Source organism: Hydrogenophaga sp. H7 (assembly GCF_002025745.1).
GTDB classification, from domain to species: domain Bacteria; phylum Pseudomonadota; class Gammaproteobacteria; order Burkholderiales; family Burkholderiaceae_C; genus Hydrogenophaga; species Hydrogenophaga pseudoflava.
Genome location: NZ_MCIC01000012.1, coordinates 165,099 through 275,690, shown reverse-complemented (window position 1 = coordinate 275,690; position 110,592 = coordinate 165,099). Strand labels below are relative to the sequence as shown.

Annotated in this window: 111 protein-coding genes and 1 riboswitch (2 of these 112 running past the window's edge); of the genes, 47 read left to right on the top strand and 64 right to left on the bottom strand. The window is 65.6% G+C overall.

From position 1 onward, the window contains the following. Positions 1-2,235: the 5' portion of an alpha-ketoglutarate dehydrogenase gene (gene mdeB / locus BC358_RS07825; RefSeq protein ID WP_373270135.1), read on the bottom strand. The gene continues 339 nt to the left of window position 1, outside the view; only the first 2,235 of its 2,574 coding nucleotides appear in the window; it begins with the start codon at positions 2,233-2,235; its stop codon lies off the left edge, out of view. Between the two features lie 101 nt (positions 2,236-2,336). On the opposite strand from mdeB, the gene BC358_RS07820 reads away from it, so the two are divergent. After that, a complete protein-coding gene (locus tag BC358_RS07820) occupies positions 2,337-2,819 on the top strand; it encodes an Lrp/AsnC family transcriptional regulator (RefSeq protein WP_066158062.1) in 483 nt (160 codons plus the stop codon). Positions 2,820-2,838: 19 nt separating this feature from the next. On the opposite strand, the gene BC358_RS07815 is transcribed toward BC358_RS07820, so the two are convergent. Then, positions 2,839-4,320, bottom strand: coding sequence for a potassium/proton antiporter (locus BC358_RS07815; RefSeq protein WP_079365379.1), 1,482 nt, complete (start codon positions 4,318-4,320; stop codon positions 2,839-2,841). A 112-nt stretch (positions 4,321-4,432) separates the two neighbouring features. Between BC358_RS07815 and BC358_RS07810 the strand changes: the two genes are divergently transcribed. Continuing rightward, entirely contained in the window at positions 4,433-4,840 is a 408-nt protein-coding gene (locus BC358_RS07810; protein WP_079365378.1) for an MAPEG family protein, read from the top strand. A gap of 44 nt (positions 4,841-4,884) precedes the next feature. Here BC358_RS07810 and BC358_RS07805 read toward each other — a convergent pair whose 3' ends face one another. After that, positions 4,885-5,268, bottom strand: a complete 384-nt coding sequence (locus BC358_RS07805; protein ID WP_079365377.1) for a VOC family protein — start codon at positions 5,266-5,268, stop codon at positions 4,885-4,887. Positions 5,269-5,420: 152 nt separating this feature from the next. Here BC358_RS07805 and BC358_RS07800 point away from each other — a divergent pair, with 152 nt between their 5' ends. The 4 genes from BC358_RS07800 to BC358_RS07785 are packed head-to-tail and all read left to right on the top strand — an operon-like array spanning position 5,421 to position 7,657. Then, positions 5,421-6,209 carry a class I SAM-dependent methyltransferase gene (locus BC358_RS07800; protein ID WP_079365376.1) on the top strand — a complete coding sequence of 263 codons (789 nt, stop codon included), beginning with the start codon at positions 5,421-5,423 and terminating at the stop codon, positions 6,207-6,209. Continuing rightward, entirely contained in the window at positions 6,206-6,637 is a 432-nt protein-coding gene (locus BC358_RS07795) for a DUF2267 domain-containing protein (protein WP_079365375.1), read from the top strand. The genes BC358_RS07800 and BC358_RS07795 overlap by 4 nt, the downstream gene beginning before the upstream one ends. Further along, positions 6,634-7,203 (top strand): GNAT family N-acetyltransferase, encoded by a 570-nt coding sequence (locus BC358_RS07790; protein ID WP_066158078.1) that lies wholly within the window; start codon positions 6,634-6,636, stop codon positions 7,201-7,203. The genes BC358_RS07795 and BC358_RS07790 overlap by 4 nt, the downstream gene beginning before the upstream one ends. Positions 7,204-7,213: 10 nt before the next feature. Further along, positions 7,214-7,657 (top strand): hypothetical protein, encoded by a 444-nt coding sequence (locus tag BC358_RS07785; protein WP_079365374.1) that lies wholly within the window; start codon positions 7,214-7,216, stop codon positions 7,655-7,657. Positions 7,658-7,707: 50 nt separating this feature from the next. Here the strand turns inward: BC358_RS07785 and BC358_RS07780 are convergent, their stop codons facing one another. Next, positions 7,708-8,895, bottom strand: coding sequence for an acyl-CoA dehydrogenase (locus BC358_RS07780; protein ID WP_079365373.1), 1,188 nt, complete (start codon positions 8,893-8,895; stop codon positions 7,708-7,710). A 113-nt stretch (positions 8,896-9,008) separates the two neighbouring features. On the opposite strand from BC358_RS07780, the gene BC358_RS07775 reads away from it, so the two are divergent. Both BC358_RS07775 and msrA read left to right on the top strand, forming a co-directional pair. Further along, positions 9,009-9,896, top strand: coding sequence for a LysR family transcriptional regulator (locus BC358_RS07775; RefSeq protein WP_079365372.1), 888 nt, complete (start codon positions 9,009-9,011; stop codon positions 9,894-9,896). 85 nt (positions 9,897-9,981) lie between these two features. Next, positions 9,982-10,509 carry a peptide-methionine (S)-S-oxide reductase MsrA gene (gene msrA, locus BC358_RS07770; protein WP_079365371.1) on the top strand — a complete coding sequence of 176 codons (528 nt, stop codon included), beginning with the start codon at positions 9,982-9,984 and terminating at the stop codon, positions 10,507-10,509. A 3-nt stretch (positions 10,510-10,512) separates the two neighbouring features. Here msrA and BC358_RS07765 read toward each other — a convergent pair whose 3' ends face one another. The 4 genes from BC358_RS07765 to aztA form a co-directional block, all read right to left on the bottom strand. After that, entirely contained in the window at positions 10,513-11,391 is an 879-nt protein-coding gene (locus tag BC358_RS07765; protein ID WP_218669476.1) for an EamA family transporter, read from the bottom strand. Between the two features lie 99 nt (positions 11,392-11,490). Continuing rightward, entirely contained in the window at positions 11,491-12,441 is a 951-nt protein-coding gene (locus BC358_RS07760) for a metal ABC transporter substrate-binding protein (RefSeq protein WP_079365369.1), read from the bottom strand. Positions 12,442-12,478: 37 nt separating this feature from the next. Then, a complete protein-coding gene (locus BC358_RS07755) occupies positions 12,479-13,351 on the bottom strand; it encodes a metal ABC transporter permease (RefSeq protein ID WP_079365368.1) in 873 nt (290 codons plus the stop codon). Continuing rightward, positions 13,348-14,157 (bottom strand): zinc ABC transporter ATP-binding protein AztA, encoded by an 810-nt coding sequence (aztA, locus tag BC358_RS07750; protein WP_079365367.1) that lies wholly within the window; start codon positions 14,155-14,157, stop codon positions 13,348-13,350. Before aztA ends, BC358_RS07755 begins: the two co-directional genes overlap by 4 nt. An 86-nt stretch (positions 14,158-14,243) precedes the next feature. Between aztA and BC358_RS07745 the strand changes: the two genes are divergently transcribed. The 6 genes from BC358_RS07745 (at position 14,244) to BC358_RS07720 (ending at position 18,510) form a co-directional block, all read left to right on the top strand. Further along, positions 14,244-14,759: a Fur family transcriptional regulator gene (locus BC358_RS07745; RefSeq protein ID WP_079365366.1), complete on the top strand. Its 516-nt coding sequence runs from the start codon at positions 14,244-14,246 to the stop codon at positions 14,757-14,759. Continuing rightward, on the top strand, positions 14,756-15,406 hold the full coding sequence (locus BC358_RS07740; protein WP_079365365.1) for an ABC transporter ATP-binding protein: 651 nt from the start codon (positions 14,756-14,758) through the stop codon (positions 15,404-15,406). The genes BC358_RS07745 and BC358_RS07740 overlap by 4 nt, the downstream gene beginning before the upstream one ends. Then, entirely contained in the window at positions 15,403-16,614 is a 1,212-nt protein-coding gene (locus tag BC358_RS07735; RefSeq protein WP_143434221.1) for an ABC transporter permease, read from the top strand. The genes BC358_RS07740 and BC358_RS07735 overlap by 4 nt, the downstream gene beginning before the upstream one ends. Positions 16,615-16,622: 8 nt before the next feature. Then, complete coding sequence (locus tag BC358_RS07730) at positions 16,623-16,865, top strand: hypothetical protein (protein WP_079365564.1); 243 nt, start codon at positions 16,623-16,625, stop codon at positions 16,863-16,865. A 267-nt stretch (positions 16,866-17,132) separates the two neighbouring features. After that, on the top strand, positions 17,133-17,531 hold the full coding sequence (locus BC358_RS07725; RefSeq protein ID WP_245644721.1) for a DUF3299 domain-containing protein: 399 nt from the start codon (positions 17,133-17,135) through the stop codon (positions 17,529-17,531). 22 nt (positions 17,532-17,553) lie between these two features. Further along, positions 17,554-18,510: an AEC family transporter gene (locus BC358_RS07720; protein WP_079365363.1), complete on the top strand. Its 957-nt coding sequence runs from the start codon at positions 17,554-17,556 to the stop codon at positions 18,508-18,510. A gap of 111 nt (positions 18,511-18,621) precedes the next feature. On the opposite strand, the gene BC358_RS07715 is transcribed toward BC358_RS07720, so the two are convergent. After that, complete coding sequence (locus tag BC358_RS07715; protein ID WP_079365362.1) at positions 18,622-19,077, bottom strand: TM2 domain-containing protein; 456 nt, start codon at positions 19,075-19,077, stop codon at positions 18,622-18,624. Beyond that, positions 19,074-19,604, bottom strand: coding sequence for a GNAT family N-acetyltransferase (locus BC358_RS07710; RefSeq protein ID WP_079365361.1), 531 nt, complete (start codon positions 19,602-19,604; stop codon positions 19,074-19,076). Before BC358_RS07710 ends, BC358_RS07715 begins: the two co-directional genes overlap by 4 nt. A 162-nt stretch (positions 19,605-19,766) precedes the next feature. On the opposite strand from BC358_RS07710, the gene rpsP reads away from it, so the two are divergent. From rpsP to BC358_RS07680, 6 genes are all read left to right on the top strand, one after another. Beyond that, complete coding sequence (gene rpsP / locus BC358_RS07705; protein ID WP_066158114.1) at positions 19,767-20,021, top strand: 30S ribosomal protein S16; 255 nt, start codon at positions 19,767-19,769, stop codon at positions 20,019-20,021. A gap of 16 nt (positions 20,022-20,037) precedes the next feature. Further along, complete coding sequence (rimM, locus tag BC358_RS07700; protein ID WP_079365360.1) at positions 20,038-20,634, top strand: ribosome maturation factor RimM; 597 nt, start codon at positions 20,038-20,040, stop codon at positions 20,632-20,634. Between the two features lie 12 nt (positions 20,635-20,646). Then, positions 20,647-21,423 carry a tRNA (guanosine(37)-N1)-methyltransferase TrmD gene (gene trmD, locus BC358_RS07695; RefSeq protein WP_079365359.1) on the top strand — a complete coding sequence of 259 codons (777 nt, stop codon included), beginning with the start codon at positions 20,647-20,649 and terminating at the stop codon, positions 21,421-21,423. 112 nt (positions 21,424-21,535) lie between these two features. Then, positions 21,536-21,892: a 50S ribosomal protein L19 gene (gene rplS / locus BC358_RS07690; protein ID WP_066158120.1), complete on the top strand. Its 357-nt coding sequence runs from the start codon at positions 21,536-21,538 to the stop codon at positions 21,890-21,892. A 98-nt stretch (positions 21,893-21,990) separates the two neighbouring features. Continuing rightward, positions 21,991-22,683: a CoA pyrophosphatase gene (locus BC358_RS07685; protein ID WP_066158122.1), complete on the top strand. Its 693-nt coding sequence runs from the start codon at positions 21,991-21,993 to the stop codon at positions 22,681-22,683. Between the two features lie 38 nt (positions 22,684-22,721). After that, entirely contained in the window at positions 22,722-23,651 is a 930-nt protein-coding gene (locus BC358_RS07680; protein ID WP_079365358.1) for a CobD/CbiB family protein, read from the top strand. Between the two features lie 2 nt (positions 23,652-23,653). On the opposite strand, the gene rsgA is transcribed toward BC358_RS07680, so the two are convergent. Continuing rightward, a complete protein-coding gene (gene rsgA, locus BC358_RS07675) occupies positions 23,654-24,637 on the bottom strand; it encodes a ribosome small subunit-dependent GTPase A (RefSeq protein WP_079365357.1) in 984 nt (327 codons plus the stop codon). Then, positions 24,634-25,902 (bottom strand): M48 family metallopeptidase, encoded by a 1,269-nt coding sequence (locus BC358_RS07670; protein ID WP_079365356.1) that lies wholly within the window; start codon positions 25,900-25,902, stop codon positions 24,634-24,636. The genes rsgA and BC358_RS07670 overlap by 4 nt, the downstream gene beginning before the upstream one ends. Positions 25,903-25,973: 71 nt before the next feature. Between BC358_RS07670 and orn the strand changes: the two genes are divergently transcribed. Next, positions 25,974-26,579 (top strand): oligoribonuclease, encoded by a 606-nt coding sequence (orn, locus tag BC358_RS07665; protein ID WP_079365355.1) that lies wholly within the window; start codon positions 25,974-25,976, stop codon positions 26,577-26,579. 68 nt (positions 26,580-26,647) lie between these two features. Here orn and BC358_RS07660 read toward each other — a convergent pair whose 3' ends face one another. Further along, positions 26,648-27,658: an inorganic phosphate transporter gene (locus BC358_RS07660; protein ID WP_066158128.1), complete on the bottom strand. Its 1,011-nt coding sequence runs from the start codon at positions 27,656-27,658 to the stop codon at positions 26,648-26,650. Between the two features lie 16 nt (positions 27,659-27,674). After that, a complete protein-coding gene (locus tag BC358_RS07655; RefSeq protein ID WP_066158130.1) occupies positions 27,675-28,322 on the bottom strand; it encodes a DUF47 domain-containing protein in 648 nt (215 codons plus the stop codon). 436 nt (positions 28,323-28,758) lie between these two features. Between BC358_RS07655 and BC358_RS07650 the strand changes: the two genes are divergently transcribed. Beyond that, the gene (locus BC358_RS07650) at positions 28,759-30,483 is read left to right on the top strand and encodes a DEAD/DEAH box helicase (protein ID WP_079365354.1); all 1,725 of its coding nucleotides are present in this window, start codon (positions 28,759-28,761) and stop codon (positions 30,481-30,483) included. 6 nt (positions 30,484-30,489) lie between these two features. On the opposite strand, the gene BC358_RS07645 is transcribed toward BC358_RS07650, so the two are convergent. The 32 genes from BC358_RS07645 to BC358_RS07485 all read right to left on the bottom strand — a co-directional run bounded on the left by BC358_RS07645 (position 30,490) and on the right by BC358_RS07485 (position 71,034). Continuing rightward, positions 30,490-32,388 (bottom strand): acyltransferase family protein, encoded by a 1,899-nt coding sequence (locus BC358_RS07645; protein WP_179130031.1) that lies wholly within the window; start codon positions 32,386-32,388, stop codon positions 30,490-30,492. Positions 32,389-32,476: 88 nt separating this feature from the next. Next, a complete protein-coding gene (locus tag BC358_RS07640) occupies positions 32,477-33,616 on the bottom strand; it encodes an NAD(P)-dependent oxidoreductase (RefSeq protein WP_079365352.1) in 1,140 nt (379 codons plus the stop codon). A 31-nt stretch (positions 33,617-33,647) separates the two neighbouring features. Next, entirely contained in the window at positions 33,648-35,573 is a 1,926-nt protein-coding gene (locus BC358_RS07635) for a nucleoside-diphosphate sugar epimerase/dehydratase (RefSeq protein WP_079365351.1), read from the bottom strand. Positions 35,574-35,595: 22 nt separating this feature from the next. Continuing rightward, on the bottom strand, positions 35,596-36,156 hold the full coding sequence (locus tag BC358_RS07630; protein WP_079365350.1) for a sugar transferase: 561 nt from the start codon (positions 36,154-36,156) through the stop codon (positions 35,596-35,598). Beyond that, positions 36,153-37,094: an SDR family oxidoreductase gene (locus tag BC358_RS07625; RefSeq protein WP_079365349.1), complete on the bottom strand. Its 942-nt coding sequence runs from the start codon at positions 37,092-37,094 to the stop codon at positions 36,153-36,155. The genes BC358_RS07630 and BC358_RS07625 overlap by 4 nt, the downstream gene beginning before the upstream one ends. Then, the gene (locus tag BC358_RS07620) at positions 37,091-38,038 is read right to left on the bottom strand and encodes a glycosyltransferase family 2 protein (RefSeq protein WP_079365348.1); all 948 of its coding nucleotides are present in this window, start codon (positions 38,036-38,038) and stop codon (positions 37,091-37,093) included. Before BC358_RS07620 ends, BC358_RS07625 begins: the two co-directional genes overlap by 4 nt. 49 nt (positions 38,039-38,087) lie before the next feature. Further along, complete coding sequence (locus tag BC358_RS07615) at positions 38,088-39,788, bottom strand: DUF2142 domain-containing protein (protein WP_079365347.1); 1,701 nt, start codon at positions 39,786-39,788, stop codon at positions 38,088-38,090. Between the two features lie 17 nt (positions 39,789-39,805). After that, positions 39,806-41,983 (bottom strand): glycosyltransferase family 2 protein, encoded by a 2,178-nt coding sequence (locus BC358_RS07610; RefSeq protein ID WP_256861444.1) that lies wholly within the window; start codon positions 41,981-41,983, stop codon positions 39,806-39,808. A gap of 9 nt (positions 41,984-41,992) precedes the next feature. After that, positions 41,993-44,026, bottom strand: coding sequence for a glycosyltransferase family 4 protein (locus BC358_RS07605; RefSeq protein ID WP_079365346.1), 2,034 nt, complete (start codon positions 44,024-44,026; stop codon positions 41,993-41,995). A 321-nt stretch (positions 44,027-44,347) separates the two neighbouring features. Next, a complete protein-coding gene (locus tag BC358_RS07600; protein ID WP_179130030.1) occupies positions 44,348-44,851 on the bottom strand; it encodes a bifunctional 2-polyprenyl-6-hydroxyphenol methylase/3-demethylubiquinol 3-O-methyltransferase UbiG in 504 nt (167 codons plus the stop codon). 77 nt (positions 44,852-44,928) lie between these two features. Continuing rightward, positions 44,929-45,810 (bottom strand): hypothetical protein, encoded by an 882-nt coding sequence (locus BC358_RS07595; RefSeq protein ID WP_143434220.1) that lies wholly within the window; start codon positions 45,808-45,810, stop codon positions 44,929-44,931. 52 nt (positions 45,811-45,862) lie between these two features. Continuing rightward, on the bottom strand, positions 45,863-46,606 hold the full coding sequence (locus BC358_RS07590; RefSeq protein WP_079365343.1) for a bifunctional 2-polyprenyl-6-hydroxyphenol methylase/3-demethylubiquinol 3-O-methyltransferase UbiG: 744 nt from the start codon (positions 46,604-46,606) through the stop codon (positions 45,863-45,865). A gap of 46 nt (positions 46,607-46,652) precedes the next feature. Then, positions 46,653-47,636 (bottom strand): glycosyltransferase family 2 protein, encoded by a 984-nt coding sequence (locus BC358_RS07585; RefSeq protein WP_079365342.1) that lies wholly within the window; start codon positions 47,634-47,636, stop codon positions 46,653-46,655. After that, positions 47,633-49,864, bottom strand: a complete 2,232-nt coding sequence (locus BC358_RS07580) for a glycosyltransferase family 39 protein (RefSeq protein WP_143434219.1) — start codon at positions 49,862-49,864, stop codon at positions 47,633-47,635. Before BC358_RS07580 ends, BC358_RS07585 begins: the two co-directional genes overlap by 4 nt. Then, positions 49,842-50,720 (bottom strand): GDP-mannose 4,6-dehydratase, encoded by an 879-nt coding sequence (locus BC358_RS07575; RefSeq protein ID WP_079365340.1) that lies wholly within the window; start codon positions 50,718-50,720, stop codon positions 49,842-49,844. Before BC358_RS07575 ends, BC358_RS07580 begins: the two co-directional genes overlap by 23 nt. Beyond that, entirely contained in the window at positions 50,720-51,754 is a 1,035-nt protein-coding gene (gene gmd, locus BC358_RS07570; protein WP_079365339.1) for a GDP-mannose 4,6-dehydratase, read from the bottom strand. The genes BC358_RS07575 and gmd overlap by 1 nt, the downstream gene beginning before the upstream one ends. Positions 51,755-51,787: 33 nt before the next feature. Continuing rightward, on the bottom strand, positions 51,788-54,889 hold the full coding sequence (locus tag BC358_RS21785; protein WP_143434218.1) for a glycosyltransferase: 3,102 nt from the start codon (positions 54,887-54,889) through the stop codon (positions 51,788-51,790). After that, complete coding sequence (locus BC358_RS07555) at positions 54,886-56,283, bottom strand: bifunctional 2-polyprenyl-6-hydroxyphenol methylase/3-demethylubiquinol 3-O-methyltransferase UbiG (RefSeq protein ID WP_079365338.1); 1,398 nt, start codon at positions 56,281-56,283, stop codon at positions 54,886-54,888. Before BC358_RS07555 ends, BC358_RS21785 begins: the two co-directional genes overlap by 4 nt. Then, positions 56,280-57,500: an ABC transporter ATP-binding protein gene (locus tag BC358_RS07550; protein ID WP_079365337.1), complete on the bottom strand. Its 1,221-nt coding sequence runs from the start codon at positions 57,498-57,500 to the stop codon at positions 56,280-56,282. Before BC358_RS07550 ends, BC358_RS07555 begins: the two co-directional genes overlap by 4 nt. Positions 57,501-57,522: 22 nt before the next feature. Further along, positions 57,523-58,314, bottom strand: coding sequence for an ABC transporter permease (locus tag BC358_RS07545; RefSeq protein WP_143434217.1), 792 nt, complete (start codon positions 58,312-58,314; stop codon positions 57,523-57,525). Further along, on the bottom strand, positions 58,314-59,789 hold the full coding sequence (locus tag BC358_RS07540; protein ID WP_079365335.1) for a mannose-1-phosphate guanylyltransferase/mannose-6-phosphate isomerase: 1,476 nt from the start codon (positions 59,787-59,789) through the stop codon (positions 58,314-58,316). Before BC358_RS07540 ends, BC358_RS07545 begins: the two co-directional genes overlap by 1 nt. A 25-nt stretch (positions 59,790-59,814) precedes the next feature. Beyond that, positions 59,815-60,360 (bottom strand): dTDP-4-dehydrorhamnose 3,5-epimerase, encoded by a 546-nt coding sequence (rfbC, locus tag BC358_RS07535; RefSeq protein ID WP_079365334.1) that lies wholly within the window; start codon positions 60,358-60,360, stop codon positions 59,815-59,817. A 4-nt stretch (positions 60,361-60,364) separates the two neighbouring features. After that, positions 60,365-61,246 carry a glucose-1-phosphate thymidylyltransferase RfbA gene (gene rfbA / locus BC358_RS07530; protein WP_079365333.1) on the bottom strand — a complete coding sequence of 294 codons (882 nt, stop codon included), beginning with the start codon at positions 61,244-61,246 and terminating at the stop codon, positions 60,365-60,367. Continuing rightward, positions 61,243-62,145: a dTDP-4-dehydrorhamnose reductase gene (rfbD, locus tag BC358_RS07525; protein ID WP_079365332.1), complete on the bottom strand. Its 903-nt coding sequence runs from the start codon at positions 62,143-62,145 to the stop codon at positions 61,243-61,245. The genes rfbA and rfbD overlap by 4 nt, the downstream gene beginning before the upstream one ends. Next, positions 62,142-63,206 carry a dTDP-glucose 4,6-dehydratase gene (rfbB, locus tag BC358_RS07520; protein ID WP_079365331.1) on the bottom strand — a complete coding sequence of 355 codons (1,065 nt, stop codon included), beginning with the start codon at positions 63,204-63,206 and terminating at the stop codon, positions 62,142-62,144. Before rfbB ends, rfbD begins: the two co-directional genes overlap by 4 nt. A 98-nt stretch (positions 63,207-63,304) precedes the next feature. Continuing rightward, positions 63,305-64,036, bottom strand: coding sequence for a glycosyltransferase (locus BC358_RS07515; RefSeq protein ID WP_218669475.1), 732 nt, complete (start codon positions 64,034-64,036; stop codon positions 63,305-63,307). Beyond that, positions 64,033-64,992 (bottom strand): glycosyltransferase family 2 protein, encoded by a 960-nt coding sequence (locus BC358_RS07510; protein WP_079365330.1) that lies wholly within the window; start codon positions 64,990-64,992, stop codon positions 64,033-64,035. The genes BC358_RS07515 and BC358_RS07510 overlap by 4 nt, the downstream gene beginning before the upstream one ends. 31 nt (positions 64,993-65,023) lie before the next feature. Beyond that, positions 65,024-65,977 (bottom strand): glycosyltransferase family 2 protein, encoded by a 954-nt coding sequence (locus tag BC358_RS07505; protein WP_079365329.1) that lies wholly within the window; start codon positions 65,975-65,977, stop codon positions 65,024-65,026. Then, the gene (locus tag BC358_RS07500; RefSeq protein WP_079365328.1) at positions 65,974-67,044 is read right to left on the bottom strand and encodes a glycosyltransferase; all 1,071 of its coding nucleotides are present in this window, start codon (positions 67,042-67,044) and stop codon (positions 65,974-65,976) included. The genes BC358_RS07505 and BC358_RS07500 overlap by 4 nt, the downstream gene beginning before the upstream one ends. Positions 67,045-67,054: 10 nt before the next feature. After that, positions 67,055-68,851 carry an SGNH/GDSL hydrolase family protein gene (locus BC358_RS07495; RefSeq protein WP_079365327.1) on the bottom strand — a complete coding sequence of 599 codons (1,797 nt, stop codon included), beginning with the start codon at positions 68,849-68,851 and terminating at the stop codon, positions 67,055-67,057. Positions 68,852-68,881: 30 nt separating this feature from the next. Further along, on the bottom strand, positions 68,882-70,048 hold the full coding sequence (locus BC358_RS07490) for a nucleotide sugar dehydrogenase (protein ID WP_079365326.1): 1,167 nt from the start codon (positions 70,046-70,048) through the stop codon (positions 68,882-68,884). An 80-nt stretch (positions 70,049-70,128) separates the two neighbouring features. Further along, positions 70,129-71,034, bottom strand: a complete 906-nt coding sequence (locus BC358_RS07485) for an AEC family transporter (RefSeq protein WP_079365325.1) — start codon at positions 71,032-71,034, stop codon at positions 70,129-70,131. 157 nt (positions 71,035-71,191) lie between these two features. Between BC358_RS07485 and BC358_RS07480 the strand changes: the two genes are divergently transcribed. From BC358_RS07480 to BC358_RS07470, 3 genes are read left to right on the top strand one after another with little or no spacing between them, the layout of a single operon-like run. Beyond that, on the top strand, positions 71,192-72,169 hold the full coding sequence (locus BC358_RS07480) for a tripartite tricarboxylate transporter substrate binding protein BugE (protein ID WP_079365324.1): 978 nt from the start codon (positions 71,192-71,194) through the stop codon (positions 72,167-72,169). Further along, a complete protein-coding gene (xerD, locus tag BC358_RS07475) occupies positions 72,169-73,089 on the top strand; it encodes a site-specific tyrosine recombinase XerD (protein WP_066155489.1) in 921 nt (306 codons plus the stop codon). The genes BC358_RS07480 and xerD overlap by 1 nt, the downstream gene beginning before the upstream one ends. Positions 73,090-73,130: 41 nt before the next feature. Continuing rightward, positions 73,131-74,363 carry an AAA family ATPase gene (locus tag BC358_RS07470; RefSeq protein WP_179130028.1) on the top strand — a complete coding sequence of 411 codons (1,233 nt, stop codon included), beginning with the start codon at positions 73,131-73,133 and terminating at the stop codon, positions 74,361-74,363. 39 nt (positions 74,364-74,402) lie between these two features. On the opposite strand, the gene BC358_RS07465 is transcribed toward BC358_RS07470, so the two are convergent. From BC358_RS07465 to BC358_RS07440, 6 genes are all read right to left on the bottom strand, one after another. Continuing rightward, positions 74,403-74,987, bottom strand: a complete 585-nt coding sequence (locus BC358_RS07465) for a DUF1439 domain-containing protein (protein ID WP_143434216.1) — start codon at positions 74,985-74,987, stop codon at positions 74,403-74,405. An 11-nt stretch (positions 74,988-74,998) separates the two neighbouring features. Continuing rightward, entirely contained in the window at positions 74,999-75,244 is a 246-nt protein-coding gene (locus BC358_RS07460) for a DUF3297 family protein (protein WP_066155501.1), read from the bottom strand. A gap of 55 nt (positions 75,245-75,299) precedes the next feature. Further along, positions 75,300-76,709, bottom strand: coding sequence for an ATP-dependent RNA helicase DbpA (dbpA, locus tag BC358_RS07455; protein ID WP_066155503.1), 1,410 nt, complete (start codon positions 76,707-76,709; stop codon positions 75,300-75,302). A 34-nt stretch (positions 76,710-76,743) separates the two neighbouring features. Continuing rightward, positions 76,744-78,231 carry a response regulator gene (locus BC358_RS07450; RefSeq protein ID WP_079365322.1) on the bottom strand — a complete coding sequence of 496 codons (1,488 nt, stop codon included), beginning with the start codon at positions 78,229-78,231 and terminating at the stop codon, positions 76,744-76,746. Then, positions 78,228-79,256, bottom strand: a complete 1,029-nt coding sequence (locus BC358_RS07445; protein WP_079365321.1) for a sensor histidine kinase — start codon at positions 79,254-79,256, stop codon at positions 78,228-78,230. Before BC358_RS07445 ends, BC358_RS07450 begins: the two co-directional genes overlap by 4 nt. 127 nt (positions 79,257-79,383) lie before the next feature. Next, the gene (locus BC358_RS07440) at positions 79,384-80,235 is read right to left on the bottom strand and encodes a ferritin-like domain-containing protein (RefSeq protein ID WP_079365320.1); all 852 of its coding nucleotides are present in this window, start codon (positions 80,233-80,235) and stop codon (positions 79,384-79,386) included. Between the two features lie 45 nt (positions 80,236-80,280). Between BC358_RS07440 and BC358_RS07435 the strand changes: the two genes are divergently transcribed. Both BC358_RS07435 and BC358_RS07430 read left to right on the top strand, forming a co-directional pair. Next, complete coding sequence (locus BC358_RS07435) at positions 80,281-80,805, top strand: gamma carbonic anhydrase family protein (protein WP_079365319.1); 525 nt, start codon at positions 80,281-80,283, stop codon at positions 80,803-80,805. A 37-nt stretch (positions 80,806-80,842) separates the two neighbouring features. Continuing rightward, entirely contained in the window at positions 80,843-81,823 is a 981-nt protein-coding gene (locus tag BC358_RS07430) for an Hsp33 family molecular chaperone HslO (protein ID WP_079365318.1), read from the top strand. A gap of 4 nt (positions 81,824-81,827) precedes the next feature. On the opposite strand, the gene BC358_RS07425 is transcribed toward BC358_RS07430, so the two are convergent. From BC358_RS07425 to BC358_RS07390, 8 genes are all read right to left on the bottom strand, one after another. Continuing rightward, on the bottom strand, positions 81,828-83,030 hold the full coding sequence (locus BC358_RS07425) for an AGE family epimerase/isomerase (RefSeq protein ID WP_079365317.1): 1,203 nt from the start codon (positions 83,028-83,030) through the stop codon (positions 81,828-81,830). Then, positions 83,027-83,701 (bottom strand): AAA family ATPase, encoded by a 675-nt coding sequence (locus tag BC358_RS07420; RefSeq protein WP_079365316.1) that lies wholly within the window; start codon positions 83,699-83,701, stop codon positions 83,027-83,029. The genes BC358_RS07425 and BC358_RS07420 overlap by 4 nt, the downstream gene beginning before the upstream one ends. 8 nt (positions 83,702-83,709) lie before the next feature. Further along, positions 83,710-83,994, bottom strand: coding sequence for a septum formation initiator family protein (locus BC358_RS07415; RefSeq protein WP_079365315.1), 285 nt, complete (start codon positions 83,992-83,994; stop codon positions 83,710-83,712). A 46-nt stretch (positions 83,995-84,040) separates the two neighbouring features. Further along, positions 84,041-85,327 carry a phosphopyruvate hydratase gene (eno, locus tag BC358_RS07410; protein WP_079365314.1) on the bottom strand — a complete coding sequence of 429 codons (1,287 nt, stop codon included), beginning with the start codon at positions 85,325-85,327 and terminating at the stop codon, positions 84,041-84,043. Positions 85,328-85,374: 47 nt separating this feature from the next. Then, positions 85,375-85,662 (bottom strand): DUF1330 domain-containing protein, encoded by a 288-nt coding sequence (locus BC358_RS07405; RefSeq protein ID WP_079365313.1) that lies wholly within the window; start codon positions 85,660-85,662, stop codon positions 85,375-85,377. Then, positions 85,659-86,513, bottom strand: coding sequence for a 3-deoxy-8-phosphooctulonate synthase (gene kdsA / locus BC358_RS07400; protein WP_066155541.1), 855 nt, complete (start codon positions 86,511-86,513; stop codon positions 85,659-85,661). Before kdsA ends, BC358_RS07405 begins: the two co-directional genes overlap by 4 nt. A 13-nt stretch (positions 86,514-86,526) precedes the next feature. Then, positions 86,527-88,182, bottom strand: a complete 1,656-nt coding sequence (locus BC358_RS07395) for a CTP synthase (protein ID WP_066155547.1) — start codon at positions 88,180-88,182, stop codon at positions 86,527-86,529. A 116-nt stretch (positions 88,183-88,298) separates the two neighbouring features. Then, entirely contained in the window at positions 88,299-88,841 is a 543-nt protein-coding gene (locus tag BC358_RS07390; RefSeq protein ID WP_127806337.1) for a hypothetical protein, read from the bottom strand. 101 nt (positions 88,842-88,942) lie between these two features. On the opposite strand from BC358_RS07390, the gene coaBC reads away from it, so the two are divergent. Next, positions 88,943-90,193: a bifunctional phosphopantothenoylcysteine decarboxylase/phosphopantothenate--cysteine ligase CoaBC gene (gene coaBC / locus BC358_RS07385; protein ID WP_079365559.1), complete on the top strand. Its 1,251-nt coding sequence runs from the start codon at positions 88,943-88,945 to the stop codon at positions 90,191-90,193. 85 nt (positions 90,194-90,278) lie between these two features. Continuing rightward, positions 90,279-91,352 carry an MBL fold metallo-hydrolase gene (locus BC358_RS07380; RefSeq protein ID WP_079365312.1) on the top strand — a complete coding sequence of 358 codons (1,074 nt, stop codon included), beginning with the start codon at positions 90,279-90,281 and terminating at the stop codon, positions 91,350-91,352. 4 nt (positions 91,353-91,356) lie between these two features. Here BC358_RS07380 and BC358_RS07375 read toward each other — a convergent pair whose 3' ends face one another. After that, entirely contained in the window at positions 91,357-92,472 is a 1,116-nt protein-coding gene (locus BC358_RS07375; protein ID WP_079365311.1) for a substrate-binding domain-containing protein, read from the bottom strand. A 118-nt stretch (positions 92,473-92,590) separates the two neighbouring features. Here BC358_RS07375 and BC358_RS07370 point away from each other — a divergent pair, with 118 nt between their 5' ends. The 3 genes from BC358_RS07370 to BC358_RS07360 are packed head-to-tail and all read left to right on the top strand — an operon-like array spanning position 92,591 to position 94,934. Next, the gene (locus BC358_RS07370) at positions 92,591-93,319 is read left to right on the top strand and encodes an ABC transporter permease (RefSeq protein ID WP_066155557.1); all 729 of its coding nucleotides are present in this window, start codon (positions 92,591-92,593) and stop codon (positions 93,317-93,319) included. After that, positions 93,316-94,098, top strand: coding sequence for a phosphate ABC transporter ATP-binding protein (locus BC358_RS07365; protein WP_079365310.1), 783 nt, complete (start codon positions 93,316-93,318; stop codon positions 94,096-94,098). The genes BC358_RS07370 and BC358_RS07365 overlap by 4 nt, the downstream gene beginning before the upstream one ends. Then, positions 94,095-94,934, top strand: a complete 840-nt coding sequence (locus BC358_RS07360; protein ID WP_079365309.1) for an extracellular solute-binding protein — start codon at positions 94,095-94,097, stop codon at positions 94,932-94,934. The genes BC358_RS07365 and BC358_RS07360 overlap by 4 nt, the downstream gene beginning before the upstream one ends. A gap of 9 nt (positions 94,935-94,943) precedes the next feature. Here BC358_RS07360 and modC read toward each other — a convergent pair whose 3' ends face one another. From modC to modA, 3 genes are read right to left on the bottom strand one after another with little or no spacing between them, the layout of a single operon-like run. Continuing rightward, positions 94,944-96,047, bottom strand: coding sequence for a molybdenum ABC transporter ATP-binding protein (modC, locus tag BC358_RS07355; RefSeq protein WP_079365308.1), 1,104 nt, complete (start codon positions 96,045-96,047; stop codon positions 94,944-94,946). Continuing rightward, positions 96,044-96,733 (bottom strand): molybdate ABC transporter permease subunit, encoded by a 690-nt coding sequence (modB, locus tag BC358_RS07350; RefSeq protein ID WP_079365307.1) that lies wholly within the window; start codon positions 96,731-96,733, stop codon positions 96,044-96,046. The genes modC and modB overlap by 4 nt, the downstream gene beginning before the upstream one ends. 1 nt (position 96,734) lies before the next feature. Further along, entirely contained in the window at positions 96,735-97,490 is a 756-nt protein-coding gene (gene modA / locus BC358_RS07345) for a molybdate ABC transporter substrate-binding protein (RefSeq protein ID WP_079365306.1), read from the bottom strand. A 94-nt stretch (positions 97,491-97,584) separates the two neighbouring features. Here modA and BC358_RS07340 point away from each other — a divergent pair, with 94 nt between their 5' ends. The 15 genes from BC358_RS07340 to BC358_RS07270 all read left to right on the top strand — a co-directional run. Beyond that, on the top strand, positions 97,585-97,869 hold the full coding sequence (locus BC358_RS07340) for a VF530 family DNA-binding protein (protein ID WP_079365305.1): 285 nt from the start codon (positions 97,585-97,587) through the stop codon (positions 97,867-97,869). Positions 97,870-98,241: 372 nt separating this feature from the next. Beyond that, positions 98,242-98,483: riboswitch (cobalamin riboswitch) on the top strand. A 236-nt stretch (positions 98,484-98,719) separates the two neighbouring features. Further along, positions 98,720-99,397: an energy-coupling factor ABC transporter permease gene (locus BC358_RS07335; RefSeq protein WP_079365304.1), complete on the top strand. Its 678-nt coding sequence runs from the start codon at positions 98,720-98,722 to the stop codon at positions 99,395-99,397. Between the two features lie 13 nt (positions 99,398-99,410). Then, positions 99,411-100,193 carry a precorrin-4 C(11)-methyltransferase gene (gene cobM / locus BC358_RS07330; protein WP_079365303.1) on the top strand — a complete coding sequence of 261 codons (783 nt, stop codon included), beginning with the start codon at positions 99,411-99,413 and terminating at the stop codon, positions 100,191-100,193. Next, a complete protein-coding gene (locus tag BC358_RS07325) occupies positions 100,190-101,080 on the top strand; it encodes a sirohydrochlorin chelatase (RefSeq protein WP_079365302.1) in 891 nt (296 codons plus the stop codon). Before cobM ends, BC358_RS07325 begins: the two co-directional genes overlap by 4 nt. Next, positions 101,077-101,757, top strand: coding sequence for a precorrin-8X methylmutase (locus tag BC358_RS07320; RefSeq protein ID WP_079365301.1), 681 nt, complete (start codon positions 101,077-101,079; stop codon positions 101,755-101,757). Before BC358_RS07325 ends, BC358_RS07320 begins: the two co-directional genes overlap by 4 nt. After that, positions 101,758-102,957 (top strand): cobalt-precorrin-5B (C(1))-methyltransferase, encoded by a 1,200-nt coding sequence (locus BC358_RS07315; RefSeq protein WP_079365300.1) that lies wholly within the window; start codon positions 101,758-101,760, stop codon positions 102,955-102,957. Next, on the top strand, positions 102,954-104,309 hold the full coding sequence (gene cbiE, locus BC358_RS07310; protein WP_079365299.1) for a precorrin-6y C5,15-methyltransferase (decarboxylating) subunit CbiE: 1,356 nt from the start codon (positions 102,954-102,956) through the stop codon (positions 104,307-104,309). Before BC358_RS07315 ends, cbiE begins: the two co-directional genes overlap by 4 nt. After that, the gene (gene cobI / locus BC358_RS07305; protein WP_079365298.1) at positions 104,302-105,120 is read left to right on the top strand and encodes a precorrin-2 C(20)-methyltransferase; all 819 of its coding nucleotides are present in this window, start codon (positions 104,302-104,304) and stop codon (positions 105,118-105,120) included. Before cbiE ends, cobI begins: the two co-directional genes overlap by 8 nt. Then, complete coding sequence (locus BC358_RS07300) at positions 105,117-105,899, top strand: cobalamin biosynthesis central domain-containing protein (RefSeq protein ID WP_179130027.1); 783 nt, start codon at positions 105,117-105,119, stop codon at positions 105,897-105,899. Before cobI ends, BC358_RS07300 begins: the two co-directional genes overlap by 4 nt. After that, positions 105,896-107,020, top strand: a complete 1,125-nt coding sequence (gene bluB / locus BC358_RS22480) for a 5,6-dimethylbenzimidazole synthase (protein WP_079365297.1) — start codon at positions 105,896-105,898, stop codon at positions 107,018-107,020. The genes BC358_RS07300 and bluB overlap by 4 nt, the downstream gene beginning before the upstream one ends. A gap of 40 nt (positions 107,021-107,060) precedes the next feature. Then, on the top strand, positions 107,061-108,089 hold the full coding sequence (gene cobJ / locus BC358_RS07290; protein WP_079365296.1) for a precorrin-3B C(17)-methyltransferase: 1,029 nt from the start codon (positions 107,061-107,063) through the stop codon (positions 108,087-108,089). Then, positions 108,086-108,436: a ferredoxin gene (locus BC358_RS07285; RefSeq protein WP_079365295.1), complete on the top strand. Its 351-nt coding sequence runs from the start codon at positions 108,086-108,088 to the stop codon at positions 108,434-108,436. The genes cobJ and BC358_RS07285 overlap by 4 nt, the downstream gene beginning before the upstream one ends. Continuing rightward, on the top strand, positions 108,426-109,184 hold the full coding sequence (gene cobA, locus BC358_RS07280) for a uroporphyrinogen-III C-methyltransferase (protein WP_066155599.1): 759 nt from the start codon (positions 108,426-108,428) through the stop codon (positions 109,182-109,184). Before BC358_RS07285 ends, cobA begins: the two co-directional genes overlap by 11 nt. Before the next feature lie 217 nt (positions 109,185-109,401). Further along, positions 109,402-110,169, top strand: coding sequence for a TOBE domain-containing protein (locus BC358_RS07275; protein WP_079365294.1), 768 nt, complete (start codon positions 109,402-109,404; stop codon positions 110,167-110,169). Positions 110,170-110,398: 229 nt separating this feature from the next. Beyond that, positions 110,399-110,592, top strand: partial view of an aldehyde dehydrogenase family protein gene (locus BC358_RS07270; protein ID WP_079365293.1) — the start only. 1,327 nt of this gene lie beyond the right edge of the window; 194 of the gene's 1,521 nt are visible here — the first part of the coding sequence; it begins with the start codon at positions 110,399-110,401; its stop codon lies beyond the right edge, outside the window.

Sequence of the window (110,592 nt, the reverse complement as noted above, 5' to 3'; positions counted from 1 at the left end):
TTGCCGCACCTCGCCCAGGATGGCGCCCGAGCCCATCAGCGTGACGCCGGGGCCGCTGGCCGGGCCCAGGCGCTCGAACAGGTAGGCCCCGGCGATCACGCCGGCCGCCGCGCCCTCGGGCAGGTCGGGCTGGGCGTAGTTCTCGTTCATCAGCGTGACGTAATAGAAGACGTCCTGCTGCCGCTCCAGCATCTCGCGCATGCCGTGGTCGAGGATGACCGCCAGTTCGCCCGCGTAGGCCGGGTCGTAGGCCCTGCAGTTGGGGATGGTGGCGGCCACCAGGTGGCTGCTGCCGTCCTGGTGCTGCAGGCCTTCGCCGCCCAGCGTGGTGCGGCCCGAGGTCGCGCCCAGCAGGAAGCCGCGGGCGCGCTGGTCGGCGGCGGCCCAGATGGCGTCGCCGACGCGCTGGAAGCCGAACATCGAGTAGTAGATATAGAAGGGCAGCATGGCCAGGCCGTGCACGCTGTAGCTGGTGGCCGCCGCCGTCCAGCTGGCGATGGCGCCGGCCTCGCTGATGCCTTCTTCCAGGATCTGCCCGTCCTTGGCCTCGCGGTAGCTCAGCACCGAGCCGATGTCTTCCGGCGCGTAGCGCTGGCCCACGCTGCTGTAAATGCCGACTTGCTTGAACAGGTTGGCCATGCCGAAGGTGCGCGCCTCATCGGCCACGATGGGCACGATGTGAGGTCCCAGTTGTCCGTCCTTGAGCAAATTGCCCAGCATGCGCACGAAGGCCATGGTGGTGCTCATCTCCTTGCCGCCGGCGGCGAGGGCGAACTGGCCGTAGCCCGCCAGCGATGGCACGGCCACCGGTTCGCAGCTGGTGTCGCGGCGCGGCAGGTGGCCGCCCAGCGCGGCGCGGCGCGCGTGCAGGTACTGCATCTCGGGGCTGTCGGCCGCGGGTTTGTAGAAGCTGAGGCTTGTGGCCTGCTCATCCGTCAGCGGCAGGTTGAAGCGGTTGCGGAACTCGATGAGGTCGGCGTCGTCCAGTTTTTTCTGGCTGTGCGTCGTCATCTTGCCCTGCCCCGCTTGTCCCATGCCATAGCCCTTTTTGGTGTGGGCCAGGATCACCGTCGGCTGCCCCTTGTGGGCGGCAGCGGCGGCGTAGGCGGCGTGAATCTTGACGAGATCGTGTCCGCCCCGTTTGAGGCGGTCGATCTGCTCGTCGGTCATGCCCTGGGCCAGGGCGGCCAGTTCGGGGTCCTGACCGAAGAAATGTTCGCGGTTGAAGCGGCCGTTCTTGGCCGCAAAGGTCTGCATCTGGCCGTCCACCGTGCCCTGGAGGGCGCGCAGCAGGGCGCCGCTGCGGTCGCGTGCGAACAGGCCATCCCAGTCGCTGCCCCAGACCAGCTTGATCACGTTCCAGCCGGCGCCGGCGAACAGGCGTTCGAGCTCGTCGATGATGCGACCGTTGCCGCGCACCGGGCCGTCCAGCCGCTGCAGGTTGCAGTTGACCACCCAGACCAGGTTGTCCAGCCGCTCGCGCGCGGCCAGGGTGAGCGCGCTCATGCTTTCGGGCTCGTCCATCTCGCCGTCGCCGAACACGCCCCAGACCTTGCGGCCGGCGCAGTCGAGCAGGTTCCGGTCGCTCAGGTAATGCATGAAGCGCGCGTGGTAGATCGAGCTGATCGGGCCCAGGCCCATGGAGCCGGTGGGGAACTGCCAGAAGTCCGGCATCAGCCAGGGGTGCGGGTAGCTGGAGAGGCCGCGCGCGCCGTGTTCGGGCGCCACGATTTCCTGCCGGTAGTGCGCCAGGTCGGCCTCGCTCAGGCGGCCTTCGAGGAACGCGCGGGCATAGACGCCGGGCGCGCTGTGGGGCTGGAAGAACACGAGATCGCCGCCATGGCCGTGGCTGCGCGCGTGGAAGAAGTGGTTGAAGCCGGCCTCGAACAGGTCGGCCGCGCTGGCGTAGCTGGCGATGTGGCCGCCCAGCTCGCCATAGGCCTTGTTGGCGCGCACCACCATGGCCAGTGCGTTCCAGCGCATCAGCGAGGCCAGCCGCTCCTCGATGGCCAGGTCGCCCGGGAACGGCGGCTGGTCGTCGACCGCGATGGTGTTCACGTACGGCGTGTTGCGCTCGGGCTGCCAGCCCACGTGGTGTTCGTGCGCCAGGCGGGCCAGCTCGTCCAGCACGGCGCGGGCGCGCGCCGGGCCCTGGGCTTCAATGAGCGAGCGCAGGGCGTCGCGCCATTCCTGTGTTTCGGCCGGGTCGAGGTCGGGGCTGCTGTTCAAGGGAATTTCTCCGGTTGAGCGCAGGACTGTAGGCAGAGAGCACGCGCATTTGTTGCCGGACTTGCTGAACAATGGGCGCCTTCACGGCACGATGCACCGCCAAACCAATGAAAAGCAGCACAAACCACCTCGACGCCACCGACCGCCGGATTCTGGAAGAGCTCCAGCGGGACGCCAGCCTGTCCAACGTCGAGCTCGCGCGCCGCGTGCACCTCTCGCCCTCGCCCTGCCTGGCGCGGGTGCGCGCCATGGAGGCCAGCGGGCTGATCCGGCAGTACGTGGCCCTGCTGGACGCCGGCCAGCTCGGGCTGCACCTGAACGTGTTCGTCTCCATCAGCCTCAAGCAGCAGAGCCGCAAGGCGCTGCAGGCCTTCGAGGAGCGCATCACGCTGCGCGAGGAGGTGATGGAGTGCTACCTGATGTCCGGCGACGCCGACTACCTGCTGCGCGTGGCCGTGCCGGACATGCCGGCGCTGGAGCGCTTCATCCTCGAACAGCTCTCGCCCATCGCCCAGGTCGAGAAGATCCGCTCGTCGTTCGCGCTCAAGCAGGTGCGCTACAAGACGGCGCTGCCGCTGGCGCCGACCTGATGCCTGTGGGGCGCCGCCCTCAGCCCAGCCGGATGCCCACGCGCGTGATGCGCCCGCCCTCCAGCGCGCGCACGCTCAGTTCCGCCGCGCCCAGCATGGCGCTGTCGCCTTCGACGGCCGGGCGCCGCAGTTCCTCACGCATCCAGGTGGCCACGTCGGTCGGCGCATCGGGCGGCACGGGCAGGCCATAGAAGGCGCACAGCGTGTCCATCGGCGTCGCGCCGTCGATCACGAAATCGCCGAACACGAGGCGGCTGGCCTGCAGGTCATTGGGCTCGGGCAGCGCCAGGCCCAGCCGCCGCGCGCTCCAGGCGATGGTCGAGCCCTGCAGCAGCAGCGAGGTGAGCACCACGACGAAGGCCACGTTGAAGAAGGTCTGCGCGCCGGGCACACCGGCCATCAGCGGGAACATGGCCAGCACGATGGGCACCGCGCCGCGCAGACCCACCCAGGAAATGAACGCGATCTCGCGCGGCGGAAAGCGCAGCGGCACCAGGCACAGCGCCACCGCCAGCGGCCGCGCCACCAGCATCAGCACCAGCGACACCCCCAGCCCGGGCAGCAGGGTGGGCAGCAGCTGCGACGGCGTCGCCAGCAGGCCCAGCAGCAGGAACATGCCCGCCTGCGACAGCCAGGCGTAGCCGTCCATGGCCGAGAGCGTGGACCGCACCTGCCGCCGCGCCCGGTTGCCCGCGATCACGCCCATGGCGTACACCGCCAGAAAGCCCGAGCCGCCCAGCCAAGTGGTGGCCGCGAACACCGTCAGCCCGCCCGAGACCAGCAGCAGCGCGCGGATGCCGCCGCCACCGTCCTCGCCGCGCCCCAGCCGCTTGAGCAGTTCGGCCATCGCGAAGCCGGCGCCCAGCCCCAGTGCCCCGCCCCAGCCGAACTGCAGGGCCAGCGAGCGCAGCACCTCCAGCGCCGACAGCCCGGCGCCAGACCCTGCGGTGGACGCCGCCAGCACCACGCCGATGAGCGCCAGCGTCAGGTACACCGCCATCGGGTCGTTCATGCCCGACTCGATCTCCAGCGTCGCAGCCACACGCTCGTTCAGCCGCACGCCCGAGGACTTGAGCAGCGCGAACACCGCGGCCGCGTCGGTCGAACCGACGATGGCGCCCACCAGCAGTGCCATCGGCCAGGACAGGTCCAGCAGCCAGCGCGCCGCCGCGCCGGTGATGCCCGCACTGAGCACCACGCCCAGCGTGGCCAGCAGCAGCGAGGGCTTCAGGCCGGTGCGGAAGGTGTCGAAGTCGGTGCGCAACCCGCCGTCGAGCAGGATCACCGCCAGCGCGATGTTGCCGACCCAGAAGCTCAGCCGGAAGTCGTTGAACACCAGCCCGCCGGGCCCGTCCTGGCCGGCCAGGATGCCCGCCAGCAAGAACACCAGCAGGAAGGAGAACCCCACCCGCGTCGAGACCACGCCCGCCAGCACGCTGACGAACACCAGCGCGGCGGCGACGAGCAGGGGCAGGGCGAGAAAGTCCAGCGACAGGGCCATGACCGCAAGCTAACAGAATGTGTGCCAGCGGTGGGGCTGAGGACTACATTACGTCTGGCTGCATGGTCAACCCGTGGCAGGTCGCCCACGCCTGCAGCCGGGAGTCCGCACCATGACCGCCACGCTGCAAGCGCTTCTCGGATTCATCGCCTGGACCCTGTGCCTGCTGGTCCTCATGGAGGCCATCCGGTCCTGGTTCGTCCTCTCGGGCGCCGTGCCCGCCAATGGCTTCACCCCCGACAACGCCAACCTCTCGCCCTTCATGCAGCGGCTGGCCCGGGCGCACGCGAACTGCCTGGAGGGGTTGCCCCTCTTTGGCGGGCTCATGCTGGTCGCCGTGGTGGCCGGGCGGGCGACCGTCACCGACCCGCTGGCCTGGGTGCTGCTCGGTGCGCGCATCGTGCAGTCTCTGATCCACCTGGTCTCGACTTCGCCCGCCGCCGTCACCGCGCGGTTCACCGCGTTCGCGGTGCAGGTGGCGATTGCGGTGTACTGGGTGTTCGGACTGTCTGCGGCCTGACGCCCTGGTTGTGGTGTCGCCCCGTGCAATGGAGACCCGGTGCACTACGCCGGCAGGTCCTCGTGCAGGCAGAGGCAGTTGCCCTCGGTGTCCTTGAACCAGGCGGCCTTTTCGGCGCCCAGCACGCAGACGTGGTTCACCGTTTTCAGACCGGGAAAGTCGTAGTCCTCGAACACCACGCCCGCGCGTTTCAACTGCGCGATGCTGGCGGCGATGTCGTTCACCTGGAAGCTGATGGCGGTGTGATCGGCCTTGGTGCCATCGGGTTTGGGGAACAGGGCCAGCGTGGTGCCACCGACCGAATAGACGAACTTGCCGTCGGGTTTGAACCCGCCCGGTGTCAGGCCGAGACAGCCTTCGTAGAACGCCCGCGCGCGGTCGATGTCTTTCACGGGCAGCATGGTGGTGACAGAAGCAGTGGACAACATACACAGTCCTTTCGCTCGAACCGGCCGCGACCAGCCGCCTGGCGCCCGCCAGGCCACACCGGGCCGGCGCAACAGCATAGGCCTGAGGCGACCCCGGCGCCAGTGGCCCCCACCGGGTGGTGTGGGCATGGCTGGAACTACCATGCTCATCCATGACCCAGGACAAGCTCGACCTCCTCATCGACCTGCACCAGCCCAACCCCCGCCAGGGGCCGGGCGGCGACGCACAGACCGAACTGGCGCTGCGCCTGACCGGGCTTGACCCGGCGGCGCTGCTGACTGTGGCCGACATCGGCTGCGGCACCGGTGCCGCCACGCTCGCGCTGGCCCGGCTGCTGCCGCAGGCGCAGATCACCGCGGTGGACTTTCTGCCACCGTTCCTGACGACGTTGCAGCAGCGCAGCAAAGCCGCCGGGGTGGCCGATCAAGTCACACCACTGGCGGCGTCCATGAGCGAACTGCCGTTTGCCGACGCGCAGTTCGACCTGCTCTGGTCCGAGGGCGCGATCTACAACATGGGCTTCGAGAACGGCGTGAAGAACTGGCGGCGCTTTCTCAAGCCCGGTGGTGTGCTCGTCGCCTCCGAACTCACCTGGACCACGAATACCCGCCCGGCCGAACTGCAGGCCTTCTGGGACGCCGCCTACTCCGAAGTCGCCACCGCCGCGGACAAGATCCGCGTGCTGGAGCGGCACGGCTATTCGCCACTGGGCTATTTCGTGCTGCCCGAGACCTGCTGGCGCGACGCCTACTACCGCCCGCTGCAGGCGGGCTTCAATGACTTCCTTTGCCGCCACGGAAACAGCGAGGCCGCACGGGCGGTGGTGGCGGAACACGAGCAGGAGATTGCGCTGTACGAAGCAAACTCGATGTACTTCGGCTATGGCGTGTACGTCGCCAGGCGGATCACATTTCCGCAGACATCCCACCTGTTCCCATGACGCTGCCCTTCGAATACCAGAACCCCACGCTCCAGTTCGAGCGCTTCATGGTCGACGCCCGCAACTGCGCCGGGCTGCCCACCACCAACATGGCCTGGAACATGGTGGTGGGTGTGCTGCACGCGTTCCGCCGGCGACTGACCGTGCCGCAGGCCCTCGCTTTTGCGGCCGTGCTGCCGCCTGTGATCCGGGCGATCTTCATCGAAGACTGGCCCTTTGACCAGGCGCCGGTGCCCTTTGGTGGGCCGGACGAGTGGCTGGCAGACGTGCGCGCCGTGCGCACGGAGCACAACTTCTCGCCCGCCGACTCGGTGGTGTCCGTGGCAACGGCATTGCGGCGGCATGTGGATGTGGTGGCATTTGAGAGGGTGCTGGCGCAGCTGCCACCTGAGGCTCGCCGGTACTGGCAGGCGAGACCTACCCCATGACACCCACCCGGCTTCAACTCCAGCGCTGGCAATCGCTCACCGGAGATCAGCGCGAGCGCGTGCTGGCCCTGCACATCTCGCCCGAGCAGATCGAGTTCGCCGGCACCACCGCGCAGGCCGTTTCGGTGTGCGAAGGCGCCTCGCCGGACGAGGTGGCCGGCCTGGCCATTCTGGAATCGGAAACGCCCATCGGCTTTGTGCTTCTCAGCCGGGGTGCCCGGTTGCCGGACTGGGCGCCCGCAGGGGCTGCCGCGCTCAGGGCCATGCGCATCGACAGCCGGGAACAGGGGAAAGGCCACGGACGCGCTTCGCTGGCACTGGTGGCTGCATGGGTGTCGGAACACTGGGTGTCCTGCAGCAAGCTCGCACTGTGCGTGGACGACCAGAACCTGGCAGCCCGGCGCGCCTACGACGTGGCGGGGTTCACCGAGTACGCGGAACCCAGGGCAGGGCGCATCGGGCTGGTGCGGTACTTGTTGAGGTCTTTGGTCGGGCAGCGGCTTACCGTGCACGATTCAGGCGGAATGGGCGCGACGGGCCGCACATCCCAGCGTTCTTCTTTGTAGTGGAGTCCTCATGACTGTCGACCTGAGAGTCTTTCAACGACTGCTTCCATTGCTGTTCGCAATGTGCGCGACCCATGCAGCATCGGCGTCTGAGAGTTTGCGCACCGATGGCATCTATCGCAGTGAAGTGCAAACCAATGCGGATGGTGTGGACTACATCAGCCTGTTGCGATTCGCCGCAGACGGGCGCGTGTTTCTATCGCACGTTTCAATGCCAGCCAGGCAGGAGCGTGTGTGTGAGTGGTTCAAGCCTGAACTGGAGGCACCTCACTGGTCCAAGGGCGCGAGCTATCGGCTGGAAGCCCAACGGCTTAGCTTCAGAACAGACTCTCCAAACGCCACAACCTTGTTCGACGGACTGGTGGACTCCGGCGTGCTGATGATGCAGTTGAGGGTGCCGACGAAGCTGGATCTGACCTATTCGTTGACATTCAGGTTCGCTCCCTGTCCGTGACAACAAGAAGGGCTGCCTCTGGCAGCCCTTTCTATTGAGCGACAACCCGGTCAGTTCGCAAACGCCGCAATACCGGTGATCGCACGGCCCAGGATCAGCGCATGCACATCGTGCGTGCCTTCGTAGGTGTTCACCACCTCCAGGTTCACCAGATGGCGCGCCACGCCGTATTCGTCGCTGATGCCGTTGCCGCCCATCATGTCGCGCGCCATGCGGGCAATGTCCAGCGCCTTGCCGCAGCTGTTGCGCTTGAGGATGCTGGTGATCTCCACCGCGGCGGTGCCTTCGTCCTTCATGCGGCCCAGGCGCAGGCAGCCCTGCAGGCCCAGGCTGATCTCGGTCAGCATGTCGGCCAGCTTCTTCTGGATCAGCTGGTTGGCGGCCAGCGGGCGGCCGAACTGCTGGCGGTCCAGCACGTACTGGCGGGCGCGGAAGTAGCAGTCTTCGGCGGCACCCAACGCCCCCCAGGCGATGCCGTAGCGGGCGCTGTTCAGGCAGGTGAACGGGCCCTTGAGGCCACGCACCTCGGGGAAGGCGTTTTCTTCCGGCACGAACACCTCGTCCATGACGATTTCACCGGTGATGGAAGCGCGCAGACCGACCTTGCCATGCACGGCCGGGGCGGACAGGCCCTTCCAGCCCTTTTCCAGAATGAAGCCGCGGATCTGGCCGCCATCGTCCTTGGCCCAGACCACGAACACGTCGGCGATCGGGCTGTTGGTGATCCACATCTTGGCGCCGGACAGGCTGTAGCCGCCGTCGACCTTGCGGGCGCGGGTGATCATGCTGCCGGGGTCGCTGCCATGGTTGGGTTCGGTCAGGCCGAAGCAGCCGATCCATTCACCGGTGGCCAGCTTGGGCAGGTACTTCTGCTTCTGTGCCTCGCTGCCGAATTCGTTGATCGGCACCATCACCAGCGAACTCTGCACGCTCATCATGGAGCGGTAGCCGGAGTCCACACGCTCCACTTCGCGCGCCACCAGGCCGTAGCAGACATAGTTCAGGCCGGCGCCGCCGTACTGCTCGGGGATCGTCGGGCCCAGCAGGCCCAGCTCGCCCATCTCGCGGAAGATGGACGCGTCGGTGGTCTCGTTGCGGAAGGCCAGCTGCACGCGCGGCAGCAGCTTTTCCTGGCAGTAGGCGCGGGCGGCGTCCTGCACCTGGCGCTCGTCGTCGGTGAGCTGGGCGCTGAGGTGGAAGGGGTCTTCCCATCTGAAGGTGTTCTTGCTCGTGGCCATGGTGCGGGTCTCCGGTGGAAAGGGTGGAAGGTCTTGGTTGGGCGAGATTGTCGGGCGACCATGAATAGCTGTCTAATATTGATTGCCGATTGATCAATACACAAAGCAGATTCATGGAATTCCGCCACCTGCGCTGTTTCACCGTGCTCGCCGAGGAGCTGCATTTCGGCCGCGCAGCCCAGCGGCTGGCCATGACGCAGCCGCCGCTGTCCATGACCATCCAGCAGCTCGAAGCCGACGTGGGCGCGCGCCTGTTCGAGCGCAACAGCCGCGGCGTGGCGCTCACCGCGGCCGGGCTGGCCTTTCTGCCGCGCGCGCAGGCGCTGCTGGAGCAGGCGGCGCTGGCCGCACGCGAGGCGCGCGACGTGGGGCAGGGGCTGGCGGGGCAACTGCAGATTGGCTTTGCCGGCACCGTGCTCTACCGCGGCCTGCCGCAGGTGCTGCGCGAGTTCGCCGCCGCGCACCCGAAGCTGCGCCTGGCGCTGCGCGAACTCAGCAGCAGCGAGCAGCTGGTGGAGCTGGTGCACGACCGGCTGGACCTGGGCTTCGTGCACACCACGCGGGTGCCCGCAGGCTTCTCGCAGATCCTGGTGTCCAGCCAGCCTTTCATGGCCTGCCTGCCGGCCGGTCACCCGATGGCGAAGAAGCGCAAGCTGCCCTTGCAGGCGCTGAAAGAGGAGTCCTTCGCCATCGTCATGCGCGCGGTCTCGCCCGACTACCACGACCGCATCCTCGCCGCCTGCGCCGACGCGGGGTTCGAGCCCGCGCTGGGCTTCGAGCTGCGGCACTGGCTGAGCGTGGTGTCGGTCATCGCGCAGGGTCTGGGCGTGGGGCTGGTGCCCGCGGCGCTGCAGCAGGCCGGGCTGCCGGGCGTGGTGTTCCTGCCGCTGGAGCAGCCGCTGGCGCCCTACGACACGCACTGCCTCTGGCGCACCGGGCGCGACCAGTCGGCGCTGGGCGCGTTCCTGGCGGCGGTCCAGCGCGCGGCCGCACCCGCGTGAGGGTGTAAGACCCGCCGCCAGCGCGCGACCAAGGCGGGTGCGACACTCGTCGTCGCTGCAACGAACCTACGGAAAGGACACATCGATGGAAACGCTGGTACTGGGCGGTGGCTGCTTCTGGTGCACCGAGAGCGTCTACAAGGAAGTGCGCGGCGTGACCGACGTCGAGTCGGGCTACAGCAACGGCCAGGCACCGCGGCCCAGCTACGAAGACGTGTGCACCGGCCTGACCGGCTGCAACGAGGTGGTCAGACTCGAATACGACCCCGAGCAGGTGAGCACGCGCGAGCTGCTGGAGATCTTCTTCGTGGTGCACGACCCGACCACCCTGAACCGCCAGGGCAACGACGTGGGCACGCAGTACCGCAGCGGCATCTACTTCACCACCGAGGAACAGCGCGCCACCGCGCAGGCGCTGATCGACGAGCTGAAGGCCGACAACGCCTTCGGCCGCCCCATCGTCACCGAGGTGCTGCCACTGGCGAACTACTGGCCCGCCGAGGACTATCACCAGGACTTCTTCGAGCGCAACCCGCACCAGGGTTACTGCATGGCGGTGGCGGCGCCCAAGGTGGCGAAGTTCCGCAAGACGTTTGCACGCCTTGCCCGTTGAGGCTCAGCCGCGGGCCAGCTTCGACTGCAATCTCGGCCAGAGCACGATCACGGCCAGTCCGCTGAGCACCAGGGCGCCCGCACCCAGCTTCCAGCCCGGCAGGGCCTCGCCCAGCGACAGCGCCGAGGCGCCCATGCCGAACACGGGCACCAGCAGGGCCAGGGGCGTGACAGTGGCGGCGGGGTGCCGGGCGAGCAGCCAGTTCCAGACGCCGTAGCCGAACAGGGTGTTGCCCAGCGCCTGCCACAGCACGCTGCCCCACACCACCGCGTCGGCGCCTTGCAGGGCCGCAGTGATGGCTGGCACCCCTTCGGTCAGCACGGAGATGACCAGCAGCGGCGGCACCGCGAACGCGCTGCTCCAGACCATGAAGTGCAGCATGTTGACCGGCCCGAGCGACTTCACGACCAGGTTGGCGCAGGCCCAGAAGAAGGCCGCACCGATCACCAGCATCAGACCCAACAGGGTGACGGTGGCGTCCAGATGCGCGGCGATGACAGCCAGCCCCGCCAGCGCCAGCAGCAGGCCCATGACCTGGAAACCGCGCACCCGCTCGCGCATCAGCACCAGGGACATCCCGATGGTGAAGAACACCTGGATCTGGACGACCAGCGAGGCCAGCCCGGGCGAGATGCGGCCCTGGATGGCGAGGAACAGCAGGCCGAACTGGCCCACGCCCAGCAGCACACCGAACGCGGCCAGCTTGCGCCACGGCGCGGTGGGGCGCGGAATGAACAGCAGCCAGGGCAGGGCCGACAAGGCAAAACGCAGCGTGGCGAACAGGAAGGGCGGCAGCCCGTCCAGTCCCCAGCGGATGACGACGAAATTCGTGCCCCATACAAAGACGACTGCGAGGGCGAGCAGAAGGTGGGAGGGGGGCAATCGGAGCTCCGCGGACGGTGGGGAGGGCAGTGTATCTGGCAGCTCCGGTGTCCCGAGTTCTGGAGCGCGTCGCCGTCCGCGCCTGAGGCGGGCTGGCGATCAGTGCCCGAGCACGGCCCGGGTCATGGTCTGTGTGTTCGCGCGCATCAGGGCCACATAGGTGCTGGCCGGGCCGCTGGCGTCCGACAGCGAGTCGGAGAACAGCGCGCCCGCCGGCTTCACGCCCGTCTCGCGGCCGATCTGCTCGATCAGGCGCGGGTCGGAAATGCTTTCGACGAACAGGGCCTTGATCTTTTCCTTCTTGATCTGGCGCACCAGCTGGGCCACACCTTTCGCGGACGCTTCGCTGTCGGTGTTCACACCCTGCGGTGCCAGGAAGGTCACGCCGTAGGCCTTGGCGTAGTAGCCGAAGGCGTCGTGCGAGGTGATGAGCTTGCGCTGCCCGGCCGGGATGGCGGCCCAGGCGGTCTTGATCTCGGCGTCCAGCGCCTTGAGCTGGCCGGTGTAGGCCTCGGCGTTCTTCCTGTAGCTGTCGCAGCCGGCGGTATCGGCGGCGCACAGGCCCTTGGCGATGTTGGCGACGTAGGTGATCACGTTGGGCACCGATTGCCAGGCGTGCGGGTCGGCCTCGCCGTGGTCGTGGTGACCGTGTTTTTCTGCCTTGTGGTCGTGCCCGTCCTCTTCGGCTTGTATGGGCTGGATGCCCTGGCTCACCACCACCGCCTGGCCCTTGTAGCCGGCGGTCTTCAGCAGACGCTGCATCCAGCCCTCGAAGCCCAGCCCGTTGGCGAACACCACCTGGGCCTGCGCCACCTGTTTCGCGTGCGAGGGCGAGGGCTGGAACACGTGGGCGTCGGCACCCGGGCCGACCAGCACGTCCACCTGCACGCGCTCGCCACCGACCTGGCGCACCAGGTCGCCCAGGATGCTGAAGCTGGCCACCGCCTTGACCGGTGTGGCTGTGGTCTGGGCGAGGCCCGGCAGGCCGAAGCTCAGGGCGCCGATGGCGGCGGCAGCAGCGAGGAGGTGGTGGCGACGGCGCAGGTTCATGGCGGTAGTCCTTGAATGGGTGAGACAGGGGAAGGGGTCAGGCGCGCAGGTGGCGCGGATGGGGACGGCGCTGGCGCAGCAGGCCGCGCGGCGCAAAGGCCATGGACAGCAGGTAGACCGCGCCCAGTCCGAGCACGATGACCGGGCTGGTGGGCCAGTCGGCGTGGTAGGACAGCAGCAGGCCGGCGACGGATGTGAACAGCGCGATGGCGGTGGCCACGGCCACCAGCGGGCCGACGCGCCGCACCCAGAAGCGCGCGCTGGCGGCCGGCAGCACCATGATGCCCACGGCCATCAGCGTGCCCAACGCATGGAAGCCGGCCACCAGGTTGATCACCAGCAGGGCCAGGAAGCCGACATGCGCGACGCTGCCCAGCCCGCTGACCTGGCGCAGAAAGCCCGGGTCCAGGCAGTCCAGGATCAGCGGCCGGCGGATCAGCAGCAGCGTTGCCAGCGTCACGCCGGTGATGGCCCACAGCAGCGCCAGCGCCGCGCCGTCCAGTGCCAGCACGCTGCCGAAGAGCACGTGCAGCAGGTCCACGTTGTTGCCGCGCACCGAGACGATGAGCACGCCCAGCGAAAGCGAGATCAGGTAGAAGGCGGCCAGGCTGGTGTCCTCGCGGATCAGCGTGTGGCGCGCCACCAGGCCGGAGCCGATGGCCACCGCCAGGCCGGCGACGATGCCGCCCACGGTCATGGCCGCCAGCGAGAGGCCGAACAGCAGGTAGCCGATGGCTGCGCCCGGCAGGATGGCGTGGGCCATGGCGTCGCCCGTCAGGCTCATGCGCCGCAGCATCAGGAACACGCCCACCGGCGCCGCCGACAGCGCCAGCGCGATGCAGCCCAGCAGGGCCTGGCGCATGAAGCCGAATTCGATGAAGGGGCCGACGATCAAGTTGCCTTCGTTCATGGTGTGGCCTCCAGCGCCGGCCTGTGGGCGTGGCGGTTGACTGCCTGTGAGTCGGCGTCGCGCGAGCCGGTCTCGCATTCATCGGCCCGATCGTCGAAGGGTTCGCGCAGCAACTGCGCACGCGCCCAGTTCGCGTCGGTCAGCACCTCGGCGGTGGCGCCCCAGGCCACCGGCTCGCGCGCCAGCAGCAGGGTCCGCGGAAAGTGTGCGCGCACCTGGGCGGTGTCGTGCAGCACGGCGATCACCGTGCGGCCCTGGCGCTGCCATTGGTGCAACAGGGCCAGCAGGTCGGCGGTGGTGCGCTGGTCCACCGCGGCAAAGGGCTCGTCCAGCAGCACCACTGGCGCGTCCTGCAGGATCAACCGCGCGAACCGCGCGCGCTGCAGCTGCCCGCCCGAGAGTGTGTCCAGCCCGCGCGATTCGAAGCCCGAGAGGCCGACCGCGGCCAGCGCCGCGTCGCACTGCCGCCGGTGTTCCGCGTTGAAGCGTCCGAGCGCGCCGACGCGGCGCCACAGGCCGCTGGCGACCATGCCGCGCACGTCGATGGGAAAGCTGGCGTCGAGCTCGCTGTGCTGCGGCAGCCACGCGATGTGCCCGCGCCGCAGGCCTTCGATGTGGCCCGACAGCGGCGCCAGCACGCCGGCCAGCGCCTTGACCAAGGTGCTTTTGCCGGCACCGTTGGGGCCGACCACGGCCACCAGCGCGCCGGGTGTGATCTGCAGGCTCAGGTGGTGCACGGCGGGGTGGCGCTCGTAGCCCAGCGTCAGGTCGCGAAAGGTGATGGTGGGGGCTTGGGGGCCGGGCATGGGGTGGGGTGCTGTGTACACTGTTGCAACTCAATTGCGATAGCGGAGATGTTAACGCAACATTGTTGCAATAATGGAGGCCTGCCATGGCGACCCGATCCAGCCCCAAAGAACCGGTGACCGTGCCGGCCGAGATCCAGACCCGTCTGGAAGCCGCCGGCCTGCGCCGCACCCTGGCCACGCGCGCGGTGCTGGGCCTGTTCCTGGCGAACCCGCAGGGCACGCTCAGCCACGCCCAGGCCCTGGCCTCGCTGCAGACGCGCGGGCTGGACATCAACCGCGTCACCCTCTACCGGCTGCTGGAACGCCTGGCCGCCTGCGGCGTGCTGCAGCGCCAGACCGACGACGACGCGCGCACCTGGCGCTTCCGCCTGGCCGACCTGGGCGACGATGGCGCGGCGCCGCGCTTCGAATGCGACGCCTGCCACCGCCAGTTCCGCCTGACCGGGGCGAGCGAGCCGGCGCGGGCGGTGGCCGACGAGCTCATGCGCACGCTGGCCGGTATGGGCCACCGCGGCCTGCGGCTGGACATGGCGGTGCACGGCACCTGCGCCGATTGCGCCGACCCCTCGGACGGCACGGCGATGGAGCCGTCACGGTGATCGAAACCCGCGAGCTCGCCTTTGCCTACCCGCAGGCGCCCGTCCTGCGGTTTCCCGATGTCGCGGTGCCCCAGGGCGGCACGCTGCTGCTGCGCGGACCCTCGGGCAGCGGCAAGTCGACCTGGCTGGCCCTGGTGGCCGGCCTGCTCACGCCATCGTCGGGCGAGGTCGTGGTGGCCGGGCAGGCGGTGCACGCGCTGGCGGGCGCGGCCCGCGACGGCTGGCGCGCGCGCTGCCTGGGCTTTCTGCCGCAGAAGCTGTTCCTCAGCGAGGCGCTGTCGGTGGCCGACAACCTGGGGCTGGTGTTCTTCGCTGCCGGACAACCGGTGGACCGAGGCGCCATTGGTCGTGCGCTGGCCGATCTGGACCTCACGGCGCTGGCCGGTCGCAAGCCTTCGCAGCTCTCGGGAGGCCAGGCGCAGCGGGTGGCGCTGGCGCGGGCGCTGCTGCTGCAGCCCCGGGTGCTGCTGGTCGACGAGCCCACCGCCAGCCTGGACGACGAGGCCTGCGGGGCCGCTCTGGACCTGCTGCAGCGCTGCGCCGCCGGGGCCGGGGCGACGCTGGTGATCTCGACCCACGACGCGCGCCTGATGCAGGCGCTGCCGGGCGCGCAGACGCTGCGGCTGGCGCGGGAGGGCACGGCGTGAACGTGTTGTCCCTGTCGTGGCGCTACCTCTGGTCTCGCCCTTTGTCCACGGCGCTCAACCTGCTGCTGCTCACACTGGGCCTGGCGTCGATGGCCTTCGTGCTGATCGCGCAGCACCAGGTGGACCATGCCTTCGAGCGCGACCTGCAGGGCATCGACGCGGTGGTCGGCGCCAAGGGCAGCCCGATGCAGCTGATCCTGGCGGGCGTGTTCCACATCGACGTGCCGCCCGGCAACATCCCGCTGGACGAGGTGAAGAAGCTGCAGGCACACCCGCAGGTGGCCCAGCTGATTCCGCTGAGCCTGGGCGACAACCTGCAGGGCTTTCGCATCGTCGGCACCACGCCGGACTACGCGGCGCACTACGGCGTTGCCCTCGCGCAGGGCGCGTTCTGGACCGCGCCGATGCAGGCGGTGCTGGGCACGCAGGTGGCGCGCGCCACCGGGCTGGCCCTGGGCCAGAGCTTCGTTGGCGCGCACGGCCTGGGCAGCGGCGGTGCCATGCACGGCGAGGCGCTGTACGCGGTGAGTGGTGTGCTCGCGCCCTGCGGCTGCGTGCTCGACCGCCTGGTGCTCACTGCCACTGAATCGGTGTGGCAGGTGCACGACGACATGCACGCCACCGACGACATGGACGAGGAAGACCGCGCGGCCATTGAGGCCGACCGCGAGGTGACGATGGCCCTGATCCGCTACCGCACGCCACTGGCGGCGGCCAGCTTCCCTCGCTTCATCAACGACAGCACGCCGATGCAGGCGGCCTCGCCAGCGGTGGAGATCACGCGGCTGCTGAGCATGGTCGGCGTCGGCACGCGCGTGCTGCAGGGGCTGGGCGCGGTGCTGCTGGCGGTGGCCGGGCTGTCGGTGTTCATCGCGCTGTGGGGCGCGGTGCGCGAGCGCCGGCACGACCTGGCGATGCTGCGCATGCTCGGTGCACCGCCGGCCCGTGTGGGCGCGCTGGTGCTGTGCGAGTCGCTGTGGCTGGCGCTGCTGGCCTGCGCGCTGGGCCTGCTGGCCGCGCACGGGCTGACCGCGCTGGCGGGACAGATGCTGATGGACCAGCAGTCGCTGGCCATCGCGGGCTGGCAGTGGGTGCCCGCCGAAGGCTGGGTGCCGCTGCTGGCACTGGGGGTGGCGGTGGTGGCGGCGCTGGTGCCCGCCATCAGCGCCTATCGGGTCGACGTGACCCCGTTGTTGAACACAAGGTGAAACCGATGATGAAGAAGACCGCACTCTGGCTGGCCCTGTCCGCCTGCATGTCCACCGCCGCGCTGGCGCAGCACTCCGACCAGGAGATGAAGGAAGACATCCAGCGCCACCGCGCCATGGCCGCTGCCCACGAAAGCGCGGCCAAGTGCCTGGAGACCAGGAAGGACGAGAAGGTCTGCATGGCGGAACTTCAGGCGGCGTGCAGGGGTCTGGCGATTGGCAAATACTGCGGGATGAAGCACGCGCATTGATGGCCCACCCCCGCGCCGCGCTTCGCGCGTCACCCCCTCAAGGGGGCAACGCGTGCGGCCCGGCGGAGCCGGTTCCGCCGCGTTCTGGAAGCAGTCACTTCTCTTGTCATGAATCTTCTTTTTCGTTGTCTCTTGTTGCCGCTCGTCTGTGGGTCTGGGCTGGCGTTTGCGCAGCTGACGTCGCCGATTGGCACGCCTGCGGCGCCGGCTGCCGGGGCTGCAGCCGATCCAGCTGTGCCGCCGCATGTGCAAGGGCAGGGGGCGGGTGTGCACAGCCCGCTGTCGCCTTTTGCGCCGCTCAAGCCGCGCGAGGACGTGGTGCCCTGGTCGTTGCTGACCGACATCAAGACCGAGGTGAAGAACAAGCGCATCACGCCGGTCTACACGCCGGGTGTGCAGGCGCTGAACCAGAAGACGCAGAAGGTGCAGGGCTTCATGCTGCCGCTGGGACCGGGCGAGCAGCAGCGCCACTTCCTGCTGGCCTCGGTGCCGCCGACCTGCTCGTTCTGCACGCCCGGCGGGCCGGAAAGCATGATCGAGGTCCGCACCAAGGCGCCGGTGAAATACAGCCTCAACGCGGTGGTGGTCGAGGGCACGTTCCACGTGTTGCAGAACGACCCCTACGGCCTGTACTACCGCATGACCGAGGCGGTCGGCGTGAAATGACGGGCGGGGTACGATCGCCCGGGTGAACCTCGCCAGCCACCCCGTCGTCGCCTCCCTCACCCCCGTCTTCCTGCTGATCGCCCTGGGCTACTTCGCCGGGCGGCGCGACTGGATCCGCGAGTCCGCGGTGAGGGACCTCTCCAACCTGGTCTTCCTGCTGCTGATTCCGGCGCTGCTGTTCCGCACCATGAGCGGCGTGCACGTGGAGACGCTGGACCTGCGGCCACTCGCCGCGTATTTCCCGGCCGCGCTGCTGCTGCTCATCGTGTCCATCGCCTGGCGGGGCTTCAACCGCTCCAGCGTCGTCATGGCCCTGGGTGGGGTGTTCTCCAACATGGTGATGATCGGCATCACCCTGGTCGAGCTGGCATATGGCAAGGCGGCGCTGGTGACGCTGCTGACCCTGGTGTCGGTGCATGCGCTGATCCTGCTCACCGTGGGTTCGGTGGTGCTGGAGCTGGTGGTCGCCCGCGAGGCGCGCGAAGGCGGCGAGCGCGCGCCGCATGTGCTGGAGACCGCCTGGTCGGCCTTCAAGGGGGCGCTGATCCACCCGATCCCGCTGCCCATCATCAGCGGCCTGCTGTTCGCCCAGACCGGCTGGAGCCTGCCGGCCGTGGTCGACAAGCCGCTGCAGCTGCTGGGCAGCGCCTTCGGTCCGCTGGCGCTGGTTCTGGTGGGCGTCACGCTGGCGCGCACCCCGCTGGGCGGACACCTTAAGCCCGCACTGTGGATCACGGCGTCCAAGAACCTGCTGCTGCCGCTGCTGGTCGGCGTGTCGGCCTGGGCCTGGGGCATCACTGGTCTGCCCCTGACGGTGATGGTGGTGGCCGCGGCGCTGCCGATGGGCGCCAACGTCTTCCTGTTCGCGCAGCGCTACGAGGTGGCCGAAGGCCTCACTACCGCTGCGATGGGCCTGTCGACCGTGCTCGCGCTGTTCACGCTCAGTGCCGTGATGCTCCTGATGACATACGTGAACTGATCCGGTCGGAGCGGGGGAATTGGCCAAGAACACCGCAGAACCGGCTTCGCCGGGCCGCAGGTGTTGCCCCTTGAGGGGTGACGCGCGCAGCGCGGCGCGGGGTGGGCCAGCCTACTGGCTGATCTTGCGGGCCTCTTCGACCTGGTACTCGAAGTAGCGCTGGATGCCGAAGGCCAGGCTGCCCATGAAGGCGATGGTGCCCACCAGCAGGCTCAGCACCAGCGCGCCGATGGTCAGCCAGTTCGTGGCACCCGCGCTGTCTTCGGGCTGTGCCTGCGGGTTGAACCAGCCGTTCCAGCGCGGCCGCTCGCTCAGCGCGTAGACGATGCCGGCCAGGCAGCTGATGGCGATGCTCATGCCCAGAAACGGGATCAGCAGCCACGACAGCACGTCGTCCTGCCCGAAGGCGCGCACCCGCTCGACGCCCCACCAGCCCAGCGCCGACGCGATGGGGTGCAGCCAGCCGATCCAGTCGCCCAGGCCGCGCAGGTAGAAGCGGTGCAGACCCAGGTGGCCGCCCAGCACGGCCAGCCAGACGGCAAGGGTTTTGCTCTTCTGACGGCTCATGCCTCGCCCTCGGGCGGTGTGCGGTCGCCTTCGCCGATGGCGCGCTGCATCATCACGATGTCCAGCCAGCGCCCGAACTTCCAGCCGCAGGCCTGGACCACGCCGACCTGCTCGAAGCCCAGGGCCTTGTGCACCCCGATGGAGCCTGCGTTGGCCGAGTCACCGATGACCGCCATCACCTTGCGGATGCCGCCGCGCTCGAGTGCGGCCAGCAGTTCGGCCAGCAGCGCGCGCCCCAGCCCCTTGCCGGCCGCTTCGGGTGCGAGGTAGATGGAGTCCTCCACCGAAAAGCGGTAGGCCGGCCGCGGTTTGAACCAGTTGCCGTAGGCATAGCCCAGCACCTCGCCAGCCTCTTCGGCCACCAGCCAGGGCAGTCCCTTGTTCAGCACGTCGGCCCGGCGGGCGGTCATCTCTTCCAGGGCGGGGGGCGTGGTCTCGAAAGTGCCCGTGCCGTGCAGCACGTGGTGGGCGTAGATGCGGGTGATGGCAGGCAGGTCGTGCTCGGTGCTGGGGCGGATCAGGGGCATGGACGGGACAGGAAATGAGGGCTTGGGTTCTTGAGCCGGCTGGTTATAATGGCAGGCTTTGCAGCGTTTCGCTGGCCGGGTGGTCAGTCGTGTGTCTCAAGCGCTGCGAGAAAACACTGTCACGCGTTGTGCCGGTGTTCACCACCACCCGAAGGATAAATCATGGTCGTCATTCGACTTTCCCGCGGCGGCTCCAAGGCCCGTCCGTTCTACAACATCGTGGTTGCCGACAAGCGCAACCGCCGCGACGGCCGCTTCATCGAGCGCATCGGCTTCTACAACCCCCTGGCCAGGGGTGGCGAAGAGCCCCTGCGCATCGCCCAGGACCGTCTGACCTACTGGACCGGCGTCGGCGCCGAGCCGTCGGACACCGTGGCCCGTCTGGTCAAGCAGGCCGCCGCCAAGGCCGCTGCCTGATCTCCCTGCGTTCGCAGTGATCCCCTCGAACGGCCCGTTCGAAGCATCGCCCCTGCCGGCGGATGCGGTCGAACTGGGCCGTTTTCTTGACGCCTGGGGCGTCAAGGGCTGGGTCCACATCCAGCCGCACAGCGCCGACACCCGTGCGCTGTTCGAATCACCCGACTGGTTCCTGCTGCCGCCCGAAGCTCGTTTCGCGCGCGGCTTTTCGGCGTTTCCGGGCCCGGTGCGTGTGCACGTGGCCGAAATCAAGGTGCATTCCGATGGCATCGTCGCCCGCCTGGAGGGTGTGGTGGATCGCAGTGGTGCCGAAGCGCTCAAGGGGGCGCGCATCCATGTGCCGCGCAGCGCCTTTCCCGCCGCCGCTGACGGTGAGTACTACTGGGTCGATCTGATCGGTCTTGACGTGGTCAACCGCGAGGGCGTGCACCTGGGTGTGGTGCGCGACCTCATACCCACCGGCCCGACCTCGGTGCTGGTGATGGAATACACCGAGACCGTGGACGGTGTCGAGAAGACGGCCGAGCGCATGGTGCCCTTTGTGGCGGCCTACATCGACGATGTGGACCTGAACGCCCGCCGCATCACCGCCGACTGGCAGACCGACTACTGACCGGAGCGCGCCATGCGCTTTGACGTCATCACGCTTTTCCCCGAACTCTTCGAGCCCTTCTTCCGCAGCGGCATCAACCGCCGGGCGTTTGAATCGAAGCAGGTCGACGTGCGCCTCTGGAACCCGCGTGACTTTGCAGAGGGCAACTACCGCCGTGTGGACGACCGGCCTTTCGGCGGCGGACCCGGCATGGTCATGATGGCCGAGCCCCTGTGGCGCTGCCTGCAGGCCATCCGCGCCGACCGCGCCGAACCAGAGGGCGCCCGTGCGCCGGTGGTGCTGTTCTCGCCCATCGGCCAGCGGCTGGATCACGCCTTGGCGGTCGACTATTCGCAAAGCGCGGGCGCGGTGCTGGTCTGCGGGCGCTACGAAGGCGTCGACCAGCGCTTCATCGACGCCTGCGTGGACCGACAGATCAGCCTGGGCGATTTCGTGCTTTCGGGCGGCGAGATCGCCGCCATGGCCTTGCTGGACTCGGTGGCGCGCCTGATGCCGGGCGTGCTGGGCGACGAGGGCAGCCACCAGCAGGACAGCTTCAATCCGGCGCTGGACGGCCTGCTGGACAGCCCGCACCACACGCGGCCCGAGGTGTGGGAAGGGCCACAAGGCCCCGCGGCGGCCCCTGAAGTGCTCATGGGCGGGCACCACGAGCGCATCGCGCGCTACCGCCGGGAGCAGAGTCTGGCGCTCACTGCACGCCAGCGGCCGGACCTGCTGGCGCAGGCGCGGGAGGCTGGGCGGCTCACGCCGGGCGACGAAGTTTTCCTGCGCTCCTTGAAAAAGCTATAATTCAAGGCTTTTCGATCCTCTGGCCGGCCGTTGTGACCGGTGACCACCACTGCGGAGGTCAGGGAATTGCAGCCTCTTGTGTAGCGCGGCCATGATCGGTAAACAGGAAACCATGAACCTCATCCAGACCCTTGAGCAGGAAGAAATTGCTCGCCTTGGCAAGACCATCCCCGCGTTTGCCCCTGGCGACACCGTGATCGTCAGCGTGAACGTGATCGAAGGTACCCGCAAGCGCGTGCAGGCCTACGAAGGCGTGGTGGTGGCCCGTCGCAACCGCGGTCTGAACTCCAGCTTCATCGTGCGCAAGATCTCCAACGGCGAAGGCGTCGAGCGCACTTTCCCTCTGTACAGCCCGCTGATCGCTTCGATCGAAGTCAAGCGCCGCGGTGACGTGCGCCGTGCCAAGCTGTACTACCTGCGCCAGCGCAGCGGCAAGTCGGCCCGCATCAAGGAAAAGCTGGGCGCGTAAAAGCGCACAGCTTCGGTCAGAAGCCGGGCTCCTGATGGCCCACCTCGAAAAGCCGCTCACCCGAGCGGCTTTTTTGTGCCTGTTCCATACTCGTCCCCATGTCTTCCTCTGCGCCAACGCGCTATCCACCCACCTTTGATCCACGCCAGGTGCCCGTGCTGCACGGTGCCGAGGGGCTGGCAGCAGCGCCGGCCGGACGCCTCACTCCAGAAGGGCTGCGGGAGCGTTTTGCGCGTCCCCCCGTCTGGACCCCGGAGCTGGTGCGCGAGCGCCGTTTCACCGACCGGGCACCAGCGCCGGCGGCCGTGCTGATCCCGCTGGTGGTGCGTGAGCGCTTGGGGCTGTTGCTGACGCAGCGCACGGCCCACCTGTCCACCCACTCGGGGCAGATCGCGTTTCCGGGGGGCAAGGTCGATGCCGAGGACCGGGATGCCACTGCAGCGGCGTTGCGAGAGGCCCAGGAGGAAATCGGTCTCGAACCGGCGCATGTGGAGGTGCTGGGCCGCCTGCCGGAATACGTGACGGGCACGCAGTTCCACATCACACCGGTGGTGGCGCTGGTGCAGCCCGGTTTCACGCTTCTGCCCAACCCCGGTGAGGTGGACGACGTGTTCGAGGTGCCGCTGGACTTTCTCATGGATCCGGTCAACCACCGCCGCCATGGTTTCGAGTGGAACGGCGAGATGCGGGAGTGGTACTCGATGCCGTACCAGGAGGGCGCGACAGAGCGCTTCATCTGGGGCGCCACCGCCGGCATGCTGCGCAACCTGTATCGTTTCCTCACCGCCTGAGGCGCCAGGTCCCGCAGGGCGCTCGCTATCATCGGGCCATGATCTTTTTTGCCATCCTGCTGGCTTTCCTGATCGAACAGGCGCGTCCTCTGTCGATCGACAACCCTGTGTTTGCTGGTCTGCGGAGCTGGGCCCGGCTGGTGCGCCGCAACCTGGACACCGGCCAGGCGGTGCACGGATGGCTGGCCTGGGGCCTGGCCACCATGGTGCCGGCCCTGCTGGCGACCCTGGTGTACTGGGGCCTTTGGCAGTTCAGCAACGTGCTGTCGTTCGTCTGGCTGGTGCTGGTGCTCTACGTGACGCTGGGCTTTCGTCAGTTCAGCCACCACTTCACCGACATCCGTCAGGCGCTGGAGGTGGGCGACGACCTGCTCGCCCGCGAGAAGCTGGCGCAGTGGCTGCATGTGGAAACCAGCAGCCTGCCCCGGGCCGAGGTGCTGCGGCAGGTGATCGAACAGTCGGTGCTGGCCGCGCACCGCCATGTCTTTGGTGTGCTGGCGGCGTTTGTCGTGTGCTGGCTGCTCGGACTGGGGCCAGCGGGGGCTGTGTTCTACCGGATGGCCGAGTACCTTTCGCGCAACTGGCGGGGGCGCCCCGATGGCACGCCCAGCCAGGTCACCCAGCAGGCGGCGGTCACCGGGTGGCAGTGGGTGGACCACCTGCCTGCCCGTGCGACGGCGCTGGGTTTCGCGGTGGTGGGCAACTTCGAGGAGGCTGTGGCGAGCTGGCGGGGTGAGGCCGAACAGTTCGGTCCGGGCACCGATGGCGTGGTCCTGGCCGCCACGTCCGGCGCGATCAACGTGCGTCTGAACGCCCGCGAAGGAAAACCGGAAGAGGCCGAAGGAGTCGCGACCCGGCCCGAACCCCAGCTCGCCCATCTGGCCAGCGCGGTGGGACTGGTGTGGCGCAGCGTGGTGCTCTGGATGCTCCTGCTGGCCCTGTTGACGCTGGCCCGTCTGCTCGGCTGAGCTCAGTAGATCCGTTTGGCGGAGAGTTCGGCGAACAGGTCCTCGTAGATGCGGTAGCGGTTGGGGGCGATGGTGTCGTCCCCGGAGGCCTCGCCCTGCACCTTGGCGCGCACGCCGCAGCCGGGTTCGTGCAGGTGGGTGCAGTTGTAGAACCTGCACTCGCCGAGCGCAGCGCGCAGATCGGGCATGAGGCTGGCCAACCGGGTCGCCTCGATGTGGTTCAGGCCGAATTCCTGGAAGCCGGGTGAATCGATCAGTGCGGTGGTGCGCGCCGTGTCGACCCAATACCAGGTGGTGCTGGTGGTCGTGTGTTTGCCCGAGTTCAGGGCGCGCGAGATCTCCCCCGTCTGTGCCTGGGCCTGGGGCACCAGGCGGTTGACGAGGGTGCTCTTGCCGACACCGGACGGACCGAGCACCAGGGTCGTCTTGCCCTCCAGCCGCTGCACGAGCGCGTCCAGGCCAGACGAGGCATCGTCTTCACCCTTGAGCCGCAGCGGCAGCACGGTCAGGCCCATGGCCCGGTACGGTGCCAGCCGGTCCCAGGCGCGCTCGAACAGGGTGCCGAGATCGGCCTTGTTGAGCACGATCAGAGGTGCGATGCCCTCGGCTTCGGCGGCGACCAGTGCGCGCGCCAGCTGATGTTCGGAGAACTCCGGCTCGGCCGCCAGCAGCACCAGCACCTGATCGAGGTTGGCGGCGAACGACTTGGTGCGCAGCTCGTCCTGGCGGTAGAAGAGGTTGATCCGTGGCTCGACCCGCTCGATGCTGCCTTCGTCCCCGGTGGGCATCCAGCGCACCCGGTCGCCCACCACGGCCTGGCTCTTTTTGCCTCGGGGATGGCAGATGCGGCGTTGCCCGTCCGGGCTCTCGACCAGGCAGTGCCGTCCGTGGGCGGCAACCACCAGTCCGATGTCGATGGAGCCCTCGGACTCCGGCGCCCGGCCCGCGGCATCCGCACGCGAGCGGGAGTGGGGCGAGTGGTTCATGCGGCCGCACCCTGCAGGCGCGCGATGCGTTCGCTGGCGGGCGGGTGCGAGTAATAGAAGCGGGCGAACACCGGGTCGGGGGTGAGGGTGCTGGCGTTGTCCTTGTAGAGCTTGAGCAGCGCGCTGGCCAGGTCGTGGCCGTCGGTATGGGCGCAGGCGTAGGCGTCGGCCTCGAATTCGTGGCGGCGCGAGAGCTGCGCCAGCAGCGGCGAGAGGAAGTAGGTGAACAGCGGCACCACCATCAGGAACAGCAGCAGCGCCAGCGCGTTGTTGGGGGCCTCCAGCGACGGCACCACGCCCAGGCCGGTGTAGAACCAGGCTTGGCGTGACACCCACCCCAGCACCGCAAAGCCCACCAGGCTGAGCGCGAACATCAGCACGGTGCGCTGGAGGATGTGGCGCCGCTTGTAATGGCCCAGCTCATGCGCCAGCACCGCGTCGATCTCCGGCGGCGCGAGTTGCTTGAGCAGGGTGTCGAAGAAGACCACGCGTTTCGCGGCGCCGAAACCGGTGAAGTAGGCGTTGGCGTGGGCGCTGCGCTTGCTGCCATCCATCACGAACAGGCCCTTGGCCGCGAAGCCGCAGCGCTTCATCAGGTCGTTCACGCGGGTCTTGAGCGTCTCGTCCTGCAGCGGTTCGAACTTGTTGAACAACGGCGCGATCAGCGTGGGGTAGAGCACGAGCAGCAGCAGGTTGAACACCATCCATGCCCCCCAGGCCCAGAGCCACCAGGAGGGGCCGGCGGCGCCCATGAGCCACAGCACCAGCGCCGCAATGGGCAGTCCGATCAGCCCGCCGACCACGGCACCCTTGAGCAGATCGCCGAGCCACAGACCCAGACTCATCTTGTTGAATCCGAAACGCTCTTCCAGCCGGAACGTGGACCACCAGCCAAGGGGCAGGGTCAGCACCGCGCCGATGAGCGTGAACGCGCCCAGCAAGGCGAGCTGCTGCCACATGCCGGGCGCCATCCACTGCAGCAGCAGCTGGTTGAGCGCATGCAGTCCACCCAGCAAGGTCCAGCCCAGCAGCAGGGCGGCTTCAACGGCTGATTCGAGGATGCCAAAGCGGGCCTTGGCGACGGTGTAGTCGGCGGCCTTGCGGTGGGCATCCAGCCCGATGGTGGCCGCGAACGGATCGGGGACCCGGTCGCGGTGGCGGACCACGTGGCGGATCTGCCGGCTGGCGAGCACCGTGCGGACGATCAGTCCGCCCACGAGCAAGGCACAGAAAAGGTAGGTGAAGGCGAGGGCGCTGCTGTCCATGGCGAGAGTCTATCGAAGCCGCGCCACCGCTGCCGCGCAGGGGCATGGCGGTCATGGGTGAAAATCGGCGCATGAGCCAAGACCACCTCAACACGGCCGCCGTGGCCGCCGACACCCCTGTGCCTACCCTGAGCAAGAGCGACCAGAACCTGGTCTGGCTCGACTGCGAGATGAGTGGGCTCGACCCTGAAAAAGAACGCCTGCTGGAGATCGCTGTGGTGGTCACCGGCCCCAACCTGGAGCCCCGGGTGGAGGGCCCGGTGTTTGCCATCCACCAGAGCGACGCGGTCCTCAATGGCATGGACGCCTGGAACAAGGGCACCCACGGCAAGAGCGGCCTGATCGACAAGGTCAAGGCCAGCACCATCGACGAGGAACAGGCCCAGGCCGAGCTCCTGGCCTTCATCGGCCAGTACGTGCCGAAAAATGGTTCTCCCATGTGCGGCAACAGCATCGGACAGGACCGGCGTTTTCTGGTGAAGTACATGCCCAAGCTGGAGGCGTACTTCCACTACCGCAACCTGGACGTGAGCACCATCAAGGAACTGGCCAAGCGCTGGAAGCCTGCGGTTTACGACAGCTTCAAGAAACACCAGAGGCACACGGCGCTGGCCGATGTGCACGAGTCCATCGACGAACTGGCCCACTACCGCGAGCACTTCCTCCGGGTGGACTGATCAGCGGCAGAAAACAAAAAAGGGCCGGAGGCCCTTTTTTGTTTTCTGCCGGAGGAGTCCGAGCAGGCTCAGAACACCGTGAGGCTGAACCAGTAGGCCACCGCAGCCACGAAGGCCGACGCCGGGATGGTCAGCACCCAGGCCCAGACGATGTTGCCCGCCACCCCCCAGCGCACTGCGCTGGCGCGCTGCACCGAACCCACGCCAACGATCGCGCCGGTGATGGTGTGGGTGGTCGACACGGGGATGCCCAGCGCCGTGGCCAGGAAAAGCGTCATCGCGCCACCGGTTTCGGCACAGAAGCCGCCCACCGGCTTGAGCTTGGTGATCTTCTGGCCCATGGTGCGCACAATGCGCCAGCCACCGAACATGGTGCCCAGGCCGATGGCCGCGTAGCACGACACGATGGTCCAGGTCGGCGGCGACTTGTCGGCCGATGACGCGTAGCCGGTGGCTATAAGAAGCATCCAGATGATGCCGATCGTCTTCTGCGCATCGTTGCCGCCGTGGCCGAGGCTGTAGGCGCCGGCCGAAACCAGCTGCAACCGCCGGAACCAGCCATCGACCTTAAGCGGCCGCGTGCGGCGGAATACCCAGGCCACCAGGACCATCATCAGCGAGCCCAGGATGAAACCCAGCAGCGGCGAGACGAAGATGAACGCCACGGTGCGCAGCACACCGGTGGCGATCAGCGCACCAGCGCCGGCCTTGGCAATCACGGCGCCAACGATGCCGCCGATGAGCGCGTGAGAGGAGCTGCTGGGAATGCCGTAGTACCAGGTGATCAGGTTCCAGGTGATCGCCCCGCTGAGGGCGCCGAACACCACGTGCGTGTCGATCACCGAGGGGTCGGCGATGCCCTTGCCCACGGTGGCTGCCACGCTGAGCTTGAAGATGAAGATGGCAACGAAGTTGAAGAAGGCGGCGAACACCACCGCCTGCCCGGGCTTGAGCACGCCGGTGGAAACGATGGTCGCAATCGAGTTGGCGGCGTCATGAAACCCGTTCATGAAGTCGAAGATCAGCGCCAGCGCCACCAGCATGACCACGACCCAGAGGGCCGCCTGAACGGTCGTCATGGCAGGACCCTTCCGATCAGGAGTTTTCGAGGACGATGCCCTCGATCAGGTTGGCGACGTCCTCGCACTTGTCGGTGATGGTTTCCAAAAGCTCGTAGATCGCCTTGAGCTTGATCACCTCGCGCACTTCCGGCTCCTCGCGGAACAGCTTGCTCATGGCCGAGCGCATGACGCGGTCGGCGTCCGATTCGAGGCGGTCGATCTCTTCGCAGGTCTTGACGGCGGCTTCGGCTGTCTTGGGCTCGTTGACGTCCTTGAGCAGGCTGATGGCGTGCTTGAGCCGTTCGCAGCACTTGACGCTCAGGTCGGTCAGCCGCGAGATCTCGTCGGTCATGTGCCGCACGTCGTACAGCGCCATGGTTTCTGCCGAGTCCTGGATCAGGTCGGCCACGTCGTCCATGGTGTTGATCAGCGAGTGAATCTGCTCGCGGTCGATCGGCGTGATGAAGGTGGTGTGCAGCAGGCGGTTGACCTCGTGGGTGATGCGGTCGGCCGCGCGTTCGGCGTGGTCCACCTCCTGGTTGTATTTGTCCCTCAGGAGCGGGTCGCTGTAGTGGGCCACCAGCTGCGAAAACGCATGCGCGGCCTTGACGATCTGTTCGGCGTGCTGGTTGAACAGCTCAAAAAAATTGCCCTCTTTGGGCAACAGCTTGCCAAAAAACATGGCGTCTCCGGTGGTGGAATGTGAAAGAGATGTGACGCACAGGCGTCGAATCGGAGGATTTTAGCCGCCGGCACTTTTGCCAAAGGACACGCGTGGGGCCCGCGCAGCACCGGCGCGTCCCAATAACTTGGGGAAAACCCCGATTCGTGCCATAATCGCAGGCTGCCCTTCTAAGAGAAGGGCGGATTTGTGCATCTGCCTCACACAAGAGGCCTCCCGAATGCCCGCCGGCATCGTCAAACGACGCCAAGGCCGGACACGGACGAGGCCACTCGCTGAGCTCGCCGGAGACCCTCCGGCCTGTCCCGCGCGGTACCGTTTGTGGTTGATGTTTTGTAACCACGAACGGATCAGACACCTGCGGGTTCCGGCCAATGGCCGGCATTTCCGATGGCCTGTTCTGTTCAATGACGCCCCTTGTGGCGCCAGGACGAACATGAGCGACGCTTTTGAAGATCGCGGCGAATTCACGCCCGACATTTCCTCCAACGAACTGCTGGCCGAAGCGCCCGTGGCCACGGAACCCAATGCTTTCGAGCTGCTGGGGCTGGCTCCGGAACTGGTGCGCGCGGTGGCCGATCTGGGCTACACCCAGCCCACCCAGGTGCAGTCGATGGTCATTCCCAAGGCCATCCGTCAGGAGCACCAGGCCGACGAGCGTTATGCCGACCTGATGGTTTCCAGCCAGACGGGCAGTGGCAAGACCGCGGCCTTCCTGCTGCCGGTGCTGCACACCCTGCTCCAGCAGCAGGATGCGCGGGCCGAGGCCGAGCGCCTGGCGTTCGAGAAGGAAACCGCCGAGGCGCTGGCCGCCGGCAAGCCCGCCCCCAAGCGCGCCAAACGCAAGGATCCGACCAACCCCCGCAACTTCAAGGCCGCCACGCCCGGCGCGCTCGTGTTGTGCCCGACCCGCGAGCTCGCGCAGCAGGTGGCTCACGATGCCATCGACCTGGTGCGCCACTGCCGTGGCCTGCGCATCGCCAACGTGGTCGGCGGCATGCCGTACCAGTTGCAGATCGCACGGCTGCAGAACGCCGACCTCGTGGTCGCCACGCCGGGCCGTCTGCTGGACCTGCAGCGATCGCAGCAGCTCAAGCTGGACCAGGTGCAGTTCCTGGTGGTCGACGAAGCCGACCGCATGCTCGACCTGGGCTTTTCGGACGACCTGGCCGAAGTCAACCAACTGACCAGCCAGCGCGACCAGACCATGATGTTCTCGGCCACCTTTGCGCCGCGCATCCAGCAGCTGGCACTGCGCGTGATGCACGACGGTGGTAAACACGTGCAGAAGGTGCAGATCGACAGCCCGCAGGAAAAGCACGCCAACATCAAGCAGGTTCTGTTCTGGGCCGACAACGCCGAGCACAAGCGCAAGCTGCTGGACCACTGGCTGCGCGACGCTTCGATCAACCAGGCGGTAGTGTTCTGCAGCACCCAGGTGGAGTGCGATGGCCTGGCCACCGACCTCCAGCAGACTGGCTTCCATGCCGTGGCCCTGCACGGTGCCCTGAGCCAGGGGCTGCGCAACCGGCGCCTGATGGCGCTGCGCAGCGGACAGGTCCAGATCCTGGTGGCCACCGACGTCGCCGCCCGCGGCATCGACGTGCCGACCATCACGCACGTCTTCAACTTCGGCCTGCCCATGAAGGCAGAGGACTACACCCACCGCATCGGCCGCACCGGCCGCGCCGGCCGCGATGGTTTGGCCGTGACGTTCGCCGAATTCCGCGACCGCCGCAAGATCGGTGACATCGAGGCCTACACCCGCCAGCGCATCGCTGTGGAGGTGGTGCCCGGTCTGGAGCCGCGCCAGCGCCCGCCGCAACCCGAGTTCAATGGCCGCGGTCGCCCAGGTGGTGGCCGTCCGGGCAACGACCGTTTCCAGCGCCCCTCCGGTGACCGCTTTGGTGGTGACCGTTTCGGCGGCGACCGCCGTCCGGCACCGCGCGGCCCCCGTGTCGAAGGGCGCTTCGACGCCCCCCGCTTCGAAGGCCGCGACGCCGCGCCGCGCGGCGATGTGCGTTTCGACAGCCGTCCGGACCAGCGCCGCGATCACGCACCTGCGCGTGGCTTCGGCAAGCCCCAGGGTGGGGCGGGCAACTGGGGGCGCGGTGACGCCGGCGCGTCCCGCCCGGCCGGCCCGCGCCGCCAACCGCGCTGAGCGCGGTCAGCGCGTTTTGTTGAACATCAGCGGCGCCAGCCGCTCGATGTAGAACGCAGCGGCACCTGTGGACAGGTGCCCGTAGTCGTAGGAGAGTGGCTGCGTGGCGTCTTCGGACAGCCGGGTCAGGCAGCCCTGGGCGTTGCAGAAGAAGTCCATCCCCGAGATGAACTCGATACCCATTCTTTGGGCACGCTCGCGCATGATCTCGGTCGCCCTGCGCACCTCCGGGTCCAGAAACACGTCATCCAGCCGCAACGGCGGGAGGGCCTGCACAGGCCCTTTTTTCCATTCCTCCAGCAGGATCTGCGGCAGGTGCTTCCTCCAGTAGGGGACGGCGCCCAGCAAGATGATGCGGGGCACGCCCGCCTGTTGAATCTGCTCCACCGTGGCTTCGAGGTTGCGCAGGTCATAGCGCTTGTTGTGCCACCACGAGTAGAGGATCACGATGTCGGGCTTGGTGTCCCGGATCGCCTGGATGTTGGCATCGTTGATGCTTCTGCACAGCGGCCGGGGCTCGATGCCCAGCACCGATGGACAGATGGCGGCGGTGCGTTCAGCCAGACCGAATTCGAAGCGACCTGAATCTTTCAGTGCCTTGAAGCCCGGGTACAGCGAGCCCGCATGCGAATCCCCCCAGAGGAAGACCAGCGGCCGCTTCTGTTCGATGCAGAAAGGCTTGTAGTGAGACGGAGGCAGGCGGTAGTCCAGCATGCAGTCCTTGTCCCGCCATCCATCGACCACGGCCGACCGGCCGCCTGTGGACATGAGGTGGCGCACCAGCTCGGGAATGCGCTGCTCGAATCCGTTGTTGCGGTGGATGGCGAAGCCGGCGACCGCAACCAGGCACAGGCCCACGCAGAGGGCGGTGATGACCACCGTCCCATTCATGCGCCCGATGCGGATCGGCTTCTCGATGAAACGGTGGGTCGTCCACGCCAACACGAAGGCCAGTGCCATCCAGGACAGCGGCTGCTCCCAGCCAGGATCGCCCGTGGACTTGAGGTGTGCAAAGGACTGCAGCGGCCAGTGCCACAGGTACAGCGGGTAGCTGATGAGGCCGATCTCCACCAAGGGCTTGCTCGACAGCACGACCCGGTTGAGCCAGGCCGAGGCGCCCGCTGCGATCAGCAGCGCCGTTCCCAGGGTGGGCAGCAATGCCCACCAGCCAGCAACGGATGTTGTCTCTGGCGCGATGTTCATCAGCGCCAGTGTCAGCAGCGCCGCGCCGATCCAGGCGAGTGCATTCGTGCGCCCTCCAGGCACTTCTTTCTGCCATGTGGCCAGCAGAGCCCCGATCAGCAGCGCGAAGAGCAGGGTCGATGATGGGGCGGACGCTGTGGCGGTCTGGTCGTGCGCCAGATGCAGAAGGACGGACAGCAGCAGCGCAGCAACGGTCCAGCGCATCGCGTTCATGTGCCAGCGGTGCAGCACCCACATTGCAAGAGGCCACAGCAGGCAGAACGGCACCCACACGGTCAGTGGCCAGAGATGCAGCAGCGGCTTGCTGGCAGACCCTGCAGCAAATGGGCCAGCTTCTGCCGTCAGGTTGGTAACGAACGTGCTGCCTGCCACGACCTGCTGGCCCAGTTGGCGGTAGTCGGTCGGCGCCAACAGGAACCAGCCAGCGACCAGCACCGCGGCCAGCACCAGAAGCAGCGCTGGGACGAGGTGTCTGATGCGCCGTGCGCAGAAATCGCCAAGGCTGAACCTCGGGCTCTGCAGCTCTGACAGGACGCTTGAGCAGATCAGATAGCCGGAAACGACAAAAAAGACGCCGAGGCCTGCAAAACCCCCAGCGAGGACGTCGGGAAAGGCCTGGTGGAGCACCACGGACACCACTGCAACCGCCTTCAGGCCATCAAGGTCGGGGCGGAGCGGGGCGATACGGGCTTCGGCAGACATGGGCTGGCGGCTGCACCGGTGGCGCCGGGGAACGGCACGGGCCGAGGTGATCTGCATCCAGGCCTTAAGAGACCCGGATGCCCGGCGATCACGCGTACAGCTGGCGGGCGATGGTGTGCGCCAGGGAGTCGGGCAACTCGACATCGTCGAACATCAGCGTCTGCCCGGCACTCACCGCGCGGGTCAGCACCGCGTCCTGGATCATGCCGATGGGGACGTGGCCCTTGACGTCGGCGATGCGGGCGGCCTCGCCACGAACCTGAAACCCGCCGATAGCGCGGTCGATGCGCGTGCCCGCGGGCATGTCGTGTTTGGCGATGCCCACGATGGAGACCGTCGGGCTGCTGGAGTTGTTCAGCAGCACGCCACCGCCGTGGAGCACCCGTCGCACGGTCTTGATGATTTCGTACTGGCAGAGGTGGAACGGACGCACCAGCACGTAGTAGGGACCGTCGCCCAGTTTGAGGTAGTTCAGCGCCTTCCACTCGGACTTGTCGTGCGTGCCGACCACGAAGACACCCGCGTTGCCCGGTGCCAGCACGTAGTCCGAAATGGCTTGTCCCCGCTCGGCCGCACCGCGTGCCAGTTCGATAGCCGCCTTGGTGACGTCGGTGGCCTTGGGGCCTTCCATGCCCTGGCGCGTGATCGTGCCGCCGAAGCCGTTGGCCACCAGGGCCTGTTCGATCTGGATCTTGGTGCCGTCGGTGAAAGAGGTGGTCTGCTCGACGCTGATGCCCTGCTTGCCGGCCCAGTACGCCATTTCTTCGGGCGTCGGGTGGTGGTTCAGGAAGCCCTTCATGTTGCCGTACACGAGGGGCTTGAAGCCCATCATCACCGCCTCTTCGCGCAGGGCCGCGATCGAGCCGGGCTGGTCGCCTTCCGCCTCGGTGAGCAGACCCTTGTCGGCGAAGTAGGAGCCGGTGGTGACGTGGAACTCGGAGTTCATCGTGACGACCGGCTTGCCGGCCTTCAACGCGATGTCGATGATGCGTGTGGCGTGCAGCACGTCACCGCTGCATTCGACAATCAGGTCGGACTTGTCCAGGAGTTCCTGCTCCGAGTGCGTGAAGCGGTCGGTGCAGGGAAATCCTTCGACGCTGGCAGCAGGGCGCCGGGTGAGCACGGCGCTCAGGGTCAGGTCGGTGGCGTGGTTGTGCAGCAGCCTGGCAAAGCCGCTGGCAATGAAGCCGGTTCCAACCAGGCCGATGCGTTTTTGGGGGCTGTTCATGGTGTGTGATGACAATGGTTTGTGAGGCCGCTCAGACGCTGTAGCGCAGGCGGCTGTCGGATTCCTGCCCCGGCTCTTGCGGCGCGTAGCCGGACACCAGCTCGGTAAGGAGTTCCTTGGTGCCTTCGACGTTCCGCTGTTCGAGCAAGGACTCCAGCTGCTGCAGTTTCTCCAGCAGGACAGGCCAGGCGACGAATTCTTCGTGGGCCTTCATGATGCGGGGATGGGAGGTCGGGCGCGGGTTGTTTCCGATCAGGAGTTCCTCGAACAGCTTCTCGCCCGGGCGCAGGCCAGTGATCTCGATCTCGATGTCGCCTTCGGGGTTGTTCTCGTCGCGCACGCAGAGGCCCGAGAGCTCGATCATCCGGGTGGCCAGATCCATGATCTTGACGGGATCTCCCATGTCCAGCACGAACACGTCGCCGCCCTTGGCCATGGCGCCCGCCTGGATCACCAGCTGGGCGGCCTCGGGAATGGTCATGAAGTAGCGTGTGATGTCCGGGTGGGTCAGCGTGATGGGGCCGCCGTCGCGGATCTGGCGCCGGAACTTGGGAACCACCGAGCCGGAGGAGCCCAGCACGTTGCCGAAGCGGACCATCGAGAAACGCGTTTTCGGAGCCGTGGCGGCCAGCGCCTGCAGCGCCATTTCCGCCAGGCGCTTGGATGCGCCCATGATGTTGGTCGGGCGCACCGCCTTGTCGGTGCTAATGAGCACGAAGTCGCTCACGCCGTGCTCCGCCGCTGCCCTGGCGGCGGTGAGGGTGCCAAGCGTGTTGTTGCGGATGCCTTCGATCGGGTTGTGCTCCACCAGGGGCACGTGCTTGTAGGCGGCCGCGTGGTAGACGGTGTCGGGTTTCCAGTCGGCGAAGATCTCGTTGAGCCGCTGCGCGTCCCGCACCGAGGCCAGCACCGGCACCAGCAAGGTGGTGTTGTCTTCGATCTTCTCCTGCAGTTCCTGCTGGATCTCGTACAGCGCAAACTCACTTTGTTCAATCAGCACCAGCGTGCTCGGGTTGACCGAGAGGATCTGGCGGCACAGTTCGCTGCCGATGGAGCCGCCTGCCCCGGTCACCAGCACCACCTTGTCGGTGATGTTGCGTCCCAGCAGGATGTGGTTGGGTGCCACCGGTTCGCGCCCGAGCAGGTCGTCAATGTCCAGTTCACGCAGGTCGGACGTGCTGACCATGCCCTGCGCCAGTTCGCTGACCGCGGGCAGGGTGCGCACCTGAACATGGGCACGCAACATTTTCGCGATCATTTCGTTGCGTCGGTGGCGGCTGACCGAAGGGATGGCGAGCAGGACGGTGCTGACTTGCAGCGAGGTCACCAGACCCGGCAGGTCGGCGGGGCTGTAGATCGACAGACCGTTGAGCACATGACCATGCAGCCGGTCGTCGTCGTCCAGAAACCCCACCACCCGCATCTCGTGGCTGTTGGTCATGGCCGCCGCCAACTGGCGTCCGGCGTTACCGGCGCCGTAGATCAGCACCCTGGGCAGGGCCACCATCCGCAACTGATTGCGGTAAAGACCTCCAAGCCAGAAACGTGCCAGCATGCGCGACGCGCCGACGGTCAGCAGCAGCAACATCGGTTGGATCAGACCCACCGTGCGGGGCACACCGTCCACACCGTAGGCGGTGAACACCGTGGCAAACAGCAGACCGTATACCGCCGTCGCCTTCAGGATGGTCTGCAGTGCGGAGAGGCCGGTGTAGCGGAAGATGGCCCGGTAGAAACCATTGACCACAAAGATGGGCAGCGCCAGTAGCAGCGACACGCCAACGGCCCACATGGGTTGCCAGTAGCTGTCGCCCGACAGCTTGACCCACTCGCCCAGGCGCAGGTAGTACGACAGCCAGACAGTGAGAATGCACAGGGCGGCGTCCACCGACAGCACCACTACCCGCTTGGCAGGGCGCGGCATGGCCAGAATGGGCTGTGCGAATCGGTTCAGCATCGTGTGGGCGTCGAATCGTGTGTCAGTGGGTCACCCCGTCGCGGCGCAGCACGCGCCACGCCGTGAGGAAAATGATCTTCAGGTCCAGTCCTAGCGACCTCTTCTGCAGGTACTCGGCATCCAGCCGGACTTTCTCGGGAATCGGCAACTCGTCCCGACCGTGGATCTGGGCCCAGCCCGTCAGGCCGGGGACCAGCCGGTGAACACCGGCCTCGGTGCGCAAGGCGATCAGATCGTCCTGGTTGAACAGGGCGGGACGTGGCCCCACCAGACTCATGTCGCCTTTCAGGATGCTCCAGAGTTGTGGAAGCTCGTCCAGACTGGTTTTTCGCAGAAAGGAGCCCACTGGCGTCAGATACCGGTCGGGATCTGACAGCAGGTGGGTGGCCACGGCGGGCGTGTCCAGTCGCATGCTGCGAAATTTGGGCATCTTGAAAATGCGGTTGTCCCGGCCAATGCGATCGCTCCAGTAGAGGGCAGGACCGGGTGAGGTCCAGCGAACCACCAGGGTGATCAACCCGATGGGCAGCAGCAGGATGGCGGCGGCGCACAGCGCAAAGAGCAGGTCGAAGGCGCGCTTCATGCCACCACATCCTGTACCGTGAGACGCAGACCCTGCTCCACTGTCAACCGGGGCGACCAGCCTAAAACCTGCCTAGTATGCCCGATGTCGACCTGCAGCGATCCGATCAGTCGGTCGATTTGAGGGCCTCGGCCCAGCAATTTTCCCGCCATGCGCAGCCAGGTCACAGGCACCGGCCACAGCCGTGCGGGCCGGCCCATCGCACGCGCGAGTGCGCGCACCAGGTCCGGCGTTGAAAGATCCTGACCGTCCGATGCCAGGAAGGTGTGTCCTGCGGCGGCCGGCTGTTCCACACAGCGGAGCAGCAGATCGGTCAGGTTGTCCAGCGCCAGAAGCGAGCGCCGGTTGTCTACAGCGCCCAGCGGAAGCGGCGTGCCGCGGGCCACCGCGTTCATGAGTTTGAGGAAGTTGGCCTTCACCCCGGGGCCGTAGACCAGGGGTGGCCGGACCACCACCAGTTCAAGGCCGGTTCTTCCGGCCACCTCGTGAAGGGCCTGTTCGGCCTCCCATTTCGACTGGCCGTAGGCATCTTCGGGGGCTGGCGCCATGCCAGACATGAACGGGTGACCCGGCACAGTGCGCTCTCCATGCACCTTGAGTGAACTCAGGAACACCAGCCGGCGAACGCCCGCAGCCGCCGCAGCGATGGCCAGGGACCGGCTGCCCTCCACATTGACCCGCCGGTAGGACTGCAACGGGTCAGGGTCGGTGTCCTGCACCATGTGTACCCGGGCGGCGCAATGGACCACGCAGTCGACCCCCTGCAGGCTCTGGCCCCAGTCGGTTCCTGGTCCCAGGTCTCCAACGGCCCAGGTGTCTTCTTCGCCGGACGCGGAGCGTGTGATGGCCCGGACAGAGAATCCGCAGGCCTTCAGGTGCTGGCAAAGGGCGCGCCCGACAAAACCGTGGGCGCCGGTGACGGCCACGATCACGGTCATTGCGGCCGGCGGTCCCGGTTCTCCAGCGTCAGCGAGCGGACCTCTTCCATCAGCTTGCGGTTGGCCGACAGCAGGTCGGCCACAAAAGCGATCAGGATGGTCTGGAAGCCGATGATCAGCAGCGAACTGGCCAGGATCAGGGACTGGATGTGGCCATCGTAGTCCATGGTCAGCCATTTGTAGAGGAACCGCAGGCCAATGATGAAGCCCAGCGTGAACAGGGCGATGCCGATGCTGGCGAAGAAGCGAAACGGACGGTAGATCACGAACACCCGGATGATCGTGACGATGCTGCGCTGGATGTAGGAGGCGATGCTCTTGACCAGGCGAGATGGGCGGAGATCACCGTTGACGCGGATCGGCACCGAGGTGATGGCCATGTTCTTCTGGCCCGCCTGGATGATGGTTTCCAGGGTGTAGGTGTAGTCGGAGAACACCGTCAGCCGGCGTGCGGCGGCGCGGCTCATGGCGCGGAAGCCGCTGGGGGCGTCCGGAATGCTGGTCTTGCTGGCCACCCGCACCACCCAGCTGCCCAGCTTCTGCAGCAGTTTCTTGATCGGGCTGAAGTGCTCGATGGCGGCGATGGGGCGGGCGCCGATCACGATGTCCGCCTTGCCTTCCAGGATCGGACGGGTCAGCGCCGGAATGTCATCGGCGTTGTACTGGTTGTCGGCGTCGGTGTTGACGATCACATCGGCGCCGTGCTCCAGGCAGGCCTGCAGGCCGTTCATGAAGCCGCGTGCGAGACCCTGGTTGCGGGTGTGCCGCACCACGTGGTCGACGCCGTGGGCCAGGGCCACCTCGACCGTGTTGTCGGTGCAGCCGTCGTCGATGATGAGCCACTCGACCTTGTCGAAGCCGGGCACTTCGCGCGGCAGGGCTGCCAGGGCGATGCCCAGGGTGGCAGCTTCGTTGTAGCAGGGGATCTGGATGATGAGTTTCAAGAGGAACTCCGTGGAGGTTGACGGCGTGTGTCGGTGTCGTGCCGGCAGGTCATTGCGGGCACAGGTCGTTCTTCAGTGGGCCCACGCTGCCGTCGCGGTACTCGGCCAGCAGCCGGACATCGCAGGGTGTCAGGGTGGTCGGCAAGTGTCTGGCGGTGAAGGCGAACCCGGTGTTCAGTGCTCGTTGCGTGCCCAGGGCGGCGGCGACATCGTCGCGCTTGATCAGCACCGGAACGGACGAAACGAACTCGTCTCCGGCCAGGATCCAGAGGCGCTGGGCCTGATCGCCCAGTTTGGTGTCATAGACCCAGCCTTTGGCCCGCAACTCCCCATTGGCCAGCGTGAGTGTTTCCACATTGCCTTCGGTGGTGAGGCGGCGGGGGAGGCGGACCGACATCGCTTCGAGCCCGTCGCGGTCGGCGTATCCGATGTTGCGGGGCAGTTCCTGCAGGGCCTGGTGCTGTTTGAGCAGCACCTGCGGAGCAGAGGCCCAGAACACCACAAGAGCACTGGCTGCAAAGAGTGTGGTGACCGTCTGTTTGAACCAGCCGGGCTGGCAGAGCACGAAGAACGGGAACCACAACACCGGCAGCAGGTACATGTAGTAGCGCGGCTGCAGACCCGAGAGCACGCCATTGACGAGGTAGGCGCGGTAGCCGAACACCACGTGGACAACGACGGTGCCCAATGTGGCCAGGGCCATGGCGTCGAACAGCCGGACGGCCATGCGGTTGGAGGTCAACAGGGGCGTGCTGAATCGAGCCACCAGCCAGCCCACGATGGGCAGGCAGACCATCGTGTAGAACACCGGCTGCCAGCGGTCTCCGATGGGGGTGATGCTCAGGTGCGACATGATGCCGTGCAGCCGCCGCCACATGGCGCTGACGTACTCCCGGATGTAGCCGCCCAGGTCGAGTGGCTCTGCGGGTGGTGTGCTGCCGTACAGCCTGCCGGGCGAAGGGAAAACACCTCCGTGCTGAAGCAGGGTGTAGGTGTAGTAGCTGCCCACAACAACGGAGAAGACAGCCAAGTGGAGCCAGAAGCTGCGGACCAGCACCACTGGATGGATGCGCCGGAAATTGCGCAGTCCCCAGGCCCCGAGGAACAGGACCATGAAGACGATGCCCGTGGCCTTCGTGAGGAAAACAATCAACAGGCCGACCAGCAGCACGACCGGCGCCAGGGGGTCCGGTCCCTTGCGGGCGGGATTGGCGAAACGCGCCAGCCCGTAGAACCCCATGGTCATGCCCAGGTACAGCAGGGTGTCGTTGGAGACACTGCCGGCGATGTACGAGAACATTGGCACGCCGGCGCAGGCAAACAGCAGCAGCGCGGTGATGCCTTGTGTCAGCCTCAGTTCCCGGGCCATCAGCACCACGAAAGCCAAGCCCAGTCCCACGAAACCGACACCGATCAGCCGGAAGATCAGGTAGTCCGTCTTCGGATGGAGGGCGAACAGCTTGCCGGCCACGCCCAGGGCGCTGTAGTACAGCGGTGGATGACCCAGGTAGTTGGCCTGGGTGAACCCCATGATCTTTCCGTCGCTGTAGTTCGGCAGAGCCTGCGGCGAGCGGATGCTGTCGTTGATGTACGACAGGTGGGGCATCTCGTCCGGCGGATAGCTCAGCGGCGAATGGCTGGCCATGACCACGCCCTGCAGGATCACGAACACGAGCATGAACAGCGCCAGCGGCATGCCCGTCCAGATGTTCAGCCCTTGGCGGAGGCTGTGGAGGAAGCGTTGGAACATGCGTGGGTACCCTGAGGTCAGGCCGGCTCGCCGTGGCGAACGCGGGGAGGCCAGGCGAGACCGAAGTCCTCGTGATCCAGCGAGAGATTGGGACTGTAAGCCGGGTCGCGGGCCATCATGGCGGGCCAGCGCTTCCACATGTAGTCCACTTCCTTCTGGAATCGGGCTTTCTTCTCCGGGGTGTCTTCGTAGCCCCGGGTGGCCGACTCGTGGTGGAAGAGCAGGGCGTGCGGCGTGAACAGGTTGCGCAGGCCCATTTCGGCGAACCGCAGGCAGAGGTCCACGTCGTTGCAGGCGACCTTGAGGTTGACCTCGTCGAACCCACCCGCCTGGTCAAAGTGTTTTTTCTGCACCGCCATGCAGGCGCCGGTGACGGCGCTGAAGTTGCTTGCCAGCGAGGCCCGGCCGACGTAGCCGTGCGCGTACAGGGAGAAACCCTTGTGGGCATGCCCGGCCCAGCCGCCGATGCCCAGCACGACACCGGCGTGCTGGATGGTGGTGTTCGGATACAGCAGCTTGGCACCCACGGCGCCGATGCCCGGACGGCAGGCCTGACTCACCAGCTCCTCCAGCCAGTCGTGCGAGATCACCTCGATGTCGTTGTTGAGGAAGCACAGCACGTCCCCGGTGGCCTGTGAGGCGCCCAGGTTGTTGATGGCCGAGTAGCTGAACGGAGAATCGTCGCGGATGACCCGGAAGTTGGGCGTTTGGGCCTGTTCGGCAAAGTACGCCAGCGCCTCGGGGTCGTCCGAGCCGTTGTCCATCAGCAGGATTTCGTAGTTCTTGTAGGTGGACTTGTCCCGGATGCTCTCCACGCACGTCCTGACCAGGTCCACCGCATTGCGGGTCGGGATGATGATGCTGACCTTGGGCGCCGGCTTGGGCAGCCGGTGGCGCGCGCGGTACCCATGGCCGATGAACTGGGCCCGGGCGTTGATGCCCATCCGCTTGTAGTGGTCGTTGAGCGCCCGTTCGCCAGCGAGCATGGCGTAAGGCTTGATGTTCAGGTCGGCCGTGGCGGTGCTGCCGGCGTGGGCCCGCCAGTGGTAGAGGATGAACGGCACATGGACGATCTGGTCTGCCTTCACCTTCTCGATCACCCGCAGCACCAGGTCGTAGTCCTGGGCGCCCGCATAGGCTTCACGCAGGCCTCCCACCTCGCGCATGAGGTCGCCACGGTAGAAAGCCAGGTGGGTGACCAGGTTGTGCGAATAGAACAGGTCCGGGTTCCAGTCGGTCTTGAAGTAAGGGTCGTAGCGCTTGCCGTTCTCGTCGAGCTTGTCTTCGTCCGAATACAGCATCCGCGCGTTGGGATGGCGGACGATGGCCTTGACCATGTACAGCAGGGCGTGTGCCGGCAGCACATCGTCGTGGTCCAGAAAAGTGATCCAGTCGCCGGAGGCCAGGGCCAGGGCGCTGTTGGTGGCCGCCGAGATGTGCCCGTTGGTGTCCCGGAAGGTCACCTTGATCCGGGGGTCTTCGGCCATCCACTGTTCCAGGAAGGGGCGAACCTCGGGGTCGGTGGATGCATCGTCGGCAATGCACAGCTCCCAGCGCGGATACAGCTGCTCCCTGACGGACTTGATCGCCTGCCCCAGCCAGTCGAGATTGGCGTTGTAAGTCGGCATCACAACCGACACGAGAGGTCCGTTGGCCATGGATGCTGCTTCCCGCCTCAGCTGCTCAAGCGACGCGCTGTCCAGCGTGTCGTAGCGCCGCACCCATTCCTTGTAGTCCCGGGGGTCGAACGCCTTCGGGGCGTGGTCCGTCACTTCGGCAGTGACCACGGCGGCTTCTTGGGCAGCGTTCGCGTGCAGTGCCTGTCTGAGGGCCATGGACACGCCCTTGCCAGCCGCCAGTGCCTCGCGAAACACCCGCACCGAGTACTTCACGTCTTGCGACAGCACGCTGATCCGCCGCAGCGGCGCTGTGACGCGCCAGCTGGTGGACTGGTACAGGTTCTGGATGTGGGCCGCATGCGCCTTGGCTGCTTCCTCGTGCGCCAGAACCCGCTGGGTCAGCGTCATCACCTGGTGCTGTGCCGACACCAGCTGCAGGTTGCGATCGGTGTAGTCCTGCAGCAGGTCCACGAGCTGCTGCTCGCGGTCTTTGAGTTCTTCGGCCAGTTGCGCGCGTTCCTCCTCGGCGGGCAAAGCGCTGGGGGTGAAGTGGGTGGCGGTGTCGGTGCTTTGCATGTCGTGCGATCAGATCAGGTCGGCTGTGCGCAGCTCGCGCAGGCGGCTGCGGTAGGCCGCTGCCACCGCTTCAACGGAGTAGTGGGCCTGGATGTTGTGGCGGGCGGCCTGGGCCACAGCCCGGGCCTCGTCGCGGTGCTCGAATACCCGGCGCATCTGCTGGCGGGCCTGATCGACATCGGGGTCGCACCAGTACTGGTCCTCATAGAAGATGTACTCGCTTGGCGTCAGCGCGACGCGGGGGCCGTCCACCAGAAAGCTGGTTTGCGGCGTGCAGAAGTCCACGTTGCCTGAGAAGTTGGTGACCACCGTGGGCAGGCCCAGCAGCATGGCCTCGGCGATGATGCGACCGAAGCCCTCGGAGCGGTGCAGCGAGACATAGGCGTCGCACGTGGCCATGAGCTGGGTCAGCTCGACGCGATCCATGGTGCGGTCGATCACCACCATGCGGTCATCTCCGTTGAGCTCGGCCTCCAGGGCCTGCCAGGCGGCCGACGCGCGGTCCAGGCTGATGGCTTTGATCACCAGCCCGACGCCCCGCTCGGCGCCAAAGGCCGCCTTGAACGCGCGCACGGCCGCGATCGGGTTCTTGCGCGACAGCCAGGAGTTGCCGTCGAACATCACGAGGAAGTGAAAGCGGCTGGCCGGCAACCCGAACTGTGCCCGGTTGGCGCCGGTCGGTGCAGGTACCTCCACCGCCAGAGGCATCTTGCGCACCGTCTTGTCGGTGCGCCCTGCAAAGGCGTTGCGAACGAATTCGCTGAACACCCATATCTCGTCCACCGAGTCAATGACACCCATGAGGTGCTCGGGCCAGACGGGCAGCTCCCAGTGCCAGGCCCCCACGTTGTAGGTGCCCGAATTCAGCAGCTGGCGCCCGCCTTCCATGCCCAGACGGATGATTTCCGTAGGGGGGAGGCAGTACAGGGACACTGGCCAGCGCGGCTGCTCGACGATCAGCGATTCCAGCGAATGGTCCAGTTTGGCCGGCCCGGGCATGGGCACGTCGATCACCGCGTGCGGAACGCCCGCGAGCTGCGCCGAACGCACGGCCATGCGCACGTCTTCTGCGATGCCGATCACGCTCCGGGCGTAACCGACGATGTTGAGGCCTGGCTGTTCGGCCGACGGGTCGGCGAAAAGCTCGGACACGCCGGCATACTCGGTGTTGCCGTGTTGTGCCCACCAGGCCAGCAACTGTTCGCAACCCGGCTTCCGGCGCAGGTCAAAGGCCTGCTGCAGGTCGTCGCGTGTGGACCACACCATGTACACCTGATAGGGCAGGGGCATGGCGCAAGCACCGTCCGGCGCCTGCAGGGCGTTGAACCCGGCGGCCCGCTGGTGCAGCTGCCGGCGCAGTGGGATGAGGTTCATCAGCGACCAGGCCGGGACCGCAAACTCTGCGCAGCCACTGCGGTGCCACCACAGCAGGCCGTTGAACCAGTTCTTCTCGGACACCGGGGCGAACTGCGACGGGAGGTCGCTGCGCCCCGCAACGGTCAGCGAAAGCACATGGGGCCAGGGCCATGTGCCGTTGCCGTGCGCATCGACAGCCAACAACTCGGGCGCCAGCCGCCAGTCGACACGCAGATACTCTTTGTGGCCGAAGTTGAACCACCAGCGCAGGAAGCCGATGCGGCCATCCGCGCTACCGATGTCGTACGACCTTTGCAGATCGGGGCGGTCGCCCCAGATCAGGCGCAACGGCTGGGGCAGGCTCTCGGTGAAAGCCTCACGGCCAATGATCGCTTTGCGGCTGTGTTCGTGGAAACCGGGCATCAAGTCGAGCACGGTGGGCCAGTTGCCCCTCAGCGGGAAGGACAGACCGGTGCCCTTTTCTTCCAGGAAGCGGGAAACACTGTAGTTGGAGAGGAAAGCCCGGTCGGCATCGCTCAGTCGCCATTCAATTTCAGGGTAGTCAAGATGCAACTGGCCTTCCCACCGCGCATAGAGCCCGATACGGTCCTGAACGCGATGGGGGTTGAAGTGCTTCAGGTCCGGGCGAATGGCCACCACGACCTGGATGCCCGCTGGCACGCTCATGGGCCAGTCCGTCTGGCCGATGGGCGCCTGAGCAGACCAAGCGGTATGTGATGTCACCAGTGTTCCTGTTTTCGAGAGCCCGGCAGGGGCAGGTCAAGTCCGTGGACGAAGACCCCAGCCGGCGCCCCGGCAGCCCGTCCCGGGCAACCCGCAAGTATAAGTTCGTCGAATGGGTGAAACGGTTCAGGCGTCACTGGCGGCCAGGGTCGTGCCGCATTCAAGGACTCACTTCTTGCAGAGCAAAGCGGTCCAGGGCAGGGGAGTGCGAAGCTCCAGAACGGTGAACTCCGTCGAAACGAACTTGATGAACTGCCGGGTGCTCTAGTGCTGGACATGCCCTGGACTGTTGCCAAAGTCCTTGAAGTAGGAGCCGCGCAAAAAATTGAGAATGCGCCAGATGGGTTCATTGGGGACGCTGAGCAGGAAAAAATCCGCATCCATGGCGCGAAGGCTCTTCAGGCCGGCGGAGGGGTCGGGCAGATGCTCCAGCACCTCACAGCACACCACCAGATCAAAGTGCCCGGGCGGATGGTAGTCCTCCAGCTTGGCCAGCTCCCAGGACACCCGTGGATCGGTGAGTTGATTTCGGGTTTCATTCATCACGGCTTCCGACAGTTCGGTGGCATGAATCCGTGCACGGGTGTCTTTCAGCAGAATCTCGGTGACGTGTCCTTCACCGGAACCGATTTCCAGAATGGATTGCGGATCCGATTGCGCCGCCAGCGTGCCGATCGCACGGTCAAAACCTTGAACCAGGTAGCGGGCCAGCGGGTTCTTGGAGGAGTACTTGTTCCCGATGGTCCCCACCACAATTCCGTTTTCCATCCTCATGTTATTGAACCTGTTTTCGTTGGATTGAACTTCTGAGCCAATATCTGCCGCCCGTCCAGTGTGTTGGAGGTTCAGTCGGCCTCGCCGGTTGATCTGCTGCGATGGACCTGGGCGAGGGACAGCGCGCCCAACCAGAAAAGCACATCACCACCGGCCGTGACGATTCGGCTGACAGCGACGGTCAGCAGTGCCGCGTCGGTACTCATATGGGACGCCAGCAGGCCCAGCAGCACCAGTTCTCGTATGCCGATGCCTGCCGGTGCCCCGGGGACGACCAGGCCCAGCAGCCAGGCGATGATGAAGTAGCTGGCCAGCGCTCCCCACGCGTCGACCTGGTCCACGGATACCGTGTGGGCCACGCCGGCGAACACCAGCCCCGACACACCGAGAAACAGCAGGTACATCAGAAAGGCATGCAGCAGGGGCGCCCCCCAGATGCGGCGGATCACCCAAGCGGAGCCCATCAGCAGAAGGGCAATGCCGGTTACGGCGGCGTCTTGCAGCCGATTCAGCTTGAAATGGGCCGGCGCAAGGAGCAGGAGAAAGGGCGCGGCGGTCATGCACAGGAGCCCCAGTTCCCAGACCGTGGACTTGATGAGCGTCCACGAGGGAACACCTGCGGCCATTCCCAATCCTTGTCTGCCCGCCAGATGAAAGATGTTGCCCGGCAGGTACTTGCCGATCTGTGACAGCCCATACATGCGGACTGCAGAGGAGGTCGAAACGCGAGCACCAAGGTGCGCCAGGATTTTTTGCCATGCCATGGCCAGAAGCCCGCCAGTCAGGCCGTAAATCATGACCAGACCAGCGATGGACAGGTACTGCCGTTCGCTGAACTGGATCGCGTGCAGCGCCTCTTGCTGGGTATAGATGCTTTGCACCACCAGGGCCAGCCCCGCGATGGCCATGACACTGCCTGCTCGATGGAGGAGCTTCTTCAAACCAGCGTTCATGATCTGCCGTGTCCTGTCCGGCTTGTTTCGGGGCGCGTTCGATGGAGCACGCCTAGGGCTTCTTTCTCATGCAGGCGTAGTAGGAAAGACCGAAGGGGCGATAGGTTGCCGGAGAGGTATTTCGGATTTCCCGCATGAAGATGGACAGGAGCAGGCGACTCAGCATCCCCTGGCTGGGCACCGGCTGTTTGTTTTCGTGGGCTGCCCGGGCGAAGTGGTTCCTCATCACCCAGGCCATGCGCGCAGCGATTGCCAAGGGAAACAGCATGGTGTTGAAGTGGCTGTCGGCCAACAGCTCGAAATCCTGGGGAATGATGTTCCTGAAGGTCTTCCGTGTGTAGCGCCGATAGTGGCCCAGCGCCACATCGTGCTGGGTAAAGAACCACTGGTGAGCCGGCACCGTCGCCAGAAACAGCCCACCGGGTTTCAGGTTCTCGGCGATCCACTGAAGCGCTGCGCAATCGTCTTCAAGGTGCTCGATGACGTCGAAGGCGCAGATGATGTCGTAGGTGCGGGCCAGCGAGCACGGAATGCCCTGGGCGATCACTTCCCGCACATCTGGACGACCTCGGAGAACTTCCAGCCCCTTTTTGTCGATTTCCAGCACATCTACCGTACCGAATTTTCGAAGCGCCGGCACGTTCTGTCCCACACCGGCGCCGATTTCGAGAATATCGGGCGACAGGTCATGCCGGGAAACGAAGAAACCCAGCAGGCGCTCGACGAGTGCGCTGCGACCTGTGTGCAGCCAGCCGCTCGATTCGGTGATGTACCTCTCGTAAGCGTTTTCTTTCATCCTGGTAGCGCCTTGTAGGTGGTGCGCTGGACGCGGTGTTTCGGCCTCATGGGAGTGGTTCAGTCCTGTGTTGTTCCAGATCAAGGGCGCCACTGTTGGTTCGCGCTGCAATGAAAGCGTTGAGTTGCTTGGGCTGGTTGAATTTGATGAAAAACTCGGCAATCACGCCCAGCGAAATCATCTGAAGCGAGATCAGGGTGGTCAGGACCCCGAAGGTCAGTAGCGGCCGGCCACCAATGGGTCCTAGCCCCAGAAGCCAAATGACAAACAGGTAGCCCAGCACGCTGAACCCCATCAATCCGATCAACAGTCCGAACCCGCCAAAAAGGTGCCCGGGTTTGTGCAACCAGCGCGTGGTGGCCAGAACCGTGAGCAGATCCAGCATGCCTCGCGTGTAGCGCTCCCAGCCGTACTTGGATGCGCCGTGCACGCGCGGGTGGTGTTCGACTGCAACTTCTCCGATTCGGAAACCCAGGTCGTGCGCGAGGACGGGAACATATCGGTGCAGTTCTCCATACAGCACGATGTTGTCAATCACTTCCCGTCTGTAGCATTTGAAGCCGCAATTGAAGTCGTGCAGGTCAATTCCCGTCAGGCGAGCCGTGACGAAATTGAAAAGCCGGGAAGGGGCGGTTTTCACGATTGGGTCGTTACGGATTCTTTTCCATCCCGATACCAAATCAAAACCCTTTTCCATCATGTTGATGAAGTTTGGAATTTCCTTGGGATCGTCCTGCAGATCGGCATCCATTGTGAAAATCAGATTGCCCTTGCATTCGTTGAAGCCGGCTGAAAGTGCCGCCGCCTTGCCACGGTTGCGCCGCAAACGGATACCTCGAACATGGTTCTCTCTGGTGTGAGACAACTCTTCAATAATTTCCCAGCTGCGATCAGTGCTGCCATCGTCAACAAAAATGATTTCGTGCGACACGATCCTGTCCATTCCGGCGATCGTGGCATTGATCTCGTCGGTGAGTTGTCGCAGCGAGGCCTCTTCGTTCAGGGTGGGTATGACAATGCTGATGATCATGGGGTTCCCGCGCTTGTGGCTGATCGACGTGTGAACATCAGGTTGTGTAGCCCCAGGCCGAGTTTTCGATCATCTTGGCTAATACCTTGTGCTAGCGGCGTTGTGGGGTTGCGCATTCTGAATCCGATGGACACTGCATTCCGTTTCACCAGTTGGCCCACTGGAACTTGAAGGGTGATCGGGCCAGGGGAGGAGAAGGTGTGGTCGTATTGCTTTTCACCATTCAGGAATACCTCGATGCTTTGGCGGGGTTGGTTCCTGGCAAGAAAGGCCGTGGCTGTGATCTGGATTTCGGTGCCATCTGGGAGGTTGTCTGGCAGCGGGATGAGCAGCTCGGCGTATTCCCCGTCGGTCCACTGTCCCCATTCTTCCATGTAGCTCCAGTGGAATCGCGGGATGATGCCATGCTGATTGAACTCGTGAATGCTGATGATCCGGTCGAAGGGAATGGGAACGGGGGCAGAGTCGGTTGTCAGTTCGAACGAGGCATAGGCCGGTTTCTCCGCAGTGGCGACGCTCTGCAGTTCGATCGAGAAAGCCCCCCATCGTTTGGTCTTCTTATCCAGGAGATCAAAAGCTTCATGCTGAAAAAACGATTGATCGAGAGGCAAATCCAGCACTTTTTGGGGTGAAATTGAACCGGTCCAGATAGGGGTGCCACCATTTTTGATGTCGACCCGGGCATGGACCGATGAGTGAATGTAGAGTGCGGGCAGGGCCTGGTCTGCATTGTGTTGATAAAGGGTCAATTGGCGCACGATTTTTCCGTCGACATATTTATCGAGCCAAGTTGCATCTTTTGAGAACAGGCTGGCCTCGGCCGTTGTGTTGTCGACCCTGAAATGCGAGGTGAAGATTGGTATCCAAGGAAGTAAACGGTCCTCGAGCGGGAACAGTGTGGCGGGGGTGTTCAGCAGAAATGTCGTGGGATTTTGAACAAGTTTCCCAGAAGGAGGCAAAGTCCCATGTTGGAAAACCAGGCTGGCAAGCACGGCAGAGACACCGAGCAATTGACTCGGGACCAGTCTCCCGGCCGGTGGCGTTGACTTAATCAACGGGAGCAGCGCGAGCATCAGCAATGGCAGTGCCTGCATCAGGTACCTGGAGCCATAACTTGCACCACCACCAAAGCCGTTGCTCGGGAAGGCGAGGGCATAGAGCAACAGGTACGCAAACAGCCCGATGCAGATCAGCAGTGCGTTGATGTTGCGGCGGGTGAGGGCCGTGAACAGAAAAACCAACGCCACCGGAAAGTAGAGCAGCATGCCCGTTTGACGCCCGAAGATAAACTCGAAGACGATTGTCGGAACCAGTGCCAGGTTACCGGTCATCGCTCGGAGCAAAAAACTGGTGTCGAAGATGTGCCCGAATCCCCCAGTCTTCGGCGAGGTCCATCCTGCTTCCAGTGGAAACGGTGGTTCGCCCACATAAAATCTGATTCCCTGATAAGCCAAAAGATTGCCATCCTGGCTCAGGTTGACTAAGGTGGGAATCAGCCAGCCGGCCAACAACCCGAAGACGATCCAGCCGTAGGTTCTGAATTTGGGGCCAGGCACGCACAACAGCAGGAAGGGGAGGGCGACTACAAACGTCGGCTTCTCTGCCAAGGCCATCCCCAGCAGAAGACCAGCTGCCCACCAGCCCGATGAGCGGTTTTGCGTCAACGCCAGGTAACCACCGGTGTACAGCAGCAAGGCGATGAACAGGTCTGGGTGCACAACCATGGTCCACGCCATGAACGGGCCCATTAGAAACAAGGCAGCCGTCATCAGGTGACTTAGTGTGTATCCGTAGATCCTCCGGGCAATCTGATGGGTGAGCGCTGCCATGATGGCGATAGCCATCAGGTTGAAGATGATGAACCCGGTGGTGCCAAACGCGCCATAGAATGGAGCGTTGAACACAGCGTACAGCGCTGGTTTGGCGAAATAGATTGCTCCGTCGGAGCTTTGCTTCAAAAACATGCCCCGCGGCCCTCGCGCGGCAGGGAACTGAGCGTTGAACCGTTCAAGGTCCTCAAGGGTGTACCGCAGATCGTGGTCGTGCCACAGGCTCATGGTTGCCATGAGATGGGATGACTGGTCGCTGAAAGGTACCCACTCAGTGTCGGGCGTTCTTCCTTTCAGCGCTGCTGTCAGGATCAGCAGCGCAAGAAGCGCCCAGATCAGTCCCCACGCCCTGCGTGTCCAGCCAGGGCTTTGAGCCTCAGTAAGAGAGGGTGTGAGCATTCGGCGCACCCATCATTTCCAGCAAAGTGTCTCGCAGGGTGTACGTCTTCAGGGGGCCAGTGCAGGCCAAGAGCTTGTCTGGGCTTCCGCAGAGGCGGTGCACCTCGTTGGCCCGAACGAAAGCAGGATTGACCGTGACCGCCATCTGGTGTCCTGTGAGTTGCTCCAGCCGATTCATCACACCTTGCAGGCTGTGGGTTTGTCCCGAGCAGATGTTGTAGGTCTCTCCGGGCTGTCCTTTTTCCAGCAACGCCATGTAGGCGTCGCAGACCATGCGCACGTCGTTGAACTCCCGTTCCACATGCAGGTTGCCCAACTCGACGCCGGGCGCCCGGCGGACGAAATGGCTCACCAGCTTGGGAATCAGGAAGCTGGCCGACTGACCCGGTCCGGTGTAGTTGAAGGGCCGCGCGATGACCACAGACAGGCGGTCGGTGTACGTGAGCGCCATGTGTTCCATGGCCAGCTTGCTGGCGGCGTAATGGTTCACCGGTACAGGCGCCTGCTCTTCGGAAATGGGCGAACGCGTGCAGTTGCCATACACATTGGCACTGCTGGCCACCAGCACCTTACAAGGTCGGTCTGCGGAGGGCAGAGCGGCCAGCGCGGCCAGCAAATGGGTGCTGCCCACCGTGTTGACGGCGTAGAACTCGGTGTCGTTGGCGTGGCCCACAAAGCTGATGGCGGCCAGGTGCACCACGGCGTCGACCGGGCCAGCGGCTTGCACTGCCTGCTGCACGGCGGCAGCGTCTGTCAGGTCGGTGGTCAAGGGCTCCACCACATGGCCTGCCTGAGTGGCCTGCTCTTGAAAATGGCGCCCGGTAAAGCCTGAGGCGCCTGTCAGCAGGATGCGCATCAGAACGAAAAGCCTTGTTCGTTGCGACGCAGGTCGGCCTCGACCATCATCTGGCACAACTGCTCGAGGGTGGTTTGAGGCTCCCAGCCCAGCGTAGCCTTCGCGTGTGCGGGATTACCGATCAGCAACTCCACTTCGGCTGGGCGGTAGAACTTGGGGTTAATGCGCATCACGGTCTTGCCCGTGGCGGTGTCGATGGCGGTTTCGTCCTGGGCCGTACCACGGAAATCGACTTCGATGCCGGCGCCCTTGAACGCCATGCGGACAAAATCCCGAACCGTTTCGGTGCGGTTGGTCGCGAGCACAAAAGTGTCGGGCTCATCGGCCTGCAGCATCAGCCACATCCCCTCCACATACTCCCTGGCGAAACCCCAGTCTCGCTTGGCATCCAGGTTACCCAGCTCCAGGCAGTCAAGCTGTCCGAGCTTGATCTTGGCCACTGCATCGGTGATCTTGCGGGTGACGAATTCGCGGCCGCGAAGCGGGCTTTCGTGGTTGAACAGGATGCCGCTGCTGCCGAAGATGTCGTAGCTCTCGCGGTAGTTGATGGTCATCCAGTGCGCATAGAGCTTGGCCACACCGTAGGGGCTGCGTGGGTAGAACGGCGTGCTCTCGATCTGCGGAATGGCCTGCACCTTGCCGAACATCTCCGAGGTGCTGGCCTGGTAGAAGCGGATCTTGCGGTTGACCAGGCGGATAGCTTCTAGCAGGTTGACGGCTCCGAGGCCGGTGATCTGGGCCGTGGTGGTGGGCTGATCGAAGCTCACGCCGACGAAGCTCTGCGCAGCGAGGTTGTAGATCTCGTCGGGCTGGACCTTTTGCACCAGCGCGATGCTGGCGCCCAGGTCGGTCAGGTCGTACTCGACCAGGTGCAGGTTGGGGTGGTTCTGGATGCCGAGTTCCTCGATGCGCCAGAAGTTGACGGAACTGGTGCGGCGGTAGGTGCCATAAACGGCGTAGCCCTTGTTCAGCAGCAACTCTGCGAGGTAGGCGCCGTCCTGGCCGGTGATGCCGGTAATAATGGCGGTCTTCATTCTGAGATGGAATTAACTTTTGACTGACGGGTGCTATTTGCTATTAATTGCATCGGATATCCATGCGGGCATCGGAACTCTAATATTTTCGAATCCTTTTATTAAGTGTTTCGTAAATCCTGGGGTGTTTATGAAGTGCTGTTCTATTGCAAATAGTTGTTGATATTTTTGGGGGTGCTTTTTGTAAAGTATAGCGTCCTTCTGAAAGAATTTTAGACGCTCGACGGAAGACTCTCGTTCTATACTTCTAGGCTGTGCTGGGTGAAAAATGCGCACATCTTTGGCGTACGGTATTTTCCCTAAATTCAATAGGCGCCATCCAAAGTCCGTATCTTCTCGAAAATGTGGGTGATCAAATTGCAGGTCAAAGCCGCCTAGGTATTGAAAGGCGCTTGATCGAACAAATAAATTTGCTGTCATAAAGCCTATGCCCTCAAGGCCTACGTTTGAAACGGGGCGCCAATCAGGATCACCTAAATGATCGGAGTAGATAATGCCCTCCACGCCTACAACATCAGTATCGCAAAAATAATTTCGAGCATTGGCTAGCCAGTCAGCTTCAGGAAGACAATCATCATCCACGAAAGCTAGAATGGAGCCTTGAGCGAGCATAGCTCCAGTATTTCGGGCTCTTACAGCTCCCTTGACGGGGCTGTGAAAATAGGTAAGAGGGAATGAATGGGGAGCTTCTGCTCCTGCCCATCGCTGGGCACTTTGATCCACCAAAACGACCTCAAAATCTCGTTCTACCTGCTGTTCTATGCATGAGATTAATGCATCCAGCTGACTATGTCGTTCGTATGTCGGAACAACTATTGAAAAGAGGGGGCTCGACTGCCCTGCCAATCGTCGACGAGAGTCGATGAAGCAGCCCAACTGCGCCGATATATGTTCCCAAGAATATCCCTCCTCAACGCAGGCTCTAGCTTCTGCGCCAACGACTCGACGTAGTTGATCATCTCGTAATTTTTCGATAGCCAAAGAAAAATCTAGAGCCTCGGGTTCCGCCAAAAGCAGGCATTGTCGACCTGCAGTCTCGATGCCTCGCGCCCCAGTAACAGTTGTTACTACGGGGAGTCCTTTAGACATGAAGTCGAACATTTTAATGTTCGTTCCTGATCCTGAGAGCATCGGATTTATTGCGATATCAGCAGCATAGAACCAACGATTTTTATCATCCTCGTCGATTTGACCCGTTACGAGAACATTGCATGGCATTGACTTAATTTCATTGCCGACGCCGCCTGCAATTACAAAGGTTACGTTCGGGCACATGGGGGCTAGTCGTTCAGCAATGAAGTTGGCCGCTTCAATGTTAGGACCATACGCACTGCCAATAAATATCGCAAGAAAGCTAGTGGTATTGATTCTTAGGTGCTGGCGAGCCTCTTGGCGCTTTTCGGGAGAGGCAATCGGGTCGCGATATGCCATTACACCATTTGGCACTATTCTCATTTTTTCTATGGGAAATCCATAGATGCGATTAAAGCGTAGTAAATCCTCGTGTGAGCATGTCAAAATCCAGTCTGAATGCCATCCTAATTCATTTTCATCTTCTACAACCTGACGCAATAAATCTGCTTCGTGATGATTGTTCTCGTTAAGCAATTGCGCACGAAGGTAGCCCTCTACATTTTGCGAGTCATAAATTAAAATTTGATCCGGCCGTAGCTGATCTTTCACCAAAGGGTATGTCCATGGGTGAGAAAAAATAACTACTTGAGACTTTTTCAGTTCTTCACTACTGGCACTTAGATAGTCCGGTGATAAGTAAGCTTGCTGGCTGAATGCAAGATCAATGACCACCTTGCCGTCAGCCTTTGAGGAAAGGACTCGGGCAGCTTCATGATGGGCTTCGCTCAGAGGTACATCAATCTCTTTTAGATTGCTACTGAGCATGTGCGACCGGTAGCTTTCGCCGGGCCAATCATACGTGCCAACATAAGTGCAACTTAAATCGCTCCCTAAGTTGTGATATAGCCCGAGCAGCCGTTGACGTCCGCCGCCTATGGGTGGATCAATCGGTTGCATATCCAATACGCAAACGTTAGTCTTTTCAAATGAGCGAAAATTGTCGGGCTGGAGACCTGCTTTTGCCAGTTGATATGCAACTTTGGCCCACGACATATCTGCAACTAATTCAAGTCCAGACTTTCCCATTAAACGCGCTTTATCTCTATGGTTCCAGAGCCATTCAAGGCCTTCACGCACTTTGTGAACTGACGGTTCAACCACTAGGCCGGTTTCGAACGGCGATACGAATCTGCACGGTTCCCCTGAATCAGTGCACGTGAGTACAGGTTTTCCGCTTGCAAATGCTTCTAAAGTTACGTACCCATAGTCTTCCCGTAAAGGTGTAAAGGGAACGGCGAGGCAATCGGAATAAAGCTGTACGAGCCTTTCGTCGTCAATCCGACCTACGAACTGTATCCGATTGTCGTTGCTGGCAATTGCTCTTAATTCTTTTTCCGCTTCGCCAGTACCAGCTATAACTAATTTTAATGGTAAATCCGATTTACGGATCGCATTTATGACTAGATCAATTCTTTTCCAGGAGTGTAGTCGTCCTGGCAGGAAAAAGTAGTCGCCATACTCTCCAGTTTTGAAATTGTTGAAGCCAAGTGGTGGATGAATTACCTCGCACTTCAAGCCGCGCCAGCGATACAGGCGGTTGGCAACTTCATGTCCAATGCTGTAGCGAGCCTTAATTCTTGAAATTGCTTCGTAGTCAATTTTATGAAGGATTGATCTCTGACTTAAAATCAAGCTGTCCTTTGATTTGAAGGCTTGATCGAACATGTCATCAAAAACACGAACTGTGTGTACAAGATAGAGTACATGGTTAGGATGCGAGACTGCATAAGTTGGGACCTTGGTCGATACAACAAGATCATAGTCTTTTAGGTCTAACTTCGCGCACTCTTCGTAGTTTTTGATAATTGTTTCGAAGTTGGGTTCTTCTGCATTTACTCCGATAAAGTCTGCTTGACAGCCGATGTCAAGAAACCCGCTAAGCAATCCATCGTAAAACCGTTCTGCCCCTCCTGTTAATCCATTGGATGCTTTTGTGCCTAAAATTGCAACCTTCAGACCCTTGGTGTTGATTTTCGAACAGGTGTTATCAAATATGGTCATTTGGATGTCCTTCTTTGATCATTCAGTTCGGCGTAAATCTTAATTAATATTTCGTCTGCACTTCGCTTGCGACTGGCGCTAAGCGTTTCTTTGTAGGTCGAAATGTTATTTTCTGGGCTGGGGGATGGTGCATTCTTTTGCTGGGTATGATTTTGGGCTGTGTGGGGGTATCGCCTATGGATCGCTAATAACTTATTTCCTAAGTATGGAAATGAAGTTATTATTGTTAATATGGTAGCTTTTAGCTTGGGTTGATTGGCGATCCAGTTCCTTAGCTTTAATAGAAACTGTCTTGCGGTTCTGCGTGGCCTGCTTCCGGGTTTTAAAGTCGCCCAAGCTATCAAACCTGTGGTTAACCACCTAATTTTTTTTGATACTTGTCGAAATGGCCCTGTGATTCTCCAAGATGTGCTGTTGAGCAGGTCATTCATGCGCTGCTCGGTGGCGGCGGTCAGGTGCTGGTAGTGCTGCAGCGTGGCTTCGAAGGTGGTGATCAGCTCGCGGGTAAGACGAGCGTCTGCAAATGCCTGCTGCGCGACGCTGGAGGCCGCCTCGGCGGAGGAGAGGGCCTGCTGCGCGACGCTGGAGGCCGCCTCGGCGGAGGAGAGGGCCCGTTGCGCGAGGCTTCGGGACGCATCTATTTGCTGGACACGACTGGCGTCATACCGCGTGGCCAACGTGTGTAGAGTCAGACCATGGTCGGTGGCAAAGGCTTGATCAAACTGGGCCAAGATGTGTGCTTTGGCTCGCTTTTGAGCCACGACGGCGTAGTCAGGGCTCGGGCCGCCCAGCACATCCTCTAGATTTGGCGAATGGGCAGTGTCCAGCCGTGGGTCTTGCTGCAGCCTGAGGATCTTGGTGCGGGCAAAGCCATAGTGCTCAGGCAGAAATGCCAGCAACATGGGCGGGATGGGGCGCTGGTGCGTCGGATCGTAGAAAAACGTGTGTGCGCCCACCTGAAGGTTCTCAGGGTTGGGTGTCTCCATGATGAGCAGACCACCAGGCACCAGCACGCGAAGGGCCTGTTGGACGAGTTGCTGTAGCGCTTCAAACGGGATGTGCTCCACCATGTGGAATGCAGAGATGACACCAACGCTGGCATCGGGCAGGCTCTCCAGATAACCAATGGCGTCAGCCTTGTGGGCATTCAGGTGCAATTGCTCGCATGCCTTGAGCATGCCTTCGTCCAGGTCCACGCCTGTGGCATCAAAGCCTTCACGGTCCAGCAGTTCGAGCCATTCACCACGGCCGCAGCCCAGGTCCAAGGCGTTGGGTTGTCCGCTGACCTCTTTGATTGGGCGAACGAAGGGCAGATAAACGTCCAGACGCGACAAGATCAATTCGCGCGAGCCGCGGAACTTGTCTTCGAAGGCCCTGTAAAAATCAGCACTCATGGCAGAACTTCAATCGAAGGGGAAAGCCAGTTGGAGCCAATAAATTCCGGCTTGCTGGTGTTGATGACATTGAAGACCAAGGCCAGGTCTTTCCATTCGTAATTCTTGCTGACGTGTGTGTCTTTGGTATGCAGCGCCGTGGATACCGAATAGGTGCCGGGCCCCAGGTTGGCCTGAAACTTGAAGCTCAGTGTGGTGTCGACATTGGCGCTCAGGTTATGCAACACCTGTTTCAGATGAAAGGTGTTGGTACCAAACACCACCTGGCCCAAGCGGTCCTTGATCATGAAACCGGTGACCAGTTCAGGGACGGCATCGGTTGTCCGGACAACCAGCCGCAGTTCGACGGCTTGGCCGACGCTGACTACCTCTATGGAATTGTCTTCTTCATTCAGCAAATCAATGCGTTTGATGATGGCTTCGCCACTGCCTGAGATGGTTTGCGTCTTGCCGCTCTCGGTGGCTATCTGCTTGACAGTGCCTGACTCCTTGTCGGCAATCAGCGCGTTATAGGCGTCCATGACCGCCTCGGGTTCCCCCTCCAGTGCCACTTTGCCAGCGTTGAGCAGGATGGCGCGGTCACACACCGCTTGAATCGCAGCTTTGTCGTGGCTGACGATGAGCAGGGTGGTGCCTTGCTCCCGAAACTTCCGGATGCGGTCAAAGCTTTTGTGGACAAAGTAGGCATCGCCCACCGACAGGGCTTCGTCCACGATCAGGATGTCGGGCCGTATGGCGGTGGCCACGCTGAAGGCCAGGCGCATCTGCATGCCGCTGCTGTACACGCGCACTGGTTCGTCAATGTAGTCGCCGATTTCGGCAAAGGCCTCGATGTCGGGCATCAGGCGGTGGATTTCTTCCACCGTGTAGCCCAGCAATTGCCCCGCCATGACGGCGTTCTGACGTCCGGTGAAGTCGGGGTGGAAGCCCATGCCCAGTTCCAGCATGGCGGCCACGCGCCCGGTCATCTGGACCGACCCAGTGGTGGGCCGCGTGGTGCCCGTGATCATCTTGAGCAGGGTACTCTTGCCGGCGCCGTTGATGCCGATGATGCCGACCGCCTCGCCGGGGTTCACGGTGAAGCTGATGTCCTGCAGCACCCATTTGAGGGTGTGCCGTTTGGGGTAGAAGGGCAGCAGCCATTCGGCCAGTCGCGCGCGGCGCGACTTGTATTGCTTGTAGGCCTTGCCCAAGTGGGAAACGGAGATCGTGCCCATGTCGTGTCCTGTCAGCAACGTCTCAAAGTTCGTCCACCATTTCGCCGGCCCTCCGGCGGAACAGATACAGCCCGTAGGCGCACAGCAGCACCGACAACACCGCCACCGGCCATAGGCTGTACCAGTTGGGCCAGCGGCCATATACCAGTACCTCGTGGTAGGCCGTGATCAGCCGGAACATGGGGTTCCAGCGCATGTAGGCCTGACCTTCCGCAGGCAGGATGGACAGCGGGTAGACGACGGGTGTGAGCCAGAACCAGAAGGTCAGGAAGATGCCGAAGAACTGCCCGACATCGCGAAAGAAGACGTTGAGCATGCCCAGCGTGATACCCAGGCCGATTGCAAAGGCCACTTGCAGCGCCAGCAGCGGCACCATGGCAGCGAAGGCCAGGCCCGGAAAGTTGCCGCTGATGACCAGGAAGATCACGAACAGGCCGAACACGATGGCGAAGTTCAGCAGTGCGTTGCTGACCACGATGACGGGCAAGCACAGCCGTGGAAAGCTGAGCTTCTTGAGCAGGTTGGCGTTGGCTACGAACATGTTGGTGGCGCTGTTGGCGATCTCTGCGAACAGTCCCCAGGTCAGCAGGCCCGCGCACAGGTAGATGCTGAATGCGTAGGCCCCCTCCACCTGGGGCAGGCGTGCCTTCATCACCTCAGAAAAGATGACCGTGTACACCACGATCATGGACAGCGGATTCAGTATGTTCCAAGCCGCACCAAGAACGGAATTGCGGTACTTGGACTGGAACTCGCGCTTGACGCTGCCGAGGATGAAGCCGCGGTAGGCCCAAAGGGCTCGGAACACCTGCATCACGTCCTGCCGTACACGTCGGCCAGGCGAACGATGTCATCTTCGCCGAGATAGCTACCGCACTGTACTTCGATCAACACCAACTCCCCTTCGCCGATGTTGGTCAGGCGGTGGCGCTCCTTCAGAGGGATGAACCGATACTCGCCTGCACGGGTGGCGAACTCGGCTTCTCCGATCTGGACAAGGGCATCCCCCTGCACGACGACCCAGTGTTCGGCGCGTTTGTGGTGGTACTGGAGGCTCAGGCTCTGGCCGGGCCGAACCGTGATGCGTTTGACTTTGTAGCCGTCCTCTTCCTTGAGGGTGGCGTAGGTGCCCCACGGACGCTGCACTGCGGCGGGCAGCGTGGTGGTCTGGTGCGCGGCGTTGTCAGGGTGCCGTTCCTTGAGCATCTCTACCACGCGCTTGACGTTCTGAGCCTGTTCTTTGCTGGCCACCAGCAGGGCGTCGGGTGTGTCCACCACTACCAGGTCCTTGACGCCGACGGTGGCGATCACCTTGTGCCCGTGGCTTTCCACATGCACGTGGGTGCCCGTGGTAGCGACCGCAGCCCAGTGGATGTCTTTGGTGATGCCAATGGTGTTGCCTGCCGCGTCCGCCGAGTGCGCCGAAGCCACCGAGGGCCATGCGCCGACGTCGCTCCAGCCAAAACGGGCTGGCACCAGCATGACGTTGTCCGCTTTCTCCATGACCGCGTAGTCGATGCTGATGTCGGGCTGAAGGCCAAAGGTGTGCGCGTCGAAGCGCGTCACCTGGGTTGCCCCGACTGCGCCGGTCGGTGGCAGTGCCGAGGTGCCGCCGCTGTCCAACACCGTTTGCGCCGTCTCCAGCACGTCCGGGGCGTGTTTTGCGAGCGCCTCCAGGATGACTTTTGCGGTGAAGCAGAACATCCCGCTGTTCCAGTAGTAGCGGCCAGTGGCCAGGTACTCCTTCGCGGTGGCGAGATCAGGTTTTTCGACAAACTGAAGCACCGGCTGCGCCTGACGTCCAACTTTGGCGACCTCAATGTAGCCAAACCCCGTTTCGGGGCCTGTGGGCTGAATGCCGAACACCACCAGATGCCCCTCGGTTGCGTGCCGGGCTGCTTCGAGGGCGTTGGCCACAAAAGACTCTGTGTCGGGAATCAGGTGGTCGGCCGGCAGCACCAGCATCACGGCGTCGTCGCCATGCAGCTTCCGGCAGGCCAGGGCCGCCAAGGCGATGGCCGGTGCCGTGTTTCGCCCCTTGGGTTCGAGCAGGTAGTGAGGATGAGGCGGGTCCGACATCTCAGCCAGCAGACCCTGGGTCAGGAACAGATGGTCCTGGTTGGTTACCACGATCAGGTGGTCGGTGCCACAGGCTTGACCTCGGCTGATGGCCTGTTCCAGCAGGGTCCGACCACCCAGCTTCATGAATGGCTTGGGGTAGGCCTGCCGCGATGCGGGCCACAGGCGGGTACCTGCTCCGCCGGAGAGCACAACGGAAACGAGTTTCATCGGTAGTCAATCATTCCTGGGGGTATCAGTCGAAAACTTCGGCGTTCTTGAGCAGCAGGGCCGCCTGATCCTTGCCTGACAGGTTGGGTGTTCCCGTGAATCCCCAGTCAATACCCAGGTCCGGATCGTTCCAGAGGATGCTGCGCTCGTGAGCGGGGGCGTAGTAGTCGGTGGTCTTGTAGAGGAACTCGGCGCTGTCGCTGAGCACGACAAAGCCGTGCGCAAAGCCCTCGGGCACCCACAGCTGGTGCTTGTTCTCGGCCGTCAGGTGAGCGCCCACCCATTTGCCGAACGTGGGTGAGGAGCGACGGATGTCGACCGCGACGTCGAACACCTCGCCCTGGACCACGCGCACCAGCTTGCCCTGGGCCTGCTGCACCTGGTAATGCAGCCCGCGCAGCACGCCCTTGATGGACTTGGAGTGGTTGTCCTGCACGAAGCGCACGGGGCGCCCCACCGCTTCTTCAAAGCGGGCGTGGTTGAAGCTCTCGAAGAAGAAGCCGCGTTCGTCGCCGAACACCTTGGGTTCGAACAGGATGACTTCGGGGATGGACTGTGGGGTCGCTTTCATGGGCTCAGCGCAGCTCGTCTTTGATGATCTGTTGCAGGTACTGGCCGTAGCCGTTTTTGGCCAGCGGCTTGATCAGGCGCTGCACCTGCTCGACATCGATCCACTTGCTGCGGTAGGCGATTTCTTCGGGGCAGGCCACCTTCAGCCCCTGGCGCTTCTCCAGGGTGGCGATGAACTGGCCGGCTTCGAGCAGGCTGTCGTGGGTGCCGGTGTCCAGCCAGGCGTAGCCGCGGCCCATCACTTCGACCTGCAGCGAGCCGGCTTCCAGGTACAGGCGGTTGAGATCGGTGATCTCCAGCTCGCCGCGGGCCGAGGGCTTGAGGTTCTTGGCCAGCTCCACCACCTGGTTGTCGTAGAAGTAGAGGCCCGTGACCGCGTAGTTGCTCTTGGGTTTCGCCGGCTTCTCTTCCAGGCTGAGCACCTTGCCCGAGGGGTCGAACTCGGCGACGCCGTAGCGCTCGGGGTCGTGCACGTGGTAGGCGAAGACGGTGGCGCCGTCCGGACGGCGCGTGGCGTTGCCCAGCAGGGCTGCGAAGTCGTGGCCGTAGAAGATGTTGTCGCCCAGCACCAGAGAGGAGGGGGCGTTGCCGATGAACTGCTCGCCGATGATGAAGGCCTGGGCCAGGCCGTCGGGGCTGGGCTGCACGGCGTACTGCAGGTTCAGGCCCCACTGGCTGCCATCACCCAGCAGATCGGTGAAGCGAGGGGTGTCCTGCGGGGTGGAGATGACCAGGATGTCGCGGATGCCGGCGAGCATGAGGGTGCTCAGCGGGTAGTAGATCATCGGCTTGTCGTACACGGGCATGAGCTGTTTGCTCACCGCCTGCGTCACGGGGTACAGGCGCGTGCCGGAGCCGCCGGCCAGGATGATGCCTTTTCTGTTCATGGCGTTCTCAGGATCTGTTGCAGGATGTGGCCCAGGCCTTCCTGCCAGTGCGGCAGTTCAAAGCCAAAGGTGGAGCGAAACAGGGTGGTGTCCAAGCGCGAATTCGTCGGGCGTCGGGCTGCCGTGGGGTACTGGTCGGAGCCGATGGGGTGTACTTCGTTGGGAGTGACGCGCAGGGCGTGTCCCGTGCGCAGTGCGTACCCGATCACGAAGCGGGCGTAGTCGCACCAGCTGGTTTCCCCTCCGGCCGTTGCATGGTAGAGGCCGTAGGGGAAAGGCTCCGTGCCCGTACGTTGCAGCTGGCGCACCAGATGCGCGGTCACATCGGCGATCAGCGCGGCAGAGGTGGGTGCCCCGAATTGGTCGCTGACCACGCGCAACTCGTCGCGCTCGGCCGCCAGGCGGAGCATGGTTTTGGCGAAGTTGTTTCCGTGAGCTCCGACCACCCAGCTGGTGCGCAGCACGATGTGCCGCGGAGTGCTGCGCATCAAGGCCAGCTCGCCATCGCGCTTGCTGCGCCCATAGGCCCCCAGAGGGGCGGTCGGATCCGTTTCCACGTATGGCGTGGCCTTGTGGCCGTCAAAAACGTAGTCGGTGGAGTAGTGGATGACTGCGGCGCCCAGACGCGCGGCTTCCTCACCCATGACGCCGGGGGCGATGGCATTGACCGCGGTGGCGAGTTGCCCGCCGGCTTCATCTTCGGCACGATCCACCGCGGTGTACGCGGCAGGATTGACGATGAGGTCCGGGCACGAGGCCCTGATCAGGGCTCGCAGCGCCTGTTCGTCGGCCAGGTCGCAGTCGCTTGAATCCACTGCATGAACGGTGCCCAGTGGCGCCAGGGCTCTCTGCAACTCAAACCCGACCTGGCCGTTTTTGCCGGTCAGGAGAATCTTCATGCAAGCGCTCCGTACTGCTGGCCGATCCAGTTCCGGTAGTCGCCGCTTTGCACGTGCGCCACCCAGTCGGGATGGTCCAGGTACCACTGCACGGTCTTGCGGATGCCGGTGTCGAAGGTTTCCGCAGGCTTCCAGCCCAGTTCTCGGTGGATCTTGGTTGCGTCGATGGCGTAGCGGCGATCGTGGCCCGGCCGGTCTTTCACGTAGGTGATCTGAGTGGCGTAGGACTGGCCATCGGTGCGGGGACGCAGCTCGTCCAGCAGTGCGCAGACCGTCTTGACGATCTCGATGTTGGGCTTTTCGTTCCAGCCGCCCACGTTGTAGGTTTCACCCGTTGTACCGGCTTCGAGCACGCGGCGGATCGCGCTGCAGTGGTCCTTGACGAACAGCCAGTCGCGCACCTGCATGCCGTCGCCGTAGACCGGCAGCGGCTTGCCGGCCAGGGCGTTGACGATCATCAGCGGGATCAGCTTCTCGGGGAAGTGGTAGGGACCGTAGTTGTTCGAACAGTTGGTGGTCAGCACCGGCAGGCCATAGGTGTGGTGGTAGGCGCGCACCAGGTGGTCGCTGGCCGCTTTGGAGGCCGAATAGGGGCTGTTGGGCGTGTAGGGTGTGGTCTCGGTGAACGGAGCATCGTTCGGGCCGAGCGTGCCGTAGACCTCGTCGGTCGACACGTGCAGGAACCGGAAGGCCGACTTGGCTTCAACTTCGAGGGAGCCCCAGTACGCGCGCACGGACTCCAGCAGATGGAAGGTGCCGACCACATTGGTCTGGATGAAGTCCTCCGGCCCGTGGATGGAGCGGTCGACGTGGCTTTCTGCGGCGAAGTTCACCACTGCCCTGGGCTTGTGTTCGGCCAGCAGGCGGTCCACAAGGGCGCGATCGCCGATGTCACCCTGAACGAAGATGTGTCCGGGGTTGCCCTGCAGGCTGGCCAGGTTCTCGGGGTTGCCGGCATAGGTCAGCTTGTCCAGATTCACGACGGGTTCCTGGGACTGTGCGACCCAGTCGAGCACGAAGTTCGCGCCAATAAAGCCTGCGGCGCCGGTAACCAGAATCATCTTTTCTCCTGCTTGGTGTGTCGGGCGAGATCGTGGAAGTCCGTCACCCACCCATCGGGATGGAGCGGCTCTGAAGGGCTTGTGTCTTGAAAGGGTGGCTATACCTGTGGCAGGCGGCCCAGGTGCTTGCCAAAGTAGCGCGCCATGCTCGCAGCATGCCAGCGCATGTACCGGAAGTTGTGCCGGCTGGCGCGCTGGGCCTCATGCACCACCGTGACCCCCGGATCGCACATCACTTTCCAGCCCGATTTCCACAGGCGGGCGCAGATGTCCACATCCTCGTAATAGAGGTGGAATTTAGCATCAAAACCTCCCACATCCCGAAACGCCTGGGCGCGAAACAGCAGGAACATACCGGCCACCCACTCCACCGGGAGGGCATCCGAGTGGGGCGTCAAGTGGTAGCGACCATCGTTCACGCCAGCGAGTTTCTGCGCCAGGTTCCAGGGTGTGGGAAAGCGCCGCGCGTTGTCCTCAGGCTGTCCGGCCGGGCCAAGCACCAGCGGAGCCACCAGCCCCACCGTAGGGTCTTGCATTGCGGCCAGGAGGCCCGGGAACGGGTTGATCGGCAAACGGATGTCGGGATTCACTACGCAGTAGAACGCTTGTTCGCATCCCTCGAAAGCTTGGTTGTGGTTGCCCGCAAACCCCAACGGCAACGGGTTGTGGTGCGCGAGGACAGTCAAGCCGGGTGGTGGGTGCATGGGCGCGTCCGGGATGTTTTCCGTGACCACCAGTTCAGCCACTTCGGGTATTCCGGCCAGGTCCTGCAGGAACTGGTTGGCCAGTCGGGCCTGGCCGTGGCTGACCATGGACAGGCGGATGCTCACAAGCGCCTCAGCACGCGGTAGATCAGGCGCTGCAGGGGCGGAAAAGGCAGCGACAGCTGGGATGCGAGCCAGGTGGTGAGCCGTTGGCGGGCGGTCAGCTCAGCACCGAACCGGGCCAGAAAGCCTCGCGCCTGGCGGGCGTTGAGACGAAAGATCTCGCCGTGCCGGTCGTCGAACAAGCGGTGCACGATGGTCTTGAAGGCCACGGGTTTGTCTTGCGCCTTGGCGCCGATGGCATTGCTGGCGTGCTGGCGGTAGTCGATCAAGGACTGGTCCAAGTACCGGCGGCTGCCCAGGGCGCTGGCCACCAGCGACAGCCACCAGTCGTGCATGATGGCTTCGGGCGGGACCGGCAAGGCCTTCTCCAGCAAGGCTCGGTTCATCAGGCTGGTACACCCTGTCAGCGTGTTGCTCAGCAACTGGGCTGGCAGACTGCTGAGATCTGGGCGCAAGCCCTGGTACCGGGCCATTGATGGGGCGATCTCCCGGCCGTCCTCTTCGATGACGCGCAGGTCGCTGTGCACCAGCGCTGGGGCACCGGGGCGGGCTTGTTCAAGCGAGCGGATGGTGGCCAACCCGATGGCCACCTTGTCGTCGTGCCAGACGTCGTCCTGGTCGGAAAGCGCGATGTAGGCCGCGCGCCCGAACCCGGACGGCTCCAAGTCCAAGGCCAGTCGCATGAGGCACGAGAAGTTGCCACTGGCGCCCAGGTTGCCCAGGTCGTCCTCGACCACAGTGATGCGCTCGGGCCAGCGCAGTCGGAGCTCGTGCAGCAGCCCAGGTGATCCGTCGCTCGATCCATCGTCGCGGCACAGGATGTGGGTGCTCACGCCGCTCTGATTCAGGATGGATTCCACCTGTTGCGTGAGGAAGCGCTGGCCGTTGTAAACCGGCAGCAGCACCAGCACCCAGGTCGAAGCAGGGTCAGAATAGGTAGGAACGGGAGACTGGCTCATGGAGGGTGATGGGTGGATCGCCGGGGCCTGGTCAGAGCTGGTTGAGGGCCAGGCCCAGCCAGAACGAGGCGCGGCCGGAACGGGTCTGCCGCCAGAGGCCGCTGTGGCGTCCGGCCTGCATGCGTCCGATCAGATCGGGGCGGCGGCGCATGTCCTGGAACTTGCGCAGCACGTCCAGCGCCTTGGGCTGCAATTCATTGGCGATGTCGTTCATGGCCGCCTCCGTCTGGTCGCCCCAGGTGCGGTACTGCCCCTTGAACAGCATGCCCATGCGCAGCACCTTGTCCCAGGAGCGGCCCTGCGATCCGATCAGGTTGTCGGCATGCTGGCGGTAGAGCAGACAGGGCTCCGGATCGAAGTGCATCTGACCGCCGCAGCCGGTGACGACCTGGTATGCCGTCCAGTCGTGCAGGACCGAATGCTCGGGTTTGATCCGGCGCATCAGCCGCAGCAGCGGCTGGTTGAAAACCATGGTGTTGCCGCTGGCGACGTTCTGCAGCAGGGCGTTGCCGAAGCCCAGGGGGCGTTGTGGCAAGCGGCTCACGCCGATGGGCTCCAGTCGCTCGTTGACCAGGCGGGTGCGCGCCGCATACAGCGCCGGCTGGCCCGTGGTCGGCCGCAGGGCCCGCAGTGCCTCCACGGCGCGGGAGAGCTTTTCCGGTAGCCAGACGTCGTCCTGGTCGCTGAACGCGACAAGGTCGTGGCTGGAGGTGGGCTCGACGGCGCGCAGGAGGTGAAAGAAGTTGGCTGTGGAGCGCCGCCCGGGTCCCTTGATGACCCGGATGCGGTGGCCGCCATGTTCGTGCGAGAAGGCTTCGCACAGACGCACGGTGTCGTCTGTCGATCCGTCGTCGCTGACAGTCAGCGTCCAGTTGGGGTGGGTCTGGCCTGCAATCGACTCCAGCTGCTCACGGATGTACCTGCCACCCTGGTAGGACGCCAGCAGCACATGAACGCAGGGCGCGGCACCGGACGCTTCACTCATTCGGCGGTGCGACGCGTACCCAGCACCTCGTGCAGGATCGCGGTGAAGCGTTTTCCGAAGGTCTCGGTGGCGCACTGCTGCCTGAACACCCTGTGGCCGGCGGCCGCGATGCGATGGCGCAGCGGCTCGTCGTTCTTGAGGCGCAGGATGGCATCGGCCAGCGCCTGAGGATCGGCGGGGTTCACCAGCAGCACGCTTTCGCCGTCCTTGAGCAGCTCCTGAACGGGCTCGTTGCGGCTGGTGATCAGGGGTTTGCCCACGCCGATCGCCTCGACGACCTTGTTGGTCAGCACCAGCTTGGCGCGCTCGTTGTCGCCGAAGATTCCCAGGCACACATCGGCCCGGGACATCAGCTCGGCCAGCTTGGCGTATGGCACTGGGTCCAGAAACTTCACATGCGGCAGGCCAAGTTCGCGGGCCAGTTGCATGTCCTCTTCGTAGGTCAGGCCTTTGCCCACTATCTGGAACTTCACACCATGTGGTTCCAGCAGCTTGGCGGCCTTGAGGATGTGACGCACGCCATGGAACGGGATGTATTCGCCATGGAAGTGCACGAGGAACTCGCCATCGGCGGGCCGCAAAGGCCCCGGCTTGATCACGCTGTCGTCCACGGCCAGGAAGAGCCGGCGGAACTTGCTGGTCTCGGTGTGGATGGTGCGCCCGAAATGGCCGATGACGTGGTGGCTGTCCAGGATGGACAGCTTCGTCATCTTGTAGGACAGCCAGTCGCTGAGGCCATAGATGCGGGCCTTGAACGAGCCGGGGGCCGCCTTCTCCCGGTCGAACACCATCGTGTCGTACGTGGTGATGTACATGTCGAACAGGATGGGCTTCCAGGTCAGCAGCCGCACCAGCGGCGCGAGCAACTGGCCGTAGAAACCCACCACAACCGCATCACAGCGGGGGGCGTTCAGTAGGGTCTTGAGCAACAGGCCCGGGTAGTGCTTGAATGACTTGTTGGGCGGCAGGCATTCGATCACCTCAAAGCCGTTCTGGCGCATGGCGTTGAGCACGATGCGGGTGCGTGAGTAGGCGGCCTCCCGTCCGGCGACATACAGGATTTTCATCAAGGGCGGATCAGAAGCGGAGGTTGGCCTTGAACACCACGCTCTGTGTCTTGCGCACGTCCTGCAATTGGGCGCCGTAGGTGGCGCTGAACTGGAGGTGGCGAGCCACGTCCATGGTGGCCTGCAGACCCAGCTGCGTGCGCTCGACCTTGGACAGCGGGAAAATCTCGCGCTGCACGACGTTGGGAGAGCCCGACTCGCGCATCGACACGGTCACGGTGTCGCGCGACAGGCTGGAGGTGTGGTGCAGGCTGCCGCCGAAACGCAGCTTGCGCTGGCCGCTCAGGCTGATCGGGTCGGTCTGCAGGTCCACGCCGATGCCCGAGAGCCACTCGTTGACCCGGTTGGAGCTGAACAGCACGTCGGTGGTGTAGAGGGTGGAGGTCAGGGCCGGGTCGAGACTGTGCGACTGGTTGGTCAGCGACACCCAGGGCGTGACGCTGAAGAACTCGCCACGCATCGGGTAGCGCATCTTGTTCTCGAAGGACCAGGTGCTGCCGCTCTGGCGGTTTTCCAGCGTGCGCCGGACCAGACCGTCCTGTGCGTGGCTGGCAAACTTCAGGTCCAGGTGGGAGACCTGGCTGCTCATCACCCAGCCCGACACCGGCTTGTTCCAGTACAGCGACACGGCGTCGGAGGTGTACTGCTTGGAGTTGCGTTGCTCGGTGGTGGACAGGTACTTGGCCTGGTCCTGCTGGAACACGGCGATGCCCATGCGGCTGCTCTGGGCGTTGTCGGCCGATCCGACGCGCATGTCGAAGGCCAGGCCGGTCGGCGCAGAGCCTTGCGGCGTCTGGGCGAACGGCTGGAACACCCGGCTGTTGCGTGCGTTGAACTGGAAGGCATCGCCCTCCCGCAGGCCCAGCGGCAGCAGCCTGAAGCCAGGCTGCAGGGTCTTCTGTTCGGCCATGGACAGCACCAGCGTGCCGTTGTCGATGTCCTGGTTGATGCGCCCGGCCGAGTCGGCGCCGGCGCTCACACTGTTGGCCCAGTCCCAGCCGCGGGTCAGGTAGTGCTGGTAGACGCGGGTGATGATGTCCTGGCCCCGGTTGCCGAAGTGGGTGGCGTCGTGGTAGAGCGTGTCCACTGCCGAGCGGGAGGGGTTGGCCGTCGAGACGTTGTTGAAGCCGAACTTGCCGGGTTCGTTGAAGACGCGCTGGAACACGGTGTACATGTCCACCGCGATCACGTTGGGTGTGGCGTTGGCCACCGAAGCGATGTAGTTGTTCCAGCCGATCACCTGCTGGGAGGCCAGCGACGACACGCCCGGTCCGCGGCCCCAGTCGTGCAACTGGGTGACAAACAGCCGGCGGTTGTCGGCCGCGGCACCGGCCGCGATCAGGCGCGCCACGCCATCCGAATAGCCTTTTTTGGCATTGGTGAGGTTGTTGTCCGGCGAGCCGTTGCGACCCATGTCGTTGTGGCCCAGGTAGACCACGGTCAGATCCCGGTCGGCGATGGCGCTGCCACGGTTCTTCCAGTTGTCGATCTGCTTGTCGAAGGCGCGTGCTTCGCCGTAGCTGGCGCGTGCACCACCGATCGCATAGATGTCGGACTTCGTGACCGTGCCCCGGCCCTGCATCTGCGTGGCCCAGTTGATGGTGCCGATGGAGTTGGTGAAGTTCGGGTCGGAGTAACTGTCGCCGAACACCCGCATGGTGTTCACATGGACCTCACCCAGCGAGCTGCCACCGCTGCTGCTGTAGGGGTTGGCCACCGAAGGGGTGGAGCCGCCGGAGCTGGCGCAGCCGGTGATCAGGGCCGTGACTGCCAGGGTCATCGCCGACAGGGCATGGTGTGACTTCATGAAGGTTCTCCCCGAAAAGTGTCTGGTGGGTCAGTCGCTGCCGAACAGGTCGCGCGTGTAGACCTTGTCCTGCACATCGGCCAGTACTGGCGTGAGGCGGTTGGTGATGATCACGTCCGATTCCTTCTTGAAGGTCTCGAGGTCGTTGACCACCGGCGAGTGGAAGAACTCTTCTTCCTGCAAGGCGGGTTCGTAGATGATGACGCGGACGCCTTTGGCCTTGATCCGTTTCATGATGCCCTGGATGCTGGAGGACCGGAAGTTGTCCGAGCCCGCCTTCATGATCAGCCGGAACACGCCGACCGTCTTGGGCTTCTGCTTCAGGATGCTCTCTGCGATGAAGTCCTTGCGCGTGGTGTTGGACTGGACGATCGCCTGGATCAGGTTTTGCGGCACGTGCTGGTAGTTGGCCAGCATCTGCTTCGTGTCCTTGGGCAGGCAGTAGCCGCCGTAGCCGAAGGACGGGTTGTTGTAGTGGTTGCCGATGCGCGGATCGAGGCCGACGCCCTCGATGATCTGGCGCGAATCCAGGTTGTGCGCCGCGGCGTAGGTGTCCAGCTCGTTGAAATAGGCCACCCGCATGGCCAGGTAGGTGTTGGAGAACAGCTTGACCGCCTCGGCTTCGGTCGAATCGACGAACAGCACCGGAATGTCCTGCTTGCGAGCACCTTCCTTGAGCAGCCCGGCGAAGGTCTCAGCCCGCTCCGAACGCTCGCCCACGATGATGCGTGACGGGTACAGGTTGTCGTGCAGGGCCTTGCCTTCGCGCAGGAACTCGGGCGAGAAGAGCAGGTTCTGGCAGCCGGTCCGATCGCGCACCTGGGCGGTGTAACCGACAGGCACCGTGGACTTGATCACCATCACGGCCTGCGGGTTGATCTGCATCACGTCGCGGATCACCGCCTCGACCGACCGCGTGTTGAAGTAGTTGGTCTCGGGGTCGTAGTCGGTGGGCGTCGCAATGATGACGAAGCTGGCGCCTTCGTAGGCTTCGTGCTTGTCCAGCGTGGCGCGCAGGTTCAGCGGCTGGTGGGCCAGGAAGTCTTCGATGTCCGCGTCGACGATCGGACTCTTGCGCGCATTGATCAGCGCCACCTTCTCGGGAACGATGTCCAGAGCGACGACTTCGTGGTGCTGGGACAGCAGCACGGCGTTGGACAGCCCGACGTAGCCGGTGCCAGCAACCGCAATCTTCATGGGAAACCTTGTGAAAGAGCTAGGCCTAAAACCTTGGAATTTTGCCATAGGGGCCTCTGATACCCTTATGGGTTCCTTAGTTAGGCCAGGATTCCCAGCGCGAACGGAAGGCTGGCCATGCCCAGCAGCGTGGACAGGGTCACCAGACCAGCCACATAGGGCCCGTCGTAGCCCATCCTGGCCGCCAGCACATAGCAGCTGGAGGCCGTCGGCACGGCGGAGAACATCAGCAAGATGGTGGCCTGTGCCGGGTCGAGACGGAAGGCCATGGCCAGCCCGAAGGCGAGCAGCGGCATGCCCAGATGCTTGACGCACAACACCATCGCGCCGAGTCGCTTGGCCTTGGTCAGGCTGCCCAGACGCATACCCGCGCCAGCGGCCATCAAACCCAGGGCCAGCGAGGCCTGCCCGATGCGGTTGACCGTCGGTTCCAGCCAGGGCGGAACCGTGAAACCGAGCAAATTGGCGACGAGCCCGCTGGCGGTGGCGATGATCAGCGGGTTTCGCACCAGCTCGCGGGCGAGGCCCTTGTTGGCGCGGCGGGCCATCGGCCATACGGCGCCCACGTTGAACAATGGCACGCAGACGCCGATCAGCACCGCAATCATCAGCAGCCCCTGGGGGCCTGCGATCTTGTCGGCCAGTGCCAGGGCGATGAAGGAGTTGAACCGGAACCCCACCTGTGCGCTGGCGGCGTGCAACCGCGGGTCCAGCCGGCGCCCCAGCCAGGGCCAGTGAGGCAGCGAATAGGACAGCGCGATGCCACAGATGCCCAGCGCCAGGCCGGCCGCCATCAGGCTGGAGGCGGCACCCAGGTCCAGCGGGCTCTTGACGATCGAGTGGAAGAGCAGGACCGGGAACAGGAAGAAATACACCAGGCTTTCCAATGGCTCCCACACCGTCCGGTTCAGGGCAGTGAAGCGGCAGACCAGGTAGCCGCAGAGGATCAGCGAAAAGTCCGGAAAGAGCAGTTGGGCAAAGTTCACCGGGCGAGCATAGCGCCCGGACGTGCCTGCTTCCGGGGGTTTGTACTTATGTAGTCTCCCCATGGTCAACCGGGTGCAGCCTGTCTACAGTCCCGGGGGGCTGGCAGGGGTAATATGACCGTTGCTATTGTTTTGTGTACAACGAAGGAGAGATCGCATGTTTGCTCGCCGTTCCCTGATGGGGCTGGGTCTGGTTGCCATGTCGCTGGGTGCGACCGGAGTGGCCTGGGCGCAGGCCTACCCGACCAAGGTCATCCGCCTGCAGGTGCCGTTCGCACCAGGCGGTACGACCGACATCGTCGCGCGCGTCATGTCCGAGCCTCTGGCCAAGTCGCTGGGTCAGAGCGTGGTGGTCGAGAACAAGGCTGGTGGCGGCGGTGTGATCGGCGCCACCGAGCTGGCACGTGCCGCCGCCGACGGCTACATCATCGGCATGGCCACTGTGTCCACCACGGCGGCGAACCCGGCGATCAATCCCAAGATTCCGTACAACACGCTCACCGACTTCACCCCCATCACCAACATTGCCGCCACACCCAACGTGATCGCGGTGCACCCGAGCTTCCCGGCCAAGGACTACAAGGCCTTCATTGCCGAGCTCAAGAAGAGCCCCGGCAAATACAGCTATGCCAGCTCCGGCACCGGTGGCATCGGCCACCTCCAGACCGAGCTGTTCAAGAGCCTCGCGGGTGTGTTCATGACCCATATTCCCTACCGTGGCGCTGGTCCGGCCCTGAACGACACCGTGGGCGGCCAGGTGCCCATCATTTTTGACAACCTGCCGTCGGCCCTGCCGCACATCAAGGCTGGTCGCCTGGTGCCCATCGTGGTGGCCGCGCCGCAGCGCCTGCCGGTGCTGCCCGACGTGCCGACCTTCAAGGAAGTGGGGCTGGAGCCTGTGAACCGCATGGCCTACTACGGCCTCATCGGCCCCAAGGGCATGCCGAAGGACGTGGTGGACAAGCTCTACAACACCACCAAGACGGCCCTGACGGACCCGGCGGTCCGCAAGCGCATCGAGGACACCGGTTCGCTGATCGTGGCCAACACACCCGAGCAGTTCACGGCCCAGATCAAGGCCGAGTACGAGGTGTACAAGGAAGTCGTCACCAAGCAGAAGCTCTCGCTGGACTGATGGACCCCACGGCGCTCGCGCGCAGCGAAGAGAGCGCGGGCGCCTTTGTCGATGCCCTCTGGCTGGAGGAGGGCCTCTCGCGCAACACGCTCGACGCCTACCGGCGCGACCTCGTGCTGTTCGGCCAGTGGCTGGCGGCCCATGGCGCGCGTTCCCTGCCGCAGGCGGGCGAGGCCGACATCCATGCCTACTTCGCCAACCGCCACGCCGAGACCCGGGCGACCACCGCCAACCGGCGCCTCACGGTGTTCAAGCGCTATTTCCGCTGGGCACTGCGCGAGCGCCTCATCGACGCCGATCCGACTCTGCGGTTGACCGCGGCGCGTCAGCCGCTGCGCGTGCCCAAGACGCTGTCCGAAGCCCAGGTCGAGGCGCTGCTGAACGCACCCGACACCGCCACACCGCTTGGCCTGCGCGACCGCGCCATGCTGGAGCTGATGTACGCCAGCGGGCTGCGGGTGAGCGAGCTGGTGACGCTGCGCACCTTTCAGGTCGGCCACCAGGACCACGTGCTGCGGGTCACCGGCAAGGGCAACAAGGAGCGGCTGGTGCCGTTCGGGCAGATCGCGGGCGAGTGGCTGCAACGCTATCTGAAGGAGGGCCGCCCCGAGATCCTCGGTGGGCAGGCCAGCGAAGACCTGTTCGTCACCGCGCGCGGCAGCAAGGCCGGTGAGGCCATGAGCCGGGTGATGTTCTGGAACCTGGTCAAGCGCTACGCGCTGGCCGCCGGCATCACCTCGCCGCTGTCGCCCCACACGCTGCGCCACGCCTTCGCCACCCATCTGCTCAACCACGGCGCCGACCTGCGTGCCGTGCAGATGCTGCTGGGGCACGCCGACATTTCGACCACCACCATCTACACCCATGTCGCGCGCGAGCGGCTCAAATCGGTCGTGGCGCAGCACCATCCGCGCGGCTGAGGGGATGGTCCTGGGGGTATAACCCGGGTATGGATGGCTTCTTGCAAACCCCCGTGGCGCAGGCCGCGATGCTGGCGCTGGCCGGCGCGCTGGCGTTCTGGCTGAAAGACGTGCCCGGGCTGGTGGTGTCCTGGGGCAAGCGCTTTTTCATCTCCACACTCACCATCGACTCGCGCGACGAGTTCCTGTTTTCGGCGCTCGTGGAGTACATGGACACCCATCCCTCGCTGCGGCAGGTCAACCAGTTCACGGCCCGCAGCGTGCGCCAGGGCACGGAATACCAGAGCCTGGCCGAGGACCTGCGGGCCGGCCAGGCGCCCCGGGCCTATCTGTCGCCTGGCGAAGGCCTGCACATCCTCTGGATCGACGGCCGGCTGGTCTGGATCCGCCGCGAACTGCAGGTGACGCAAAGCGTGTTCGAGCGCATCAGCCTGTCGCACTTCGGTCGCTCCGGTGACTGGCTGTCGGCCTTCCTGCAGCGCGCCATCGACGCGCGCGCAAGCCGCGAGAGCGACACGCTCTCGGTCTATATCCCCAACCCGTTCCACGGCGGCGACTGGATGCGGGCACGGCTGGGCTCGCGCCGCCCGCTGTCGTCTGTGGTGCTCAAGGCCGGGCAGGCCGAGGCGCTGCTGGCCGACCTGCAATCGTTCTACGCTGCCCACGAGCGCTATGCGGAACTGGGCATTCCCTGGCGGCGCGGCTACCTGCTCTATGGGCCGCCGGGCACCGGCAAGACCTCGCTGGTCACGGCGCTGGCGTCCGAGCTGCACCTGAACGTCTGCACGCTCAGCCTGGCTTCGCCCATCGTGACCGACGAGAAGATCCACACCCTGCTGGCGGCGGTGCCGCAACGCTCGCTGCTGCTGATTGAGGACGTCGACGCCTTCTTCCGCCAGCGCGACGCGGCGCACGCCCAGGTGAGGCTGTCGTTCTCCGGTTTCCTCAATGCGCTGGACGGTGTGGCGACGCAGGAGGGCAATGTGCTGTTCATGACCACCAACCACGCCGAGCGTCTGGACGAGGCGCTGATCCGTGCCGGGCGCATCGACGAGCGGGTGGAACTGGGCGCCTGTGACGAAGAGCAGCTGCGGCGGCTCTACCTGAAGTTCGACCCGGACGAGGTGGCGGCGCTGGCGTTCGCCTCGAAGCACGCCCCGCAGGGCCTGTCGCCGGCGCAGGTGCAGGGCATGCTCATGCGCCGCTTTGGCGAAACATTTGGCAAGCCCCCACGCTCCGCCGTTGCGCGGGTCGCTGCCCCCCGAGGGGGCTGATCCGTCTTGGGGCGGCCCGGCGCCGGATCGTGTTTTCAGCTACTGGGGCGGTCGCTGCACCAGCTCCACCAGCAGCCCCTGCTCGGTGACCGTGATCTGTCCGGGCCGCAGGCCCAGCAAGTCGGCCATGGCGGCTTCCTTCTGTGGCAGCTGGTAGAGCACCACTTCGCGCAGCGACTGCTCGGCCAGAGCCGGGGCGTAGGTGTTGAGCAGGTCCACCGCCTCGGGCTGAAGGCCGGGGAACCGGAAGCGGTAGACCTTGAGCTGGTGGGCCCGCAGCGAGCGGTCGCTGTGTTCGTAGCGCAGCGCGAAGTCGACCGTGAACCTGCCTTGCTGGGTGCGGGCCAGTGCCGCGCCGGCGGCGGTCACCGGCATCTCGGCGCGCAGCCGGTTCTGCGCCGGCAGCAGGCCCAGGCGCGGTGCGCCGAGGTCCAGGTTCACCAGGCCGGCGACCGGGTAGCGCACCGGAAAGCGTTTGGCCACCTCGGTCTGCAGCAGGTCCTGCGGCACCGTGATGCGGGGCAGGGCGGGGGGCGGTTCGGCCGACGCGGCGCCGGTGGTCTGCGCCAGGCTGTGCCCGCACAGGCCCACCGTCACCAACGAAAGAAGCAGGCGGCGGCGCACGCGGACTCCGCTCAGCGGTAGAACACCTCGACCGGGCCCTTGAGCTGGATCAGCACAGGCTGGCCACGGCGGTCCACCGTCTTGCTCGACTGCACCTTGACCCAGCCTTCGCTGATGCAGTACTCGGCGACATCGAAGCGCTCCTTGCCGTTGAAGCGGATGCCGATGTCGTGTTCGAACACGGCGGCCACATGGTGGGGGCTGCGCGGGTCGATGCTCAGGTGGTCGGGGAGTTCGGGGCGGGCGGTGTCGGACATGGCGGCGGCGTGCGGGAATCGATAAAGCGCGATTGTCCCGCATCACGGCCGGCGTTCAGTCCTCCAGCACGCGCACCTTCACGCTTTTACCCTTGACCTTGGTGGTGGCCAGCCGGCTGGCCACCTGCTGCGCGATGGCGCGGTCCACCGCCACGTAGGTGGACCATTCGTTCACGTTGATCTTGCCCACCTGTTCCCGCGTGTAGCCCAGGTCGGCGGTGAGCGCACCCAGCACGTCACCGGGGCGGATCTTCTCCTTGCGCCCGCCCTGGATGTGCAGTGTTGCCATGGGGGGCTGCAGCGGCTCGGCGCTGGCGGGCACGAGTTCGCTCACCGGGTGCCATTCGGACTCGCGTTTCTGCAGCTGTTCGATGCGGCCCACGTAGCCCATCTCGTCCATGCTCACCAGGTTCAGCGCCAGACCGCTCTCACCCGCCCGGCCGGTGCGGCCGATGCGGTGGATGTGCACCTCGGGGTCGGGCGTCACATCCACGTTGATGACGGCGGCCAGGCTGGCGATGTCCAGCCCGCGCGCAGCCACGTCGGTGGCCACCAGCACGCTGCAGCTGCGGTTGGCAAAGCGCACCAGCACCTGGTCGCGCTCGCGCTGCTCCAGTTCACCGAACAGGGCCAGCGCGCTGAAGCCCTGGGCCTGCAGCACGGCCACCAGGTCGCGGCACTGGGCCTTGGTGTTGCAGAAGGCGATGGTGCTGGCCGGGCGGAAGTGCAGCAGCAGCTGGCCCACCACGTGCAGGCGCTCCTTGTCGCTCACCTCGTACCAGCGCTGTTCGATCTGCGCGCTGCTGTGCTGGGCCTGCACGGCAATCGTCTGCGGATCGCGCATGAACTGCGCCGCCAGCTTGGCGATGCCTTCAGGGTAGGTGGCCGAGAACAGCAGGGTCTGGCGCTCTTTGGGGCACTGCTTGGCGACTTTGACGATGTCGTCGAAGAAGCCCATGTCCAGCATGCGGTCGGCCTCGTCCAGCACCAGGGTGTTGAGCGCGTCCAGTTGCAGGCTGCCGCGTTCCAGGTGGTCCATGATGCGGCCCGGAGTACCCACCACGATGTGTGCACCGTGTTCCAGCGTCGCCAGCTGACCGCGCAGCGGCACGCCGCCGCAGAGCGTGACAACCTTGATGTTGTCCTCCGCGCGCGCCAGGCGCCGGATTTCGGTGGTCACCTGGTCGGCCAGCTCGCGCGTGGGGCAGAGCACCAGGGTCTGCACCGCGAAGCGCCGCGGGTTCAGGTTGGCCAGCAGGGCCAGGGCGAAGGCGGCGGTCTTGCCGCTGCCGGTTTGGGCCTGGGCGATGAGGTCCTTGCCGAGCAGCGCAGGGGGCAGGCAGGCCGCCTGGATCGGCGTCATGCGCAGGTAGCCCAGTTGCTCCAGGTTGGCCAGGGTGGCGGGTGAGAGCGGAAGCTGGCTGAAACCGGCGTCGGAGGATGCGGCGGGGGAGGCGGAGGTCATCCGCGATTATCCGCACATGCCGGCTGCTGGGTGTTCAGGCGCTCAGGGTGAAGTGGAAGGCCGCCCCCAGCCCGGGCTCGGAAAACGCCCAAACGCGACCGCCGTGGCGCATGACGATGCGCTGCACGATGGTCAGCCCGATGCCGGTGCCGGTGTATTCATCCTCCCGGTGCAGGCGCTGGAAGGGGCCGAACAGGCGGTCGGCCGAGGCCATGTCGAAGCCGCAGCCGTTGTCGCGCACGAAGAACACCGTTTCCCCGCCGAGCGTCTTGGCACCGACGTCGATGCGCGTGATCTTGCTGTGGGCGCTGAACTTCCAGGCGTTGCGCATCAGGTTGTCGAGCAGGGCGCGCACCAGCGTCGGGTCCGCCATGGCCTCGAGCTTGGGTGAAATCCGGATCTCGGCGACACGTTGCGGCTCGGACTCCATCAGCTGGCTGGCGATCTCGCCGGCGATGCCGCTGATGTCGACCAACCGCAGCTGCATGGGCACCTGGTTCAGGCGGGCCATGTGCAGCAGGGCGTCGATCAGCGCCCTCATGCGCTGGCCGGTGGCGGCAATCCGCTGGACCAGGTCGATCCCGTCCTGGTCGAAGCGGGTCGGCTGTGTCTGCAGCAGCATTTCGCTCAGGCCGATGATGGCGCGCACCGGCGCTCGCAGATCGTGCGCCACCGAATAGCTGAACGCCTCCAGCTCCTTGAGACTCTGGTGGAGCTGATCGGTGCGCGCAGTGACCAGATGCTCCAGGCTCTCGTTCAGGGTCTTGAGCCGCAGTTCGCTCTGCTTGCGCTCCGACACGTCCTGCACCACCCCGGTCACGCGGTGGTCGGAGACGTGGCCGGCGTCGATCTTGATCCACCGGGGCGTGCCGCCTTCTGCGAGCACACGGAACTCTTCGCTGAAATGCCTGAGGTCTTTCAGGCAGTGGTGGAGTTTGGCCGCGATGGCGTCACGCTCGGTGGCGTCCACGCGCGCGAGCAGGTCGGGCAGTGTCAGCGGCTGGTCGTGTGGCCAGCCGATCAGGTCGGCGGTGCGGGGCGACGGGGTGATGGTGGTGGTGGTCTTGTCCAGCTCCATGACCCCCAGGCTGGCGGCATCGAGTGCCTGCTGCAGCAGGCGTCGGCTGTCGTTCAGCTCGTTCTCCAGTCGCTGGCGCTCGAACGCCATCTGGATGGTGGCGTGCAGCTCGCGCTCCGAAAAGGGCTTGAGCAGGTAGCCGTAAGGTCGTGTTCTGCGGGCACGCTCCAGGGTCGAGTCCTCGGAGTAGGCCGTCAGGTAGATCACCGGGACAGCGTGCGTCTCGCGCAGCTTCGCGGCCACCTCGATGCCGTCCATGTCGCCCTGGATGTGGATGTCCATCAGCACCAGGTCGGGCCGCATCTGCGACACCAGGTCAATGCTCTCCTGGCCCGAGACCGCGATGGCGGGCACGTCGTACCCCAGCATCGACAGGCGCTGCTGCAAGTTGAAGGCCACGATGCTTTCGTCTTCCACCACGAGGATGCGGGCGGGCTGGTTCATGGCGGGCCTCCGGGATGGATGTGGACGGTGAACCGGGTGGGGTCGGCGCGCTGCACCTCCAGCGTGCCCTGCAACTGGCGTGTCAGCAGCCGCACGAGCTGCAGGCCCAGCGAACCGGTTCGCTCCAGATTCTGATCCTCCGGGATGGCGACGCCGTCGTTGCTGATGGAGAGACTGACACTGCCATCCTCTGCCTGCTCCAGCACCACCTGGATGGTGCCGCGCCGCTGGCCGGGAAACCCGTGCTTGAGCGCGTTGCTCACCAGCTCGTTGACGATCAGGCCACAGGGTATCGCCTCGTTGATCGGCAGCTTGACGTGGGTCGACTCGATGTTGATCGCAACATGACCCGCCACCATGCCGTAGGAGTCCATCAGGCTGGGCAGCAGCTCGCCCAGGAACTGCTGGAAATCGACCCGGGCAAAGTCGTGCGACTGGTACAGCGTCTGGTGGATCATCGACATCGAGCGGATGCGGTTCTGGCTGTCGCGCAGCATGGCCACCAGATCCGGGTCGCCGATCTTGAGCATTTGCAGGTCGAGCAGGCTGTGGATCACCTGCAGGTTGTTCTTGACCCGGTGGTGCACCTCTTCGAGCAGCAGCTCCTTCTCGCGCAGTGCGTCGCTGATGCGGCGTTCGTTCTGCTTGCGCTCGCTCAGGTCCAGGATCACCGACAGGATCATCGGGCCCTCACCGGTGTCCACCGGGTTGATGCCGATCTCCACCGGGAACTCGCTGCCGTCCTTGCGCAGTCCGCTCAGATCGCGCCCGGCGCCCATCGGTCTCGCGGTGGCCTCGGTCTGGAAGCCGCGCCGGTACCCGGGGTGTGCGTGCCGGTAGCGTTCTGGCACCAGCATTTCCACCGGCTGTCCCAGCATCTCTTCGCTCGTATAGCCGAAGGTGGCCTCGGCGAGCCGGTTCACGCGGGTGATCATGCCTTGCTGCGTGACCACGACCATGGCCACCGGAATGCGGTCAAACGCCTGTCCGAGGTATTCGTCCAGCTGGATGTTTCGTGTGCTCATGGCCAACGTGCGGGAGTGATGCCAGGTGGTGGCCCAGCATAAAGGGGAATGGACCCCGCTGCGCGTGAAAAAACCGCCCGGGCGCGAGTCGCGCCCCTTGCTTGATACAAACGAATTCGTTTTCGGCTCAGGCGCTGAGCAGATAGTCCAGTTCGGCCTGGCTGAAACCCGCCGCCCGGCGCGCCTCGTCGTTGAAGGGCGGGCGCAGCCGGGGCGCCGTGTGCACGCGCGCCAGGTGCCGGTAGTGCGACAGCGGCTCCAGGCCCTGCCGTTCGCACAGCCAGCCATACCAGCGGTTGCCGATGGCCACATGCCCGACCTCGTCGCGCAGGATGATGTCCAGGATGTCCACGGCGCGCAGAGCCGCCGGGGTGTCCACCTTGCGCAGCCGGGCCTGGATCAGCGGCGTAGCGTCCAGCCCGCGCGCTTCCAGCGTGCGCGGCACCAGGGCCATGCGCGCGGTGATGTCGTGCTGCGTCTTCACGCACATTTCCCACAGGCCGTTGTGAGCGGGAAAGTCGCCGTAGTCGTGGCCCAGGCTCTGCAGGTGATCGCGCAGCAGCCCGAAGTGGTTGGCCTCTTCATCGGCCACGAGCAGCCAGTCGCGGTAGAAGTCGGCGGGCATGCCGGGGAAGCGCCAGACCGCGTCGAGCGCCAGATTGATGGCATTGAACTCGATGTGGCAGACCGCGTGCAGCAGGGCGGCCAGGCCTTCGGGCGTGAACGGCGAGCGCTGCGCCACCGCCATGGGCGGCACCAGCGCCGGCTGTTCCGGGCGGCCGGGCAAGACCCGGTCATCGGGCTCATGGATGGACTTTGCTGGCGCCAGTGCCGCTTCACGCGCGGACTCGTCGGGCAATGCCAGCAAGCGCTGCCACAGCGCGTGGGCCGCCTGCGCCTTGGCCTGCGGGTCCGGCAGGCACAGGGCGTCGAGCGCCGCCTCGCGCAGGCTGGGTTCGGTGCTGGGGACGGTGGGCATCCCTACAATTCTAGGTTTGCCCCGCAGCCCACAGGAGACCTTCGCATGGCGATCTATGAACTCGATGGCACCCGCCCGCAGTTGGCCGAATCGGCCTGGGTGGCCGAGAACGCGCAGGTGATCGGCGACGTCCAGCTCGCGCCCGGCAGCAGCGTGTGGTTCGGCGCCACGCTGCGCGGCGACACCGAGCCCATCGTGGTGGGCGAAGGCAGCAACATCCAGGATGGCTCGGTGCTGCACACCGACAAGAACCTGCCGCTGACCATCGGTCGCCACGTCACCGTGGGCCACCAGGTCATGCTGCACGGTTGCACCATCGGCGACGAGTCGCTGATCGGCATCGGCGCCATCGTGCTCAACGGCGCGAAGATCGGCAAAAACTGCCTGGTCGGTGCGGGTGCGCTGGTCACCGAAGGCAAGGAGTTCCCCGACGGCTCCATGATCATCGGCAGTCCGGCCAAGGCCATGCGCCAGCTCACGCCCGAGCAGATCGAGGGCTTGCGCCGCAGTGCCTTGCACTACATGGAGAACGCCGAGCGCTACCGCCAGGGCTTGAAAATAATCGGCTGACCCCGATCTGCCAACGTTCTTTTTCTGAAAGCACAGAGTGTCCGAACTCCACAAATTCCTGTTTGAAGGCCTGCCGGTGCGCGGCATGCTGGTGCGCCTGACCGACAGCTGGCAGGAAATCCTCCGCCGTCGCCAGCAAGCCGGTGGCTACCCCGAAGCCGTGACCGAGCTGCTGGGCGAAATGGCGGCAGCGGCCACGCTGATGCAGGCCAACATCAAGTTCAATGGCGCGCTGATCCTGCAGGTGCAGGGCGATGGTCCGGTCAAGCTGGCCGTGGCCGAGGTGCAGCCCGACCTGGCCCTGCGCGCCACCGCCACCGTGACTGGCGAGGTGGCGGCCGAGGCGCCGCTGTCGCACATGGTCAATGTGAACAATCTCGGCCGCTGCGCCATCACGCTCGACCCCAAGGACCGTCTGCCGGGCCAGCAGCCCTACCAGGGCGTGGTGCCGCTGTTCGGCGACCGCCACGAGAAGCTGGAAAGGCTCAGCGAGGTGATTGAGCACTACATGCTGCAGAGCGAGCAGCTCGACACGCGCCTGGTGCTGGCCGCCAACGACCAGGTCGCGGCGGGTCTGCTGATCCAGCGCCTGCCGCTGCAGGGCGAGTCCAACCTGGCTGGCGCGGGCGCGGTGGCGCGCGACGAAGACCAGATCGGCCGCAACGAGGACTACAACCGCATCGCCATCCTGGCCGCCAGCCTCAAGCGCGAGGAACTGCTGACCCTGGATGCCGACACCATCCTGCACCGCCTGTTCTGGGAAGAGGACGTGCGCCGCTTCGAGCCGCAGACCGGCGCCGACGGTCCGCGTTTTGCCTGCACCTGCTCGCGCGAGCGCGTGGCGGGCATGCTCAAGTCGCTGGGGCGCGAGGAGGTCGAGTCCATCATCGCCGAGCAGGGGCAGGTGGAGGTGGGCTGCGACTTCTGCGGCGCCCAGTACCACTTCGATCCGGTCGACGCCGCGCAGGTGTTCCTGCAGGCGGCGGCCCAGCCGCCCGTCGCGGGCGGCACGCACTGAGCCCTTACTTCAGGACTTCGAGCACATCGTGGCAGGCGCCCATGGTGTGGTAGTCGACCTTGCCTGCCGGGCTCTTTTCGTCCGAGTACTTGCGGTTGTCGGCCGTCAGGATGCGCCACCAGGCGCCGTGCTCGTGGTCCACGAACTGGCGCCATGAGTAGGCCCAGAGGTGCTCGTAGGCCGCCCAGTAGCGCGGCTCGCCGGTGACGGTGGCCAGCCGCGCCGCGGCGGCCAGCGACTCGGCCTGGACCCAGAAGTACTTGTCGCTGTCGCAGATGCTGCCGTCGGGCGCGAAGCCGTAGTACAGGCCGCCGTGTTCGCCGTCCCAGGCCTTGTGCATCGCGGTGTCGAAGAAATGGCGGGCGCGGTCGATCAGGGCCGCATCAGGGCGGCGCTCGTGCAGCTGCAGCAGCAGCTTGGTCCATTCGGTCAGGTGGCCGGGCTGGAAGCCCCAGGGCCGGAAGATGTTGGTCTTGTCGTCCTTGTTGTAGTCCCAGTCCACCGACCAGTCGGCCTTGTAGTGTTCCCACACCAGCCCGTCGGCCAGACCCGCCTGTCGCACGGTGATGTGTTCGGCCAGCAGCGCGGCGCGGTCCAGGTAGCGCGCCTCGCCGGTGGCGTCATAAGCCGCCAGCAGGGCCTCGCACAGGTGCATGTTGGCGTTCTGCCCGCGGTAGGGCAGCACGCGCCAGTCGGCCGTGGCTTCGTCGGCGTACAGACCGTGGGCCGGCTCCCAGAAACGCTGCTCCAGCAGGTCGTAGGTCTGCGCGATGCCGGCTTGTGCGCCGGTCACGCCGGCCATGTGCGCGTGGGCGTGGGCCAGCAGCACGAAGGCCAGGCCATAGGCGTGGTTGGTGGCGTCCTGCACGCGGGCCTGGCCGTCCCGCCAGTCGAGCAGCCATGCGTAGCCGCCGGTGTCCGGGTTGCGGTGCACCGGCAGGAAGTCGAAGGCCTGCTGCAGCGCGATGCGCACCTTTTCTCCACCGAGTCCGCGGCGCGCGGCCATGGCCAGTGTGACCACGTAGCGCGTGCTGCTCACCAGGTGCCGGGTGTGGGCGTCGTAGACGCTGCCGTCGTCGCGCAGGAAATGGAACAGCCCGCCGTTGGGGTCGATGGCGCGCGGCAGGTAGAACGACAGCGTGTCTTCGATGTGCCCGCGCAGGAAGGCTGGCGAACGGAAGTCGGGCAGGGGTGTTGCAGGAATCATGGGCGTGCGTCTCCAGTGTGGTTGCGTGCCAGCAGGCCGCTGAACAGCCGGTGCTCGCAGGCCGGGTCGCTGCATTTGTCGCAGCTCCAGGCGCGGCGGCCGCTGGTCAGGGACGGTTCGGTGGCGGTGAGGTCCTGCCCCAGGCAGCGGCCGATGGCGCGCAGGGCTTGTTCGGTTCGGGCCTGTCCGAGGCCGTGGATGGTCTGGAAGGCCAGTCCCGCGGCCTGCAGTTCGCGCCGGATCGCTGCGTCCACCGCATCGCGCACGGTGGGGCTGTCGCGGAAGAACCCATCGGCGACCCAGGGCAGGTCCAGACCCATGAGCAGGGTCAGGTTCACGCGGCGCTGCCAGGCCAGGGCCTCGTGCCAGAGCGAGTGGTCCTTGAAATAGAGCTCGCTGTAGGCCGCGATCACGAGCGGAGAGGTGTCGGCGACGACGATGTCCACCCCATGCAGGGAAGCCATCTCGTCGGTGAGGCGGGCCTGCTCGCGGGCCACGGCGGCCTGCTCGTGCGCGTGGGGCGCACGGCCCTGCTGTTCGCACCAGTGGCGCAGGTGCTCGGGCACCAGCTCGGCGGTCAGACCCGTTTCCGCGAGGTGCCCGCACAAGGCACGGGCCAGGGAGGTCTTGCCGGTGGATTCGCCGCCGAGCAGCGTGACCACAAGTGCCACGGTGCGGCTCAGGGCTTCTTGTGGGCGATCTGCACGAAGATCTCGTTGGGCCGGACCATGCCCAGATCGTTGCGGGCCAGTTCTTCGACCATGCCCAAGCCTTCTTCGAGGTCGCGCACCTCGTTGGCCAGCCGCTCGTTGCGCTGCCGCGCTTCCTGGTTGACCGACTCCAGCGCGGCCAGTTCGGTCTTCATGCGAGAGACCTTGGGCACGCTGCCCCGGCCGAACCACAGCTGCGCGTGCAACACGAGCAGCAGCGTGATCAGCAGGCCGGGGACGATGCGATGTGCCATTGGACTGGATGGGTTGGTCTGGCGACCCTGGAGCCGCCAGTCCTGATCACTTCAGGTTGTAGAAGGCCGCACGACCGGGGTACACGGCCACGTCGCCCAGGTCTTCCTCGATGCGCAGCAGCTGGTTGTACTTGGCCATTCGGTCCGAGCGCGACAGCGAACCGGTCTTGATCTGGCCGGCGTTGGTGCCCACCGCGATGTCGGAGATGGTGCTGTCTTCGGTTTCACCCGAGCGGTGGCTGATGACGGCGGTGTAACCGGCACGCTTGGCCATCTCGATGGCGGCGAAGGTCTCGGTCAGGGTGCCGATCTGGTTGATCTTGATCAGGATCGAGTTGGCGATGCCTTTCTCGATGCCTTCTTTCAGGATCTTGGTGTTGGTGACGTACAGGTCATCGCCCACCAGCTGGACCTTCTGGCCCAGGCGCTCGGTCAGATGCTTCCAGCCATCCCAGTCGCCTTCGGCCATGCCGTCCTCGATGGAGACGATGGGGTACTTGTCGACCCAGGTGGCCAGCATGTCGGTCCACTGCTCGGCGGTGAGTTGGATGCCGCCTTCGCCTTCGAGCACGTACTTGCCGTCCTTGTAGAACTCGCTGGCGGCGCAGTCCAGGCCCAGGGCGATCTGTTCACCGGCGGTGTAGCCGGCCTTGTCGATGGCCTGCAGGATCAGCTGCAGCGCGGCTTCGTGGTTCTCGACCGAGGGGGCAAACCCGCCTTCGTCGCCCACGGCGGTGCTGATGTGCTTGTCGTGCAGGATGGCCTTGAGGGCGTGGAACACCTCGGCGCCCCAGCGCAGGGCTTCGCGGAAGCTCGGGGCGCCCACGGGGATGATCATCAGCTCTTGAAGGTCGAGCGAGTTGTTGGCGTGTGCGCCGCCGTTGATGATGTTCATCATGGGCACGGGCATCTGCACCGCGCTCATGCCGCCGAAGTAGCGGTACAGCGGCAGGCCGGCTTCTTCAGCCGCAGCGCGGGCCACGGCCATCGACACGGCCAGCATGGCGTTGGCGCCCAGGCGGCCCTTGTTCTCGGTGCCGTCCAGGTCGATCAAGGTCTTGTCCAGGAAGGCCTGCTCGGAGGCGTCCAGTCCCAGCACGGCTTCGCTGATCTCGGTGTTGATGTTCTCGACGGCCTTGAGCACGCCCTTGCCGAGGTAGCGCTTCTTGTCGCCGTCGCGCAGCTCGATGGCCTCGCGCGAGCCGGTGGAGGCGCCCGACGGCACGGCCGCACGACCCATCACACCCGATTCCAGCAGCACGTCGCATTCGACGGTGGGGTTGCCACGGCTGTCCAGGACTTCGCGGCCGACGATATCAACGATTGCACTCATGGTTTCTACCTTTGGAACAAGTCAAAAAAGAAATCGGAACGGGGTGTTCAGACACCCTCAACGGCAAACATGCGGATCGAACCCGCGCCCTCGCGCAGTTCGCGCGCACGGGTGTAGGTTTCGGAGTGGTAGTAGGCCTGTGCGGTGGCGATGTCCTTGAACTTCAGCACCACGACCCGCTGCGGGAGCCAGCCGCCTTCCAGCGGTTCGACGCGGCCACCGCGCACCAGCACCTCGGCGCCAAATTCCTGCATCGCGCGGGTGCTCCACTCGCGGTAGACCCTCATCTGTGCTTCGTCGGTGATGGTCACCTCCGCAATGATGTACGCACTCATTGGAAATCGTTCTCCAGCAGCGGATTTGTTTTGGTTACGGAATCGAGCGCGACCAGGGTTTCCAGCAGCGCCTTCATGCGGCCCAGCGGCACCGCGTTCGGTCCGTCGGACCAGGCCTCGGCCGGCTTCGGGTGCGTTTCCATGAACAGGCCGGCCACACCCACGGCGACACCCGCGCGGGCCAGCACCGGCACCATCTCGCGCGCACCGCCGCTGACGGCACCCAGACCACCGGGCTTCTGCACCGAGTGGGTGACGTCGAACACCACCGGCGCGCCGGACTTGCGCATTTCGGCCAGGCTGGTCATGTCGGCCACCAGGTTGTTGTAGCCGAAGCTCACGCCGCGTTCGCAGGCCAGGAATCGGTCTTCCGACAGGCCGGCGTCCTTCGCGGCGGCGCGGGCCTTGTCGATGACGTTCTTCATGTCCCAGGGGGCGAGGAACTGGCCCTTCTTGATGTTCACCGGCTTGCCCGACTGCGCCACGGCGCGGATGAAATCGGTTTGGCGGCACAGGAAGGCCGGCGTCTGCAGCACGTCCACCACGGCTGCGACCTCGGCCACCTGCGACTCGTCGTGCACGTCGGTCAGCACGGGCAGCTGCAGCTGGCGGCGCACTTCGTCGAGGATCTTCAGTCCCGCGTCCAGTCCAACGCCGCGCTGGCTGCTGCCAGACGAGCGGTTGGCCTTGTCGAAGGAGCCCTTGTAGATCAGCGGAATGCCCAGCGCGCCGCAAATTTCCTTGAGCTGACCGGCGACATCGAGCGACATCTGCAGACCTTCGATGGAACAGGTGCCCGCGATCAGGAAGAAGCGCCGGTCCAGGCCGACGTCGAATCCGCAGAGTTGCATGGCGGTGTTCCGATCAGGCCTTGGCGGCCTTCTGGTGCTGGACCGCCGCCTTGACGAAGGCGTTGAACAGCGGGTGACCGGCCCAGGGAGTGGACTTGAACTCGGGGTGGAACTGCACGCCGATGAACCACGGGTGCTCGCTCTGCGGTAGTTCGACGATCTCGGTCAGCTGTTCGCGCTGGGTCAGAGCCGAGATCACCAGACCGGCCTTACGCAGCTGGTCGAGGTAGTTGACGTTGGCCTCGTAGCGGTGGCGGTGGCGCTCGGTCACCACGTCGCCATAGATGCTGTGCGCCAGCGTGCCGGGGGCCACGTCGGAGCTCTGCGCGCCCAGGCGCATGGTGCCGCCCAGGTCGGAACTGGCGTCGCGCTTCTGGATGCTGCCGTCCGCGTCTTTCCATTCCTCGATCAGTGCGATCACCGGGTGGGGCGTGGCGGCATCGAACTCGGTGCTGTTGGCACCTTCGAGGCCCGCGACGTGGCGCGCGTACTCGATGGTCGCAACCTGCATGCCCAGGCAGATGCCGAGATAGGGCACCTTGTGCTCACGCGCGAAGCGGGCGGTGGCGATCTTGCCTTCCACGCCGCGCTGACCGAAACCGCCGGGCACCAGGATGGCGTCGTACTGTGCCAGCTTGGTCGCCACATCGGCACCCTCCATGGTTTCGGAGTCGACGTGGTCGATCTTGACGCGCACATGGTTGCGCATGCCGGCGTGGCGCAGGGCCTCGTTGACCGATTTGTAGCTGTCCGAGAGGTCGACGTACTTGCCGACCATGGCGATCTTCACCTCGCCTTGCGGGTGTTCGGTCTCGTAAACCAGGTCGTCCCAGCGCTTGAGGCTGGTGGGTGGGGTGTTCAGGCGCAGCTTGTCGCAGATCAGGCCGTCCAGGCCCTGCTCGTGCAGCATGCGCGGCACCTTGTAGATCGTGTCCACGTCCCACATGCTGATCACGCCCCACTCGGGCACGTTGGTGAACAGCGAAATCTTGGCGCGCTCCTCTTCGGGAATGCGTCGGTCGGCACGGCACAGCAGGGCGTCGGCCGAGATGCCGATCTCGCGAAGTTTCTGCACCGTGTGCTGGGTCGGTTTGGTTTTGAGCTCACCGGCCGCGGCAATCCACGGCAGGTAGGTCAGGTGCACGAAGGCCGAGTTGTTCGGGCCCATGCGCAGGCTCATCTGGCGCACGGCTTCGAGGAAGGGCAGGGACTCGATGTCGCCCACCGTGCCGCCGATCTCGACGATGGCCACGTCCACGGCATCGGGCGTGCCGATGCCGGCGCCGCGCTTGATGAACTCCTGGATCTCGTTGGTGACGTGCGGGATGACCTGCACGGTCTTGCCGAGGTAGTCGCCGCGGCGTTCCTTCTCCAGCACCGACTGGTAGATCTTGCCGGTGGTGAAGTTGTTGGTCTTCTTCATGCGCGTTTCGATGAAACGCTCATAGTGACCAAGGTCCAGGTCGGTTTCGGCGCCGTCGTCGGTGACGAACACCTCGCCGTGCTGGAAGGGCGACATGGTGCCCGGGTCCACGTTGATGTACGGGTCGAGCTTGATGAGGGTGACTTTGAGGCCGCGCGATTCAAGGATCGCAGCCAGGGAAGCAGAAGCAATGCCCTTGCCAAGGGAGGACACCACACCGCCGGTGACGAACACGAATTTGGTCATGACTCGGGCGAGCCGGGCGCTCGCAGGAGGTGGAAATGGCGATTATAGGCGCCACCCCCCTGTTGGCCCGGCCGCACGGACCGGTCACGACACGGTCGGTCCGCGGGCTGTGGTGCTCAGCGGTTGCCGCGCACCCGCAGCAGGAAATTCCTCTCCAGCTTGCCGCCGCCACTGGCCTGGGCCGTCACCGTCACAAGGAAGTCCTCGTCCTGGCCGGAGGTGTTGTCGTAGCACTCGGGAAAGCCCTTGCAGGTCTGGGTGATGAGGCCGGTGCTGCTGTTGATGCGCAGATTGGTCAGCAGTGCCGCCACCGCGCTGCCCGAGGCGCTGACGCCGTCCAGCTTGAACGAGTAGCTCAGGGTTTCGCCGGCGGGCGGGGTGGCCGAGGTGTCGATGGCCCAGCGCGACTGGGTGGCGGTGCTGCCGGCGTACGCGGGATTGACCGGGCCGAAGTCGGCCTCGTTGCCCGAGTAGAAGCTGCCATCGGGCCTGATCTTGTCCAGCGGGTGGTAGCTGTCGCTGTCGGCAAACCAGACGTTGGCCAGGGCACCCCCCGTGGGCGCTTCGCCTTCCGGTCCGTCGGAGCCTCCTCCACAGGCTGCAAGGGAGGCCAGGACAAGGCTGGCGCTGAGGAGCATGGGAAGGCGGGTCAAGTGCATGGCCAAGGGTGTCCTGATATGGAAGGTTGGTCAAAGCGCAGATTATGGGTTCGCGCGGCCGTGGCCTGCTGGCAGGCGTTTCAAACTGCTACATTGCGGCCATGAGTGAACTCGCCGGCAAACACATTGTCCTGGGGCTGTCGGGCGGGATCGCCTGCTACAAGGCGGCCGAATTCTGTCGCGCCCTGATCAAGGCCGGCGCCACTGTCCAGGTGGTCATGACCGACGCGGCCACCCAGTTCATCACACCGGTCACGATGCAGGCCCTGTCAGGTCGCACGGTGTTCTCGTCCCAGTGGGACAACCGCAACGCAGCGGGCGTGGACAACAACATGCCCCACATCAACCTGAGCCGGGAAGCCGACGCGATTGTGGTGGCCCCCGCCAGCGCCGACTTCATGGCCAAGCTGCTGCACGGCCGGGCCGACGACCTGCTCAGTCTGATGTGCCTGGCGCGCCCGATCGACAAGGTTCCACTCATCCTGGCGCCTGCCATGAACCGCGAGATGTGGGCCCACCCGGCCACGCAGCGCAATGTGGCCCAGCTCAAGGCCGATGGCGCCACGGTGCTGGACGTGGGCGTGGGTGATCAGGCCTGTGGCGAGATTGGCGACGGGCGCATGCTCGAACCGGACGAACTGCTGTACGAGCTCATCCGCTTCTTCACGCCCAAGCTGCTGGCCGGCCACCAGGTGCTGGTCAGCGCCGGCCCGACCTTCGAGGCGATCGACCCGGTCCGGGGTCTGACCAACCTGTCCAGCGGCAAGATGGGTTTTGCCATTGCCAGGGCCGCGCACGAGGCGGGCGCCCATGTGACGCTGGTGGCTGGGCCGGTGAGCCTGCCGACCCCCCGAGGCGTGGGGCGCATCAACGTCAAGTCCGCGCTGAACATGCAGAAGACGCTCGGCGTACTGAGCCAGAACGCCACGGTGTTCATCTCGGCCGCCGCGGTAGCCGACTGGCGTCCGGCCGACATCGCCGTGCAGAAGATCAAGAAAGACGGTTCCGGCCAGGTGCCGACCCTGGGCTTCGTCGAGAACCCCGACATCCTGGCCGGCATTGCCCAGACCGCCCGCGCGCAGAGCCGGGCGCTGTACTGCGTCGGGTTCGCCGCCGAAAGCGAGGACCTGCTGGCCCATGCGCAGGCCAAGCGCGTGCGCAAGGGCGTGCCGCTGCTGGTGGGCAACATCGGTCCCGACACCTTTGGCCAGGACGACAACGCCCTGCTGCTGGTGGATGAGCAGGGCAGTTCGGAGCTGCCCCGGGCGTCCAAGCTGCAGCTGGCGCGGCAGCTCGTGGTGGAGATCGCGCGGCGTCTGCCCAACCCCTCGCCGCTGCCAGCCACGACCTGACCTGGTAACGCCGGTTGCCCGGTGTGGGTAAGCTCGCTATCATCGAATAAGCAATTGCTTATTCGATGATTTGGAGGAGACGCCCATGCCATCCCGAATTCCGACCCATCGGCCCCCGGTGCCAGGGACACCTTCTGTCGCTGTCAACGAATCCCGGCGCCACTGGGTGCGGACCGCCGCCGGCCTGGGGGCCGCCGGGCTGGGCCTGGCCCTGGTACCAGAGGTCCGGGTGTTCGCCCAGCAGGTGCAGGAATTCATCGAAGGCCCGCCGGTGCCGGACGTCAAACCCGAGCAGCTGTCGCCCCACGTCTGGATGGTTTACGCCAAGGAGGGCTTTCCGACACAGGACAACCAGGGCCTGATGGCGAGCGTCATCTTCGTGGTGACGCAGAAGGGCGTGGTGGTGCTGGACAGCGGCGCCTCGCTGCAGATCGGTCAGATGGCGATCCGCATGATCAAGACCGTCACGCCCAAGCCGGTGATCGCGGTGTTCAACAGCCACTACCACGGCGACCACTGGCTGGGCAACCACGCGTTTGCCGAAGCCTATGGCAAGGACCTGCCGATCCATGCGCTGGCGTACACGCGCGAGCAGATCGCCGGTCAGGAGGGCAACCTCTGGCGCAGCCTGATGGAGCGCTGGACCAACCAGGCCACCCTGGGCACCCAGGTGGTGGCGCCCAACCGGACCGTCGAGCACGGACAGGTGTTCGACTACGGCGACGTGCAGATCCGGCTGCACCACTACGGTCGGGCCCACACGCCGTCGGACCTGTGTTTCGAGGTCGTGCAGGACAAGCTGACTTATGTGGGCGACATCGCGATGGCGAACCGCATCGCCAACATCGACGACGGTTCCTACCCAGGCACCTTCAAGTACTACGAGGCGCTCAGGAGCGCCGCGGGCGACCAGCTCTGGCTGCCCGGTCACGGCCGGGGCAGCAAGGACCTGCTGGACACCTATGGCACGTTCATGCGGGGCATCTGGGAACCGTGTGTGCAGGCGGTCAAGGACGGCATTCCGCTGGATGGCGCCAAGGCGCTGGTGATGAAAGACCCCCGTGTCGCCAGCCGCGCGAAGACCATGGACGGCTTCGACAGCAACATCGGCAAGTACACCAGCCTGGCCTACCTGGAAGCGGAGAAGGAAGCGTTCTGAACCTTCAGGCCCACCAGGGCAGCAGCCGCTTCATCGCGGCGACCTCACCCGGATGGTCGGGCAGGTAACCGGTCATCGACTGCAGGCGCTGCTGCCAGCTCGCGCTGCACAACATCTTCAGCAACGCTTGCACCGGCGCCTGTTCCAGTGCCGATTTCAGGCACACCAGCAGGTAGCGCTCGTCCGTCAGCGGCACAAAACCGAGTCCCTGGATGCGCGCTGTGTACTCTGTGCCCAGGCCCACGTCGGCTTCGCCGCTGGCCACGGCCTGGGCCACCGCCGCATGGGAGCTTTCCTCGCGGTCGAAGCCGTTGAGGTCGGCGCTGCTCAGGCCGTCCTGGCTCAGCAACTCCTCCAGCAGCAGCCGGGTGCCGGTGCCGATGGCGCGGTTGACGAAGCGTGCGCGCTGCTGCGACACATCGCGCAGATCGCGCAAGCGCAAGGGGTTGCCGGGCGCCACCATCAACCCCTGCGAGCGGCGCGCAAAACCGATGATCTTGTGTGTGCCGGGCTTGAGCAGCGGGCGGTAGGTGCGGGCGCTGCGGCTGTCGGCGTCCGCAAACGGCTGGGTGTGGAAGCCCGCCAGCAGGCAGCGGCCTTCGTTGAGGGCGCGGATCGCGTCGACGCTGCCGGTGAAGCGGATGTCCAGATGCACGCCGGGCTCGTTCGCCGTCTGCGACGAGGCGGCCAGTTCCTGAAGCTCGGCCAGCGCATGGTCGTGGCTGGCGTACAGCGTCAGGACCTCGCGGGGGCGCTGCGCGTCGTCGAAAGCCAAGGCAAAGGCCCGTTCCAGCTCCGCGCGCAGGCTCTCCATCTGCGGGCCCAGCCGCGCCTGGGCCAGACGCTCGGCCATCAGCAGGCGCTGGCCGAAGGGTGAGAGCAGGGCGGACTGCCCGCGTTCCCAGACCAACAGTTCGCGCCCGAGCTGCTGTTCCCACTCCTTGAGCTGGCCCCAGACATGGCGGTACGAGAGGCCCAACTGCCGGGCTGCCGCGGAAATCGAACCCTGCTCGTGCACGGCGTGCAGCACATCCATCATCGGGTTGCTCAGCAACGCCGAGCCCCGCCCGCGCTCCGGGCGTTCGGCCATCAGCGAATAGGACATCGCAATCCGTTTCATGGGCGTCGAGTGTGCCTGAGAGCTTCCATATGCAAACAAGTTCCTATGTTGATTTGTTCATACCGAGTTGCCACGTACTCTCAAACCCGTAGCGCCCGCTTATGCTGCGGCGCAACGTATGAACACTTTTTCCGATAGCGCAGTCACCGCGCTCGAACTCATCCTCTCGGGCGATGCCAGTCTCTGGGCGATCGTGACGCGCTCCCTCGCCGTGAGCGCCACGGCCTGCCTGTTTGCCTGCGGCCTGGGACTCTTGCTCGGCGCCTGGCTGGCGGTGGCGCGGTTCCCGGGGCGGCCGATGGTGCTGACCGTGCTCAACACCTTCCTGGCCATTCCGTCGGTGGTGGTGGGCCTGGTGATCTACCTGCTGCTTTCGCGCTCCGGCCCGCTGGGTTTCCTGGGCTGGCTGTTCAGCTTCCAGGCCATGGTGCTGGCGCAGGCGATCCTGGTGCTGCCGCTGGTCACTGCGCTCACGCGCCAGGTGGTCGAAGACGCCGACCGCAGCCACGGCGAGCAGCTGTCTTCGCTGGGAGCGGGTCTGGGCCTGCGCAGCCTGCTGATGGCCTGGGACGAGCGCTACGCGCTGCTCACGGTGCTGATCACCGCCTTCGGCCGCGCGGTGTCCGAGGTGGGCGCGGTGATGATCGTCGGCGGCAACATCGACGGCTTCACCCGCGTCATGACCACCGCCATCGCGCTGGAGACCAGCAAGGGCGACCTGCCGCTGGCGCTGGGTCTGGGCATCGTGCTGCTGGCGGTGGTGCTGCTGCTCAACAGCCTGGTGGCGCTGCTGCGCCGCTGGCGCGAACACCTGGACGGTGGCGATCTGCGGATGGCCACGACATGAAGGTGGAACTCTCCGCGACGGGCGAGGTGTTCGGCAGCGCGGGCGCAGCGCCGGCCGTGCTGACGTTGGCGTCGGTCCACGTGAGTCTCGGGCCCGCCGCGCAGGTGGAGGCGCTGCGGAACATCACGCTGGCCATCCACGCGGGCGAGCGCGTGGCCCTGGTCGGCCCCAACGGCTGCGGCAAGAGCACGCTGCTGCGCACGCTGCACGGCCTGCTGCCCATCGCGCAGGGCCGGCGCGAGGTGCCCCATGCCTCGCGCATCGCCATGCTGTTCCAGCGCCCGCACATGCTGCGCATGTCGGTGCGGCGCAACCTGCAGCTGGGCCTGTGGCTCAGCGGCGTACCCTGGGGACAGACCAAGGAACGCGCCCGACAGGCGCTGGAGCGCGTGCAGCTGGCGTCGCTGGCCGAGCGCAACGGCCGCGCGCTGTCGGGCGGACAGCAGCAGCGCGTGGCGCTGGCGCGGGCCTGGGCGCTGCGGCCCGATGTGTGGCTGCTGGACGAGCCCACCGCGAGCCTGGACCCACACGCCAAGCGCGATGTCGAGGCGCTCATCGCTGATTTCGGCGACGAAGCGCCTGTGCCTGGCCACCTGCCGCCCACGCTGGTGTTCGCCAGCCACAACCTCGGCCAGGTCAAGCGCCTCGCCAGCCGCGTGGTCTACATGGAGCAGGGGCGCGTGCTGGCCGACCTGCCCGTGCAGCAGTTTTTTGATCAATCCCTGCTGGAAGAGCGCTTTCCGCAGGCCAGTGCTTTTGTCAAAGGAGAAACCACATGAAGTCGTTCACCACTTCCCGTCGCACCGTCGTGCAACTGCTCACCGCTGCCGGCCTCGTGTCGGCTGGCCTGCTGGGCGCCACTTCCGCACTGGCCCAGAGCAGCATCGTCGTGGCCTCGACCACGTCCACCGAGCAGTCGGGCCTGTTCGGCCACATCCTGCCGGCCTTCAAGCAGGCCAGCGGCATCGACGTCAAGGTGGTGGCGCTGGGCACCGGCCAGGCCATCGACATGGCGCGCCGCGGCGACGCCGACGTGCTGTTCGTGCACGACAAGGCCGCCGAAGAGAAGTTCGTGGCCGACGGCTTCGCCGCCAAACGCCAGGAGGTCATGTACAACGACTTCGTGCTGATCGGCCCGAAAGCCGACCCCGCCGGCACCAAGGGCAACGACATCGTGGCCGCGCTCAAGAAGATCGCCACCGCCAATGCGCCCTTCGTTTCGCGCGGCGACAAGAGCGGCACGCACGCGGCCGAGCTGCGCTTCTGGAAGATGACCGACACCGATGCCAACAAGGGCAGCGGCTACAAGGAATGCGGCTGCGGCATGGGCCCGGCCCTGAACATCGGCGCGAGCAGCGGAGCCTACGTGCTGGCCGACCGCGGCACCTGGCTCAACTTCAAGAACCGCGCCGACATGGCCGTTCTGGTGGAAGGTGACAAGCGCCTGTTCAACCAGTACGGCGTGATGCTGGTGAGCGCCGCCAAGCACCCGCAGGTGAAGACGGCCGACGGCCAGAAGTTTGTCGACTGGGTCACCGGCCCCGCCGGCCAGAAGGCCATCGCCGAGTACAAGATCGGCGGCGAGCAGCTGTTCTTTCCGAACGCCACGAAATGACAGTGCGCCTCAGCGCACCATCGCCACGCCCTTGATCTGGGCGTAGACCAGCTGACCCGGCGCCAGCGCCAGGCGCCGGGCCGACAGGCTGCTGATGCGAGAGAGCAGGGTGGCGCCCTGGCCGTCGGCGCCCAGGCGCAGGCTCACCACCACCTGCGCCGGGGCGTTGTCCGTCAGGCTGTCCACCACCGCCGGCAGCACGTTGAGCACGCTGGTCTGCGCAGGCATCACCAGCGACAGGCTCACATCCCGCGCCTGAATGTGCAGGCGCGCGCGCGTGCCAGGCTGTGGCACGCCCTGGCGCGACTGCGGCAGCAGCAATTGCCCACCGTCGATGTCGTAGACCGCGAGCTGGTCCGCGGGCGAATAGCCGCTGCAGTGGCCCTGCAGCACCGAGACCGCACTGTCACCGCGCGCGAGCGGCAGGTTGCTGCGCGTGAGCATCTGGGCCAGCGGGCCGTCGGCCAGCACCCGGCCCTCTTCGAGCAACACCACGTGGTCGGCCAGCCGCGCCACCTCGTCCAGCGAATGCGTCACATAGACCACCGGCACGTCCAGCGCCTCGTGCAGCTGCTCCAGCCAGGGCAGGATCTCGGCCTTGCGCGCCGTGTCCAGGGCGGCCAGCGGCTCGTCCATCAGCAGTAGCTGCGGGCTGGTGGCCAGCGCGCGGGCAATGGCCACGCGCTGGCGCTCGCCGCCCGAGAGCTCGTGCGGCCGGCGCTGCAGCAGGTGGCCGATGCCCAGCAGCTCCAGCCCGTGGCGCCAGTCGTGCCGGCGCTGCGCGGCCGGTGTGCGGTCGAAGCCGAAGCGCAGGTTGCCCTCCACCGTCAGGTGGTCGAACAGGCTGGCCTCCTGGAACACATAGCCCAGCGCGCGCCGGTGCGTGGGCAGGAACACGCCGCGCGCGCTGTCCTGCCAAGTCTGGCCGGCCACCACCACCGCGCCGGTGGCCTGGCGTTCCAGCCCGGCGAGCACGCGCAGGCAGGTGGTCTTGCCACTGCCCGAGGGGCCGAACAGCGCGGTGATGCCGTGGCCCGGCAGGGCCAGCCGCACGTCCAGCGCGAAGTCGCCCCGGTCCAGGCGGGCGTTCAGGGTCAGTGTGGTCTTGCTCATGAGGTGCGCACCCGGCGCGCCTGCCGCGCGTTGTAGACCTGCAGCGTCATCAGCACCACGAACGCGAACACCAGCATCACCGCCGCCAGCCGGTGGGCGTCGGCATACTCCAGCGCCTCAACGTGGTCGAAGATCTGCACCGACACCACCCGCGTCACGCCCGGGATGTTGCCGCCCACCATCAGCACCACACCGAACTCGCCCACCGTGTGCGCGAAGCTCATGATGCAGCCGGTCACGATGCCCGGCCGGCACAGCGGCAGCACCACATGAAAGAAGCGGTCCAGCGGTGAGGCGCGCAGCGTGGCCGCCGCCTCCAGCGGCCGCTCGCCCAGGGCCTGCATGCTGTTGAGGATGGGCTGCACCATGAACGGCAGCGAATAGAACACCGAGGCCACCACCAGCCCGGTGAAGGTGAAGGGCAGGGTGGGCAGGCCCATGGAAACCATCCAGGCGCCGATGGGCCCGTTCGGCCCCAGCCCCACCAGCAGATAGAACCCGAGCACCGACGGCGGCAGCACCAGCGGCAGCGCCACCAGCGCGCCCACGGGCCTGGCCACCCAGCTGCGCGAGCGCGCCAGCCACCACGCCAGCGGCATGCCCAGCAGCAACAGGATCAGCGTGGTCAGCGCAGCGACTTTGAAGGTCAACCAGAGCGCCTGGAGGTTGTCCGGGGTGAGGAACATGTCAGAGGTCGTAGCCGTAACTGCGGATCAGGTCCTTGATGTTCGGGCTCTGCAGCAGCTTGAACAGCTCTTTCGCAGCCTCGTTGTTCGCTCCCCGCTTGAGCAACACCGCGTCCTGCCGGATGGCGTCGTAATGGGTCTGCGGAATCACCCACATCGCCCCCCCCTTGAGTTGGCCGCCTTCCAGCACCTGCGACATCGCCACAAAGCCCACGTCGGCGTTGCCGGTCTTCACGAAGTTGAAGGTCTGGCCGATGCTCTCGCCCTGCACCAGCTTCGGCGCCAGCGCGTCCTTCAGGCCCAGCTTGTCCAGCACCTGCAGCGCGGCGGCGCCATAGGGCGCGGTCTTGGGGTTGGCGAAGGCCACCTTGCCCAGGTCTGACGCCTTGAGCACCGCGCCCTGGCCATCGACCCGGCCGGGCTTGACCGACCACAGCACCAGCTTGCCGGTGGCGTAGGTGAAGCGCGTGCCCGACTGCGCCAGACCGTCCTTCTCCAGCATCTCGGGGCGCTCGTTGTCGGCCGAGAGGAAGACGTCGAACGGCGCGCCGTTCTTGATCTGCGTGTAGAACGCGCCCGACGCACCGGTGGAGATCTTCAGCGTGTGGCCGCTGGTCTTCTGCAGTACCGCGGCGATGGCCTTGATCGGCTCGGCGAAGTTGGCAGCGACGGCCACCTGGGCTTCGGCGGCGTGGGCGGCGGTGTGCGTGAACGCGGTGCACAGCAGGACGGAAAGGGCAGAGAGCAGCAGACGCATGGGCACCTCGGTGTGAAGCGGAATGGTGGCGGGGATCGTTATCCCAAAATGGAATAGCGAGTGTAGCGCGTGGCCAGCCGGGCAGAATCGCGGCATGACAGACGCACCACCGCCGGCCGAACAGCCCCGCAACCTCCTCCACGGCGTGACCCTCGAGGCCATGGTCCGCGCACTGGAGGCGCACTACGGTTGGGACGAGCTTGCGCGGCGCATCCCCATCCGCTGCTTCGCGATCGACCCGAGCGTCAAGTCCAGCCTGACGTTCCTGCGCAAGACGCCATGGGCGCGGGAGAAGGTGGAGGGGCTTTACCTGTTCATGCTGCGGGAGGCGCGGCGGTCGCATCGGGGTGGCGTCAGAGGTTCCCAGGGCGGTGGCTGAGGAGCAAGGCCGCCGTGTCATTGGCGGCAAAGCAGCGATTGCCGTGGTTCGGGGGTATCCGCTCCAGGACTGCTTTGGTAGACGAGGCGGTCATTCAAATACCTTCAGCGGTCCTGTCCAAAGACGAGCTTCACCTTGGGATGAATCGGCAACAAGCAAGTTGCGCCCACCTGTGTGATGGCACTGATCCCGAGGGTGCCGCTCAGCCGCGAAACAGTACTCACCCAGCACCCTTGCTTCAAGATCGCAGCATTGGAATTCAGAGTGCCCATGTCATCTACGACGAATGGCTCTCAGGTGCTCTATGTCCCGATGCACGGGATCTGATATCGCAACGTCGCCCCTCAAAAGGCCTTGAGCTGTTTTTCGGGGTATAGAATAAAAACTGTTGGTGCTCGCAGTGCTGTTCAGGCATTGCAGTTCAACGGGAAGCAGGAGGGCGAGTCCCACACGGACGAACCTAACCTGCGCTGCCCCCGCAACGGTAAGCAGACGGGTGGTCCAAGGCATTGCCAAGGCCCCCATTTCTCAAAATTTCGCCACTGGGTCACACCGGGAAGGCTTTGGGAAACGCTCTGCCAGCCCGGATACCGGCCAACAAGGAGGCTGCGCCCCAAAGCGCAGCCGCATTACCCAAACACCGTCGGGGAAGGCGGTGAGGGGTCTTCGCCGGTGTCCTCATGTCGTCCCTTCGCATGTTTTTGCGAGTCTGTGCCAGCGCCTGCGCCTGCGCGTGCGCTCGCCGGGGGCTGCCCGTTCGCCGCTGGAACCTGTCCTCGCCTCTCCCTTGGGTCTTTGCCGACTTTTCAACCGCGTTGTGTCCAACGCATCCAACCCAAGGAGTCACTTCATGCACATCGAACCAGGTCTGGTGGACGGGGCCAAGCTCGCCCTGAGTTACGCCACCGCGGCCGCCTGCATCGGCTACACGGCCAAACTGTCGGCCGACACGTTCAGAAAGGACGGCGCAGCGGCCCTGCTGTTGCGGGCCCTGCTGGCGACGGCGCTGGTGTTCTGCTTCTTCGAGGTGCTGCCGCACCACCCGGTGGGCGTGTCCGAGGTTCATCTGATCCTGGGCACCACGCTGATGCTGCTGTTCGGCGCGGCACCAGCGGCCATCGGGCTGGCCGGCGGCCTGCTGGTCCAGGGCCTGTTCTTCGCACCCTTCGACCTGCCGCAGTACGGCATGAACCTGACCACGCTGCTGGTACCGCTGTTCGCCACCGCGGCGCTGGCACGGCGCGTGATTCCCGACCAGATGGCCTATGTGGACCTGCGCTACAGACAGGCCCTGAAGCTGTCCCTGGCCTACCAGGGCGGCATCGTGCTGTGGGTGGGTTTCTGGGCGCTCTATGGGCGTGGCCTGGGCGTCGACAACCTGGTGAGCATCGGCAGCTTCGGCGCCGCCTACATGAGCGTGGTGCTGGCCGAGCCCCTGATCGACCTGGCCGTGCTCGCACTGGCCAAGACGCTGCGCGGCCTGCAGGGCAGCGCGGTGGTGGAGCGCCGTCTGCACCAGGCCGCCTGACCGGGGGCGCAGCATGGGCCTAGGAACGGTCTGGTTTGTGGGGGCGGGTCCGGGCGATCCGGACCTGGTCACGGTCAAGGGGCGCGACCTGATCGCGCGTGCGGGGGCCCTCCTGTTCGCCGGTTCGCTGGTGAACGAGGCGGCCACCCGCTGGGCACCGCCGGGTTGCCTCATCGCCGACAGCAAGGACATGACGCTGGAGCAGATGTCGGCCTGGCTGATCGCAAACGCGGCGCGCTGCGACACCGTGGTGCGCCTGCAGACCGGCGACCCGGCCCTCTACGGCACGCTCATCGAACTGGTGCAGCCGCTGGATGCGGCCGGTGTGCCGGTGAAGGTGGTGCCGGGCGTGTCCTCGGCCATGGCCTCGGCGGCGGCGGCGGTCGAGAGCTTCACCCTGCCCGAGGTCACGCAGACCACCATCTTCACGCGGGTGGAGGGCCGCACGCCCATGCCCGACGGCGAGGACCTGGCGGCGCTCGCGGCGCACCGCACGACCTTGTGCATCTTCCTGTCCATCACGCTGCTGCACAAGGTGGAGGCCGGTCTGCGCCAGGCCGGCTGGCCCGACGACGCGCCGGTGCTGGTGGTGCACAAGGCCAGCTGGCCCGGCGAGGAGCGCATCGTGCGCGGCACGCTGGCCACCATCAAACAACAGTGCCGCGACGCCGGCATCGTCAGCCAGGCCATGGTGATCGCCAGCCCCACGCTGGGCGCGCGCCACTGGCCCGAGCTGACCAGGTCCCGGCTCTACGACCCGGGCTTCACACACCGCTTCAGGAAAGCCACGACATGAACGACACCACGATCCTGCTGGTGGGCCACGGCTCGCGCGAGGACTCCGGCAACCAGGAAATCCGCGACTTCGTCGACCAGTGGCGCACCCGCCAACCGGCCTGGCGCATCGAGGTCTGCTTCATCGAATTCGCCGCGCCCTCGCTGCACGACGGCCTGCTGGCCGCGGCGCAGTCGTCGCGCCGCGTGCTGGTGCTGCCGCTGATCCTGAACGCCGCCGGCCATGCCAAGATGGAAATTCCCGAAGCCATCGAGCACGCCCGCGGGCACGCACCCGACGTCGAGTTCCTCTACGGCCCGCACCTGAGCGCCTGCGACCCCATCCTCGCCATCCTCAAGCGCCGCCTGCGCCAGGCCATGGCCTCGCTGGACATGCCCGACCCCACCACCACCGGCGTGGTGCTGCTGGGCCGGGGTTCGTCGGACCGCGGTGCCAACGGCGACATGGCACGGATGGCGCGCTGGCTGCAGGAGGACAGCGACCACGAGCTGGTGGACCTGGCCTTCACCGGCATCACCTGGCCGCGGCTGGAGCGCGTGGTGCAGCGCCAGGCGCTGATCGGTCTGCGGCAGGTGGTGGTGCTGCCCTACTACCTCTACACCGGCACGCTGATGCAGCGCATCCACCGCCAGGTGGACCACCTGCGCGCGCAATACCCGCAGATCCGTTTTGCCTGCGGCACGCACTTCGGCTTCGAGAAGGAAATCTTCGGTCTGCTGGAACAGCGCGTGCACGACCTGCTGGCCGGCGTACCCGACAGCCGGCTGCCCTGCGACGGCTGCAGCTACCGCGAGATCGCGCACGACCTGGGCCACGGGCATTCGCACGAGCACACGCACACCGCCGTGCATGTGCATCCGCACACCGCACAGGTGCAACCTGCATGAGCACCGTCAACACCGTCACCGAGCAGCTCACCGACGCCGGCCAGGCCATCGAGCACGACAGTTTCGCCATCATCGACGCCGAGGCCGGCCCGCACGGCTACAGCGAAGACCAATGGCCGATCGTGCGGCGCATGATCCACGCCAACGCCGACTTCGAGTTCAACGGCCTGACCGACTTCCACCCCGACGCGGTGCGTGCGGGCGTGGCCGCGATGCTGCGCGGCGGCACCCCCGTGGTGGCCGATGTGGAGATGATCTGCTCGGGCCTGTCGCGGCCGCGCCTGGCGCACTTCGGCATGGCCACGCACCAGTTCATCAGCGACGCCGACGTGATTGCGCAGGCGCAGGCACAGAACACCACCCGCGCCGTGCAGGCCATGCGCAAGGCACACCGCCTGGGCCTGCTGCAGGGCGCCGTCGTCGGCATCGGCAACGCGCCCACCGCGCTGATCGAACTCGTGCGGCTGATCGTGGAGGATGGCGTGCGCCCGGCCCTGGTGGTCGGCATGCCGGTGGGCTTCGTGTCGGCCGCAGAGTCGAAAGACCTGATGGCGCAGATCACCGACGTGCCCTGGATCGTCATCCGCGGTCGCAAGGGCGGCTCCACCCTGGTGGTCGCCGCCCTGCACGCGCTGCTGGCGCTGGCCGAGGCGCAGCAACGCGCCGAGGGCGCCTGAATGGAAAGCACCACCCCGCGCGGCACCCGCACCGGCTTCACCACCGGCGCCTGCGCGGCCGCGGCCGCCCGGGCCGCCGCACAGGGACTGGAAACCGGTGCGGTGCCCGATGCCATGGAGAGCCTGCTGCCCAACGGTCAGCGCGTGCGTTTTGCCGTGCACGACGGGCGCTGCGATGCGCACAGCGCCCACGCCATGGTGGTGAAGTTCGCGGGCGACGACCCGGACTGCACCGACGGCGCCCACCTCACGGTGGACCTGCGGCTGCTGCCCGGCCAAGCGGGCGAGATCAGCTTCGTGGCCGGCGACGGCGTGGGCACGGTGACGCTGCCCGGCCTGGGGCTGGCGGTGGGCGGGCCGGCGATCAACCCGGTGCCGCGCCAGAACATCGCCGACAACCTGCACGAGGCCGCGCCGCGCCTGCTCGCGCAGCACGGGCTGGAAGTCACGGTGAGCGTGCCCGGCGGCCAGGAGATGGCGAAGAAGACCACCAACGCGCGGCTGGGCATCCTGGGCGGTATCAGCATCCTGGGCACCACCGGCATCGTCAAACCCTATTCCACCGCCGCCTGGCGGGCCAGTGTGGTGCAGGGCATCCAGGTGGCGGCCACACTGGACCACGGCGTGGTGGCGCTGACCACCGGCGGCCGCACCGAGACCTTTGCCATGCAGACGCTGCGTGCGGAACGCCCTGGCCTGCCCGCCGCCTGCTTCGTGCAGATGGGCGACTTCCTGCGCTACGCGCTCGACGAGGTGGTGGTCCAGGGCCTGCCCGAGGTGGTGCTGGGCGTGATGGTGGGCAAGCTCACCAAGATCGCCCAGGGCGAAACCATCACCCACGCCAACCGCAACGTGGTGGACACCGACCTGGTCGCCGACATCGCCCGACAGATCGGCGCCACGGCCGAGGACTGCGCGGCCATCGCGGCCGCCGAGACCGCGCGCTTCGGCGCCGAGCTGATGGTCGAACGCGGCCTGGGCCCGGCCTTTCACCAGGCGCTGGCGCAGCGCGCCATCGACACCCTGACCGCGCCCGAGCGCTACGGCCACGCCTTTGCGCTGCGCGTGCTGGTGTGCGACTTCAGCGGTCAGCCGGTGGCCGACGTGCGTTCGGCCCCCGCCGAGGCGCGACCCCGCCCCGCCACGGCCGGCCGCACCGGCATCGGCCACACCCACCACTCCGACTTCGACACCGAATGAACGATCTTCCCTCCCACGATCCCAACCGCTGCCGCGTGATCGGCGTGCTCGACGACGGCGTGGCCAGCCTCGGCGCCACCGCGCTGGCCCACCTGCGCACGGCCGACGTGGTGATCGGCGGCGCGCGCACGCTGGCGCTGTTCCGGCACACGCTCAAGGCCGGCGCCGTCACCCACGACCTGACAGGCCGGCTGAAGGCCGTGCCCGGCTGGGTGCGCGCGGCGCGCGAGGCCCACCAGGCCTGCGTGGTGCTGGCCACCGGCGACCCGCTGTGCCACGGCATCGCGCCCTACCTGGCCCAGCACCTGTGCCTGGACGCGCTGGAGATCCTGCCCAACCTGTCGACGCTGCAACTGGCCTGCGCCCGCGTCGGTCTGGCCTGGCAGGATGCGCGCATCGTCTCTGCGCACGCCGCCGATGCCGGCGAGTGGCAGCGCGGCGCCCCGCCCACACACGGCCTGTACGCGCTGGCCCAGGCCCTGCGCGCCGAGCAGCGCCTGCTGCTGCTGACCAGCCCGGCGAACAGCCCCGACCGCATCGCCCGCCTGCTGCTCGCCGAAGGTCTGGGCAGCGACTTCCACATGGCCGTGGCCGAAAACCTGCTGCAGGCCAACGAACAGGTGCATGCGCAGCTCAGCCCCGCCGACGCGGCCCGCATGCGCTTTGCCGAGCTGAACGTGGTGCTGCTGTGGCGCACCCGGCCGCGGCCACAGCCGGTGCGCTTCGGTCTGGCGGACAGTGCCTTCGAACAGCGCCAGCCCGAGAAGGGCCTGATCACCAAGCAGGAGGTGCGCGCCGTCAGCCTGGCGCGGCTGCAGCTGCGCACCGACAGCGTGGTCTGGGACATCGGCGCCGGCAGCGGCTCGGTGGGTCTGGAAGCCGCCCGCCTGTGCCCGCAGGGCCATGTGTTCGCCATCGAGAAGAACGAGGCCGACCACGCCATCGCCCGGCGCAACCACGCGGCCTTCGGCGTCAGCAACTACACCTTGCAGCACGGCAAGGCGCCCGAGGGCCTGGAGGACTGGCCCGACCCCGACGCGGTGTTCATCGGTGGCTCGGGCGGCGAGCTGGCCGGTCTGATCGCGCAGGTGTTGCGGCGCCTGCGGCCGCAGGGCCGGCTGGTGATGAACTTCGTGACACTGGAGAACCTGGCCACCGCCACCCAGGCCCTGCAGCAGCTGAACGCCGACTGGGACGTGCTGCAGCTGCAGGCCGCGCGCAGCCGCCCCATCCTACACATGCACCGCATGGCCGCCGAGAATCCGGTGTGGCTGGTGTGCGCCGGCGTGGGCCCCATGGGCCACGGCGAACACGGGCCGGTGGTGGCGGCGGAGGAGACGGCGCATGGCTGACCTTGCCCCCCCCATCGCCCCCCGCATGGGCACCCTGCACGGTATCTCGCTCGGCCCGGGCGATCCCGGCCTGATCACCCGCGCGGCCTGGGCCGCGCTGCAGCGCCGCGACGCCATCTGGGTCTACCCGGTGCGCAGCGGCAAGACGCCCAGCTATGCGCTGGACATCGTGCAGCGCGCCGGGCTGGCGCCGCCCGAGACCCACACGCCGCTGCTGTTCCCGATGACGCACGACGGCGAGAAGCTGGCGCGCGCCTGGCTGAAGGCCGCGCACACCGTGCTGCCCTGGCTGCAGGCCGGGCGCGACGTGCTGTTCCTGGTGGAAGGCGATGCGTCCACCTACGCCACCTTCGGCCACCTGGCGCGCACCCTGCGTGGGCTGGACCAGCGCGTGTCCGTTGAAGTGATCGCCGGCGTCAACTCCTTCACCGCCGCCTGCGCCGACGTCGGCGAACCCTTTGCCGAACAGGACGACACAGTGGCCATCGTGCCGGCCGCCTACGGCGTGGGCGCGGTTGACCGGCTGCTGCCCGACTTCGACACCCTCGTGCTGATGAAGATCAAGCCGCTGATCGAGGACCTGCTGGACTGGCTGCAGGCGCGCGACCTGCTGGGCGGCGCGCATTTCGTGGAGCGTGTGGGCGCGCTGGACGAGCGCCGGCTGTCCGGCCCCGAACTGCTCACGCTGCGCGGCAGCAAGGTCAGCTACCTCTCGCTGCTGATCGTGAAGAACCCCCGCCGCGTGCGCGGCGAGCGCATCAAGGGCTGCCTGAAAAAGAGCGGTCCGCCACCACTGGAGACCGCCCCATGAACCCGGACATCACCAACGCACCTCCCCGCGTCTGCCTGGTCGCCATCACCAAGCACGGCGTTGCCCAGGCGGCCACGCTGGCGCGGCAGTTGCCGCAGGCGTCGCTCTGTGTCACGGCCAAGTTCACCGACGCCACCCAGGGCCTTTCCAACCCGGTGCAGGCCTACGAGGGTGCGTTCAAGGACCAGATCGGGTCGCTCTTCCAGGCCTTCGACCAGATCGTGTTCTTCGTCTCACTGGGTGCAGTGGTGCGGCTGATCGCACCGCACCTGAAGAGCAAGGACGAGGACCCCGGCGTACTGGTGGTGGATGACGCCGGCCAGTTCGTCATTCCCGTGCTCTCGGGCCACGTGGGCGGCGCCAACGCCATGGCCGAGACCGTGGCCGCGCTGCTGGGTGCCACGGCGGTGCTCACCACCGCGTCGGACGTGGGCAAGACCATTCCCGTGGACATCCTGGGCCGCGAGCTGGGCTGGCGTGTCGAGGCCCCCAAGATCAACATCACCCGGGTGTCCGCCGCCGTGGTCAACGAAGAACCGGTCGCCCTGGTGCAGGAGGCCGGCAGCCCGCACTGGTGGACCCGGCCCACGCCACTGCCGCAGAACATCCACCGCCACACCTGTCTGGAAGACGTCGACCTGGGTCGCTACCAGGCGGTGCTGTGGATCACCCACCGCCCGGTGGGCGAAGCGTTGTGGCAGACGCTGCACGAACGGCTGGTGGTGTACCGCCCGCCACAGGCCGCGGGCACCAGCGCCACCACCGGGGCCGCGGCATGAAGGTGGCCCTGGGCATTGGCTGCGACCGCGGCACGCCGCTGGCCACGCTGGAGCGCGCGGTCGACGAAGCCCTGGCCATGGCCGGTCTTCAACGCCGACAGGTGACCGGCGTGGGCAGCATCACGCTCAAGGCCGACGAGCCCGGGCTGCTGGCGCTGGCGGCGCAGGCCGGCTGGCCGCTGCACTTCTACCCCGCCACCCAGCTGGCCGAGGTAGTCGTTCCCCACCCGTCGGAGACCGTGCGCCGCCACACCGGCACCCCCTCGGTGTCCGAAGCCGCCGCCTTGCTCGCTGCGGGCACCACCGAGGCGTTGGCCCTGTGCGTCGAGAAACACCGGCTGCGCGGCGAAGACGGGCGCAACGCCACGGTGTCGGTGGCGCGGGTGGAGCCTCGCGCGGCGACCCCGCCACTGATGGCCCATGCCGATCCCGACCGCCGCTTCACGGCCGCCGAGCGGGAAGCCATTCAGTCGCTGATGCAGGTGCGGCGCGACATGCGCCACTTCACTGCCGGTGCACAGATCGGCGGGGACGTCCGGGCACGCCTGCAGTCGGCGCTGCTCGCCGCTCCGTCGGTGGGCCTGATGCAGCCGCTGCGCGTGCTGCGCATCACCGACCCCGCGTTGCGCGAGCGGCTGGCCTCCACCGTGGACGAGGAGCGCATGCGCACCGCGCAGGCCATGGGGGCCCGTGCAGCCGAGTTCCTGGCACTGAAGGTGGAAGGCGTGCGCGAGTGCGCCGAACTGTGGGCCCTGGTGCTGGCGCCAGACGACGGCACGCTGTTCGGTCGCCGCACGCTGGCGAGCGAAATGGCCTGGTGCTCGGCAGGCGCCGCCGTCCAGAACCTCTGGCTGGTCGCACGCGCCGAAAACCTCGGTCTCGGATGGGTGTCGCTGTTCGAGCCTGTCGACCTGCGCAGGCTGCTGGCGCTGCCCGAGGGCGCGGCGCCGCTGGGCCTGCTGTGCATCGGTCCGGTGGACCGCTTCTACGACACACCCATGCTCATCCAGCAACAGTGGCGCCAGGCGCGTCCGATGTCGGCCGTGTTCACCGAGAACGGCTGGGACCCGTCCTGGAACACCGGCGGTTGCGCCACACCGGAACACTTGCCGCAGGGCTGATCGCCTTGCCATTCAACGCTCGCTTGTCACAAGGAACGAAATGACCACCGACACCTCTGTCACTCCCCCGCGCGACGCGGGCACCACCGGCACGGCCGGCAGCATCAGCCTGGTGGGCATCGGCCCCGGTCACACCGACCACATGACCGCGCGTGCGCGCACCGCCATCGCCGAGGCCGATGTGGTTGTGGGCTATGTCACCTACATCAAGCTGGTGGCCGACCTGCTGGACGGCAAGGAGGTCGTGCGCAAGGGCATGACCGAAGAGCTGGACCGCGCCGTGCATGCGCTGGAAGCGGCCCGTGCGGGCAAGAAGGTGGCGCTGATCTCGTCGGGCGACGCCGGCGTCTACGGCATGGCCGGCCCGACCTACGAGGTGCTGTTCCAGGCTGGCTGGACACCGGAAGACGACGTGGCAGTGGAGATCGTGCCCGGGGCCTCGGCGATCAACGCCTGCGCGGCTTTGGTCGGTGCGCCGCTGACGCACGACTTCTGTTCCATCTCGCTGTCCGACCTGCTGACACCCTGGCCGGTGATCGCCCGGCGCCTGGACGCGGCTGCTGCCGCCGACTTCGTGGTGGCGCTCTACAACCCCAAGAGCGGCCGCCGCACGCGCCAGATCGTCGAAGCGCAGCGCCTCTTCCTGCGCCACCGCCGGGCGGACACGCCGGTGGCGATCGTCAAGAGCGCCTACCGCCGACGCCAGCACATCGTCCACACCACCCTGGACCAGATGGCCGAACAGGACATCGGCATGCTCAGCACCGTGCTGATCGGCAACAGCAGCACCTTCCTGCGTGCCGGACTGATGGTCACCCCGCGCGGCTACGCCAACAAGTACGACGTGGACCAGGGTTTCGAGACCCGCGAGGGCGAAAAAGCCGGCCGCTCGCTCTCCAGCGGCCTGCTGGGCTGGATCGAGGGGCTGCGGGCCGAGCACGCAGCCGGCGCGGGCCTGGCCGAACTCGCCAGCCGACACCGCCTGCCCGCCGACTACATCGAACAGGTGCTGGCGGCACCCGACGAACACGCACCGGCCGAGGCCGGCACCGAGGAAACCGAGGCATGAGCAGCACGGAAAAACCCCGCATCGGCGACTACCGCCGGCACCTGCTGGTCTGCACCGGCACGCGCTGCACGCAGGACGGCGCGGCGCAGGCCCTGTTCGACAGCCTGGGCGAGAAGTTCAAGGCCGCCGGGCTGCACGAGGGCGCGCAGCGCGTCAAGCGCAGCCGCGTGAGCTGTTTTGCGGCTTGCAAGGGTGGCCCCATCCTGTGCGTTCAGCCCGACGGCACCTGGTACCACGGCGTGACCCCCGACAACATGGACCGCATCATCCGGCAGCACCTCGTGGGCGGAGAGGTGGTCGCTGATCTGGTGTTCCACCAGGGACCGGGGGTCATCGATGGCGAGTGAGACACCGGCCGCTGGCTCGGTCTGCATCGTTGGTGCCGGGCCGGGACCGGCCGACCTGATGACGCTGCGCGCGCTGAACCGGCTGCAACAGGCCCAGGTGGTGGTGCACGACCGGCTGATCGCCGAGGATGTGCTGGCGCTGATCCCGGCCACCGCCCGGCGGGTGTACGTCGGCAAGGCCCTGGGACACCACGCCGTCCCTCAGGAGGAGATCCATGCGCTGCTGGTGGCGCATGCGCGCCAGGGCCTGCGCGTCGTCCGCCTCAAGGGCGGCGACCCCTTCGTGTTCGGACGCGGTGGCGAGGAAGTGCTGGCGCTACAGGCGGCCGGCATTGCGTTCGAGGTGGTGCCCGGTGTGACGGCGGCCAGCGGCTGTTCGGCCGCCGCGGGCATTCCGCTGACACACCGCCACCTGGCGGCCAGCTGCGTGTTTCTGCCGGGCCATCTGGCGGACGCCCAGGCCAGCCACGACTGGCAGGCTCTGGCGCGCGCGGGGCAGACTCTGGTGTTCTACATGGGCGTTCAGCGACTGGCGCAGATCGCCCAGGCCTTGATTGCCCATGGACTACCGCCCGACACACCTGCGGCCATCGTCCAAGACGGTACCCGACCTACACAGCGTGTACTGGCCCACCCTTTGCGCCTGTTGGTCGAGATCGCTCCTCCGTATGGTCCACGACCGGGCTTGCTCATTGTTGGCGAAACGGTGCGACTGAGTCCGTCATATGAAGGAAATGCGCGTGTCTGAATTGGCGGCATGGGCGCTGACGCTCCTTGGAGCTGATCGCTCCTGCAGGGCGCAGAAGGCAATTTGAGGATTCGGACACATTTGCGCCAGCCAAGGCAAGCGTTGCACTGCTGTATCAGCGGTCATTGAGTCGGACGCTACGGGTGACAGCAGACTGCCTTGACCAGACTCAGGCCCCCAGCCCTCCCGCGACACCGCTGCATGGAACAATTCAGCGATGACCGCCACCGCCCCTCACGCCTCACTCTCCGAAGCCCTGGGCCACGCCCCCGCCGACAAGCGCCTGGAAGTCCTGCGCCGCGTGGCAGAGACCGGTTCCATTTCGCAGGCCGCGCGCGACGCGGGCATCAGCTACAAGGCGGCCTGGCAGGCCATCGACACGCTGAGCAACCTCAGTGGGCAGACGCTGGTGGAACGCACGGTGGGCGGTTCGGGCGGTGGCGGGGCGCGCATCACGCAGCAGGGCCTGCAATTGCTCTCCCTGGCGGACGAGCTGGCGCGGGCGCGGGCGGCGGTGCTCTTGCGGTTCTCCGGCGGCGCCGCCTTGCCGATGGGCTTGGGCCTGCGCACCAGCATGCGCAACCAGCTGCCGTGCCGCGTGGAGGCGGTGGAGCCGCTGGGGCCTGACGACCCCGCTGTGCTGGTCCGCTTGCGCACGCCGGGGCAGGCGCTGCTGACGTCCAGCATCACGCGCGAGAGCGCCGATCTGCTGGCGCTGGCCGCGGGGCTGGAGGTGCTGGTGCTGTGCAAGGCGACGGCGGTGCGCATCGGCCGTGGTGAGGTGGAGGACGCGCCTGGCCAGTGTGTGTTGCACGGCCGCATCGAGCGTCTCGCGCGCGGGCAGGGACGTGACGAGGTGGTGCTCTCGCTGGACGGTGGCGGCCAGTGGGTGGGCTTTGCGGATCACCCGTTCGCCGCGCGCAAGGGGCAGCGGGCCTGGGCCACGATGGTTTCCAGCGCGCTGGTGGTGGGCCTGGCGGGCTGACACGCTGGCCAACTTTGGCAGCGTGGTTCATATGAACAGGTGTGCCGTGGCAGCTTGACGCAGTGCGCGCACTGCTGGGCCTGAATGGCGCAACCCTTCGGATTGTGCTGTCAAAAAAGTGAGCAGTTGTCTCAGATTGAGCCACACCGGCCGTGTGGCACGGATGTTGTGAACAGACAGGTCAGCCGATCCGGCTTTGTTCACAACCACCCCTTTCAGAGGACGACACATGATCTACGCAGCTCCCGGCGCCGCAGGCGCCAAGATCACCTACAAGCCCAAGTACGACAACTTCATCGGTGGCAAGTGGACGCCTCCGGTCAAGGGCGAGTACTTCGAGGTCATCACGCCCACGACGGGCAAGCCCTACACCATGGCCGCCCGTTCCACCGCGGAAGACGTCGAGCTCGCCCTTGACGCCGC

What these genes read in the sequence shown, in the direction of transcription:
- BC358_RS07370 (WP_066155557.1), top strand. Translation starts at nt 92,591, where the DNA reads ATGAACACTTTTTCCGATAGCGCAGTCACCGCGCTCGAACTCATCCTC.
- BC358_RS07785 (WP_079365374.1), top strand. Translation starts at nt 7,214, where the DNA reads ATGACTGTCGACCTGAGAGTCTTTCAACGACTGCTTCCATTGCTGTTC.
- BC358_RS07360 (WP_079365309.1), top strand. Translation starts at nt 94,095, where the DNA reads ATGAAGTCGTTCACCACTTCCCGTCGCACCGTCGTGCAACTGCTCACC.
- cobI (WP_079365298.1), top strand. Translation starts at nt 104,302, where the DNA reads ATGGCTGACCTTGCCCCCCCCATCGCCCCCCGCATGGGCACCCTGCAC.
- BC358_RS07630 (WP_079365350.1), bottom strand. Translation starts at nt 36,156, where the DNA reads ATGAAGCGCGCCTTCGACCTGCTCTTTGCGCTGTGCGCCGCCGCCATC.
- BC358_RS07640 (WP_079365352.1), bottom strand. Translation starts at nt 33,616, where the DNA reads ATGAACAGCCCCCAAAAACGCATCGGCCTGGTTGGAACCGGCTTCATT.
- BC358_RS07405 (WP_079365313.1), bottom strand. Translation starts at nt 85,662, where the DNA reads ATGAGTGCGTACATCATTGCGGAGGTGACCATCACCGACGAAGCACAG.
- BC358_RS07480 (WP_079365324.1), top strand. Translation starts at nt 71,192, where the DNA reads ATGTTTGCTCGCCGTTCCCTGATGGGGCTGGGTCTGGTTGCCATGTCG.
- BC358_RS07275 (WP_079365294.1), top strand. Translation starts at nt 109,402, where the DNA reads ATGACCGCCACCGCCCCTCACGCCTCACTCTCCGAAGCCCTGGGCCAC.
- BC358_RS07780 (WP_079365373.1), bottom strand. Translation starts at nt 8,895, where the DNA reads ATGGCCACGAGCAAGAACACCTTCAGATGGGAAGACCCCTTCCACCTC.
- cobA (WP_066155599.1), top strand. Translation starts at nt 108,426, where the DNA reads ATGGCGAGTGAGACACCGGCCGCTGGCTCGGTCTGCATCGTTGGTGCC.
- BC358_RS07425 (WP_079365317.1), bottom strand. Translation starts at nt 83,030, where the DNA reads ATGATTCCTGCAACACCCCTGCCCGACTTCCGTTCGCCAGCCTTCCTG.
- BC358_RS07545 (WP_143434217.1), bottom strand. Translation starts at nt 58,314, where the DNA reads ATGCAGGTGTTCCGAGCCCTTTGGGCCTACCGCGGCTTCATCCTCGGC.
- BC358_RS07670 (WP_079365356.1), bottom strand. Translation starts at nt 25,902, where the DNA reads ATGGACAGCAGCGCCCTCGCCTTCACCTACCTTTTCTGTGCCTTGCTC.
- BC358_RS07445 (WP_079365321.1), bottom strand. Translation starts at nt 79,256, where the DNA reads ATGAGCACACGAAACATCCAGCTGGACGAATACCTCGGACAGGCGTTT.
- rplS (WP_066158120.1), top strand. Translation starts at nt 21,536, where the DNA reads ATGAACCTCATCCAGACCCTTGAGCAGGAAGAAATTGCTCGCCTTGGC.
- rfbB (WP_079365331.1), bottom strand. Translation starts at nt 63,206, where the DNA reads ATGATTCTGGTTACCGGCGCCGCAGGCTTTATTGGCGCGAACTTCGTG.
- BC358_RS07655 (WP_066158130.1), bottom strand. Translation starts at nt 28,322, where the DNA reads ATGTTTTTTGGCAAGCTGTTGCCCAAAGAGGGCAATTTTTTTGAGCTG.
- dbpA (WP_066155503.1), bottom strand. Translation starts at nt 76,709, where the DNA reads ATGACCTCCGCCTCCCCCGCCGCATCCTCCGACGCCGGTTTCAGCCAG.
- orn (WP_079365355.1), top strand. Translation starts at nt 25,974, where the DNA reads ATGAGCCAAGACCACCTCAACACGGCCGCCGTGGCCGCCGACACCCCT.
- rfbD (WP_079365332.1), bottom strand. Translation starts at nt 62,145, where the DNA reads ATGAAGATTCTCCTGACCGGCAAAAACGGCCAGGTCGGGTTTGAGTTG.
- BC358_RS07715 (WP_079365362.1), bottom strand. Translation starts at nt 19,077, where the DNA reads ATGAGCCGTCAGAAGAGCAAAACCCTTGCCGTCTGGCTGGCCGTGCTG.
- BC358_RS07755 (WP_079365368.1), bottom strand. Translation starts at nt 13,351, where the DNA reads ATGAACGAAGGCAACTTGATCGTCGGCCCCTTCATCGAATTCGGCTTC.
- BC358_RS07605 (WP_079365346.1), bottom strand. Translation starts at nt 44,026, where the DNA reads ATGAGCGTGCCAGCGGGCATCCAGGTCGTGGTGGCCATTCGCCCGGAC.
- BC358_RS07610 (WP_256861444.1), bottom strand. Translation starts at nt 41,983, where the DNA reads ATGCAAAGCACCGACACCGCCACCCACTTCACCCCCAGCGCTTTGCCC.
- BC358_RS07320 (WP_079365301.1), top strand. Translation starts at nt 101,077, where the DNA reads ATGAGCACCGTCAACACCGTCACCGAGCAGCTCACCGACGCCGGCCAG.
- BC358_RS07680 (WP_079365358.1), top strand. Translation starts at nt 22,722, where the DNA reads ATGATCTTTTTTGCCATCCTGCTGGCTTTCCTGATCGAACAGGCGCGT.
- modA (WP_079365306.1), bottom strand. Translation starts at nt 97,490, where the DNA reads ATGCGTCTGCTGCTCTCTGCCCTTTCCGTCCTGCTGTGCACCGCGTTC.
- BC358_RS07600 (WP_179130030.1), bottom strand. Translation starts at nt 44,851, where the DNA reads ATGGAAAACGGAATTGTGGTGGGGACCATCGGGAACAAGTACTCCTCC.
- BC358_RS07595 (WP_143434220.1), bottom strand. Translation starts at nt 45,810, where the DNA reads ATGAACGCTGGTTTGAAGAAGCTCCTCCATCGAGCAGGCAGTGTCATG.
- BC358_RS07540 (WP_079365335.1), bottom strand. Translation starts at nt 59,789, where the DNA reads ATGAAACTCGTTTCCGTTGTGCTCTCCGGCGGAGCAGGTACCCGCCTG.
- BC358_RS07510 (WP_079365330.1), bottom strand. Translation starts at nt 64,992, where the DNA reads ATGAGCCAGTCTCCCGTTCCTACCTATTCTGACCCTGCTTCGACCTGG.
- rpsP (WP_066158114.1), top strand. Translation starts at nt 19,767, where the DNA reads ATGGTCGTCATTCGACTTTCCCGCGGCGGCTCCAAGGCCCGTCCGTTC.
- BC358_RS07805 (WP_079365377.1), bottom strand. Translation starts at nt 5,268, where the DNA reads ATGTTGTCCACTGCTTCTGTCACCACCATGCTGCCCGTGAAAGACATC.
- eno (WP_079365314.1), bottom strand. Translation starts at nt 85,327, where the DNA reads ATGAGTGCAATCGTTGATATCGTCGGCCGCGAAGTCCTGGACAGCCGT.
- BC358_RS07625 (WP_079365349.1), bottom strand. Translation starts at nt 37,094, where the DNA reads ATGACCGTGATCGTGGCCGTCACCGGCGCCCACGGTTTTGTCGGGCGC.
- BC358_RS07745 (WP_079365366.1), top strand. Translation starts at nt 14,244, where the DNA reads ATGGCGACCCGATCCAGCCCCAAAGAACCGGTGACCGTGCCGGCCGAG.
- BC358_RS07645 (WP_179130031.1), bottom strand. Translation starts at nt 32,388, where the DNA reads ATGTCTGCCGAAGCCCGTATCGCCCCGCTCCGCCCCGACCTTGATGGC.
- trmD (WP_079365359.1), top strand. Translation starts at nt 20,647, where the DNA reads ATGCGCTTTGACGTCATCACGCTTTTCCCCGAACTCTTCGAGCCCTTC.
- rfbC (WP_079365334.1), bottom strand. Translation starts at nt 60,360, where the DNA reads ATGAAAGCGACCCCACAGTCCATCCCCGAAGTCATCCTGTTCGAACCC.
- cbiE (WP_079365299.1), top strand. Translation starts at nt 102,954, where the DNA reads ATGAACGATCTTCCCTCCCACGATCCCAACCGCTGCCGCGTGATCGGC.
- BC358_RS07580 (WP_143434219.1), bottom strand. Translation starts at nt 49,864, where the DNA reads ATGCTCACACCCTCTCTTACTGAGGCTCAAAGCCCTGGCTGGACACGC.
- BC358_RS07660 (WP_066158128.1), bottom strand. Translation starts at nt 27,658, where the DNA reads ATGACGACCGTTCAGGCGGCCCTCTGGGTCGTGGTCATGCTGGTGGCG.
- BC358_RS07730 (WP_079365564.1), top strand. Translation starts at nt 16,623, where the DNA reads ATGAAGAAGACCGCACTCTGGCTGGCCCTGTCCGCCTGCATGTCCACC.
- BC358_RS07710 (WP_079365361.1), bottom strand. Translation starts at nt 19,604, where the DNA reads ATGCCCCTGATCCGCCCCAGCACCGAGCACGACCTGCCTGCCATCACC.
- cobM (WP_079365303.1), top strand. Translation starts at nt 99,411, where the DNA reads ATGGGCCTAGGAACGGTCTGGTTTGTGGGGGCGGGTCCGGGCGATCCG.
- BC358_RS07650 (WP_079365354.1), top strand. Translation starts at nt 28,759, where the DNA reads ATGAGCGACGCTTTTGAAGATCGCGGCGAATTCACGCCCGACATTTCC.
- cobJ (WP_079365296.1), top strand. Translation starts at nt 107,061, where the DNA reads ATGACCACCGACACCTCTGTCACTCCCCCGCGCGACGCGGGCACCACC.
- BC358_RS07555 (WP_079365338.1), bottom strand. Translation starts at nt 56,283, where the DNA reads ATGAGTGCTGATTTTTACAGGGCCTTCGAAGACAAGTTCCGCGGCTCG.
- BC358_RS07500 (WP_079365328.1), bottom strand. Translation starts at nt 67,044, where the DNA reads ATGAAAATCCTGTATGTCGCCGGACGGGAGGCCGCCTACTCACGCACC.
- coaBC (WP_079365559.1), top strand. Translation starts at nt 88,943, where the DNA reads ATGAGTGAACTCGCCGGCAAACACATTGTCCTGGGGCTGTCGGGCGGG.
- BC358_RS07325 (WP_079365302.1), top strand. Translation starts at nt 100,190, where the DNA reads ATGAACGACACCACGATCCTGCTGGTGGGCCACGGCTCGCGCGAGGAC.
- BC358_RS07380 (WP_079365312.1), top strand. Translation starts at nt 90,279, where the DNA reads ATGCCATCCCGAATTCCGACCCATCGGCCCCCGGTGCCAGGGACACCT.
- BC358_RS07315 (WP_079365300.1), top strand. Translation starts at nt 101,758, where the DNA reads ATGGAAAGCACCACCCCGCGCGGCACCCGCACCGGCTTCACCACCGGC.
- BC358_RS07450 (WP_079365322.1), bottom strand. Translation starts at nt 78,231, where the DNA reads ATGAACCAGCCCGCCCGCATCCTCGTGGTGGAAGACGAAAGCATCGTG.
- BC358_RS07285 (WP_079365295.1), top strand. Translation starts at nt 108,086, where the DNA reads ATGAGCAGCACGGAAAAACCCCGCATCGGCGACTACCGCCGGCACCTG.
- rsgA (WP_079365357.1), bottom strand. Translation starts at nt 24,637, where the DNA reads ATGAACCACTCGCCCCACTCCCGCTCGCGTGCGGATGCCGCGGGCCGG.
- BC358_RS07435 (WP_079365319.1), top strand. Translation starts at nt 80,281, where the DNA reads ATGGCGATCTATGAACTCGATGGCACCCGCCCGCAGTTGGCCGAATCG.
- BC358_RS07415 (WP_079365315.1), bottom strand. Translation starts at nt 83,994, where the DNA reads ATGGCACATCGCATCGTCCCCGGCCTGCTGATCACGCTGCTGCTCGTG.
- BC358_RS21785 (WP_143434218.1), bottom strand. Translation starts at nt 54,889, where the DNA reads ATGACCATATTTGATAACACCTGTTCGAAAATCAACACCAAGGGTCTG.
- BC358_RS07300 (WP_179130027.1), top strand. Translation starts at nt 105,117, where the DNA reads ATGAACCCGGACATCACCAACGCACCTCCCCGCGTCTGCCTGGTCGCC.
- BC358_RS07585 (WP_079365342.1), bottom strand. Translation starts at nt 47,636, where the DNA reads ATGATCATCAGCATTGTCATACCCACCCTGAACGAAGAGGCCTCGCTG.
- BC358_RS07490 (WP_079365326.1), bottom strand. Translation starts at nt 70,048, where the DNA reads ATGAAGATTGCGGTTGCTGGCACCGGCTACGTCGGGCTGTCCAACGCC.
- BC358_RS07340 (WP_079365305.1), top strand. Translation starts at nt 97,585, where the DNA reads ATGACAGACGCACCACCGCCGGCCGAACAGCCCCGCAACCTCCTCCAC.
- BC358_RS07365 (WP_079365310.1), top strand. Translation starts at nt 93,316, where the DNA reads ATGAAGGTGGAACTCTCCGCGACGGGCGAGGTGTTCGGCAGCGCGGGC.
- rfbA (WP_079365333.1), bottom strand. Translation starts at nt 61,246, where the DNA reads ATGAACAGAAAAGGCATCATCCTGGCCGGCGGCTCCGGCACGCGCCTG.
- kdsA (WP_066155541.1), bottom strand. Translation starts at nt 86,513, where the DNA reads ATGCAACTCTGCGGATTCGACGTCGGCCTGGACCGGCGCTTCTTCCTG.
- bluB (WP_079365297.1), top strand. Translation starts at nt 105,896, where the DNA reads ATGAAGGTGGCCCTGGGCATTGGCTGCGACCGCGGCACGCCGCTGGCC.
- BC358_RS07790 (WP_066158078.1), top strand. Translation starts at nt 6,634, where the DNA reads ATGACACCCACCCGGCTTCAACTCCAGCGCTGGCAATCGCTCACCGGA.
- BC358_RS07335 (WP_079365304.1), top strand. Translation starts at nt 98,720, where the DNA reads ATGCACATCGAACCAGGTCTGGTGGACGGGGCCAAGCTCGCCCTGAGT.
- BC358_RS07495 (WP_079365327.1), bottom strand. Translation starts at nt 68,851, where the DNA reads ATGAAGTCACACCATGCCCTGTCGGCGATGACCCTGGCAGTCACGGCC.
- BC358_RS07820 (WP_066158062.1), top strand. Translation starts at nt 2,337, where the DNA reads ATGAAAAGCAGCACAAACCACCTCGACGCCACCGACCGCCGGATTCTG.
- modB (WP_079365307.1), bottom strand. Translation starts at nt 96,733, where the DNA reads ATGTTCCTCACCCCGGACAACCTCCAGGCGCTCTGGTTGACCTTCAAA.
- BC358_RS07800 (WP_079365376.1), top strand. Translation starts at nt 5,421, where the DNA reads ATGACCCAGGACAAGCTCGACCTCCTCATCGACCTGCACCAGCCCAAC.
- xerD (WP_066155489.1), top strand. Translation starts at nt 72,169, where the DNA reads ATGGACCCCACGGCGCTCGCGCGCAGCGAAGAGAGCGCGGGCGCCTTT.
- msrA (WP_079365371.1), top strand. Translation starts at nt 9,982, where the DNA reads ATGGAAACGCTGGTACTGGGCGGTGGCTGCTTCTGGTGCACCGAGAGC.
- BC358_RS07775 (WP_079365372.1), top strand. Translation starts at nt 9,009, where the DNA reads ATGGAATTCCGCCACCTGCGCTGTTTCACCGTGCTCGCCGAGGAGCTG.
- BC358_RS07575 (WP_079365340.1), bottom strand. Translation starts at nt 50,720, where the DNA reads ATGCGCATCCTGCTGACAGGCGCCTCAGGCTTTACCGGGCGCCATTTT.
- BC358_RS07815 (WP_079365379.1), bottom strand. Translation starts at nt 4,320, where the DNA reads ATGGCCCTGTCGCTGGACTTTCTCGCCCTGCCCCTGCTCGTCGCCGCC.
- BC358_RS07615 (WP_079365347.1), bottom strand. Translation starts at nt 39,788, where the DNA reads ATGTTCCAACGCTTCCTCCACAGCCTCCGCCAAGGGCTGAACATCTGG.
- gmd (WP_079365339.1), bottom strand. Translation starts at nt 51,754, where the DNA reads ATGAAGACCGCCATTATTACCGGCATCACCGGCCAGGACGGCGCCTAC.
- BC358_RS07590 (WP_079365343.1), bottom strand. Translation starts at nt 46,606, where the DNA reads ATGAAAGAAAACGCTTACGAGAGGTACATCACCGAATCGAGCGGCTGG.
- BC358_RS07375 (WP_079365311.1), bottom strand. Translation starts at nt 92,472, where the DNA reads ATGAAACGGATTGCGATGTCCTATTCGCTGATGGCCGAACGCCCGGAG.
- BC358_RS07550 (WP_079365337.1), bottom strand. Translation starts at nt 57,500, where the DNA reads ATGGGCACGATCTCCGTTTCCCACTTGGGCAAGGCCTACAAGCAATAC.
- BC358_RS07505 (WP_079365329.1), bottom strand. Translation starts at nt 65,977, where the DNA reads ATGAGTGAAGCGTCCGGTGCCGCGCCCTGCGTTCATGTGCTGCTGGCG.
- modC (WP_079365308.1), bottom strand. Translation starts at nt 96,047, where the DNA reads ATGAGCAAGACCACACTGACCCTGAACGCCCGCCTGGACCGGGGCGAC.
- aztA (WP_079365367.1), bottom strand. Translation starts at nt 14,157, where the DNA reads ATGCCCGGCCCCCAAGCCCCCACCATCACCTTTCGCGACCTGACGCTG.
- BC358_RS07685 (WP_066158122.1), top strand. Translation starts at nt 21,991, where the DNA reads ATGTCTTCCTCTGCGCCAACGCGCTATCCACCCACCTTTGATCCACGC.
- BC358_RS07390 (WP_127806337.1), bottom strand. Translation starts at nt 88,841, where the DNA reads ATGCACTTGACCCGCCTTCCCATGCTCCTCAGCGCCAGCCTTGTCCTG.
- BC358_RS07635 (WP_079365351.1), bottom strand. Translation starts at nt 35,573, where the DNA reads ATGCTGAACCGATTCGCACAGCCCATTCTGGCCATGCCGCGCCCTGCC.
- BC358_RS07395 (WP_066155547.1), bottom strand. Translation starts at nt 88,182, where the DNA reads ATGACCAAATTCGTGTTCGTCACCGGCGGTGTGGTGTCCTCCCTTGGC.
- BC358_RS07795 (WP_079365375.1), top strand. Translation starts at nt 6,206, where the DNA reads ATGACGCTGCCCTTCGAATACCAGAACCCCACGCTCCAGTTCGAGCGC.
- BC358_RS07810 (WP_079365378.1), top strand. Translation starts at nt 4,433, where the DNA reads ATGACCGCCACGCTGCAAGCGCTTCTCGGATTCATCGCCTGGACCCTG.
- BC358_RS07760 (WP_079365369.1), bottom strand. Translation starts at nt 12,441, where the DNA reads ATGAACCTGCGCCGTCGCCACCACCTCCTCGCTGCTGCCGCCGCCATC.
- BC358_RS07460 (WP_066155501.1), bottom strand. Translation starts at nt 75,244, where the DNA reads ATGTCCGACACCGCCCGCCCCGAACTCCCCGACCACCTGAGCATCGAC.
- BC358_RS07440 (WP_079365320.1), bottom strand. Translation starts at nt 80,235, where the DNA reads ATGCCCACCGTCCCCAGCACCGAACCCAGCCTGCGCGAGGCGGCGCTC.